The 100449-nt window shown below is 71.6% G+C and carries 90 protein-coding genes and 7 pseudogenes; 55 read left to right on the top strand and 42 right to left on the bottom strand.

What is annotated here, in order from left to right; all coding sequences use genetic code 11:
- Positions 1–421 precede the first annotated feature (421 nt).
- From FB157_RS41110 to FB157_RS41050, 13 genes and pseudogenes are all read left to right on the top strand, one after another.
- Entirely contained in the window at positions 422–712 is a 291-nt protein-coding gene (locus FB157_RS41110; protein ID WP_145886019.1) for a helix-turn-helix domain-containing protein, read from the top strand.
- Between the two features lie 99 nt (positions 713–811).
- A complete protein-coding gene (locus FB157_RS41105; RefSeq protein ID WP_145886017.1) occupies positions 812–1777 on the top strand; it encodes an SMP-30/gluconolactonase/LRE family protein in 966 nt (321 codons plus the stop codon).
- Positions 1778–1994: 217 nt separating this feature from the next.
- Positions 1995–2456, top strand: a complete 462-nt coding sequence (gene crcB / locus FB157_RS41100) for a fluoride efflux transporter CrcB (RefSeq protein WP_145886015.1) — start codon at positions 1995–1997, stop codon at positions 2454–2456.
- Positions 2453–2833 carry a DUF190 domain-containing protein gene (locus FB157_RS41095; protein ID WP_145886013.1) on the top strand — a complete coding sequence of 127 codons (381 nt, stop codon included), beginning with the start codon at positions 2453–2455 and terminating at the stop codon, positions 2831–2833. The genes crcB (FB157_RS41100) and FB157_RS41095 overlap by 4 nt, the downstream gene beginning before the upstream one ends.
- Complete coding sequence (crcB, locus tag FB157_RS41090; protein ID WP_145886010.1) at positions 2830–3204, top strand: fluoride efflux transporter CrcB; 375 nt, start codon at positions 2830–2832, stop codon at positions 3202–3204. Before FB157_RS41095 ends, crcB (FB157_RS41090) begins: the two co-directional genes overlap by 4 nt.
- 76 nt (positions 3205–3280) lie before the next feature.
- A complete protein-coding gene (locus FB157_RS41085) occupies positions 3281–4117 on the top strand; it encodes an undecaprenyl-diphosphate phosphatase (protein ID WP_145886007.1) in 837 nt (278 codons plus the stop codon).
- Between the two features lie 170 nt (positions 4118–4287).
- Positions 4288–4965 (top strand): FadR/GntR family transcriptional regulator, encoded by a 678-nt coding sequence (locus tag FB157_RS41080; protein ID WP_145886045.1) that lies wholly within the window; start codon positions 4288–4290, stop codon positions 4963–4965.
- Positions 4962–6404, top strand: a complete 1443-nt coding sequence (locus tag FB157_RS41075; protein WP_145886005.1) for an amino acid permease — start codon at positions 4962–4964, stop codon at positions 6402–6404. The genes FB157_RS41080 and FB157_RS41075 overlap by 4 nt, the downstream gene beginning before the upstream one ends.
- A 32-nt stretch (positions 6405–6436) precedes the next feature.
- The gene (locus FB157_RS41070) at positions 6437–7453 is read left to right on the top strand and encodes an asparaginase (protein WP_145886043.1); all 1017 of its coding nucleotides are present in this window, start codon (positions 6437–6439) and stop codon (positions 7451–7453) included.
- A 141-nt stretch (positions 7454–7594) separates the two neighbouring features.
- Complete coding sequence (gene aspA / locus FB157_RS41065) at positions 7595–9004, top strand: aspartate ammonia-lyase (RefSeq protein WP_145886003.1); 1410 nt, start codon at positions 7595–7597, stop codon at positions 9002–9004.
- Between the two features lie 50 nt (positions 9005–9054).
- Positions 9055–9993: a glutaminase gene (locus FB157_RS41060; RefSeq protein WP_145886001.1), complete on the top strand. Its 939-nt coding sequence runs from the start codon at positions 9055–9057 to the stop codon at positions 9991–9993.
- Between the two features lie 131 nt (positions 9994–10124).
- The gene (gene mptB, locus FB157_RS41055; protein ID WP_145885999.1) at positions 10125–11519 is read left to right on the top strand and encodes a polyprenol phosphomannose-dependent alpha 1,6 mannosyltransferase MptB; all 1395 of its coding nucleotides are present in this window, start codon (positions 10125–10127) and stop codon (positions 11517–11519) included.
- A pseudogene (locus FB157_RS41050) lies at positions 11516–12352 on the top strand (glycosyltransferase family 87 protein); the annotation flags it as partial. The gene mptB and the pseudogene FB157_RS41050, both read left to right, overlap by 4 nt.
- A 272-nt stretch (positions 12353–12624) precedes the next feature.
- Here the strand turns inward: FB157_RS41050 and FB157_RS41045 are convergent.
- Positions 12625–13791 carry a D-alanyl-D-alanine carboxypeptidase family protein gene (locus FB157_RS41045; protein ID WP_261386865.1) on the bottom strand — a complete coding sequence of 389 codons (1167 nt, stop codon included), beginning with the start codon at positions 13789–13791 and terminating at the stop codon, positions 12625–12627.
- 91 nt (positions 13792–13882) lie between these two features.
- Positions 13883–15031, bottom strand: a complete 1149-nt coding sequence (rho, locus tag FB157_RS41040) for a transcription termination factor Rho (protein WP_145885995.1) — start codon at positions 15029–15031, stop codon at positions 13883–13885.
- A gap of 434 nt (positions 15032–15465) precedes the next feature.
- Here rho and FB157_RS41030 point away from each other — a divergent pair, with 434 nt between their 5' ends.
- Positions 15466–16350, top strand: a complete 885-nt coding sequence (locus tag FB157_RS41030; RefSeq protein ID WP_261386864.1) for a hypothetical protein — start codon at positions 15466–15468, stop codon at positions 16348–16350.
- Between the two features lie 42 nt (positions 16351–16392).
- Here the strand turns inward: FB157_RS41030 and FB157_RS41025 are convergent, their stop codons facing one another.
- Positions 16393–16791, bottom strand: a complete 399-nt coding sequence (locus tag FB157_RS41025) for a nuclear transport factor 2 family protein (protein WP_145885991.1) — start codon at positions 16789–16791, stop codon at positions 16393–16395.
- 99 nt (positions 16792–16890) lie between these two features.
- Between FB157_RS41025 and FB157_RS41020 the strand changes: the two genes are divergently transcribed.
- On the top strand, positions 16891–17661 hold the full coding sequence (locus FB157_RS41020; RefSeq protein WP_145885989.1) for a class I SAM-dependent methyltransferase: 771 nt from the start codon (positions 16891–16893) through the stop codon (positions 17659–17661).
- Here the strand turns inward: FB157_RS41020 and FB157_RS41015 are convergent.
- The 6 genes from FB157_RS41015 to FB157_RS40990 form a co-directional block, all read right to left on the bottom strand.
- A complete protein-coding gene (locus tag FB157_RS41015; RefSeq protein WP_145885987.1) occupies positions 17639–18382 on the bottom strand; it encodes a GntR family transcriptional regulator in 744 nt (247 codons plus the stop codon). The two genes, FB157_RS41020 and FB157_RS41015, sit on opposite strands and share 23 nt — an antisense overlap.
- Before the next feature lie 309 nt (positions 18383–18691).
- On the bottom strand, positions 18692–19501 hold the full coding sequence (gene snpA / locus FB157_RS41010; protein WP_145885985.1) for a snapalysin: 810 nt from the start codon (positions 19499–19501) through the stop codon (positions 18692–18694).
- Positions 19502–20177: 676 nt separating this feature from the next.
- Positions 20178–21146 (bottom strand): acetylxylan esterase, encoded by a 969-nt coding sequence (locus FB157_RS41005; protein WP_145885983.1) that lies wholly within the window; start codon positions 21144–21146, stop codon positions 20178–20180.
- Positions 21147–21356: 210 nt separating this feature from the next.
- The gene (locus FB157_RS41000) at positions 21357–21941 is read right to left on the bottom strand and encodes a hypothetical protein (protein WP_186581914.1); all 585 of its coding nucleotides are present in this window, start codon (positions 21939–21941) and stop codon (positions 21357–21359) included.
- 266 nt (positions 21942–22207) lie between these two features.
- Complete coding sequence (locus FB157_RS40995) at positions 22208–22963, bottom strand: ferredoxin reductase (protein WP_145886040.1); 756 nt, start codon at positions 22961–22963, stop codon at positions 22208–22210.
- Positions 22964–22970: 7 nt separating this feature from the next.
- Positions 22971–23576: a sulfite oxidase-like oxidoreductase gene (locus FB157_RS40990; protein WP_145885979.1), complete on the bottom strand. Its 606-nt coding sequence runs from the start codon at positions 23574–23576 to the stop codon at positions 22971–22973.
- Between the two features lie 166 nt (positions 23577–23742).
- Between FB157_RS40990 and FB157_RS40985 the strand changes: the two genes are divergently transcribed.
- Positions 23743–24669 (top strand): NADP-dependent oxidoreductase, encoded by a 927-nt coding sequence (locus FB157_RS40985; RefSeq protein WP_145886038.1) that lies wholly within the window; start codon positions 23743–23745, stop codon positions 24667–24669.
- Positions 24666–25451 (top strand): GNAT family N-acetyltransferase, encoded by a 786-nt coding sequence (locus FB157_RS40980; RefSeq protein WP_145885978.1) that lies wholly within the window; start codon positions 24666–24668, stop codon positions 25449–25451. Before FB157_RS40985 ends, FB157_RS40980 begins: the two co-directional genes overlap by 4 nt.
- 6 nt (positions 25452–25457) lie before the next feature.
- Here the strand turns inward: FB157_RS40980 and FB157_RS40975 are convergent, their stop codons facing one another.
- Positions 25458–25898, bottom strand: a complete 441-nt coding sequence (locus FB157_RS40975) for a MarR family winged helix-turn-helix transcriptional regulator (RefSeq protein ID WP_261386863.1) — start codon at positions 25896–25898, stop codon at positions 25458–25460.
- An 83-nt stretch (positions 25899–25981) separates the two neighbouring features.
- Between FB157_RS40975 and FB157_RS40970 the strand changes: the two genes are divergently transcribed.
- Positions 25982–27094 (top strand): hypothetical protein, encoded by a 1113-nt coding sequence (locus FB157_RS40970; protein ID WP_145885975.1) that lies wholly within the window; start codon positions 25982–25984, stop codon positions 27092–27094.
- Positions 27095–27157: 63 nt separating this feature from the next.
- On the opposite strand, the gene FB157_RS40965 is transcribed toward FB157_RS40970, so the two are convergent.
- From FB157_RS40965 to FB157_RS40955, 3 genes are read right to left on the bottom strand one after another with little or no spacing between them, the layout of a single operon-like run.
- Entirely contained in the window at positions 27158–28414 is a 1257-nt protein-coding gene (locus tag FB157_RS40965) for a DUF2201 family putative metallopeptidase (protein WP_145885973.1), read from the bottom strand.
- Entirely contained in the window at positions 28411–29664 is a 1254-nt protein-coding gene (locus FB157_RS40960) for a MoxR family ATPase (RefSeq protein ID WP_145885972.1), read from the bottom strand. Before FB157_RS40960 ends, FB157_RS40965 begins: the two co-directional genes overlap by 4 nt.
- A gap of 44 nt (positions 29665–29708) precedes the next feature.
- Entirely contained in the window at positions 29709–31088 is a 1380-nt protein-coding gene (locus FB157_RS40955) for a hypothetical protein (protein WP_145885971.1), read from the bottom strand.
- Between the two features lie 324 nt (positions 31089–31412).
- Between FB157_RS40955 and FB157_RS40950 the strand changes: the two genes are divergently transcribed.
- Entirely contained in the window at positions 31413–32243 is an 831-nt protein-coding gene (locus FB157_RS40950; protein WP_145885970.1) for a putative protein N(5)-glutamine methyltransferase, read from the top strand.
- Here FB157_RS40950 and FB157_RS40945 read toward each other — a convergent pair.
- Positions 32215–34281 (bottom strand): SpoIIE family protein phosphatase, encoded by a 2067-nt coding sequence (locus tag FB157_RS40945; RefSeq protein WP_186581913.1) that lies wholly within the window; start codon positions 34279–34281, stop codon positions 32215–32217. The genes FB157_RS40950 and FB157_RS40945 overlap by 29 nt on opposite strands.
- A 285-nt stretch (positions 34282–34566) precedes the next feature.
- Here FB157_RS40945 and FB157_RS40940 point away from each other — a divergent pair, with 285 nt between their 5' ends.
- The gene (locus FB157_RS40940; protein WP_145885969.1) at positions 34567–35451 is read left to right on the top strand and encodes a hypothetical protein; all 885 of its coding nucleotides are present in this window, start codon (positions 34567–34569) and stop codon (positions 35449–35451) included.
- 133 nt (positions 35452–35584) lie between these two features.
- Positions 35585–35953: a hypothetical protein gene (locus tag FB157_RS40935; RefSeq protein WP_145885968.1), complete on the top strand. Its 369-nt coding sequence runs from the start codon at positions 35585–35587 to the stop codon at positions 35951–35953.
- 11 nt (positions 35954–35964) lie between these two features.
- On the opposite strand, the gene FB157_RS40930 is transcribed toward FB157_RS40935, so the two are convergent.
- Positions 35965–36396, bottom strand: coding sequence for a tautomerase family protein (locus FB157_RS40930; protein ID WP_145885967.1), 432 nt, complete (start codon positions 36394–36396; stop codon positions 35965–35967).
- Positions 36397–36557: 161 nt separating this feature from the next.
- Between FB157_RS40930 and FB157_RS40925 the strand changes: the two genes are divergently transcribed.
- Together FB157_RS40925 and FB157_RS40920 are read left to right on the top strand one after the other, a co-directional pair.
- A complete protein-coding gene (locus FB157_RS40925) occupies positions 36558–38573 on the top strand; it encodes an NADPH-dependent 2,4-dienoyl-CoA reductase (protein ID WP_145885966.1) in 2016 nt (671 codons plus the stop codon).
- 30 nt (positions 38574–38603) lie between these two features.
- Entirely contained in the window at positions 38604–39176 is a 573-nt protein-coding gene (locus FB157_RS40920) for a PadR family transcriptional regulator (RefSeq protein ID WP_145885965.1), read from the top strand.
- A gap of 10 nt (positions 39177–39186) precedes the next feature.
- On the opposite strand, the gene FB157_RS40915 is transcribed toward FB157_RS40920, so the two are convergent.
- On the bottom strand, positions 39187–39735 hold the full coding sequence (locus FB157_RS40915; protein WP_145885964.1) for a hypothetical protein: 549 nt from the start codon (positions 39733–39735) through the stop codon (positions 39187–39189).
- 186 nt (positions 39736–39921) lie between these two features.
- Complete coding sequence (locus FB157_RS40910) at positions 39922–40914, bottom strand: fibronectin type III domain-containing protein (RefSeq protein WP_145885963.1); 993 nt, start codon at positions 40912–40914, stop codon at positions 39922–39924.
- A gap of 377 nt (positions 40915–41291) precedes the next feature.
- Here FB157_RS40910 and FB157_RS40905 point away from each other — a divergent pair, with 377 nt between their 5' ends.
- On the top strand, positions 41292–41990 hold the full coding sequence (locus FB157_RS40905) for a glycoside hydrolase family 75 protein (RefSeq protein ID WP_145886033.1): 699 nt from the start codon (positions 41292–41294) through the stop codon (positions 41988–41990).
- Between the two features lie 346 nt (positions 41991–42336).
- On the opposite strand, the gene FB157_RS40900 is transcribed toward FB157_RS40905, so the two are convergent.
- The 4 genes from FB157_RS40900 to FB157_RS40885 form a co-directional block, all read right to left on the bottom strand.
- Positions 42337–42747, bottom strand: a complete 411-nt coding sequence (locus tag FB157_RS40900; RefSeq protein WP_145885962.1) for a PTS-dependent dihydroxyacetone kinase phosphotransferase subunit DhaM — start codon at positions 42745–42747, stop codon at positions 42337–42339.
- Entirely contained in the window at positions 42740–43351 is a 612-nt protein-coding gene (dhaL, locus tag FB157_RS40895; protein ID WP_145885961.1) for a dihydroxyacetone kinase subunit DhaL, read from the bottom strand. Before dhaL ends, FB157_RS40900 begins: the two co-directional genes overlap by 8 nt.
- Before the next feature lie 46 nt (positions 43352–43397).
- Entirely contained in the window at positions 43398–44390 is a 993-nt protein-coding gene (dhaK, locus tag FB157_RS40890) for a dihydroxyacetone kinase subunit DhaK (RefSeq protein ID WP_145885960.1), read from the bottom strand.
- A 247-nt stretch (positions 44391–44637) separates the two neighbouring features.
- Positions 44638–45183 (bottom strand): SsgA family sporulation/cell division regulator, encoded by a 546-nt coding sequence (locus tag FB157_RS40885; protein ID WP_186581912.1) that lies wholly within the window; start codon positions 45181–45183, stop codon positions 44638–44640.
- 294 nt (positions 45184–45477) lie between these two features.
- Here FB157_RS40885 and FB157_RS40880 point away from each other — a divergent pair, with 294 nt between their 5' ends.
- Together FB157_RS40880 and FB157_RS40875 are read left to right on the top strand one after the other, a co-directional pair.
- Positions 45478–47088: an SDR family oxidoreductase gene (locus FB157_RS40880; RefSeq protein ID WP_145885958.1), complete on the top strand. Its 1611-nt coding sequence runs from the start codon at positions 45478–45480 to the stop codon at positions 47086–47088.
- 5 nt (positions 47089–47093) lie between these two features.
- Positions 47094–48470 carry a deoxyribodipyrimidine photo-lyase gene (locus FB157_RS40875; RefSeq protein ID WP_145885957.1) on the top strand — a complete coding sequence of 459 codons (1377 nt, stop codon included), beginning with the start codon at positions 47094–47096 and terminating at the stop codon, positions 48468–48470.
- Between the two features lie 64 nt (positions 48471–48534).
- Here the strand turns inward: FB157_RS40875 and FB157_RS40870 are convergent, their stop codons facing one another.
- Positions 48535–49788 carry an FAD-dependent oxidoreductase gene (locus tag FB157_RS40870; protein ID WP_145885956.1) on the bottom strand — a complete coding sequence of 418 codons (1254 nt, stop codon included), beginning with the start codon at positions 49786–49788 and terminating at the stop codon, positions 48535–48537.
- A gap of 530 nt (positions 49789–50318) precedes the next feature.
- Positions 50319–51353: a MerR family transcriptional regulator gene (locus tag FB157_RS40865; protein ID WP_145885955.1), complete on the bottom strand. Its 1035-nt coding sequence runs from the start codon at positions 51351–51353 to the stop codon at positions 50319–50321.
- A gap of 251 nt (positions 51354–51604) precedes the next feature.
- Between FB157_RS40865 and FB157_RS40860 the strand changes: the two genes are divergently transcribed.
- Positions 51605–52216 carry an RNA polymerase sigma factor gene (locus FB157_RS40860; RefSeq protein ID WP_145885954.1) on the top strand — a complete coding sequence of 204 codons (612 nt, stop codon included), beginning with the start codon at positions 51605–51607 and terminating at the stop codon, positions 52214–52216.
- 357 nt (positions 52217–52573) lie between these two features.
- Here the strand turns inward: FB157_RS40860 and FB157_RS40855 are convergent, their stop codons facing one another.
- Complete coding sequence (locus FB157_RS40855; RefSeq protein WP_145885953.1) at positions 52574–53704, bottom strand: nitric oxide synthase oxygenase; 1131 nt, start codon at positions 53702–53704, stop codon at positions 52574–52576.
- 169 nt (positions 53705–53873) lie between these two features.
- On the bottom strand, positions 53874–55046 hold the full coding sequence (locus FB157_RS40850; protein WP_261386862.1) for a globin domain-containing protein: 1173 nt from the start codon (positions 55044–55046) through the stop codon (positions 53874–53876).
- Positions 55047–55997: 951 nt separating this feature from the next.
- On the opposite strand from FB157_RS40850, the gene FB157_RS48985 reads away from it, so the two are divergent.
- Both FB157_RS48985 and FB157_RS40840 read left to right on the top strand, forming a co-directional pair.
- A complete protein-coding gene (locus tag FB157_RS48985; protein ID WP_261386861.1) occupies positions 55998–56150 on the top strand; it encodes an inclusion body family protein in 153 nt (50 codons plus the stop codon).
- Positions 56151–56271: 121 nt separating this feature from the next.
- Positions 56272–56727, top strand: coding sequence for an RpiB/LacA/LacB family sugar-phosphate isomerase (locus tag FB157_RS40840; RefSeq protein WP_145885951.1), 456 nt, complete (start codon positions 56272–56274; stop codon positions 56725–56727).
- A gap of 104 nt (positions 56728–56831) precedes the next feature.
- Here the strand turns inward: FB157_RS40840 and FB157_RS40835 are convergent, their stop codons facing one another.
- Positions 56832–57197, bottom strand: a complete 366-nt coding sequence (locus tag FB157_RS40835; protein WP_261386860.1) for a DUF6479 family protein — start codon at positions 57195–57197, stop codon at positions 56832–56834.
- A gap of 203 nt (positions 57198–57400) precedes the next feature.
- On the opposite strand from FB157_RS40835, the gene FB157_RS40830 reads away from it, so the two are divergent.
- From FB157_RS40830 to FB157_RS40820, 3 genes are all read left to right on the top strand, one after another.
- Complete coding sequence (locus FB157_RS40830) at positions 57401–57775, top strand: ferredoxin (protein WP_145886027.1); 375 nt, start codon at positions 57401–57403, stop codon at positions 57773–57775.
- Positions 57776–57858: 83 nt separating this feature from the next.
- Positions 57859–59037, top strand: a complete 1179-nt coding sequence (locus FB157_RS40825; RefSeq protein ID WP_145885950.1) for an acyl-CoA dehydrogenase family protein — start codon at positions 57859–57861, stop codon at positions 59035–59037.
- Positions 59038–59080: 43 nt separating this feature from the next.
- Positions 59081–59272, top strand: coding sequence for a hypothetical protein (locus FB157_RS40820; RefSeq protein ID WP_145885949.1), 192 nt, complete (start codon positions 59081–59083; stop codon positions 59270–59272).
- Positions 59273–59283: 11 nt separating this feature from the next.
- On the opposite strand, the gene FB157_RS40815 is transcribed toward FB157_RS40820, so the two are convergent.
- Positions 59284–60186, bottom strand: coding sequence for a LysR family transcriptional regulator (locus tag FB157_RS40815; RefSeq protein WP_145885948.1), 903 nt, complete (start codon positions 60184–60186; stop codon positions 59284–59286).
- A gap of 158 nt (positions 60187–60344) precedes the next feature.
- On the opposite strand from FB157_RS40815, the gene FB157_RS40810 reads away from it, so the two are divergent.
- A complete protein-coding gene (locus tag FB157_RS40810; RefSeq protein WP_145885947.1) occupies positions 60345–60638 on the top strand; it encodes a DUF1330 domain-containing protein in 294 nt (97 codons plus the stop codon).
- Between the two features lie 612 nt (positions 60639–61250).
- Here FB157_RS40810 and FB157_RS48980 read toward each other — a convergent pair.
- Both FB157_RS48980 and FB157_RS40800 read right to left on the bottom strand, forming a co-directional pair.
- A pseudogene (locus tag FB157_RS48980) lies at positions 61251–61412 on the bottom strand (ankyrin repeat domain-containing protein); the annotation flags it as partial.
- Positions 61413–61584: 172 nt separating this feature from the next.
- On the bottom strand, positions 61585–62535 hold the full coding sequence (locus FB157_RS40800) for an NADP-dependent oxidoreductase (RefSeq protein ID WP_186581911.1): 951 nt from the start codon (positions 62533–62535) through the stop codon (positions 61585–61587).
- Between the two features lie 71 nt (positions 62536–62606).
- Between FB157_RS40800 and FB157_RS40795 the strand changes: the two genes are divergently transcribed.
- The 3 genes and pseudogenes from FB157_RS40795 to FB157_RS40785 form a co-directional block, all read left to right on the top strand.
- The gene (locus FB157_RS40795; protein ID WP_145885945.1) at positions 62607–63563 is read left to right on the top strand and encodes a GlxA family transcriptional regulator; all 957 of its coding nucleotides are present in this window, start codon (positions 62607–62609) and stop codon (positions 63561–63563) included.
- A gap of 116 nt (positions 63564–63679) precedes the next feature.
- Positions 63680–64211 (top strand): annotated as a pseudogene (locus tag FB157_RS40790) (FAD-dependent monooxygenase); the annotation flags it as partial.
- Between the two features lie 284 nt (positions 64212–64495).
- Positions 64496–65201, top strand: a pseudogene (locus FB157_RS40785) (IS5 family transposase); the annotation flags it as partial.
- Positions 65202–65459: 258 nt separating this feature from the next.
- Here FB157_RS40785 and FB157_RS40780 read toward each other — a convergent pair.
- Positions 65460–66176, bottom strand: a complete 717-nt coding sequence (locus FB157_RS40780; protein ID WP_261386859.1) for a Clp protease N-terminal domain-containing protein — start codon at positions 66174–66176, stop codon at positions 65460–65462.
- A 174-nt stretch (positions 66177–66350) separates the two neighbouring features.
- Between FB157_RS40780 and FB157_RS40775 the strand changes: the two genes are divergently transcribed.
- The gene (locus FB157_RS40775; protein ID WP_145885944.1) at positions 66351–67148 is read left to right on the top strand and encodes a TetR/AcrR family transcriptional regulator; all 798 of its coding nucleotides are present in this window, start codon (positions 66351–66353) and stop codon (positions 67146–67148) included.
- A 163-nt stretch (positions 67149–67311) separates the two neighbouring features.
- On the opposite strand, the pseudogene FB157_RS48975 reads toward FB157_RS40775, so the two are convergent.
- The 3 genes and pseudogenes from FB157_RS48975 to FB157_RS40765 all read right to left on the bottom strand — a co-directional run.
- Positions 67312–67643 (bottom strand): annotated as a pseudogene (locus FB157_RS48975) (glycoside hydrolase family 15 protein); the annotation flags it as partial.
- A complete protein-coding gene (locus tag FB157_RS40770; protein WP_145885943.1) occupies positions 67640–68296 on the bottom strand; it encodes a TetR/AcrR family transcriptional regulator in 657 nt (218 codons plus the stop codon). The pseudogene FB157_RS48975 and the gene FB157_RS40770, both read right to left, overlap by 4 nt.
- Before the next feature lie 459 nt (positions 68297–68755).
- Positions 68756–69631, bottom strand: coding sequence for a LysR family transcriptional regulator (locus FB157_RS40765; RefSeq protein ID WP_145885942.1), 876 nt, complete (start codon positions 69629–69631; stop codon positions 68756–68758).
- 122 nt (positions 69632–69753) lie between these two features.
- On the opposite strand from FB157_RS40765, the gene FB157_RS40760 reads away from it, so the two are divergent.
- Positions 69754–70752: an NADP-dependent oxidoreductase gene (locus tag FB157_RS40760; RefSeq protein ID WP_145885941.1), complete on the top strand. Its 999-nt coding sequence runs from the start codon at positions 69754–69756 to the stop codon at positions 70750–70752.
- Positions 70749–71237, top strand: coding sequence for a nuclear transport factor 2 family protein (locus FB157_RS40755; protein WP_261386858.1), 489 nt, complete (start codon positions 70749–70751; stop codon positions 71235–71237). The genes FB157_RS40760 and FB157_RS40755 overlap by 4 nt, the downstream gene beginning before the upstream one ends.
- A 425-nt stretch (positions 71238–71662) precedes the next feature.
- Here FB157_RS40755 and FB157_RS40750 read toward each other — a convergent pair whose 3' ends face one another.
- From FB157_RS40750 to FB157_RS40740, 3 genes and pseudogenes are all read right to left on the bottom strand, one after another.
- Entirely contained in the window at positions 71663–73837 is a 2175-nt protein-coding gene (locus FB157_RS40750; protein ID WP_145885940.1) for an FUSC family protein, read from the bottom strand.
- Positions 73838–74178: 341 nt separating this feature from the next.
- A pseudogene (locus tag FB157_RS40745) lies at positions 74179–74860 on the bottom strand (aldehyde dehydrogenase); the annotation flags it as partial.
- 20 nt (positions 74861–74880) lie between these two features.
- Entirely contained in the window at positions 74881–76002 is a 1122-nt protein-coding gene (locus FB157_RS40740; RefSeq protein ID WP_186581909.1) for a hypothetical protein, read from the bottom strand.
- Positions 76003–76151: 149 nt separating this feature from the next.
- Here FB157_RS40740 and FB157_RS48095 point away from each other — a divergent pair, with 149 nt between their 5' ends.
- Positions 76152–76520 (top strand): DUF6192 family protein, encoded by a 369-nt coding sequence (locus FB157_RS48095; RefSeq protein ID WP_222441014.1) that lies wholly within the window; start codon positions 76152–76154, stop codon positions 76518–76520.
- A gap of 189 nt (positions 76521–76709) precedes the next feature.
- On the opposite strand, the gene FB157_RS40730 is transcribed toward FB157_RS48095, so the two are convergent.
- Positions 76710–77366 (bottom strand): type III effector protein, encoded by a 657-nt coding sequence (locus tag FB157_RS40730; protein ID WP_145885938.1) that lies wholly within the window; start codon positions 77364–77366, stop codon positions 76710–76712.
- Between the two features lie 127 nt (positions 77367–77493).
- Between FB157_RS40730 and FB157_RS40725 the strand changes: the two genes are divergently transcribed.
- The 4 genes and pseudogenes from FB157_RS40725 (at position 77494) to uvrA (ending at position 82044) form a co-directional block, all read left to right on the top strand.
- Entirely contained in the window at positions 77494–77925 is a 432-nt protein-coding gene (locus FB157_RS40725) for an Hsp20/alpha crystallin family protein (RefSeq protein WP_145885937.1), read from the top strand.
- Positions 77926–78034: 109 nt separating this feature from the next.
- Positions 78035–78430: a DUF2267 domain-containing protein gene (locus tag FB157_RS40720; RefSeq protein ID WP_145885936.1), complete on the top strand. Its 396-nt coding sequence runs from the start codon at positions 78035–78037 to the stop codon at positions 78428–78430.
- Positions 78431–78502: 72 nt separating this feature from the next.
- Positions 78503–78936 (top strand): annotated as a pseudogene (locus FB157_RS40715) (DUF2267 domain-containing protein).
- 639 nt (positions 78937–79575) lie between these two features.
- Entirely contained in the window at positions 79576–82044 is a 2469-nt protein-coding gene (gene uvrA / locus FB157_RS40710; RefSeq protein ID WP_145885935.1) for an excinuclease ABC subunit UvrA, read from the top strand.
- Positions 82045–82173: 129 nt separating this feature from the next.
- Here the strand turns inward: uvrA and FB157_RS40705 are convergent, their stop codons facing one another.
- The 4 genes from FB157_RS40705 to FB157_RS40690 all read right to left on the bottom strand — a co-directional run bounded on the left by FB157_RS40705 (position 82174) and on the right by FB157_RS40690 (position 86081).
- Positions 82174–82740, bottom strand: a complete 567-nt coding sequence (locus FB157_RS40705) for a type 1 glutamine amidotransferase domain-containing protein (RefSeq protein WP_145885934.1) — start codon at positions 82738–82740, stop codon at positions 82174–82176.
- A gap of 383 nt (positions 82741–83123) precedes the next feature.
- Positions 83124–83573, bottom strand: coding sequence for a DUF1931 family protein (locus tag FB157_RS40700; RefSeq protein ID WP_145885933.1), 450 nt, complete (start codon positions 83571–83573; stop codon positions 83124–83126).
- 371 nt (positions 83574–83944) lie between these two features.
- Positions 83945–84793, bottom strand: coding sequence for an aldo/keto reductase (locus tag FB157_RS40695; protein WP_145885932.1), 849 nt, complete (start codon positions 84791–84793; stop codon positions 83945–83947).
- A 100-nt stretch (positions 84794–84893) separates the two neighbouring features.
- Positions 84894–86081: an MFS transporter gene (locus FB157_RS40690; RefSeq protein WP_261386856.1), complete on the bottom strand. Its 1188-nt coding sequence runs from the start codon at positions 86079–86081 to the stop codon at positions 84894–84896.
- A gap of 266 nt (positions 86082–86347) precedes the next feature.
- Here FB157_RS40690 and FB157_RS40685 point away from each other — a divergent pair, with 266 nt between their 5' ends.
- Positions 86348–87238, top strand: a complete 891-nt coding sequence (locus tag FB157_RS40685; RefSeq protein WP_145885930.1) for a LysR family transcriptional regulator — start codon at positions 86348–86350, stop codon at positions 87236–87238.
- A gap of 333 nt (positions 87239–87571) precedes the next feature.
- Here FB157_RS40685 and FB157_RS40680 read toward each other — a convergent pair whose 3' ends face one another.
- Positions 87572–89353, bottom strand: coding sequence for a CdaR family transcriptional regulator (locus FB157_RS40680; RefSeq protein ID WP_186581908.1), 1782 nt, complete (start codon positions 89351–89353; stop codon positions 87572–87574).
- 276 nt (positions 89354–89629) lie between these two features.
- Here FB157_RS40680 and dnaK point away from each other — a divergent pair, with 276 nt between their 5' ends.
- The 10 genes from dnaK to FB157_RS40630 all read left to right on the top strand — a co-directional run bounded on the left by dnaK (position 89630) and on the right by FB157_RS40630 (position 100333).
- Positions 89630–91531: a molecular chaperone DnaK gene (gene dnaK / locus FB157_RS40675; protein ID WP_145885929.1), complete on the top strand. Its 1902-nt coding sequence runs from the start codon at positions 89630–89632 to the stop codon at positions 91529–91531.
- An 8-nt stretch (positions 91532–91539) separates the two neighbouring features.
- Complete coding sequence (grpE, locus tag FB157_RS40670; protein WP_145885928.1) at positions 91540–92151, top strand: nucleotide exchange factor GrpE; 612 nt, start codon at positions 91540–91542, stop codon at positions 92149–92151.
- Between the two features lie 6 nt (positions 92152–92157).
- Positions 92158–93111 carry a DnaJ C-terminal domain-containing protein gene (locus FB157_RS40665; protein ID WP_145885927.1) on the top strand — a complete coding sequence of 318 codons (954 nt, stop codon included), beginning with the start codon at positions 92158–92160 and terminating at the stop codon, positions 93109–93111.
- Positions 93108–93515: a chaperone modulator CbpM gene (locus FB157_RS40660; protein WP_145885926.1), complete on the top strand. Its 408-nt coding sequence runs from the start codon at positions 93108–93110 to the stop codon at positions 93513–93515. Before FB157_RS40665 ends, FB157_RS40660 begins: the two co-directional genes overlap by 4 nt.
- Positions 93506–96145: an ATP-dependent chaperone ClpB gene (gene clpB / locus FB157_RS40655; protein ID WP_145885925.1), complete on the top strand. Its 2640-nt coding sequence runs from the start codon at positions 93506–93508 to the stop codon at positions 96143–96145. Before FB157_RS40660 ends, clpB begins: the two co-directional genes overlap by 10 nt.
- Positions 96142–96588 carry a thioredoxin gene (gene trxA, locus FB157_RS40650; RefSeq protein WP_145885923.1) on the top strand — a complete coding sequence of 149 codons (447 nt, stop codon included), beginning with the start codon at positions 96142–96144 and terminating at the stop codon, positions 96586–96588. Before clpB ends, trxA begins: the two co-directional genes overlap by 4 nt.
- A 5-nt stretch (positions 96589–96593) precedes the next feature.
- Positions 96594–96857: a UBP-type zinc finger domain-containing protein gene (locus FB157_RS40645; RefSeq protein ID WP_145885921.1), complete on the top strand. Its 264-nt coding sequence runs from the start codon at positions 96594–96596 to the stop codon at positions 96855–96857.
- A complete protein-coding gene (locus tag FB157_RS40640) occupies positions 96857–98671 on the top strand; it encodes an FAD-dependent oxidoreductase (protein WP_145885919.1) in 1815 nt (604 codons plus the stop codon). Before FB157_RS40645 ends, FB157_RS40640 begins: the two co-directional genes overlap by 1 nt.
- 139 nt (positions 98672–98810) lie before the next feature.
- Positions 98811–99689 carry an SDR family NAD(P)-dependent oxidoreductase gene (locus FB157_RS40635; protein WP_145885917.1) on the top strand — a complete coding sequence of 293 codons (879 nt, stop codon included), beginning with the start codon at positions 98811–98813 and terminating at the stop codon, positions 99687–99689.
- Between the two features lie 77 nt (positions 99690–99766).
- A complete protein-coding gene (locus FB157_RS40630; protein WP_145885916.1) occupies positions 99767–100333 on the top strand; it encodes a TetR/AcrR family transcriptional regulator in 567 nt (188 codons plus the stop codon).
- The last annotated feature ends 116 nt before the right edge of the window (positions 100334–100449 follow it).

Below are 100449 nucleotides of genomic sequence, written 5' to 3'. Positions count from 1 at the left end.
GGATCAACGTGCTGTTCGCGATGCTCCGCGACGGCACCTTCTACGAACCCAGAACCCCACGCCTCGCTTGACGAAAGACATAGAGGCACCCCCCCCGCCCGGAGTGTCCAGCGGGCCGGTGACCACCAACGGCTGGGACCCGACGGACGCCGGCTCCGGCAACGGCTGGGAGAACCAGGCCCTGTTCGGCTACGACGACAAGGCGCTGTCCTCCATGTCGTGGTTCAGCCACCGCTGAACCACCCTGACGGAGGCCCGGTCTTAAGGGGACGGCCGGGCCCCTCCCCGTTTCCGTGAACGGGACCGGCGGGAACGGCCGTTCGATACCGGACAAGGGCTCCGGAGTCCCGTACGGGACGGCTCCGGCTGCGCGACAGTGGGAACACGGCGCACGAGGAGGCCGGGAACGGAGGCGCGAGGGATGTTGAGGAACCCCACGGGCGGCATACGGCAGGACATCCTGGACTGGCTCAAGGACCCGGCCGCCCACTTCCCGTCGGGACGCCACCACGGCGACCTCGCCGAGACCGGAGTCACCGCGCGGGCGGTGGCCGCCAAACTGGGCGTCTCCCGCCGGACAGCGGCCGCCCACCTCGACCTCCTCAGCCGCATCGGCCTGCTCCGCACCCGCCGGATCCGCTGCCGCACCCACTACCGACGCGACGAGATCCGCATCGCCGAGGTGGCCAGGTTGTTCGAGAAGGGCTGGTGAACCGGGAGAGGACGTCGGCCGGCGATTTCACCGACATCGCCCGGGACACGTCAGACGCTGGGACGATGGAACACCGTCGACCTCGAAGGACAGGCGCACATGACCCCTCCCACTCCTCTGGTCGTCCACCGGTACGTCGCCGTCGGCGGCGAGGGCCCCGAGGACGTCGTCGCCGACTCCCGCGGCCGGGTGCTCACCGGCGTGGCGGACGGCCGGATCCTGCGGATCGACGGCATCGCGGACCCCTCGGCCACCCGCGTCGAGGTGCTCGCCGACACCGGCGGGCGGCCGCTGGGCCTCGAACTCCTGCCGGACGGCGCCCTTCTGGTGTGCGACGCCGACCGCGGACTGCTGCGCGTGGGTCCGGACGACGGCGGCGTCCAGGTGCTCGCCGAGGCGGTCGCGGGGGAGCGGCTGCGGTTCTGCAGCAACGCCGTCGCCCTGTCCGACGGCAGTGTGTACTTCACCGTCTCCAGCCGCCGCTATCCGCTGGAACAGTGGATCGGGGACGTGGTCGAACACACCGGCACCGGACGCCTGTTGCGCCTCGCACCGGGCAGCCACCGGCCCGAAGTGCTGCTGGACGGGCTCCAGTTCGCCAACGGCCTCGTATCCGCCGCCGACGAGTCCTTCCTGGTCGTCGCCGAGACCAGCGCGTACCGGCTGACCCGCTACTGGCTGACCGGCCCCAGGGCCGGGCGGCGCGAACCGTTCGCCGACGACCTGCCCGGCATGCCCGACAACCTCTGGCGCGCGGGCAAGGACAGCCCGATCCGGGTGGCCCTCGCCGGCCCGCGCGTACCCCCGCTCGACCTGCTCCACCGCGGTCCCGCGGCCCTGCGCCGCGCCGCCGCCCGCGTCGCCGTCCGCGCGCCCTACCGGCCCGCCGGAACCCTCGGCGTCCTCGCCGTCGACGACGACGGCCGGGTCCTGCAGCACCTCCTCCGTCGACGTTCCGGCTACCGCATGGCCACCAGCGTCTGCGAGGCCTCCGGTCACCTGGTGCTGGGCAGCGTGTGGGAGCGGGGCATCGCGGTGTGCGCCCTGCCCGAGCCCGCACGCTGAGCCACCTCCAGACACTCGGGGGTCGCCCGCCGTGGCCGCGTGTGCGGCCGGGGCACCTCTGGCGTTACCCTGGTCCGCGGCCGCGATCATCCTGCGCGGCGCGGCGGTGGGGCCCGCCGTATCCGAACCGCGGTGAAGGCGCCGCCAACGGTCTCCCTACTTGCGACGGCACGGCGCCCGTGCGCCCCGGGCCCCGGCGAGCAGGAGAAGTACGAGCATGACAGCCCCGAAGGCCGAGAGTCTCCAAGCCCGCCCCGCACCCGCACGGCGGCCGCAGTGGCGTACCCAGGCCCCCGTCGTCGCCGTGGTCGCCGTGGGCGGTGCCCTCGGTGCGACGGCCCGCTATGGGCTGACCCTGGCCTGGCCCACGCCCGTGGGCGCATTCCCCTGGGCGACGTTCTGGACCAACGTCGTCGGCTGTGCAGTGATCGGCGTGTTCATGGTGCTGATCACCGACGTGTGGGCCGCCCACCGGCTCGTACGCCCCTTCTTCGGCACCGGCGTGCTCGGCGGCTTCACCACCTTCTCCACCTACGCCGTCGACATCCGCAGGCTGGCCGACTCCGGCCACCCCCGCACGGGGCTGGCCTACCTCGCCGCGACCCTGTTCGCGGCCCTCGCGGCGGTGTGGCTGGCCTCGGTCGCCGCCCGCCTGGTGCTCACCCGGAGGCAGCGATGACCTCACTCACCGGCCGGGCCGTGCGGCTGACCGTCTACATCGGCGAGGACGACACCTGGCACCACAAGCCCCTCTACTCCGAGATCGTGCACCGTGCCCACGCCGCCGGGCTGGCCGGGGCCAGCGTCTTCCGCGGGATCGAGGGATTCGGCGCCTCCTCCCGCATCCACACCACCCGGCTGCTGTCGCTGAGCGAGGACCTGCCCGTGGCGATCGTCGTGGTGGACACGGAGGAGCGGGTCCGGGCCTTCCTGCCGCAGCTGGACGAGCTGGTCGGCGAAGGCCTCGTGACGGTGGAGGAGTGCGAGGTCATCCGGTACGTGGGGCGTACGCCGGGCCCGGACGGGACGGAACCGAAGGGTAAGAAGTCGTTGTGAACTGGCTGCTGGTCGTCCTGGGGGCCGTGGTCGGCGCACCCCTGCGCTATCTCACCGACCGGGCCGTCCAGGCCAGGCACGACTCGCTCTTCCCCTGGGGCACCTTCGTGGTGAATGTCACCGGATGCCTGATCCTGGGGCTGCTCACCGGCGCCGTGTCCGCCGGAGCCGCAGGTCCGGACCTGCAGCTGCTGATCGGCACCGGGCTGTGCGGGGCGCTGACGACGTACTCGACCTTCTCCTACGAGACCCTGCGGCTGACCGAGGCGGGTGCGGGGCTCTACGCTGCCGCCAACGCCGTCGCCAGTGTGGTGGCGGGGCTCGCGGCGGCCTTCGCGGGTGTGTCCCTTGCCGGGGCCCTGTGGGGCTAGGCGCTCGGCCTACTGCCGGGCATAGTTAGTACTGTCTACAGCACTGTCGACCAATCTTCCTCAGAACTGGATCCGCATGAGCGCCATCTCCGTCGGTCAGGCCGTCGTCCTCGGAGTCGTCGAGGGGGTGACCGAGTTCCTCCCCGTGTCCTCCACCGGCCACCTCAAGATCGCCGAGGGGCTCATGAACATCCCGGTCGACGACAAGTCCGTCGTCGGGTTCTCCGCCGTCATCCAGGTCGGCGCCATCGCCGCCGTGCTCGTGTACTTCTTCAAGGACATCAAGCGAATCGTCTCCGCCTGGTTCCGCGGTCTGACCAAGCCCGAGGAGCGTTACCACCACGACTACAAGTTCGCCTGGTGGGTGATCGCCGCGACCGTCCCGATCGTCGTGGTGGGCCTCGCTGCCAAGCCGCTGATCGACGGCCCGCTCGCCTCGCTCTGGGTGGTCGCCGGTTCCCTGATCGTCGGCTCCGCCGTGATGTGGGCGGCGGACCAGATGGGCCGCCACAAGCGCGGTGAGGACGACACCTCCTTCAAGGACGCGATGCTGGTCGGCTGCTCCCAGATCCTCGCCCTGCTCTTCCCCGGGTTCTCCCGCTCCGGCGCCACCATGTCCACCGCGCTCATCCTCGACCTGGACCGCGTCGCCGCCACCCGCCTCTCCTTCTTCCTCGGCATCCCGGCCCTGACCGGCGCCGGCATCTACGAGCTGAAGGACGCCCTCGGTGCGGGCGTCGGCGCCGCCCCGCTGGCCGTCGGCACGATCGTGTCTTTCGTGGTCGCCTACGCCTCCATCGCCTGGCTGCTGAAGTTCGTCGCCAAGCACTCCTTCAACGCCTTCGTGATCTACCGGCTCGTGATCGGCGCCGCCCTCCTCGGCCTGCTCGCCAACGGCACGCTCAGCAGCTGAGCGACCCTCGAACCGCCCACGGGGCGCGGATGCCTGCATTCAGGCGCCGCGCCCCGTGAATGTTTTCTTACGCGACGCCTTGACAGTTCCCGCCGGCAACCCGCAGGATCGCTCCCGTGAACCTGTCAGACAGCCAGACAGGTGGCCCGGCCCCCCGGCGCGTGAGCGCCATGGAAGCCGTCCTCGGCCACCTCCGCGGTGCCATCGAGCGCGGCGAGTACGGCATCGGCGACAAGCTCCCCTCCGAGGCCGAGCTGTGCCGCACCCTCGAGGTGTCCCGGCCCGTGCTCCGCGAGGCGCTGCGCGCCCTGCAGACGATGGGCCTGACGGTCTCCCGGACGGGCAAGGGCACCTTCGTCGTCGCGAACGCCGTCGAGGACCCCACCTTCGGCGACTACGCGGCCAGCGACCTGCTCGAGGTGCGCCGCCACATCGAGATCCCGGTCGCCGGGTACGCGGCGCTGCGCCGCACCCCGGAGAACCTGGACCACATGGCCCACCTCCTCGACCGCATGGAGCGGGAGACGGACACCACCGCGTGGGTCGCGATGGACAGCCTCTTCCACCTCGCCGTGGCCGAGGCCGCCCAGAACCCGGTCTTCCGCCGGGTCATCGAGGAGATCCGTGACGCACTGGCGCGTCAGTCGGCCTTCCTCAACGAGCTGGGCGGGCGCCGCGAGCAGTCCAACCGCGAGCACCGGGCGATCGTCGAGGCGCTGATCGACGGTTCCGAGCACGACGCCGTCGAGGCCATGAGCCATCACCTCGACCGCGTCGAGACGACCCTCACCGACATCGTGCGCCCCGGGCGCACGGACCTCCCCACGGAAGGCGGACCCGAGGCGTGAGCGAGCAGCACCTCAAAGACGAGACGCGCCCCTCGTCCACCCATGTCGACGCCGGAGACGCGGGCTACAGCAAGAGCCTGAAGCACCGGCACGTCAACATGATCGCAATCGGCGGTGCCATCGGCACCGGCCTCTTCCTCGGCGCGGGCGGCCGGCTCGCCGACGCCGGCCCCTCCCTGTTCGTCGCGTACGCCGTCTGCGGCGTCTTCGCCTTCCTCGTCGTGCGCGCGCTCGGCGAACTCGTGCTCTACCGTCCGTCCTCCGGCGCCTTCGTGTCGTACGCCAGGGAGTTCCTGGGCGAGCGGGGCGCCTACACCGCGGGCTGGATGTACTTCCTCAACTGGGCGACCACCGGCATCGCCGACATCACGGCGGTGGCCACCTACACCCACTACTGGGGCATGTTCTCCGACGTCCCGCAGTGGGTGATCGCGCTCATAGCCCTGGCCGTGGTCCTCACGGTGAACCTGATCTCGGTGAAGATATTCGGCGAACTGGAGTTCTGGTTCGCGATCGTGAAGGTCAGCGCGCTGGTGGTCTTCATGTGCATCGGCATCTTCCTGCTGGTCACCCGGCACCCCGTGGACGGCGTCACCCCCGGACCGTCCCTGATCACCGACAACGGCGGCATCTTCCCGAACGGCCTGCTGCCCATGCTGCTGATCATCCAGGGCGTCGTCTTCGCCTACGCCTCCGTCGAGCTGGTCGGCGTGGCCGCCGGTGAGACCGAGAACCCCGAGAAGATCATGCCCAAGGCGATCAACTCGATCATGTGGCGCGTGGGCCTGTTCTACGTCGGCTCGGTCGTCCTGCTCTCGATGCTCCTGCCCTGGAACAAGTACAGCGCCGGCGAGAGCCCCTTCGTGACGGTCCTGTCCCACATCGGCGTCCCGGCGGCGGGCGGCGTGATGAACCTGGTCGTGCTCACCGCGGCCATGTCCTCGCTCAACTCCGGCCTCTACTCCACCGGCCGTATCCTGCGCTCCATGGCGGTCAGCGGCTCGGCCCCCAAGTTCACCGCGAAGATGAGCCGCACCCAGGTCCCGTACGGCGGGATCCTGCTGACCAGCGGTATCTGTGTCCTCGGTGTCGGCCTGAACTTCGTCGTCCCGGCGGACGCCTTCGAGATCGTGCTGAACTTCGCGGCGATCGGCATCCTCGCCACCTGGGGCATGATCATGCTCTGCCACCTGCTCTTCTGGCGGAAGACCCAGAAGGGCGAACTGGCCCGGCCCGCCTACCGGCTGCCGGGTTCCCCCTGGACCGAACTGGTGACGCTGGCGTTCCTCGCCTCCGTCCTGGTCCTCATGTACGCCGACGGCGGCGCCGGACGCACCACCGTGCTGTGCCTGCCGCTGATCGTCGCAGCGCTGGTCGCGGGCTGGTACGCCATCCGCGGGCGCATATCGCGCAAGTCCACCTCCGGAGCCGATGCGTGACCCACGCAGCGCTCCCTGACAAGCAGGCAGTGATGTACAGCAGTTCACCTGCGGACCCACCCCTCGTCCGCGAGCCCCTGCACGCCCCCGTCGCCCACCTCATCCGCGGCGGGGTCGTCGAGGGCATCCACTACGGTTCCGTCGTCGTCCTCGGAGCCGACGGCAGGGTCCAGTTCCAGCTCGGCGACATCGAGGCCGCGTTCTACCCGCGCTCGGCCCTCAAGCCCGTCCAGGCCGTGGCCATGCTGCGGGCCGGGCTTCCGCTCGACGGCGACCTGCTCTCGCTGGCCGCCGCGAGCCACTCCGGCGAGGAGCGCCACCTCGCCGGCACCCGGCGGATCCTCGAACTCGCCGGTCTCACCGAGGACGACCTGCGCAACGTGCCCGACATGCCGTACGACCCGGCCGTGCGGGACGCCTGGGTCCGCGAGGGCCGGCTGCCCTCCCGCCTCGCGCAGAACTGCTCCGGCAAGCACGCGGCGATGCTGTGGACCGCCAAGCTCAACGGCTGGTCCCTGGAGGACTATCTGGACCCGGCCCACCCCCTGCAGCAGGCCGTCGCCGAGATCGTCGAGGACCTGACCGGGCAGCGGGTGGCCCGGGTGACGGTGGACGGCTGCGGCGCGCCGTTGTTCTCCGTCTCCCTGCACGGCCTGGCCCGCGCCGTCGCCCGCATCACCACCGCCGCTCCGGGCACGCCAGAGGCGCGCGTCGCCGACGCGATGCGCGAGCACGCGGAGATGGCCTCCGGCGCCGGCCGGGACGTCTCCGCGCTGATGCGGGCCGTGCCGGGGCTGCTCGCCAAGGACGGCTTCGAGGGCGTCCAGGTGGCCGCGCTGCCCGACGGCCGTGCGATCGCCGTCAAGATCGCCGACGGGGCGAACCGGGCGCGGATCCCCGTCTCGGCGGCGGCGCTCGCCCGCGCGGGCGTGGACCCCGGGCTGCTGACCGAGTTCGCCGGAGAGGCGCTGCTGGGTGGCGGGGAGCCGGTGGGCTGTGTGCGGCCGGTGCGTGCGCTGGACCCGGTGCCGTTCACTGCTTGCGCGTAGCTCCGCTGGTTCGGCCGTATTCGATCTGCGGCCGGCTGTGGCTGGTCGCGCCCGCGCGGCGGTAGCCGCACATCGACAACGCCCCGCGCCCCTTGCAGGGGCGCTCTCATCTCTGCACCTCAGAAAGAGGACCCGTACCTCATGACCGCGCCCACCCGAAGCGAACACGACCTGCTCGGCGACCGCGACATACCCGCCGACGCGTACTGGGGTGTGCACACCCTGCGTGCGACGGAGAACTTCCCCATCACCGGCACCCCGATCTCCGCCTACCCGCACCTGATCGACGCCCTCGCCGCCGTCAAGGAGGCCGCCGCCCTGGCCAACGAGGAGCTGGGTCTGCTGGCGCCCGAGAAGGCCGCCGCGATCGTCGCCGCCTGCCGGGAGATCCGGGACGGCAAGCTGCACGACCAGTTCGTCGTGGACGTCATCCAGGGCGGCGCGGGCACGTCCACCAACATGAACGCCAACGAGGTCGTGGCGAACCGTGCGCTGGAGCTGCTCGGGCACGCGAAGGGGCAGTACGAGCACCTGCACCCCAACGAGGACGTCAACCTCGGGCAGTCCACCAACGACGTCTACCCGACCGCCGTGAAGATCGCGACGGTGTTCGCGGTCCGTGGCCTGCTCAGGGCGATGTCCGTGCTCCAGGACTCCTTCGCCCGCAAGGCGGTCGAGTTCCGTGACGTGCTCAAGATGGGCCGTACACAGCTGCAGGACGCGGTGCCGATGACGCTCGGCCAGGAGTTCTCCGCGTTCGCCGTCATGATCGAGGAGGACCGGAGCCGTCTTGCCGAGGCCGTCGAGCTGATCCATGAGATCAACCTGGGCGCCACGGCCATCGGCACCGGCCTCAACGCTCCCGTCGGATACGCCGAGGCGGCCCGTCGGCACCTCGCCGCCATCACCGGGCTGCCCCTGGTCACCGCGGCCAACCTGGTCGAGGCCACCCAGGACTGCGGCGCCTTCGTCCAGATGTCCGGTGTGCTCAAGCGGGTCGCGGTCAAGCTCTCCAAGAGCTGCAACGACCTGCGCCTGCTCTCCTCCGGTCCGCGCGCGGGCCTCGGCGAGATCAACCTGCCGCCCGTGCAGGCCGGTTCGTCGATCATGCCGGGCAAGGTCAACCCGGTGATCCCCGAGGTCGTCAACCAGGTCGCCTTCGAGGTGATCGGCAACGACGTCGCCATCACCATGGCGGCCGAGGCCGGACAGCTCCAGCTGAACGCCTTCGAGCCGATCATCCTGCACTCCCTCTCGGAGAGCATCACGCACCTGCGGCGCGCCTGCCTCACCCTGGCCGAGCGCTGCGTGGACGGCATCACCGCCAACACCGAGGTGCTGCGCGCGACCGTCGAGAACTCCATCGGCCTGGTCACCGCGCTCAACCCGCACATCGGGTACACCGCCGCCACCGACATCGCCAAGGAGGCCCTCGCCACCGGCCGGGGCGTGGCCGAACTCGTGCTGGAGAAGGGCCTGTTGCCGGCCGAGCGGCTGGCCGACCTGCTGCGCCCCGAGATCGTCGCGGGCAGCGGGGCACCCGTCGCCTGACCTGCGGTTACGCTTCTGCGACTACGCACCTGGACCGGCCGGGAGGCACAATGGTGATCATGACAACGACGTCGTCCCTCACCTTCCTGCCGGTCCTGGAGCGCATCGCCGAGGAGATAGGGCGCACGCCCGGCCGCGGGCGTCCCGCCGACTACATCCCGGCCCTCGCGGCCCGCGATCCGCGCAGCTTCGGCATGGCGGTCGCCGAGCTGGACGGCACGGTGTACGGGGTGGGGGAGTGGCGTCAGCCGTTCTCCACGCAGTCCATCACCAAGGTCTTCACGCTCGCCCTGGAGCTGGCCCGCGAGGGCGACGAACTCTGGGAGCACGTGGGCCGCGAACCCTCCGGCAACCCGTTCAACTCCCTGGTGCAGCTGGAGTACGAGAACGGCATCCCGCGGAATCCTTTCATCAACGCGGGCGCGCTCGTCGTCACCGACCGCCTCCAGACCCGTACCGGAGACGCGGCCGACACCCTGCTCGCCTTCCTGCGCGCCGAGAGCGGCAACCCGGACCTGGACTTCGACCGGCAGATCGCCGCGTCCGAGACCGCGCACGGCGACCGCAACGCGGCGCTGGCGCACTTCATGAAGTCGTACGGCAACATCGAGAACCCCGTGCCGACGCTGCTCTTCGAGTACTTCCGCCAGTGCTCGATCGCCGCCTCCTGCGCCGACCTGGCCCTCGCCACCACCTTCCTGGCCCGCCACGGCATCTGCGCCGACGGCACCCGGCTGCTCACCCGCAGCCAGGCCAAGCAGATCAACGCGATCATGCTGACGTGCGGGACGTACGACGCGGCCGGTGACTTCGCCTACCGCGTCGGCCTGCCCGGCAAGAGCGGTGTCGGCGGCGGCATCATCGCGGTCGTCCCGGGCCGCTGCACCCTGTGTGTGTGGAGCCCCGGGCTGGACGAGCGCGGCAACTCGGTGGCGGGGGTGGCGGCCCTCGACAGGTTCACGACGCTGACCGGACTGTCCGTGTTCTGAGTGTTCGCCCGGCCCCTGCGCACCGTACTGAACAGGGCTTCTCACACGCCGGTCATGTGCAGGCCGCCCGATGGTGAGTGGAGTGTCTCCTTCCGGCCACCCCGCGTTGACACGCTGAACCAGTGTTGGCCATGGCTTTCCCCGTCGATCTCCGCCGCTGCCAGGTGCTGGGCCTGGCCGGTACCGCCTTTCTCGCACTGGGTGGTGAAACGGCCGGTGCCCTGCCCGTGGAGGACCTCCTCGCCCCGGCGTCGGCGCAGGCCGCGCTCGGGCTGGTCGGGGTCTACTTCGGTGTCGTCCTGCTGATAGCGGCCTGGGTGCTGCTCGGCCGCCTGGTGCGCGGTCCGCAACCGCCCACCCAGCGGTCCCTGCTGGTGGTCCTCGCCGTCTGGGCGGCCCCGCTGCTGCTAGCGCCCCCGCTGTTCAGCAGGGACGTCTACAGCTACCTCGCCCAGGGCGCCATGGTCGACGCGCACATGGACGTGTACGCCCAGGGCCCCGCCCAGCTCGGCGGACCGCTGGCGGACGAGGTGGCCCCGGTGTGGCAGCACACGGCCGCCCCGTACGGCCCCGCCTTCCTGTGGCTGGCCTCCGCGCTGTCCGGGCTGACCCGCGGCGAACTGCCCGCGGGCCTGATCGGCATGCGCCTGGTCGCCCTCCTCGGGGTGGCCCTGATGGCGGCGGCCCTGCCCCGGCTGGCCCGGCACAGCGGCGCCGACCCGGCCGCCGCGCTGTGGCTCGGCGCCCTCAACCCGCTGGTCCTGCTGCACCTGGTCGCGGGCGCCCACAACGACGCGCTCATGCTCGGACTGCTGGGCCTCGGCCTGGTCGCCGCACGCGGTCGGTGGCCCGTCCTCGGGGCGGTGCTCGTCACGCTGGCCGCCCTGGTGAAGGCACCCGCCGCGCTGGGCCTGATCGCGGTGGTGGTCCTGCAGATCCGCACCCGCCGCACCCCGCTGTGGGCCACCCTGACCACGGCGGCCGCCGCGGTGGCGACCACGGTCGCCGCGACCGCAGTGGCCGGCACCGGATACGGCTGGATCCGGGCCCTGGACACACCCGTCTCCCCGCACAACTGGGCGCTCACCAGCCTGCTCGGCCGCGCCACCGGGGCCCTGCTCGACCGCCTCGGCAGCGACCTGGCCCCGCTCGCCGTACCGGTCTGGCATCTGCTGGGCCTCGCGGTCACCGCCGCGGCCATCGTGCTGATATGGCTCCGGCTGCGCGTGCGACCGGTCTACGCCCTCGGCCTGAGCCTGCTCGCGGTTGCCGTCTTCGGCCCGGCGATCCGCCCCTGGTACGTGCTCTGGGGCCTGTTCCTCATCGCGGCCGCCGCACCCAGCACCTCGGTACGGCACCGGGTGGCCGCCCTCGCCGGTGTCCTGGCCCTCGCCGTCCTGCCCAGCGGTGGCCCGGCGGACGTCGGCCAGCTGGTCCTGGCCGTCTCGGGCGGGCTGCTCGGCGTGGTCGTCCTGTGGCAGGCCCACCAGGCGGCCCAGGCCCCGGCGACGGGACGCACGGCATGACGGCGCCGACGCTGCCACGCACGGACCGGGGCCGCGCGCTGCTCGTGCTGGCCCTGGCCACCGCCGTGACCGTGTTCACGGCGACCGTGCCGCTGCTGCGGGACTTCTTCGACCTGCGCGTGTACTACGGCGCGGTGCACACCTGGGTGCACCACGGCGGCAGGATCTACGACTACCGGGTGCCGGGGACGACGTACGGCTTCACGTATCCGCCGTTCGCCGCGCTCATCATGCTGCCGCTGGCCCCGATGGGCCGGCACACCGCGATCGTGGCCTCCCTGCTGGTGAACCTGGCCGCGCTGGCGGTGGTCCTGCGCATCCTGGCCGGGCCCGGCCGGCGACGCCACGGCTGGTTCCGGTGGTCGCTCGCCCTGTGTGTGCTGGCGCTGTTCGAGCCGCTGCGGGACACCTTCAGCTTCGGCCAGGTGAACCTGGTCCTGCTGGCCCTGGTGCTCGGCGACGCCTGGCTGCTGTCGACCGGACGCGACCGCTGGGCGGGCGTCGGGGTCGGGCTCGCCGCCGCCGTGAAGCTCACGCCGGCCCTGTTCATCGGGCTGCTCCTGCTCGCCCGGCGCTGGCGGGCGGCCGGAGCGGCCACGGCAGTGGCCCTCGCGGCGACCGGTCTCGCCGCCTGGGCGGACCCCCGTGCGTCCCGCTTCTACTGGACCGAGGCGCTCTGGGACACCAACCGGGTCGGCCGCCTCGACTACGTCTCCAACCAGTCGCTGCAGGGCGTCCTGGCCCGGCTCGGCGAACCGGACCGCGCACTGTGGGCCACGGTGGTCCTGCTGGTGCTGTGTGTGTGGGCGTGGCGGGCGAGCCGGGCGGTGGCGGCTGGCGACTGGACGGCGGCCTTCGCCCTCACGGGTGCCGCGGCCTGCCTGGTCAGCCCGATCACCTGGGTGCACCACCTGGTGTGGCTGCTGCCGTCCTTCGCGGTGCTGGCGCGCGCCGGGCACCCGCGGCTGGCGGGCGCCCTGTACGCCGTGCTGTGCACCAGCGTGGTGTGGCTCTGGTTCGAGGACGCGTCCGGCATCGACGGGTTCCTCGGCAGCAACATCTACACCTGGATCACGCTCGGTCTGCTGCTGGGCCTGCCGACCGGTCAGCCGCGCCCGGCCCGGCCGCCCTTGGACCGCAGCCCCAGCCAGACCGCACCCGCGCCGAGCCCGGCGAGACCCACGACGACGGTGGGCGACCAGTCCTCGTCGTCGTCCGGCGCCGGGGACGTGGCGGCGGCGACCGTGGTCGATGCCGGTCCCGACCCGGTGCGCAGTCCGTCGAGCGAGCCCACCGGATCGACCTGACCGGCCGCCGCGAAACCCCAGTCGAGCAGGGCGCGGGCCTCCTCGTACACGGCGAGGCCACCGCCTTCCTGAGGGTTCATCACCGTCACCACGAGGGTGCGCCCGCCCCGGCGGGCCGCGGCGACGAGGGTGTTGCCCGCGTTGCTGGTGTAGCCGTTCTTGACGCCGATCAGGCCCGGGTACCGCGCCACACCGTCCTCGCCGGTCAGCAGGCGGTTGGTGTTCTCGATCGCGTACGGGGTCCCGTCGCCGGGGAACTGGGCCTCGGCGGTGGAGCAGTAGCGGGCGAAGTCAGGGTTGCGCAGTCCCTCCCGGCCGAAGACCGCGAGGTCGAACGCCGAGGACACCTGGCCGGGCGTGTCGTAGCCGTCGGGGGAGACGACATGAGTGTCCAGGGCGCCCAGGGTGCGGGCCCTGGCCTGCATCCGGGTGGCCGTGGCGTGCCAGCCGCCGCCCAGGGCGGCGAGCACGTGCACGGCGTCGTTGCCCGAGCTGAGGAAGACCCCGCGCCACAGGTCGGACACCCGGTAGCTGTGCCCCTCCTCGACGCCCACGAGGCTGCTGCCCTCGCCGACGTCCGCCAGCTCCTCGTACCGGACGGTGTGCTGCATGGTCGAGGGCAGCCGCGGCAGCACGGTGAGCGCGAACAGGGTCTTGAGGGTGCTGGCGGGCGGCAGCCTGCGGTGCGCGTCGCCGGCGGCCAGCACCTCGCCGGTGCCGGCGTCGGAGACCAGCCAGGACAGCGCGGAGACCTGAGGCAGCTCGGGCGCGCCGCGGTGCGGTCTGACCTGGGTGCCGGAGCGGTAGAGCAGGGACGGTTTCGGCACCGCCGCTCGCGGCGCGGGCGGTGCGGGATCCCCCGCGCGGTGTGCGGTGGCGGCGGCGGCCGGCGCGAGGGCCAGCACGCCCGCGACGCACAGGGCGCAGGCCGACGACACCGCCCGACAAGAGAATCCGGTGATCATATGATCAACGTAGGAAGTGGAGGGTCGTCGGGCGCGCTGCCGGGGCCGGACGGGCCACCGGAGCACCCGGATGCCGCATTCCGGGACGGCCTCAGGCCGTGGGCAGGGTCGGCTGGACGCGGCGCAGGAACGTGGCGTTGTCGGGGGTGGCCCGCAGCCGCTCCAGGAGCGTCTCCAGGTTGGCCGGCCCGCCCTCCCGGGAGCGCAGTGCCCGGCGCAGGCCCCGGGTGGCCGTCAACTCGGCCGGGGTGAGCAGGAGTTCCTCGCGGCGGGTGCCCGTGGGGTCGAGGTCCACGGCCGGGAAGAGACGCCGGGCGGCGAGTTCCCGGTCCAGCCGCAGCTCCATGTTGCCCGTGCTCTTCAGCTCCTCGAAGAAGTAGCCGTCGGCACGGGAGCCGGTGTCCACCAGGGCGGTGGCGAGGATGGTGAGCGAGCCGCCCTCCTCCGCCTGGCGGGCGGCGCCGAAGAACCGCTTGGGCCCGAGCAGGGCACCCGCGTCGACACCGCCGCTCAGGGTGCGTCCGCCGGCGGCGGCGGCGTTGTTGTGGGCCCGGCACAGCCGGGTCAGGGAGTCCAGCAGGATGACGACGTCCTCGCCGTCCTCGACGAGCCGCTTGGTCCGCTCGACGACCAGTTCCGCGAGGGCGATGTGCTCCTTTGCCGCCCGGTCGAACGTGGAGGCGTAGACCTCGCCACGCACCGATCGGCGCATCTCGGTGACCTCCTCGGGACGCTCGTCCAGCAGGACGACCATCAGACGGCACTCGGGATGGTTGCCGGCGACGGCGGCGGCGAGCTGCTGGAGCAGCACGGTCTTGCCGGTCTTCGGCGGGGCCACGATCAGCCCGCGCTGGCCCTTGCCGACCGGGGCGAACAGGTCGGTGACCCGTCCGGCGAGACCGGCCGCCGGATGTTCCAGGCGGATGCGCTCGTGCGGGTGGAGCGGGGTGAGGTCCCGGAAGTGGCGGCGGCCTCGGAGTTCGCCCGGGTCGCGGCCGTTCACCTGGGTGATCTCGGTGAGTGCGCGCTGAGCCCCGCGGACGCCCTCGACGAGGTCACCCTTGCGCAGGCCGTGCCTGCGCACCAGCGCGGCGGGAACCTGCGGATCAGCGGGGGAGGACAGGCAGTTCACGGCCCGCAGCTGCCCCTTCCCGTGTGTGTCGATGTCGAGGACTCCGGTGACGGTCCGGGCGGCCGGGGCCTGCTGCATCGCGTGAGGGGGTTCGAGTGTGGTGGTCAAGGGTGGTCCTTTCACGGACGGAAGACATGAGGAAGGGGGGAGGAAGCCGCGGGACGGGAGGGCGTACGTGCCTCCGGGCGGCGGAAACGACACCTCGGTCCGAGGTGGTGCTGAGAAGCTGACGCGTCCGGGCCGAAAATGGCGGACGGATCAGCGTGGAGAGGAGAACTGGCACCGGCGCCCACAAGGGGGCGTACACAGATGCTGATTGCACGGTACCACTCGACGACGCGGTACGGCTGCGATTGGTCCAACACGTCGGCGGCGCGGCCTATTCCCGCCACTCGGGCTTCCTCGGCGACGGTGACCGCGCACTTCCCGTGCGCCTGGGCGGCTCAGCCGTATACCAGCGGAACCCGCACCAGATGTCCCCACACCGTAACGATCCCGGACGTCAGAGGACTTGACCGCCAACCCTGCACTATCGTCACGACATGTCCACGCCACCGCAGCCCCCGCCGCCGGCCGACCAGCCGGTGCCGCAGCCCGGGCAGCCCGCCCCCCAGTCGGCGGTGCCGCCGCAGCCGACGGCCTACCCCTACCCGAACCCGCAGTCTCCCCCGTCGGGGAACTTCTACGCGCAGCCCACGCTGGTCGGACAGGCACCCCCGCCCCAGGCGGGGGTGCCGGGGAACCCCTACGCGCAGCCGCCCCAGTACGGCCCGGTGCCCGCCCCGCCGCCCGGTGGCGGCGGTGGTGCCGGGCGTGCCGTGCTGTGGCTCGCCGTCGGCGCGGTCGTCGCCTCCGCCGCGTGGGCGGCCGGTGTGTTCCTGCTCGGCGGCATGAGCGACAGCGCGGACCTGCGCGGCTATTCGGCGCCCTCCAACATGTGCTCGAGGGCGGACTACTCCTCCTTCAAGGACGAGTACCCGGAGAGCGACTCCTCCTCGACGCACACCTCCCTCAAGGACAAGGCGCTGGACGAGAGTTACTGCAGTCTGAACCTGAAGAAGACCGGCTCCAGCTACGCGGACGCCTACCTCTCCGTGCAGGTGGACCTGCACCGGAAGACCGACCCCGGGCCGGAGTTCACCGCCACCTGGAAGAACTACGGTGACAGCCACACGGGTTACGACGTCAGCCCGGTCAAGGGCATCGGCGACGAGGCCTACCTGGTCAGCCAGGACACCACCAGCGGCTCGACCAGCGGATCCCGCTACGCCACCCTCGCCGTACGCGACGGCTGGGTGACGTACACGATGAGCTACAGCGCCTACCTCAGCTCGTACAACCAGGACAAGAACCCGCCCGCGCTCACCGACGTGTCCGACTGGCTGAAGACGGACACCAAGGCAACGCTGGAGCAGTTGAAGGACTGACCCCGAGGTCGCCCGAACCGCCGGGAGGCGGGGCCGCACCGCTCAGGCGGACCGCGCCTCCGCCTCCTCGACGATCTGGTCGAACCGCGCGCCCATGGCCGCGGCGAGGGCCTGCGCGCCCGACAGCGGACGGACCATGACCATGAAGTCGTCGATCAGTCCGTCCTCGTTCACGTGCAGGAAGTCGCAGCCGGTCAGCTCCCGGTCGCCCACCCGGGCCGTGAAGACCAGGGCGTGGTCGGAGGCGTCCGGGGCGCCGATCTCACGCACGTACCGGAAGTCCTGGAACACCTGGAAGACCCCGCGCAGGATCGCCGCGGTGATGGCCTTGCCCGGATACGGCTTGAAGACGGCCGGGCTGGTGAAGACGACGTCGTCGGCCAGCAGCGCCTCGACGGCCTCCAGGTCTCCCGCCTCGACCGCCTCACGGAACGCGCGCATCGGATCACCTCGCATAGTCAATTAGATGAATAGCTGCGGATGAGAGTAGTCAGCTGTGGAATGCGTGTCCACAGTCGCGTGAGCGCCTAGGCTGACGGGATGTTCAGCCCCGAAGGCCCCACGCTCCGCGAGCTGGCCGTCCAGGCGTTGTCGTCCGTCGAGCGCGGCTACGACCTGCTGGCCCCGAAGTTCGACCACACCCCGTTCCGGACACCCGACGCGGTACTGGACTCGGTGGAGCAGGCGCTCGAGCCGCTCGGCCCGTTCGAGGACGGCCTCGACCTGTGCTGCGGCACCGGCGCCGGGACGGACGTCCTGGCCGGGCTGTGCAGGCACAGCGTCACCGGTGTCGACTTCAGTGCCGGCATGCTCGACGTCGCCCGGCGCCGGGCCGCGAGCGAGAGGCTCTCACCCGCGACCGAGGGGCCGGGCGTCGCCTGGGTGCGCGCCGACGCCCGGGCCCTGCCGTTCACCGCCGCCTTCGACCTCGTGGTCAGCTTCGGGGCGTTCGGTCACTTCCTGCCCCGGGAGCTGCCCGGCCTGTTCGCCCAGGTCCACTCGGTGCTGCGGCCGGGCGGCCGGTTCGCCTTCCCGGTCCTCGCCCCGCCGCGCCCGTCCAGCCCCGCGTACTGGATGCTGTTCGGCTTCGACTCGGTGATGCGGGTGCGCAACGCCCTGTGGCGACCGCCGTTCGTCATGTACTACGGGGCCTTCCGACTCGGCGACGTCCTTGCGGAGTTGACGCGCGCGGGCTTCACGGTCGACCTGCAGACGCTGCCCGAGTTCGGCCGGCGCGGTGACGGCAGTCCCCGCGTCCGGCTGGTGTCGGCGCGCCGGGCCGACGGCGCTACCCCGCCGCAGGCAGCGTGAACTCGTAGACCAGCGCGTCCTGTTCGGCGTTCACCACCAGATCGGTGATCTCCAGCGGACGCGCGTACTGGTCGTGCACCCGCCGGGTCACCCGGACCGAGGCGGCACCGCCCACCTGGGTGATGGAGTCCCGGTGGTGCAGGGTCAGGCCGGCCCTGCGCATCCAGTCGTAGGCGCGGCGCAGCTGGGCGGGAGTCGCCCCGTCGGCCCGGTCACGGTAGCGGCCCAGCTCCGCGACCTCGGCCAGTGCCACGGCCGAGAACGACGTCACCGCCGTACGCAGCGACCGGCCGTCGGGCGTGGCAGACCGGTAGCGGTGCACCAGCGTCGGCCGGTGCGGGGCCAGGCCCAGCACCTCCGCGTGCTTCGGCGGCGGTGCCTCCCAGGTCACCGTCGCCCGGTCCACCGCCCCCAGGTCCGCCGGGCGGGCGCCGACCGGGAAGGTGAGCGAGACCGGGTCCTCGACCGGCCGGCCGGGCAGCGTGGCGTGGCTGCCCCGCCGGTCGGTGGCGACCACACCGCCGCGGCGCAGCACCTCCAGCGCCTGCCGGACGGTCTCCCGGCTGACCCCGTAGCGCCGGGCCAGATGGCGCTCGCCGGGCAGCCGCTCGCCGGGCGGAACGGTGCCGTCGTGCAGTTCGTCGAGGAGCAGCGACGCGATCTGCCAGTACAGGGGTCTGGCGTCGGTCTGCGGGGGTTCGTGCGGGGTGGTGCGGGCCATGCCGCGCCTCCTGTTGGTGACAAGACGTAGCCGTGCGGGCTCATTGCGCGACCAGATCTAGCATTGGTCTAAACCACGAGGGAAGAGCGTCCTGCCGGTTAGGCCGAAACCCGCCCGCCCGCAACGGTGCCACGGGGATCACGGCGAGCGGCGACTGGCCGAAAAGGGCGAGGGGCAGAGGTCGCAGGAGGAACGGCCGGCCGCCGGCTCCTGGTGCCCCCTCGGTGGCGTGCCGTCGACCTGAACACCCCTGCGGAGCTGCCCGGTCAGGCCGTGCGTACTGCTGGGTGATCTGCCGTTGCCGTGTGATCAGCCAATACGGATCAGGACGGGTGCGGGTGCCGGCTCGATGATCGCGGGCGTGCTGGGGGCCTGGGCGTCGCCCCTGATCGGTGCCTCGCCCCCACCGGCGCCACCGTCTGCGAGCGGGCCGGCGGTTTCGGGTGATCGTGTCATGCCCGGGGTCTGCGCGAGTCCGGTGGCCCACAGCTGGTCGACACGCGAGCGCTCGGTATCGTTCGGGTGGCGATCGGTGCAGAGCGGGCCGGCGGTGCCGCCCGACATCAGTTCACTGCACGGCCCGCCGTAGTCGTCCGGCAGGCCCAGCACGTGCCCGGTCTCATGGGTGACGACGCGGACCGAGTCGTACTGCTGGTTCTGGGTGTAGTCGAGGAAGACGTAGCCGCTTCCGTGGCCGTTGGTGGAGGTGTAGGAACCGCGCGGGTCGTTGCCCTCGCGGTAGGAGAAGTCGGCGCCACCGCTCGACGCCTCCTGGAGCTTGACGTTGGACTCGGAGCTGTTCCAGATCGAGGCCGCGCTCGCTATCTGCGAACGAAAGCTCGGTGCCTGGGAGGCGTTGTAGTAGACGGTCACCGCCTGCGCGTTCGGCTGATCGGCGCGCTTCTCGGCGACGGACTTGAGCACGGTCTCGAAGAACGCCTTGTTGTTCGCGGCCTCCTCGGCCGACCCGGCGTACTGCGCCACTGAGGTGCCGGTGGCACCGGACGGGGGGTCGGCGGTCTGGGCGCCGGACGGCACCGCCGCGGCCAGCGCGCTGGAGGTCAGGCCCAGGCCGAGAGCGAGAGCGAGGAGTCTCGGGGACGTTCGGGACGACTTCATGTGGGGGGCTCCTACTCACTCGGTGACGCCGAGCGTCCGGTGCGCCGTCGACTCTGTGTGAACACCGGTTCCGAACTGCGGCGACGTCCTGTGGGTCGTCATTCTTAGAACGGCTCGACAGGGAGTGCAAAGGGTCCTCGCCACTAGGTTGCCTCGTAGGTCCAGGGCCCTCGCCTGGGCAGTGCGAGGGCCCCAGGTCCGCACATGGCGGGCAGGAGGGCAGGCTGTCGCGGCGTCAGAAGCCTTGCGGCACTGGGCAACGGGCGTTCGGGCCGGCCGGGGGAATCCCGGGACGCGCGGCGGGATTCACATCCAGGTCAAGACGGACAAATCCTTGAATGTCCTCCATGTCGCGTCTACTAAGCGTGCAGGTTTGTCGGCGGGGTGCTGTGACCGACGTCATAGAACATGGGCTTCCGTCTCTTTCGCGCCCCACCGGCCCCAGGGAGCCCCCGGCGTACAGCCCGGCGAGCGGCGCCGGGGGAAAGGCCGATGGGTTCCTCGCCCGCCTCCAGTGGCGTGTACGCCGCCCCCGGTGGCGTCGGGTGCGATCCCGCCCGGACCCACCAGGGGCGCGGAGGACCGCACGTCGGTCACCCGCTCCCGGACCTGCACGAACCGCTCGGCGACCGCCTGCGTCTCCGTGCTCCCGCCCCTTTCCTCTCCTCCGCCGGCCTCAGGCGTACGACCGCAGCCAGCGCAGCTTCCGCTCCTCCTGGAACGGCCCGCCGCCCTCATGGTCGTTGAAGTCGTACACCTCGATCGCCTTGTCCTCGTACGCCCACGCGTTGAATGCGGCGAACACGGTCGACGGCGGACAGGTCTGGTCCTCCAGGGCTGCCGAGAAGAGCGCCGGGGCCCGGCCGCGGGCCGCGAAGTGCACGCCGTCGAAGTAGGAGAGGGTGCGCAGTACGTCGGCCGCGCGCCCCCGGTGCGTCTTCAGGAAAAGGCCTATCTCCCGGTAAGGATGACGCTCCGTCAGTGTCGTCGCGCGTGGAAAGTCGCACAGGAACGGCACGTCCGGGGCGACCGCGACCAGGTCCGGCAGCAGCCCGCCGACGGCCAGCGCGATGCCGCCGCCCTGGCTCTCACCGATCACCGCGGTCCGTGCCGCGTCGGTCAGCGGATGCGAACGAGCGGCCTCCACCGCGCGCACGGCGTCGGTGAACACACGCCGGTAGTAATAGTTCTCGGGAGCGTCGATGCCCCGCGTCATGAACCCCGGGTAGGCGGGCGCGGCGCCCACCGGGTCCGCCGTACCGCCCCCGCCGCCCCATGCGCTGCCCTGTCCGCGGGTGTCCATCACGAAGTGCGCCCGGCCCGTGGACGCCCACAGCAGCTTCTCGTGCGCCAGGCCGCGTCCGCCGCCGTAGCCGATGAACTCCACTACCAGCGGCACCGGTTCGGTGGCGCCGGCCGGCAGCCGCAGCCAGCCCTTGACCGGGTGACCACCGAACCCGGCGAACGTCACGTCGTACACCCGCACCGTGCACAGTCCGGTGTCCACCGGCTCGAAGCGGGCGTCCAGAGCGTGCTCGCGGGCCTCCTGGAGCGTCTTGCCCCAGAAGGCGTCGAAGTCCTCGGGTGCCCCGGACTCGCTTCGGTACGTACGGAGTTCGTCGACCGGGAGGTCGAACAGGGCCATCGGCAACCGCCTTCGCGGAGGGAGCGTGAAGGGATACTGCGCTCTCACCGTACGTGGGTGATCGGATGACTCGCCAGGTCCGTGTCGGATACGGACTCGGCCGACAGCTCCTTGCTCTTGGTCGCCTTACTGGCCAAGGCGGCGAAATCGCTTGCTGCCGAAGCCTGATGGGGTGATCGTCGGGGTTCCAGTGGTCGGGTCACCTGTCGGTCAGGTCCTCGGCTGGGTCCACTTCGGTCCGGTGCGCGCCCATCCCCGTTCCCACTCGGCCATCCGGTGGCGCAGCGCGATCCGGCGCTCCAGCGCGTGCCCGAGCAGGACCACCGCCGCGGCACCGCCCGTCGCACACACGCCGACCGTGATCGTGTGCTGCCAGACCGCGAACTCGTCCGGGGGCGGGGCGACACTGCGGCCCTGGGCGTCGAACCACACGGTCACCGGGTCACCGGGCCGGGTCTTTGCCGGGACGCGGGCCAGCGCGGTGTGCGTGCCGCCGCCCGGCTCGGTCCAGCGGACCCGGGCCCGGTAGGGATGATCACGGTCGCCCTGCTCCGTGGGCAGCCGCTCGGGTGTGTTGCCGACCACCACGGCCCGCACATGACGCCGCTCGGCCCGCTGCGACGCCGCGAGTGAGCGCGCCTGCTCATGAGCGCGCAGGCCCGCCGCCACCCCCGCCAGGGGTGTGACCACGAACAGCAGCACGGTGACGACGAGCACGGTCCATGCCTCGATGACGTCCGAGCGGCGACGCAGCGGATTGCGCCGCCAGCGCCAGCCACGCACCTGGGTACGCATGTCCACCTCCCTGCCGCAGCCGGAGGGCCGGGCGAACCGGGCACCGGTCGTCCGCTCCCGCCGCCGCACACGAGCGTCCACACCCGTCTCGTACCCCGTGCGGCGCACCTCGCTCACACCGCCTACCGCGACTTCAAGCCCTCATGGAGCACGGCATGCGGCACGCGCCCCAGGGCAGCGCGAGCGGCCGCACAGGGATCCCGTGCGCCTAGGGCGTGCCCTGGCCGGGGCGAGCGGTCCCCGGTCGAAGCGGAAGCGTTCGATCCCTAGCCGAAGCGCTCGATGCGGATGCGCTCTACCGGCTGGCCCGCCTCGACCAGCAGGCGGGAGGCGTGCTCGGCGAACCCGTTGGAGCCGCACACATAGGCCTCCCACCCACCCGGAGGCTGCTCGGCCAGGAGCGGCGCCACATGTGCGGCTGCCATACGACCCACCGGCACCCCCGCGGGGGCGCTGCGCGTGAACACGGCCGTCGTCTCCCCGCCCAACTCCCCGGCGTAGATGAGCTCCTCGGGGCTGCGCGCCGAGACCAGCATCCGCAGCGGTACCGCGAGGTCCTGCGCCCGGTGGTGCCGCACCATCGACATCAGCGGTACGACCCCGGAACCGGCCCCCAGCAGCAGCGCGGGCCGGTCGCCCGGCCAGGCGAAGAAGCCGCTCAGCGGGCCACGCACCTCGATCGTGTCACCGGGCCGGGCCACCGTGTGGAACCAGCCCGAGACCTCACCGCCCGGCGCATGGTCCAGGGTCAGCTCGATATGGCCGGAGTCGTCCGGTGCGGACGCGATCGAGTAGTGGCGCTGGGCCACGTAGCCGTCCTCCGCGGTCAGCCGCAGCATCAGATGCTGCCCGGGCAGGTGCCCGGCCCACTCCGGCACCGCGAGCCGGAACGTGGCCGCACGCGGGGTCTCCCGCCGGACCTCCGTCAGCGTGGCCGTCCGCCACGCTGACGCCGCCTGGCTGCTCACGGCGATGCGGCCGGGCACGGCGAAGCGGGTCGCGGGAGTGAAGTCCGTGGTCACCGTCGTCTCAGTCACCGGAGTACCGCTGTTCCTCCCACGGGTTGCCCCGCTCGTGATAGCCGTTGCGCTCCCAGAAACCCGGCTCGTCGTGGTCGAGGAGCGTGATGCCGGCGATCCACTTGGCGCTCTTCCAGAAGTACAGGTGTGGCACGAGCAGCCGTGCCGGGCCGCCGTGCTCGGGTGCGAGCGGCTCGCCGTCGTACTCCCAGGCGATCCAGGCACGTCCGCCGGTGAGGTCGGCGAGCGGCAGGTTCGCGGTGTAGCCGGTGTGCGAGTAGGCGATCGCATGGGTGGCGGACCCATCGGGCCGGACCACGTCGAAGAACGTGTCCAGCGAGACACCGCCGAACCGCACCCCGAACTTCGACCAACTGGTCACACAGTGGATGTCACCCGCGTACGACGAGGCGGGCAGGCCGTGCGCCTGGTCCCAGTCCCAGGTGTGCGGCCGCTCCACCAGTCCGTCGATGCGGAAGGACCAGTCGGCGGGCGTGAGGTCGGGGGTGACCTCGGCGGACAGGACGGGCCAGTCGTCCCCGGCGTCGTACTGCCCCGGCGGCAGCCCTGGATCGGCGACGCGCGGGCGACCCGTGAAGCCTCGGGTGACGTTCATGGTTCAACCGTACGCTGTCGCCACCGGTGCTCCGTCCCAGGTCAGTGCCCGACCATTGCGGCCGTATGAACTCTGCGCAGGGCCGGGAATAGCCGCCCCGCGCCCCTCCTTGCCCCTGAGTGCCGGCTGGCGTGCCGGTGACAGTATGAGGAAGCGAGGCGAGACGATGCCCAAGGCGTACGTCTTCACGCGGTACGGCGGGCCGGAGACCGAGGCGCTGACCGACGTGGAACGGCCGGCCCCCGGCCTCGGCCGGCTGCTGGTCGCGGTCCGGGCGGCGGGAGTGAACCCCGTCGACTGGAAACTGCGAGGCGGTTTCCGTCGCCCCGGCGAGAGCGCCGATCGCGTCTTCCCCGCGGTCTTCGGCAGCGAGGCCGCCGGTGTCGTCGAGGAGGTCGGCGCCGGTGTGACCGGGTTCGTCGTCGGTGACGCGGTGTTCGGCAACACCGTCGACGGCGGATACGCCGAGTACGCCCTGCTGCGCGCCGACCAGGCCACGCACAAGCCTGCCGGACTGTCCTTCACGGATGCCGCGACCCTGCCGGTCGCCGCGGCCACCGCCTACGACGGCGTCCGCCAGCTGGAGCTGCCCGAGGGCGCGACCCTGCTGGTGACGGGCGCGGGCGGCGGGGTGGGCACCGCTGCCGTCCAGATCGCCCGCGCCTTCGGAGTGAAGGTCGTGGGCGTGGCGAGCGGGAGCAAGAAGGAGTTCGTGGAGTCGCTCGGGGCCGTGCACGTGCCCGGGGGCCCGGGCCTCGCCGAGCGCGTGCGGGCCGTCGCTCCCGAAGGCATCGACGCGGTGTACGACCTGGTGGGCGGCGAGACGCTCGCCGAGGCGGCCACCCTGCTCGCCGACCGGACCCGGCTGATCACCGCGGGGGCCCCGCCAGAGGCGGTCGCCGAGCTGGGCGGCTCGCGGGTCGCCCGCGCCCGCACCTCCGCCGTCCTGGACGCCGTGGCCGGCCTCGTCCTGCGCGGAGCCCTGAATCCGCACGTCACCCGCACCTATCCGCTCGACCGGGCCGAGCAGGCCCTGCGAACCGTCGAGGACGGGCACGCCCGCGGCAAGATCGTGATAGAGGTGAACGAATGAGCGACCTGACCGCCACCAGCACCGGAACCGGCACGGATACGGGCACCGGCTCCGGCGGGCTGACGACGGCCCCGCACGTCCTCGACAACCCCGCCCTCGCCTCCCTGACCGGCCCGCACGCCCACTTCGCGGAGCGGCGCGGCCGCGTGCTGCGCTACCCGCCGGACGTCTCCCCGTGGCTGGCCCTGCCCAGCGAGCCGGCCGCGGACGACTGGGCGGACCTCGCCGCGCTGGCCGGCCCCGGCGCCGAAGTGCCGCTGGCCGGCTACTGCGGCGACGTGCCGGACGGGTGGGAGGTGACCTTCCATGTCGAGGGCGTGCAGCTCGTGGACGAGGGCATGGCCGCCGCGCCGGACGCGGAAGCGGTCCGCCTCGGCCCGGCGGACGTGCCCGAGATGCTCGAACTCGTGGCGCGCGCCAAGCCCGGCCCCTTCCTGCCGCGCACCGTAGAGATGGGCACCTACCTGGGCATCCGCCGCGAAGGCAACCTGATCGCGATGGCGGGGGAGCGGCTGCACCCGCCGGGCTGGACCGAGATCAGCGCGGTCTGCACCGACCCGGCCTTCCGCGGCGAGGGACTGGCCACCCGCCTGCTCCGCGCGGTCGCACACGGCGTCCGGGAACGCGGCGAAACCCCGTTCCTGCACGCCAGCGCCCGGAACACCAACGCCATCCGGCTGTACGAGTCCCTCGGCTTCCGGCTCCGCCGCCGCACCGCGTTCCTCGCGGCCAAGGCCCCCGAGCACCTGTCTGACGGGCGGGCCGCCGTACCGGTGCCGTGACCCTCCTCAGTCCGGGCCGGCCTCGGACGGTCCGGAGTTGTACCGCTCCAGGTAGGCCGCGAAGCGGATCAGGTCATCCTCGGCCCAGTCGGCCAGCCGCTCCCGGAAGGCGGTCCGGCGGCTCCGGGTGACCTGCGCGAGGATCTCCCGACCGGCCTCGGTCAGGTGCAGAACCTGGACCCGGTGGTCCTCCGGGTCCAGGCGCCGCTCGATGAGCCCGGACCGCTCCAGCGCGCCCACCTGGCGGCTGACCGTGGACTTGTCCAGTGCGTAGTGCGCGGCCAGGTCGGTGGCCCGGCAGCCGCCGCTCTCCTCCAGGTGACCGAGGAGGGTGTACGACACGAGCGACAGTTCGGGATGCATGCGTCCCGCCGAGGCCCGGGCCCGGCGGGCGAAGGTCGTCATCTCACGCTGGATGGTCTCGATCGCCGTCTCCGCTGCTGTCACCGGAATACCTCCTCCACCGTTCTAGTTGTATAGTACAACTTGAACTGAAAGTTGTATAAGCCAACCATTGGAGGTCGCGCCCGATGAGGTCACCAGCGCTACGCCATGTGCTCACGCACCTGATCACCCCGCTGCTGATGTGTCTGGGCATGGGGCTCGCGTACATGGGGGCCTTCGTGACCCCGGAGCCGAACCACCTGCCCGTCGCCGTCGTCGGCGCCGGACCCCGGGCCAAGGTGTTCGCCCAGACCGTCAAGGACACCGCGGGGGACAGGCTCGACGTCCGCACCGTCGACACCCGCGCCGGCGCCGTCGACCTGCTGAGGTCCCGGGTCGTCACCGGCGCCTATGTGCCGGACACCAGGGCGCCCGAGCTGCTGGTGGCCACCGCCGCCTCCGACATGGGCGCCACCGCCGTCGAGAAGGTCTTCACGCCGGTCGCCGCCGAGGAGGGCGTCCCGCTCAAGGTCACCGACGTGGCCGCGCCGGTCGCCGACGACCCCACCGGGCAGGGCCTGTTCTTCCTGCTGATCGCGCTCAGCATCGGCTCCTACGCCTCGGTCGCCGCCCTCGGCGCCGCGGGCGCCACGCTCCCGATGCGGATACGGGCGCTGCTCGCGCTCGGCGTCTCCGCCGTGGTCAGCGGCATCGGCGCCCTGCTCGCCGGGCCGGTGTTCCACCTCGCCCACCACGGGCTCGGCGGCCTGTGGGGCATGGCGTGGCTCTACTCGGCGGGCATCCTCTTCATCGGCGTGGGCCTGCACACCTTCCTCAGGCGGTGGACCACGCTGACCATGATGGTGCTGTTCGTGATGCTCAACTTCACCAGCTCCGGCGGCCTGTTCCGGCCCGAGCTGCAGAACGGCTTCTTCGGCACCCTGCACGCCTTCTGGAACGGCGCCGGCTTCGTCGAGGGCGTACGCAGCCTGCTGTACTTCGGCGACGACGGCCTCGCGCGCAACATCTGGACGCTCGTGGTCTGGCTGCTCGTCGGCCTGGCGGTGACCGCGATCGCGGCCGCGTACGAGCGCGCCCGGACGTCCGGGCGGACGGCCGCTCTTCCCGAGCAGGCGCCGGGCACCGAGCCGGCACCGAGCGCGGAACCCGCACCGAGCGCGGAGCCGGCCCGGCGGAAGGCCGAAGCGGCCATCCGCGAAGAGGCCGAGGAGGAGGTCGAGGAGACGGTCGGCGTCTGAACGGCGTACCGGGAGAAGGGGCGCACCGTCCGGCGACGGACGGTGCCCCTCGCCGTGCGCGGCTCACCGGCCCCCTGGCCCGATCGTCACCACCCGCGCCCACTCGGGCGGTTCGTCCGGCCGGTACTCCGGGTTGTCCTCGTCCCGGGACCCGCCGTCCGGCCGTTGCCGGGGAAACAGGCCCACCACCGTCCGGCACGCCGGCCGTGACTGCGGCCAGGGTGTCTGTCCGTCCGTCATCACCACGACGACATCAGGGGCCGGCCGTGCCCGTAGCGCCTGAGCGAAGCCCGTCCGCAGGTCCGTCCCGCCGCCGCCCACCAGTGGGATCCCCTCGGCCCGGCACAGCGGATGCACGGTCTGGGCCGCCGCGTCGCACGACACCACCGTGACCAGGTCGCGGCGGCCGCCCACGGCCCGGGAGATCGCGGCGACTTCCAGGAGCGCGATGCCCAGTTCGGCGTCGCTGACCGACCCGGACGTGTCGACGACCACGCACACCCGAGGCGGTCTGCGCCGCAGGCTCGGCAGGACCACGCCGGGCACCCCGGCCGAGCGCCGCGCCGGCCGGCCGTAGCTGTAGTCGTCGCCCGAGCCCGAGGCGGACACCGCCGAGCGCACCGCCGCACCCAGCAACTCCCGCCAGGGCTGCGGCGGATGGAACGCCTCCTCCGCCCACCGCCGCCATCCCTTCGGCGCGTCGCCCGGCGCGCCGGTGATGCCCTGCGCCACCCGGAAGCGCACCGCGTCCCGTTCCTGCTCGCTGAGCCCGTGGGCACCGTCCGGCCCCAGGTCCCACTCCCGTTCCAGGCCGTCGGCGCCGCTGCCGCAGTCCAGCCAGGCCAGCGACCGGTGCTGCGGCCCGAGCCGGAACAGCCGCAGGTAGTCCTCCATCAGCTCGCCCTCGGGCAGATCCAGTTGCGCGGGTGTGACGGCTCCCTCCGGCAGTACCAGCCCGTCGCCGTACACGTCGTCGTTGATCTCGAGGTCCGCCGCGATGTTCATCCGCAGCCGCTCCCCGCGGCCGTGCAGTCCGCGCTCCCGGGCGACCCGGTCACCGCGTCCGTGGTGGTCGCGCAGCAGGTGCGACACCTCGTGCACCCACACCCCGGCGAGGTCCTCCACGGGGGTCCGGTCCACGAAGGCCGGTGAGACGTAGCACCGCCAGTGCCGGTCGACAGCCATCGTCGGCACCTGCCGTGACTCGACGGGGTGCAGCGCGAACAGGGCCGTCGCCAGGTAGGGCCGGGCCCGGGCCGCATGCAGCCGGGCGGCGAAGAGCTTGCCGAGGTCCAGCGCCCCGGGCGCACCGGCCGTCATCGGCGGGCCCCGGACGCGACCGCGGACCGGCGGGCGGCCTCGTCGGCGCGCCGGGACAGGGAGACCACGCCGGCCAGCCGCTCGATCGCCTCCGGTACGTCCCAGTCCTCCCGGCGCAGGGAGGCCAGCGTGGTGGCGGGGACGACCACCACGTCCGGGGCCCCGGTCTCCATCGCGCGGACCAGCAGCGTCCACGCCGCGTCCCAGCGGGACCGTTCCGGACTCCTGCGGATCGCGTCCACCACGCCGTCCAGCACGGCCTGCCGCAGATCCCCGCGGTCCGGCAGCACGGCACCGGCGGGGTCGGCGAGCAGTACCTCGGGATCCGGCAGGTCCATCCGGTCCAGGCCCGCCAGCAGTTCAAGGCCCGGCCCGTCCCCGACCGTCCCCCTGACCAGCAGGGAAAGCACCTCGCGGGAGGAGCCGGCGGCGGTCGCGAAGGCGACCAGACGCAGGGTCATCTCCCAGCTGCGGGGCGACGGCCAGGCACCGCCCCGACGGCTCTCACCGCTGGGCAGCCGGTGCACGAGCGCCGGGCGCGCGGTGAGGAGGCCGCAGACCGCGCGACGCGCGACGTCGACGGCCTCCGGCAGCCTCTCCGCGTCGAGCCGGGGCAGGGTGGCCCGGGGCCAGGTCCCGCCCAGGCCGCGCACGACGACGTCGTGGTCGTGCGTCCACTGGAGGTGCACGAACCGGTTGGCCAGGGGCGGGCTCAGTTCCCAGCCGTCGGCGGCGGAGGACCGCGGGTTGGCGGCGGCCACGATCCGGACACCGGGCGGCAGCCGCAGCGCGCCGATCCGCCGCTCCAGCACCACCCGGAGCAGGGCCGCCTGGACGGCGGGCGGTGCGGTGGACAGCTCGTCCAGGAACAGCAGCCCGCGCCCGGCCCGGACCAGCCGCACCGCCCAGTCCGGCGGGGCCATCGGGACCCCCTGCTGCGCCGGGTCGTCGCCCACGACCGGCAGCCCCGAGAAGTCGGACGGTTCGTGGACGCTGGCGATCACGGTGGTCAGCGGCAGGTCCAGGGCGCTCGCCAGCTGCTTCAGCGCGGCCGTCTTGCCGATGCCCGGCTCGCCCCACAGCAGCACGGGGAGGTCGGCGGCCACGGCCAGGGTCAGCGCCTCCAGCTGGGTGTCGGTGCGAGGCTCGGTGGTCGCGTCCCCCAGCAGGGCCAACAGGTCGGCGGCGACGTCGAGTTGAGAGGTGTGGGAGCGCATGTCGGGCAGGACGGAAGGAGTGCACGAGGGCATGTGTGATCACCTGGGGTGTGAAGTCGGCGGAGTGGAACGTGAATTCAGCGCAGGAAGGTCGCCTGACGAGGACGTCGGCGGTGGTGCAGGGCGGCGCGGGGCTTGGGATCGACAGGGGCGGGTCCGGCACCGACGAGACCCGCCCGGTAGAGCCCGTACGTGATCTTCCGGGCCGCGGCCGCCTCCAGCTCGTCCCGCAGGGAACCGTCACGCAGCAGCGCGTCGGGACCCAGCAGGCCCTCGACCACGGCGAGCGCGCCCGCGGTGTCGCCGTGGTCCAGGCGTTCGCGCACACCCGTGAGGCAGTCCGGACGCCGGTGCGCCTCGTCGATGGCCCGCAGACAGGGGAGCGGCGGCCCGCCGAGCGCGACCAGCAGGTCCTCGCGCCGGATCTCCTCCGGAGCGTGGTCCAGCGGGGCCAGCACTCCGTCGACCAGGCCGATCCGGTGCCGGGCTCCCCGGCACTCCACGAGCCGCGGCTGCCCCGCCCGGTCGGGACGGCGAGGCGGACCGGACGGCGCGTGACCGGGCGCGAGCGCGGCCGCGACCAGCGGGTGCAGGCGGTCGGGTTCGAGCAGACCGGCCCGCAGCAGCTCCAGATCCGGCAGGACCCAGGTCGCCGCGTCGGGCAGGACGGGCAGCGCGGACACGCCGCCCGCGGGCAGTGACGCCGCGACCCGCAGGGCGGCCGGAGCCCCCCGGCCGCCGTTCGCGACCAGGTCCAGCACCAGTCGGCGCCGGCCGCCGAGCCGTACGACGAAGGGGCCGGCGGACCGTCCCTCGGCGGCGAGCAGGAGGGCGGCCTCGGCCGTCCACCGGCCGGTGGCACAGCCGGCTCCCGGCGGCACCGGGTCCGGCAGCTCCGGTTCCGTCACCGGTGCGTCGGCCCCGGACCGCTCCGGCAGTTCACCGGCTCTGCGCGCATCCCACAGGTGCCGGTGCAGATCGAGCCGGTAGCGCCGGCTGGGGCGCGGATGCGGATGCCGGGCGGTGCCCGAGCGGGACCCGTCCCACAGCGCGAGACCGATCCGCTGACCGCCGTCGGCCCAGGCGGGAGGCGTCCGGGCGACCAGGTGCACCGGGCCGCCGTGGGCCCCGCAGCCGTCGTACCGGGCCAGGGTGAGGGTCAGCCCCGGGCGTAGCAGCCCGTCGGGTGCGACCCTCGGCATGTGCCAGCGCAGCAGGTCGGGAGCGAGGTGGCGGAGGTCGGAGCGGACCCGGGCCGCGAGGTCCCGGCCGTGGTCGCGGGCGACCGAACGCAGATCGAGATCGATGTCGACACCGGCGGCGGCACACGCCCCCGCCCAGTCCCCGGTGCGGCGGCGGACGGTCGCGGTCTCGATCATGGAAGGCGGCACGGCGAACTCGCGCACGCGCAGCCACAAGGAGAGGCGGGAATCCCCGTACGCGGTCTGAGTGAGCATCAGCGCTCACCTTGCGCGGACGGGACCCCCGATCTGTCATCAGAGTGAGTGGTCATCGCGGCGATCGTAACGGGCCGCGCTGTGCCGCGCCAGGGAGTTTCGAACTCGGCGCGGACGACGGCCGATGACGCCACTGGGGTAAGGTGACGGTCCGGCCGCGCACGGGACGCGGCCACCGGCTGTCGAGGAGGTGGGACCCATTACCGCTGTGTCAGTTGGGGTGCTCTCTCCTTGTGACAGCCTTCTGTGACAGCGCGGACCACCGGTACCGGTGACCGCGAGAGCGCCCTTCGGCTCAAGGTTTCCGAAAGGCTCGCGGCTTCCATGCCCTCTCTGCCCCCGCTCTCCCCTTCCGCCGTCGTCTCCGCGCTGCGCGCCGCCGGGTGCGTCTTCGCCGAGGACGAGGCGGAGTTGCTCCTCGCCGCCGCCCGCACTCCCGGGGAACTGTCCGCGATGGTGGACCGGCGTGCCGCCGGACTTCCGCTCGAACTCGTCCTCGGCTGGGCCGAGTTCCACGGTCTGCGGATCACCGTGGACGAGGGCGTCTTCGTCCCCCGCCGCCGGACCGAGTTCCTGATCGACCAGGCCCTGGCCCAGTCCCCGGACGCACGGGTCGTGGTCGACCTGTGCTGCGGCTCCGGTGCGCTCGGTGTGGCCCTGGCCGCCGTACTGGGCGCCGTCGAGGTGCACGCCGCCGACATCGATCCGGCGGCCGTACGCTGCGCCCGCCGCAACCTCACCCCGTACGGCGGCCGGGTCCACGTGGGCGACCTGTTCGACGCCCTGCCCACCGGACTGCGGGGTCGCGTCGGCATCCTCACGGCCAACGTCCCCTACGTGCCCAGCGCCGAGGTGGCGCTCCTCCCGGCGGAGGCCCGTGACCACGAGCCGCAGACCGCCCTCGACGGCGGCGCGGACGGCCTCGACGTGCTGCGCCGGGTGGCCGCCGGGGCCCCGGAGTGGCTGGCGCCCGGCGGCTGCCTCCTGACCGAGACCAGCGAACGCCAGGCGCAGGCGGCCGTTGAGGCGTTCACACGCGCCGGCCTGACGACCCGTCTGGCGGTGGCGGACGAGGCGTACGCGCACGTCGTGATCGGCGTACTGGAACAGGCCGGCTCCGCGCAGCTCACTCCAGTTCCTGGGCCCGGGCGATGAGCAGGGCCACGTCGTCGTGGTTGTCGGGGTGGTGCAGCGTCCGCAGGAGCAGGTCGCAGGCCTCCTCCAGGGGGCGGGCGGGGTCGCCGAGCAGGGACAGCAGGAAGTCCAGGCGTTCGTCCAGCGAATGACGGCGGGTCTCGACCAGCCCGTCGGTGTAGAACACCAGCTCGTCGCCCGGCTCGAAGTCGACCGTCACGGTGGAGAACCCGACCCCGCCCACGCCCAGCGGGACCCCGGTGGGCAGGTCGAGCAGCTCCGGCGGATGGCCGGGACGCACCCGGGCCGGGGGCAGGTGGCCGGCGTTGGCGATCCGGCACTGCCGCAGATGCGGGTCGTGGACGGCGTACACGCAGGTGGCGATCGAGTGGTCCAGGGCCGACGTCGTCTTGTCCAGGTGCTCCAGCAGCAGCGCCGGGTCGAGGCCGAGTGAGGCCAGCGTGGTGGTCGCGGTGCGCAGTTGGCCCATCGTGGCGGCGGCGCTGATGCCGCTGCCCATCACGTCGCCCACCACGAGCGCCGTGCGGTCGCCCTCCAGCGGGATGACGTCGAACCAGTCGCCGCCGACCTCGCTGGTGGCGCCCGCGGGCTGGTAGCGGTACGCCACCTCGAGGCCCGTGGTGACCGGCGGATGGCTTGGCAGCAGGCTGCGCTGCAGGGTGAGCGCGGTGTTACGGGCGTTCTGGTACCAGCGGGCGTTGTCGATCTGCACGGCCGCGCGGGCCGCCAGCTCGCGTGCCAGCAGGACGTCGTCCTCGTCGAAGGGCGCCGGATTGCGGGTCCGCTTGAGGTCGAGGGCGCCCAGTACCTCGCCGCGGGCGATCAGCGGCACGGCCAGATACGAGTGCAGGCCCGCCCGGCCCAGCAGCACGGCCGCCTCGGGGGAGCGGGCGATGCGCGGCAGATCCTCGTCCTTCACATGCCGCACCAGCACCGCCTCACCCGTGCGGACGCACTCGGTGACCAGCCGGTCGGGCCCGTACGTGGCGATCCGGCCGGGCGCGTCGGCGGCCCGGACGGCGTCCGACTGCTGCTCGGCGCGCAGGGCCAGGGCCCGGATCACCGCGGACTCCGAGGGGCCGAGCGTGCTGGGCCGGCCCTCCACCACGGCGTCCAGCAGGTCGACGGCGGCCACGTCGGCCAGCGCGGGCACGGCGACCTCGGCCAGCTCGAACGCGGTGCGCTCCAGCTCGAGCGTCGTACCGATCCGGGCGGAGGCGTCGGCGATGACGGCGAGCCGGCGCCGCGCGTTCTCGGTCTCGATGCGCCCGCGGTAGGCCTCGGTGATGTCGACCACCGAGGCCGCGACGCCGAGCACGGTGCCCACCGAGTCCTCCAGCCGGTAGAGCGACAGCGACCAGGCGTGGTCCTCGTCCGGATCCGCCGGGGTCCGGCCGATGGTGGCCTGGGCGACCAGGGGCACCCCGGTCTCCATGACCCGGCGGGCCGCGTCCTCCAGGGCGTCGACGTCCAGCAGCGGCAGCATCTCGCCGACGGTCCGCCCGACGTGCTCCTCGGCGGAGATGCCGTTGATCTTCGCCAGGGCAGGGTTGACCGAGACGTACCGCAGGTCCGTGTCGAACACCGCGAATCCGATCGGCGCCTGTTTCACCATCCGCTCGGACAGCGCCACGTCCTGTTCGAGGCGGCGCACCGTGGACCGGTCGGCCGCGAGCCCCAGCGCGTACACGTCGCCCTGGTCGTCCAGCAGGCGCATGTTGCGGAACTCCACCAGCCGCGTGCCGCCGTCCTTGACCCGGACGGGGAACGCCCCGGCCCAGCTCTGACCGGTCTGCATCACGTCGGCGAACAGCTTGCCGACCAGTTCGATGTGCTCGTCGTGCACCATCAGCCGCGCGGCGAACTCCCCCAGCGCCTCCTGCGCCGAGTAGCCGAACAACTCCTCCGCCTGGGGGCTCCACAGCACGATGCGGCCCTCGGCGTCCAGCACCACCGACGCCACGCTCAGTACGTCGAGCAGCCCGCTCGGACGCACCGGCCCGCCGCCCTCGGCCACCGGAGCCCCGGCTGCACTCATGCCATGCACCGCCTTCGCCCGTCCGCACGGCACACCGTCCCCCGTGCCGACTCCCCTTGTTCTATCGCGCTCACACCCCACTCGCCGACGCCGTCGCCGACCATCTCCACCATCTCTCGACACGGCAGCGGACGTCCGCCGAAGTAACCACCCCCGTGACCGGCGGGCAAGTCCCCGGGCCGGGAGAGTTCACGCTGATGTTGCTCATTGGTCTGTACATGACCATCGAGCGACGCCAGACTGTCCGCCGACCGAGTGCCCCACCCCCCGTTCGAGGAGTCGGCCATGCCCCCGTCCCCGTCCGTCCGGCAACGTTGTCACACAATCCTCGCCGGACTCGTCACCCTGGCCACCGCCGCAGTCGTGTCCCTCGCCGCACCCGCCCCGGCCTCCGCCGCCGACAACTGGACCGAGACCGGCTCCGACCGCGCCGACCCGCTGACCGAGAGCCAGGGTCTGACCTCGGTGGAGGTCCCGGCGAACAGCCCCAACCGGTACACAGGCATCGGCACCATCCCCATCGGCGTCTCCAGCCGCGGCTGGAACCACGTCGGCGACCCCGACGCCTCGTACAACGGCTACTACATCGAGCCCTACCAGCAGGACTCCGGCAACTCGAAGATGTTCCGCGTACAGGCACCGGGCGGCGCCTGGTCGGAGTACGTGCACACGCTCAGCCCCGGCGAGGCACTCAACAACTCCTGGGACGCGATCTCGCCGGACGGCCAGTGGATGCTGGCGGGCGAGTGGGGCACCATGAACCGCCTGCTGGTCTTCCCGACCCCCGGTGTCAACCCGAGCACCTCGCCCTCGGCGAACCTCCCGCAGGCCTCCAAGGTCAACCTCGACCACGCCGTGCGCGACGTCCAGGGCTGCGACTTCTCCGGCCCGACGACGCTGCTGTGCGCCTCGGACGACCCGGACGGCTCCCTCTTCGGCATGACCAAGCCGCTGCTCCAGATCGACCTGTCCGCGACCCCGGGCTCGGCGGACGTCTCCGGCCATGTCACCGCCCTGCGCCGGCTGCCGCTGCGCAGCTCCTGCTCGGGCACCTTCGAGGTGGAGGGCATCGACTACGACCGCCGCACCGGCATCCTGCGCGTGATCGTCGTCTCGCCCGGGTTCTGCGTGCTCACGGACAGCAAGACGTACAAGTTCGCGCGCGGCTGAGCGGCCGGGCCCCTGCCGCCTCCGGTGCCGCGACAGGTGGTGCGTTTCCGGAAAGTGGTGGTTTTCTGGGGAGGTGGCGCGGTACGCGGGGAGCCCGCGGTATCGCGCCACCGCCATGAGAGGAGCGATCACGATGGCCCGTGAGCGATCGCACGAGGAGTCCGTCTCCCTCGAGATCAGCGGATGCAGCAAGGAAGACGCCCGGATCGTGTTCGACGTGCTGTGCGAGTGCTTCGAGTCCGACCGGTGCGCCGAGGACGTGCCGCAGCAGCTCCATGAGACGCGCCCGATGGTGTGGCTCGGCACCTTCGAGGTCACCGACGCCCACGCCTGCAGGCCGCCCGCCCGGCTCGCGGCCTCCGTCGAGGCGGACGCACAGGGCAGCTACTGGGCGATCAACCGGCTTCACCGGACGCTGGACTCGCTCTTCACGGTGCGCAACCTCTCCTCGGCCTCGGGGGACCAGGAAAGGGAGCTGCACGTCCTGCTCGAAAGCCGGTGACGCCGGACCGGCTACACCGGCCCCGGCCGTACCGCCCCGGCCGCCTGCGCATCGCCGCCGGCCGGGGCGTACTGCGCCTCGCCGTTGCCGAGTGACCAGTCCACCGACTCGTTCTCGGTGACGGTGACGAACACATTGCGCGGCTCGGTGCCCGCGTACGCGTGCGCGAGCTCCGCGATCCGCCGGTACAGCGCCCGCTTCTGGCCGGGCGTGCGCCCCGACCGCATGGTGATCGCCACGAAGACGATCCCGTCGTCCCGGTGCACCCCCAGGTAGTCGCCGTAGCGCACGGTGCTGCCTGTGCCGTCGTGGCCCACCAGGACCTGGAAGCGGTCGTCGGGCGGGACGCCGATCGTCTCCACCAGCGCGTCCTGAACGGCACGGCCGAGAGCGTCGAGGCGGTCGCTGTCGGCGCCGAGCGCGTCGATGCGGACGAATGGCATGGCGAAGTCCCCCTTCGGAGCGGCCCTGTGATCGACCTGCAGTGTACATACTAGTAGTTACAGAGTGATCGGGTTCACCTCCGTGCGTTTTTGCAACTAGTTGCATAATGGCTTCGGGGTCCTCTACAACAGAGACCACCACACCGCGCACGGAGGGCCCGATGAGCCGTTACCCGCACCTGATGTCCCCGCTCGACCTGGGATTCACCACCCTGCCCAACCGCGTGCTCATGGGCTCCATGCACGTCGGTCTGGAGGAGGCCGAGCGAGGCTTCGAGCGGATGGCGGCGTTCTACGCGGCCCGCGCGCGCGGCGGAGTCGGGCTCATCGTGACCGGCGGCATCGCCCCCAACGACGAGGGGCGGCCGTACGAGGGCGGCGCCAGGCTCACCACCGAGGCGGAGGCCGAACAGCACAAAACCGTCACCGAGGCCGTGCACCGCGAGGGCGGCCGGATCGCGATGCAGATCCTGCACTTCGGCCGGTACGCCTACCACCAGGACCTGGTCGCCCCGAGCCCGCTGCAGGCCCCGATCAGCCCCTTCGTGCCGCGCGAACTGAGCGACGCCGACGTCGAGCGCACCATCGACGACTACGCCCGCGCCGCCCGCCTTGCCCGGCAGGCCGGCTACGACGGCGTCGAGATCATGGGCTCCGAGGGCTACCTGATCAACGAGTTCATCGCCGCCCAGACCAACCACCGCACGGACCGCTGGGGCGGCTCCTACGAGAACCGGATGCGCTTCCCGGTCGAGATCGTCCGGCGGGTGCGCGAGGCTGTCGGTGACGACTTCATCATCGTCTACCGGCTCTCCATGCTGGACCTGGTCCCGGGCGGTTCCTCCCTGGAGGAGGTCGTCACCCTCGCCAAGGCCGTCGAGGCCGCCGGGGCGACGATCATCAACACCGGCATCGGCTGGCACGAGGCGCGCATCCCCACCATCGCCACCTCGGTGCCGCGCGGCGCCTACACCTGGGTCACCAAGAAGCTCATGGGCGCGGTGTCCGTCCCGCTGGTGACGACCAACCGCATCAACACCCCCGAGCTGGCCGAGGAGTTGCTCGCCGACGGCTGCGCGGACATGGTCTCCATGGCCCGCCCGATGCTCGCCGACCCCGACTTCGTCAACAAGGCCGCGGCCGGCACGCCCGAGGCCATCAACACCTGCATCGGCTGCAACCAGGCCTGCCTGGACCACACGTTCAGCGGCAAGATCACCTCCTGTCTGGTCAACCCGCGCGCCTGCCACGAGACGGAACTCGTGCTCTCCCCGACCCGGCTGAAGAAGCGCGTCGCCGTCGTCGGCGCCGGGCCTGCGGGCCTCGCCTGCGCGGTGAGCGCCGCCGAACGCGGCCATGACGTGGTGCTCTTCGACGCCGCGAGCGAGATCGGCGGCCAGCTGAACGTGGCCCGCAAGGTCCCCGGCAAGCAGGAGTTCGACGAGACGCTGCGCTACTTCCGCCACCAGCTCGACGAGCACGGCGTGGACGTACGCCTCGACACCTGGGTCACCGCCGGGGACCTGGCCGGATACGACGAGGTCGTCGTCGCCACCGGTGTCACCCCGCGCACCCCGGAGATCCCCGGCGTCGACCACCCCCGCGTCCTCGGCTACCTCGACGTCCTGCGCGACGGCGCCCCGGTCGGTGACCGTGTCGCCGTCCTCGGTGCCGGCGGCATCGGCTTCGACGTCGCCGAGTACCTCACCGACGGCGGCGACAAGGCGAGCGAGGACCCGGAGACGTACTTCCGCAACTGGGGTGTCGACATGGACTACGCGGCACCGGGCGGCCTCGCGGCGCCGCAGCGGCCGGCCCCGCCGCGCACGGTCCACCTGCTGCAGCGCAAGAGCACCAAGGTCGGCGCCGGACTCGGCAAGACCACCGGCTGGATCCACCGCACCGAGCTGAAGCACCGGGGCGTGACCATGGTCCCGGGCGTGCGCTACGACCGGATCGACGACGCCGGCCTGCACATCACCGTCGGCGACGAGAGCACGGTCCTGGAGGTCGACACCGTCGTGCTGTGCACCGGCCAGGAGCCGCGCCGCGACCTGTACGAGGAGCTGGTCGCCGCCGGCCGCAGCGCCCACCTGATCGGCGGCGCCGACGTCGCGGCCGAGCTGGACGCCAAGCGGGCCGTCAAGCAGGGCACCGAGGTGGCGGCGGCCCTGTAGGGGCCGTACGCCCGTCCCTAGGATGAGCCCATGTCACTCCCGCACGCCATCCTCACCGCCCTGCTGGAGAAGCCGTCGTCGGGTCTCGAGCTGACCCGCCGGTTCGACAAGTCGATCGGCTACTTCTGGTCCGCGACGCACCAGCAGATCTATCGCGAGCTGGGGAAGCTGGAGGGCGAGGGCTACATCCGCACCCTGCCGGCCGAGCAGCCGGCCCGTGGGCAGAAGAAGAGCTACGAGGTTCTGCCCGCGGGCCGCGCCGAACTGGCCCGCTGGACCGCCGCCTCCCAGGACCCCAAGCCGCAGCGCGACATCCTGCTGCTGCGGCTGCGCGCCGCCGCGGTGGTCGGCACGGCAGGCCTCGAGGCGGATCTGCGCCGCCATCTGGAGCTGCACCAGCGGCAGTTGGCCGAGTACGAGGAGATCGAGCGGCGTGACTTCCCGCCGGACCGGGCCGCCCCGCAGGACCGCCTGCGGCATCTGGTCCTGCGGGCGGGCATCGATCTGGAGACCTTCTGGACCCAGTGGCTCACGGACGCCCTGAAGGAGTTCGCCGAACTGCCCGCCGACGCACCGGAACCCACGGGCGACACGTCCGGCTGACGGGGAGGCCTCAGAGGCGGTACGGCTTCGAGCGGCGGCGCAGGAACCAGGCCGCGCCGGCCACGCCCGAGGTCACCAGGGCCACGCCGACGCCCAGGGTCAGCGGGCCGTAGTCGCGGGCCGCACCGCCGAGACCGCCCATCACGCCGCGCGCGGGGGGCGCGGGCGGCGCGGCGCGCGTCGAGGAGGTCGTGGGGGTGGTGGCGGCCGACACGATCACGGACTGGCTGCCGGCGGTCACGCCGTTGGAGCACACCACCACGACCGTGTACGTGCCCGGGCGCACTCCCGACCAGGCCGCGGACTGGCTGATGGTCGTGCCCGACAGGGCCACCTGGCGGCCCTGGGCGAAGTTCGCCTGGCCGCTGCTGAGCATCGAGGCGGTGCCCCAGCTGCCGTTGTTCTGGGTGCAGGCGCTGGTGACGACCGAGACCGTGGACCCGGTGGTGCTCACCGAGATTCCCGAGACCGCGGCCGAGGGCCCGGCAAGCGCGGTCGGGAGCGCGGCGGCGGCCGCCAGGGTCAGGCCGGAGCGGAGGAGGAGTCTGGAGTTTCGCATGGGCTGGCCTCCGGCGGCACGGTTGGCGGCACATCCCATGCGCCACCGAGGGTCGGGAAGCGTCCGTGCTGCCCTCAAGGGCAGCAAACGCGGCCCCGGCCCCCGCCGCACGCGGACCGCGCCCGGTCAGGTGACGGCCGGCGGGATTCGCCGTTCCGGCGTCGGCCGGCTCCGGCCCACCGATCGTCAGCCGCCCGCGCCCGGGTCCGCGCCTGTGGTCACGGTCCGCTCCGCCGAGAACCCGCCCCAGGTGCCGTCCGGCAGCCGCGCCCGCAGCCGCACCCGGTGCTCCGCCCCCGCGTCCCGCCCGACGTAGAAGCTGTAGCGGGCCCGGCCGCGCGGCGGATCGCCGCCCCACACCAGGGAGGTGGCCGTGGTGCCGTCCAGCCGGATCTGGTACTCGGTGATCACCCCGTCCACGCGCGGCGGATCCCAGGCGAGGTCGATGTAGTAGGCCCCGGCGGAGCGGTGGGTCGCGGCGGTGAACGCGGCCGGCGCGGTGTCCCGGCCGTCGTCGGTGCCCGGCGTACGGATCCGGACCGGCGCGCTCGCGGGCGAGAGGTTGTCGGCCGCGTCCCGCGCCCGCACGGTGAAGACATAACGGGTGCCGGGACGCAGCCCGGTGACCACGGTCGCGGTCTGGCCGCCGCCGACGCTGTGGATCTTCACGTCGCCCTGGTAGACGTCGTACGACACCACGCCCCTGTCGTCCCGGGAGGCGGCCCAGGACAGCTGGACCGCCCGGCTGCCGACCGACCGGCCGCCCGGCCGCAGCGGGCGGGTGGGGGCCGAGCGGTCCGCCGCCGTCTCGGCGGGCGTCCGCGCCCGCACCTCGCGGCTCGGCTGCCCGAGCCGGCCGTCCCTGTCCCGGGCCCGCACGATGAAGGCGTACAGGGTGGACGGCCTGAGCCTGGTGACGTCCACCATGTGCTGCGAGCCCGGGACTTCGGTGACTTTCGTGGAGCCGCGATACACCTCGTAGGTGCGGATCCCGGGCCGGTCCGGCAGCGCGTTCCACATGACGTGCACGCTGGTGGCGCTCCCGGCCGCGGCGGTGACGCCCGTCGGAGCGCCGGGCGCCCGCCCGCCGTCGCCGTCGGCCGCACCCCTCCAGCCGCAGGACGCGGCCAGCACCAGGGCTCCGCAGGCCAGCACGGGCCGGAGGGGAACGCGTCGCACGGCGCTGCCTCCCTGGAGACGGCATCACGAGCAAAGGTCCGGACCAATATGCCCGGCGTGTACGGCCGAAGCAAGGGGGCCGTGTTGGTGACCATCCGCGGGAGGTACGTATGCTGAGGGTTCCCTGGGGCTGAACTCCCCGAGAGGTAAGGGAAGTTCATGCCTGTGGCGCGGAAACGCTGTCGTCGCCGAACCCGCGCCGACGCGGGCGGCCGGGGGGCCTGGACCGGCATCGGCTCAGGTCCCCGGCCCCTGTTGCCTTCTCACAGGGCGTCAGCAGAGTGCTCCATCCGGCCCTATAGGGGTGGCTGTGCTAGCCCCCCGACACCACTTTGGGCAAGGTGTCCGGAATGTTCCAGAGGAGAGAGTCCCTCAGAGTGCGTGCCCAGTCGCTGACGCTGGCCACGGCCGGCGCCGCCCTTCTCGCCCCGACGCCGCTGCCCGCCGCCGCCGTCCCGCCCTGGCCGGGGCCCGTGGTCCGCACTGAGGGCTCCGTGACCGCCGCCGACCTGCTGGACCGGGTGCGTTCCTGCACCCAGGTCTCCAAGGGCCGGTACCGAACCGACGGCAGCACCCGCGCGATCGTCCCCGTCTGCGGCACCCGCAAGGCGGTGTTCTGGAAGGCCGACCTGGATGTCGACTGCGACGGACGGCCCACCACCCGCTGCAACCGCCGCACCGATCCGATGTTCTCCGCCGCCACCGCCTACCAGCAGTCCGACGGCCGGCATCTGAACGCCGCGTCCCTGCCCTACATCGTGATCCCGGCTCCCAGCGGCATCTGGAACCCCCGTGTGCAGGGCGTCCGGGGCGGCGCGGTGGCGGCCGTGATCTACCAGGGACGGGTGCAGTACGCGGTGGTCGGCGACACCGGTCCGCGGGACATCATCGGCGAGGCCTCCTACGCCACCGCCCGGGGCCTCGGCATCAGACCCGACCCGCGCAACGGCGGAGTCCCCTCCGGCGTCACGTACATCGTCTTCAAGGATTCCGAGGTCGACCCCATCGAGGACCACCGGGCGGCGGTGGAGACAGGGGAGCGGCTGGCCCGGCAGTTCGTGCAGGCCAAGCGCTGAGACCGGCGGGACGCGGGCGGCGGCCCGGACGGCGGCCCAGCCGTTGTCCACGGGCACTGTGCCCTGGTTCCGGTACGGCACGGCCAGGGACTTCGCCGGGCCTGCCGCGCCGTGCTCGGACGCCGTGCGGGCGGCGCGGGCCGCGCTGCCACAAGGGCCGGCTGCGGCGGCGCTCACGGCCGGCGGGCGGCAAGGCCGTGTCCCGGCCGCCCGCACCGTCTCGGCCGCCCCGTCCGCGTCGACCGCCGAGGGCGCCCGGCGCCGACCGCGTCGGCCTGGGCCCGGGGGGCCCGCTCTGTCCGCCGGGCCGGGGGCCCAGGAAGCTCTGCCCCCCGGACCCGCTCGGTCAGACCTTGCGGTAGCTGTATGCCTCCACTGCCGCCGCCTCCACCGCGTCGAGGTCCGCTCCCGTGGCCGCCGTGACAACCGCAGCCACCGCCCCCTCGACGAACGGCGCATCCACCAGCCGCGCGCCGTCCGGGAGTTCGTCCCCCTCGGCGAGCAGCGCCTTGACGGTGAGCACCGCACTGCCGAGGTCGGTGAGGACGGCGACCCCGACCCCCCGGTCCACGGACGCGGCCGCCGCGGAGATCAGCTCGGCGCTGGTGCCGAGCCCGCCTCCCTCGGTGCCGCCCGCCGCGGCGACGGGCACCGCGGTGGCCCCGCCCGCCAGGCCCTTCGCCAGCTCGGCGACGGAGGCGGCGACCTCCGCGCTGTGCGACACCAGCACGATCCCGACCAGTTTCCCGTCACTCACCGGACGCTCCCGAAGCCGCTTCCTCCAGGCCCGCGATCAACAGGGCCGACGACGTGGCCCCCGGGTCCTGGTGCCCGATACTGCGCTCGCCGAGATAGCTGGCCCGGCCCTTGCGGGCCAGCAGCGGAACGGTGGCCGTGGCACCCTCCTCCGCGGCCGACCGTGCCGCACCGAAGCCGTCGCCGAGCGCGTCCACGGCGGGGACGAGGGAGTCGATCATGGTCTTGTCACCGGGTGCCGCACCACCCAGCGCCATCACCCCGTCCACGCCCGCCCTGAGCGCCTCGGCCAGCTGCTTCTCGCTGACCTCGGAGGCGTCCCCGAGCGCCTTGCCTGCCTTGCGCAGCAGGGTGCCGTACAGCGGCCCGGCCGCCCCGCCGACCGTCGAGATCAGCCGGCGCCCGGCCAGGACCAGCACCGCGCCCGGGGTGGCCGGTGCCTCCTCCTCCAGACTGGCCAGGACGGCGGTGAACCCGCGCTGCATGTTGTTGCCGTGGTCGGCGTCCCCGATGGCCGAGTCGAGGGCCGTGAGCCGTTCCGCCTCCCGGTCGACGGATGCGGCGGTCGCCGTCATCCAACGGCGGAAGAAATCGGCGTCGAGCACTGGATCTCCTTGCGTCGTAGGGGTGTTGACCGCTTCGTTCGCCGGGTCACATCCCCCAGCGCAGCGCCGGGGTCTTCACCGGCGCGTCCCACAACCGCAGCAGTTCCTCGTCGACCTGGCACAGCGTGACCGAGGCGCCCGCCATGTCGAGGGAGGTGACGTAGTTGCCGACAAGGGTGCGGGCCACGGTCACGCCCCGCTCGTCGAGCACCCGCTGCACCTCGGCGTTGAAGCCGTACAGCTCCAGCAGCGGGGTGGCGCCCATACCGTTGACCAGGACCAGCACGGGGTTGCGCGGAGGCATGTCCTCCAGGACGGCGTGCACCGCGAAGTCGGCGATCTCCCCGGAGGTCATCATCGCCCGCCGCTCCCGGCCCGGCTCGCCATGGATGCCGATGCCCAACTCCAGCTCGCCGGAGGGCAGGTCGAAGGTCGGAGAGCCCTTGGCCGGGGTGGTGACGGCGCTCAGCGCGACACCGAAGCTGCGGGCGTTCTCGTTCACCTGGCGCCCGACGGCCTCGACCCGCTCCAGCGGCTGCCCCTCGGCCGCCGCGGCACCCGCGATCTTCTCCACGAACAGGGTCGCGCCGGTGCCGCGCCGGCCGGCCGTGTACAGGCTGTCGGTGACCGCCACGTCATCGTTGACCAGCACCTTCCCGACCTGGATGCCCTCGTCCTCGGCGAGTTCGGCCGCCATGTCGAAGTTGAGCACGTCACCGGTGTAGTTCTTCACGATGAACAGCACGCCGGCCCCGCTGTCGACGGCGGCCGCGGCGCGCGCCATCTGGTCCGGCACCGGTGAGGTGAAGACCTCCCCGGGACAGGCCGCCGAGAGCATGCCCGGACCGACGAAACCGCCGTGCAGCGGCTCGTGCCCCGACCCGCCGCCCGAGACCAGCGCGACCTGCCCGGCCACGGGAGCGTCCCGGCGGACGATCACCCGGTTCTCCACGTCCACTGTCAGATCGGGATGCGCGGCCGCCATACCCCGCAGCCCGTCTGCCACCACGGTCTCCGGGACGTTGATCAGCATCCTCATGGGTGTCTCCTCGTGAGCTTGGCACTGGGGCTCAGGACCTGCTTTCGTCGCAGATCACCGGCGCTGAGGGCAGTTCTTGATCCGGGCGGTTCGTTGCCTTCGTTGCGGTTCCTGGCGGTCCGGGGCAGGGCGTGGCGGGTCTGTCGCCGGCTCGATACTGACGTCGGTCACGGGCTGTCAGGTGCCGACGGCCACATGTGGTCGCCCGCCCCGTCTATTGGCAGTATCGACCTTGCGGCAGCGAAGGTCACCTGCGATCGTGCGGCTTCACCGTGCGTAGCGTCCGGTCGGCCCCCTGTGTTCGCTGCTCGTGTGGGGCAGCGCCGCACGGGACGGACACTGCCCGGTCCCTTGCCACCGGTCGGTCACGGCGCAGCAGTTCCGCCACGACGTCGTCCCAGTGCAGGTGGGAGCCCTCCGCACCGGCGGGTACCGCCTCGAAGGTCTTGGTCAGCCAGCCCCGGAACGCGGCGGCCGGCACGTACAGTGCGGCGGCCCCGCCCCTGCCGCGCAGGACGATCCGCACCGTGGTGGATCCATGGCAGCGGCAGGGTGGCCAGACGCGGACGTCGCCCTCGCCGGAGGGGGCGCGCAGACCCGTGTACAGCAGGTCCCGTGAGAACAGCCAGGGTGCGACGGTCCCGGGGCCGCCGCGGAAGTCCAGCCGGACGGCGAGCGGATCGGCCGAGTCGTAGCTGAAACGAACCTCGATCGGGACGGCCTCGGTGGCGCTGAGGACCAGATGGATGGTCAAGTCGGTGTGCAGGCGCTCTGTTCGGCCGGTCGAGTGCATGGCGCCTCCCAGGTGAGTGCGACGCGGACTCTGTCGCATACCGGGGGCGGACCTGCGGGCGCGAAAGCGACAGCGCGCTCCACCGCAAGCCCGAAGCTGCCCCCACTCCCACTTCCGCACGGCACCGCGGAGCGGATGCGGACGCGTGGCCCGTATCTCACGGGGTGATGAGCGCCGCCGCCACCAGGGGATGAGCCGGCAGAGCGCCGCATCCGGCAGCCCGGCTCACACGGAAGAGACAGGTGAGGGCCGCGACAGCGGCGGGCGACGAAGAGGTGGGCGGTGGAAGCGGCCATGGGCGACCACGACACCACTGGGACCGGGCAGCCGGCGGACGGCGGCCTGACATGCCTGGTGACCGGTGCGACCGGGTACATCGGCGGGCGACTGGTGCCGGAGCTGCTCGACGCGGGCCACCGGGTGCGCTGCCTGGTCCGCACCCCGCGCAAGCTGCGTGACCACCCCTGGGCCGGCCGGGTGGAGGTCGTGCAGGGCGACGTGACCGACGCCGGGTCGGTGGCGCGGGCGATGGAGGGCGTGGACGTGGCCTACTACCTCGTGCACGCCCTCGGCACCGGGCGCGGATTCGAGGACACCGACCGCGATGCGGCCCACGTCGTCGGCGAGCAGGCCCGACGGGCCGGCGTCGGCCGTATCGTCTACCTGGGCGGGCTGACCCCCGGTGCGGTACCCGAGCGTGAACTGTCACCGCACCTGCGCTCGCGCGCCGAGGTCGGCCGCGTCCTGCTCGCCTCGGGCGTGCCCACGGCCGTGCTCCGCGCCGCCGTCATCATCGGCTCCGGCTCCGCCAGCTTCGAGATGCTGCGCTACCTCACCGAGCGGCTGCCCGTGATGGTCACCCCGCGCTGGGTGCACACCAGGATCCAGCCGATCGCCGTGCGTGACGTCCTGCGCTTCCTCGTCGGCTGCGCCCGCCTGCCCCGCGAGGTGAACCGCACCTTCGACATCGGCGGCCCGGACGTGCTGACGTACCTCGACATGATGCGCCGCTACGCCGCCGTGGCCGGACTGAACCGGCGGCTGATCCTGCCCGTCCCGGTCCTCACCCCCGGCCTGTCCAGCCACTGGGTCGGGCTGGTGACACCGGTCCCGGCCTCGCTCGCACGTCCCCTGACGGAGTCCCTGCGGCACGAGGTGGTGTGCCGCGAGCACGACATCCGACGGTACGTGCCCAGCCCGCCCGGCCACCCCGTCGGCTTCGACCGCGCCGTCGCCCTCGCCCTGCAGCGCATCCGCGACGCCAAGGTCACCACCCGCTGGTCGTCGGCCTCCGTGCCCGGCGCCCCCAGCGACCCGCTGCCCACCGACCCCGACTGGGCGGGCGGCAGTCTCTACACCGACGTGCGCCGACGCGACGCCGACGTTCCGCCCGAGGTGCTGTGGGAGGTCATCGAGGGCATCGGCGGGGAGAACGGCTGGTACTCCTTCCCGCTCGCCTGGGCGCTACGAGGCCGTCTGGACCGCCTGGTCGGCGGCGTGGGCCTGCGCCGGGGACGCCGTGACGCCCGGCGCCTGCGGGTCGGCGACTCGCTGGACTTCTGGCGGGTCGAGGAGATCGAACGCGGTCGCCTGCTGCGGCTGCGCGCCGAGATGCGGCTGCCCGGCCTGGCCTGGCTGGAGATGGCTGTGGACGGCGACGGCCACGGGCCCCTGCAGTACGGGCAGCGGGCCTTGTTCCACCCGCGAGGGCTGCTCGGCCACCTGTACTGGTGGAGCGTCTCGCCGTTCCACGCCGTCGTCTTCGGCGGCATGGCCCGCAACATCGTCCGTGCCGCCGAACGCCTGGCACCCCGGGGGGACGGGCACGGGACGACTGCGTCCACCGAGCCTGCCACGGCCGAAGACCTCCGTACCGGTTCCCCACAACCACCCGGAAGAAGCTGACGCACATGCACGTCTCGGTCGTCCTGTTCACCGCCGACCTGCGCCTGCACGACCATCCACCGCTGCGTGCGGCCCTGGAGGCGGCCGACGCCGTCGTCCCGCTGTTCGTGCGGGACCGGGCCGTCGAGGCAGCCGGGTTCGCCGCGCCCAACCGCCGCGCCTTCCTCGACGGCTGCCTGGCGGACCTGGACGCCTCGCTGCGCGAGCGGGGCGGCCGGCTCGTGGTGCGCTCCGGCGACCCGGTGGAGGAGGTGTGCCGGGTGGTGACGGAGGCGGACGCCGACGAGGTGCACATGTCGGCCGAGCACAGCTGGTTCGCCGTGTGCCGGGAACAACGGCTGCGCTCCGCTCTGGAGCGGACGGGCTGCCGGCTGTTCGTGCACGACGCGGTCACCGTCGCCGTACCGCCCGGCGTGGTGACCCCCGCGTCCTCCGACCACTTCGCCGTCTTCACCCCGTACTACCGGCAGTGGACGCAGGTGCCGCTGCGGCCGGTCGTCGGCGCCCCGCGCCGGGTGCCCGTGCCGGACGCGGTGCGCGGCGAGCAGGTCCCCGCGCACGACGGGACCACCGGGACGTCCCCGGATCTGCCGCCCGGCGGGGAGAGCGAGGCCCGCAAGCAGGCGACCGCCTACTGGCGGCACGGACTGGACGCCTATGACACCGCCCGCGACGACCTGGCCGCCGACGCCACCTCGCGCCTCTCCGCCCACCTGCACTTCGGCACCCTGTCCCCGTCGGAACTCGTGCACCGCGCCCGCCGGGGTGGCGGCGCCGGTACCGAGGCGTTCGTCCGGCAGCTCGCCTGGCGTGACTTCCACCGGCAGGTGCTCGCCGCGCGTCCCTGGACGGCCCGTGCCGACTACCGCACCAAGCGCGACCGATGGCGCACGGAGCGCACCGCCGGTGCCGACATCGAGGCCTGGCGCGCGGGCCGCACCGGCTACCCGGTCATCGACGCGGCCATGCGACAGCTGCGCCAGGAGGGCTGGATGCACAACCGCGCCCGGCTCCTCACCGCCAGCTTCCTCACCAAGACCCTCTACGTCGACTGGCGGATCGGCGCAGACCACTTCCTGCACTGGCTGGTCGACGGCGACGTGGCCAACAACCAGCTCAACTGGCAGTGGATGGCCGGCACCGGCACCGACACCCGCCCCAACCGGGTCCTCAACCCGGTCACGCAGGCCAAGAAGTACGACCCGGAGGGCACCTACGTGCGCCGTTGGGTCCCCGAACTCGCCGACGTCGAAGCCGCGTCCGTGCACGAGCCGTGGAAGCTGCCGGGCCTGGACCGCGCCGCCCTCGACTATCCCGACCCGATCGTCGAACTCTCCGACGGACTCGACCGCTTCCGCCGGGCCCGCGGCAAGCAGCAGTGACCGGCGGCAATCAGCCGTGAGTCGCGCGGCCGCGCCCAGCGCACGGCCGCCCGGCGGTACCGTGTCACCCGCCCGTAAGGTCCGCCGCCACCTCCCGGGCCGCCCGGGCTCCCGATGCCAGTGCACCCTGCACCGAGCCGGTTGCGCGGTGATCGCCGCACACGTACCGGCCCGGTCCGACCCGGCTGCGGCGGCTGAGCGGCAGCCCCGGCGGCATCACGGGCAGTGCCTCCTCCACCGTGCGGGTCGCGACCAGGTCCCAGCCGGAGGTGTCGGTCTCGTAGCACTCGGCGAGGGCCGCCCGGACAGCCGTCTCCCTGCCCCCGATGTCACCGCCGAGCACCGACGTGGCCACGAGTGCGTACCCGCGTGGGGCGTGCGCGGGGTGCAGCTCGCTCATGACGCAGCTGCCGGCGAAGCGCCCCCGCGCGTCCGTCACCAGCGTCGGCTCGCGCAGGGGCGAGTGGGCGGTGAGGTGGTAGTAGGTGGTGACCGTGCGGTACGGCGGGACGGGCAGGCGCGGCAGCAGGCGGGCCGCCGCACCCGGCCCCGCTGCCACGACCACCGCCCGCGCCGCCACGGGCCGGTCCCCGTCCATGAGGACGCCTTCGTCCGTCAGGGCCGTCACCGGCGATTCCAGGGCCAGGGCGCCGGGCCGGAGCCGGGCCGCGAGCAGTCCGGGCACGGCTCCGATGCCGTCGGCCGGCAGGCTGAGGGTGCCGCGGGCCATGCTCCGCCACACGAGATGGAAGAAGCGGCTCGAGGTCTCCAGGTCCTCCTCCAGGAACACCCCGGACAGGAACGGCCGGAAGAACCGTTCCACGAATGCGTCGGTGAAGCCTGCCCCGGACAGCGCCCGCCGTGTCGTGGTGTCCCGCCCGCGCCGCAGCAGCGCCGCTGGGGCGAGGGCGTCCCAGCCGGTCAGCGCGGCCAGGGCGGCCAGGTCGCGCGGCCCGGCCAGCCCGTCGGTCAGTCCCGCCGCGGCTTGCCGGGGCGCCCGGGTGGGGTCGGCGAACCTGCGCAGCCGGTCGCCGTCACGCACCAGGAAGCCGGGCGTGAAGGGGCGCAACCGCAGCCGCCGCAGCGGCACCCGGCGCCGCACCTGGGGATAGGCGGTGTTGAAGACCTGGAAGCCACGGTCCACGGTGCACCCCGACACGAGGTCGGTACGCATCCGGCCGCCGGGCCGGTCCCCGGCCTCCAGCAGCCGTACCCGCAGCCCCGCTGTGAGGAGGTCCTGGGCACAGGCCAGTCCGGCGGGTCCCGCGCCCACGACGACGACGTCCCACCGCGCACGGTACGGGTTTCGGTCGCTCATCTCGCTCCCTCGGGTCGTCGCCGGCCGGGCGCGGCGGCCCGCGCCCGGTCACTCTTCGCCCGCACCCGGCCGGATGGATGCGGGGCGCGACAGCGTGCTGCCGTTCGCCGTAGCCGGGTACCCGGGGCACGACGTCTCACGTGGCCTGTCCGTCCCGGTACTCGCCGAAGCGGCCGGGGAGTGTCCCGCCCGTTCTCACCGGCCGTCCCCCCGGCGCGTGCCGCCGCCCACCGCGTGGCGACACCGCCCGGACGGGACGCCGGGGGCCGGCCGCGCACGGCGGTCGTGGAGTCGGCTGTCGTGGCCCCCGGGAAGGCCAGGGTTCGCCCCCGCACGCCGGGCCGCCCCGCTGCTGCGTCCGGTGATCCGCCACGCGGCGGGCGGTCCGTAAAGCGACGAACCGGCCAGCGCCGAACGTCGCCGGCCCTTGCGTGTCGCGGCACGCCTTCCAGGCCGAGCCGACGCGCCGGGTCTCTTCGCCGTGCTCCACCTGCCGGGGGGAGGGGGGAGCCCTGGCCGGCGTTCGGCGTTCAGCCCCGCTCCGCCGGGCCGCGTACGGCGCCGTCCGTGCCGTACAAGCCGCGCAGCGTCCGGACGGCCTCGCGCAGACTCGCGCACCGAGGGAATCCGCCGGCCCCCCGCCGGTCCCAGCCCGGGCCCGCCGGCAGGACGAAGGGCCCCCTGCGGGCGCCCGCAGGTCCCCACTGCAGGTCCGCGACATGCCGGGCCAGCGGCGCCGACGCTGCCGAGCGGGTCTGCGCCCACAACACGACGGCGGCCGGGCCGGTACGCCGGACACAGGCGAGCAGCGCCTCCACCGGTACGGCGGCGCCCAGCATCCGCGTAGGCACACCGAGTTCGTCCAGCACCGCGTCGAGCGCCTCCAGCGGCAGCGAGTGCTGCTCGCCGGGTGCGCACGCCAGCACCACCGGCTCGGAGCCGACGGGCTCCGCCGCCCGCGGCAGCACCAGCGGCGCGCGGCGCAAGGCGGTCGAGATCTGCCAGGACAGCAGGTGCTCCACCTCCACGTAACGGTCGCCCGAGGACTCCCACTTGCGGCCCACCGCGCGCAGGGTCGGCACCATCACCTCCTCCCACGCCGTGGTCAGCCCGTGCTCCCCGACCGCGTGCAGCAGCCGGCTCTCCAGTTCGGGCGTGTCCAGCCGCACCGCGGCCCGGGCCAGCCCCCGGCACTCCTGGCGCACGTCGCCGAGCGGCAGCCCCCCGCCGGCACCGCCGCGGCGGGCGTCGTCCCGGAGCGGCGGTGCCGACGGGGGGCTGCCGGAAGAACCGGCCGGGGCGGGGCGGGAGGAAGTCCCTTCGCCGTACCTGAGACGGGCCACCCGAGCCGCCTCGGCCGGGGGAGCGCCCGCCGTCGCCAGCCGGCACATCTCCTCGACCGTCGCCACGTCCTGCGGGCTCCAACGCCTGTGACGTCCCTGCGACCGCTCCGTGGGTCCCAGGCCGTAGCGACGGTCCCAGGAGCGCAGGGTGGTGGGGGAGACGCCCAGCCGGCGGGCCACCGCGCCCGTGGTCAGCCCGGCTGCCTCCGTCGCGTCGCTCATGACCGTCACCCCTGCCGCTCCGCCGGGCTCGTGAGCTCGTCCGTGCGCGTGCCGCTGCGTCCAGGTGCTCCTGCTTCCAGATTAAACGATGCGAGACCGATGCGAGTTGTGAGCGGCTTTGTCCGGGGCGCACGCTGAAGGCGCAGGACAACGGCATGTACGGCGCGGTGGGCCCGCGGCCGCACCGCTCACCGGGTGAGTGTCGCGCCCGACCGGCGACGCCCGCCCGGTTCACGAGGAGAGACGTGGTCATGGACCGTATTCCGGCCGCACCGAGCTCCGTCACCACCACCGGGCCCGGTCTCGCCCATCCGCCACCGGACGTCGCGCACGGCATCGCGCTGTCCGCCGACGACGCCACCTGGTCGGCGCTCCACCGGCGGTGGGGCGGGCTGGTCCACGGACTCGCCCAGCAGGCACTCGGTGACGCACGGGAGGCGGAGGACGTGACCCAGCAGGTGTTCACCGACGCCTGGCGCGGACGGCACGGATACGTTCCGGAGCGTGGAACACCGGCCGCCTGGCTAGTCGGGATCACCCGGCGCAAGGTGGCCGACGCGATGGCGGCCCGGGCGCGGCGCGCCCGGCTCGACGCCGCTGCCGCCGGACTGCCCCCGGCGCCGGGCCGCGATGCCGCCGGCGAACCCGAGGACGCGCTCGACCGGCTGGTCGTGGGCCGCGCGCTGCGGCAACTCAGCTCCGCGCAGCGGCAGGTGCTGCACCTGGCCTACTACGAGGACCTGACGCAGGCACAGATCGCCCGGATCACCGGCTGGCCGCTCGGCACGGTCAAGAGCCACACCCGGCGCGGCCTCGATCACCTCCGCCGCTGCCTCGAGGACTCGGGCGTCGCGGCGGCCTGACGCGCACGATCGATGCAAGTTTGAATCCCTGGAAGAAGGGAGAGCGGTCGCTGATCTGCCCAGGCGTATGACGGTGACCTCGTCCGCGACCTGCCGTACGGCGGTGAGACCGTGGCCGATGAACCGCACGGTCAGGCCGAGACGGCTCCGCAGCTCCCGCAGGGTTCCCAGGACGGCGGCACGCGACCGCACGTCAAGGGTCGAGGTGATCTCGTCCGCGATCAGCACACCTGGGCTCCACGGCCAGGACCCGGGCCAGGGCGACACGCTGCCGCCGGCCGGCCAACGTGTCCCGGACCCGCATCCGGGTCGAGAGCCGGCGACCGGGTCGGGCCGGGCGCCCGGGAGCGTGTGGACCTAGACCGCGCCGGAGGGGCATCCCCCCGGTACCCCTGCGGTCCGGTGCACGAAGGCGGGCCGCAGGTCGGGATCCTCGGGGTCGTAGTAGCGGTGGAACACCGCGGTCGCGCCTCCGGACAGGGGCGGGACGATCCAGCTCCAGTCGGCCGGCACCGATCGCCCGTGCCGCTTCTCGCGGTCCACGTGCGCGAGGAACCGCTGCGACTCCGTGTGGTGGTCGGCCATGCTCACCCCCGCCCTCTCGTAGGAATGCAGCACCGCCAGGTTCAGCTCGACCAGGGCGCGGTCCCGCCACAGGGTGCGCTCGTTGCGGGTGTCGAGGCCGAACAGCTCGGCGACGACGGGCAGCAGGTTGTAGCGGTCGGTGTCGGCGAGGTTGCGCGAGCCGATCTCGGTGCCCATGTACCAGCCGTTGAAGGGCGCGGCCGGGTACGTGACCCCGCCGATCTCCAGCGACATGTCGCTGACGGCCGGCACCGAGTACCAGCGCAGACCGAGGCCGGCGAACCCTGGATGGGCCGGATGCGTCAACGGCACCTCCAGTACGGCGTCCTCGGGCAGCTCGTAGAACTGCGGCGTCGCGCCGGCGGACTGCACCAGCAACGGCAGCACCTCGAAGGGTGTTTCGCCGCCCTTCCAGCCCAAGTCCCTGGCCAGCGCCACCCGGTGGGCACTGCGCGGGTCGTCCGCGTAGCGCACCAACTGCTCGCCCAGCAGTGTGGCGGCGGGGCGGCCGGGGCGATCGGGGGCGAAGACGCTGATGACGGGCCGGATGCGGCCACGGTTGGTCGCGATCCGCAGATGCTCGAAGCACTCACCGGCGATGTCGTCGGGATGCGTGACGTGCCGCAGGTCCCGCACGATCAGGTTGTTCCAGTAGAGCCGGCCTATGCAGCGCGCCGCGTTGCGCCAGGCCACCCGCGCGCCGAACGCCAGCTCCGCCGGCGTGTGTTCGTAGGTGCCGAAGCGCTCCACCTCCGCAGTGACCTCCGCGAGCCGCCGGTGCGGATCGCCGTCGCCCGGGTTCTCGGCGGCGTACTGGCGGATGAACACCTCGGCGGCCGCAAGCACGGCCTCGTGTGCCGGCGGGCGGTGCCCGGCCGGGGCGGACGAAGGGGGGAGTTGCACCGGGTTCTCTCCTGCTCGGGGTCTGGTGCTCACACGGGCCCGGCGCGCCGGAGGTGGTCCGGCGGCCGCTCGGCCGGGAGCGGACGGGGCGAAGCCGGGTCCGGCGGGCGGGTGCGGCAAGTGAGTGGCCGTACGGCCGGGGCCGGGTCGGCCGGATCGGGCCGGACGCTCAGTTCTCGGGCGGTTCCCGCAACTGCCTGGGCAGCAACGCGGCCTCGAGCGCGGGCACGTCGAAGGGGTCGAAATGGATCCGCTCCTGCGGGATACCCTGCCGGGCCAGGGTGGCGCTGGCCTGCGTGACCATGTCCACCGGCCCGGAGAGAAACGCCTCGTGCCGGTACCACGGCCCGAACTCGTTCAGCACCCGCGGCAGAGTGCCCTCCAGCCCCGCAATACGCTCGTGCGACACCGCTGCCCGCACCGAGAGCCAGTGGTGCCGCTGGGACATCCTGAGCATGTCGTCCAGGCCGTAGAGCTCCTCGGCGGTCCGCGCGCCGAGGAAGACGTCGACGTAGCGCTCTCTCCCGGTGCGGGCCGCGTCCTCGACCAGGGCCTTGATGGGCGCCATGCCGGTCCCGCCGGCCACGCACACCAGATCCCGGTCGGTCCGCGGGTCGAGCGTCATGTCGCCCTGAGTGGGTCCGAGCCGCACCTTGTCCCCGGGCTTGGCACTGTAGACCAGGCCCTGGCTGACCTGGCCCTGGGCGACGGCACGCACGTGGAAGGTCACGGTGTTGTCCGCTCGCGGCGCGTGCGCGGGCGAGTAGTAGCGCCACGCCTTGGGGTGCCAGGGCGTCTCCACGCTCGCGTACTGGCCTGCCGTGTACGGATAGGGCGCGTCGGGCCGCACGGTGATTTCCGCGATGCCGTGCCCGCGGTGCAGGTGGTGGACGATCTCCGCCTCCCACACCGCGGGCGCCGTGCGTGCGTCCTCCCCCGCGGCGTGCATCATCACCTGCGCGACGACGCCGTATCCGTGCGTCCATGCGGCGGCGAGCTCCGGGTTCCACGCCGGGCCGGCGTAGCGGGCCAGGGCTGCGAGCAGGCACTCGCCCACCGCGGGGTAGTGGCCGTCCAGCGCCCCGAACTTGCGGTGGTCGCGACCGAGCCGGCCGCAGAACCGGATCAGGTTCTCCGGGTCGTCGACGAGGTCGACGATCTGCAGCAGGCCGCGCAGCAACCGGTCGCGCTGGACGTCCAGGTTGTCCGGGAAGAGCTCGCGCACCTCGGGGTGGCGCGCGAACAGAATGGCGTAGAAATACACCGTCATGTCCGCTGCTTGTGGGCCGACCAGCGCCACGCTCGCGCGCATCAGGGCGATCTCCTCCGCGGTCAGCGGCACGAGGTCCGGCAGCGGACTCGGCGCCGAGGGTGAGGGAGTGGAGGGAGGCGCTGCTGATTCCGGTGACTGCGCCGTGGCATCCGCTGCGTCACGGCGTCCTCGTGACGCACGGGAGAATATCACCGGGCGCCTCCCGTTTCGGATTGAATCGTCTTCACCATGAGGGAAATTCAGTGTCAGATCAGTCGGGAGCGGGGACCTCCGCGACCGCTGCGCATCCGGTCGCGGCTGCCGGGGACAGGCCGATGGCCGGCACGGCGTTCCGCTGTGCCGGATGCCCACCCAGCACCCAGAAAGGGTCCGCCGTTCGGCTTGGGAACGGGCAGGGCGGAACTCCCTGGGGCGTCCTGCAGTTCGGCGGCGATCAGCAGGAACGCATTCACCCTAATGCACAATCTTCACCCGTCAACCAAGGGATGGGCACGGCCTTGCCGTCGCCGCAAGCGCTTTCAGAAGGAATGACTCACGACAGCGTAATACCAGGTGAATTCACCGAGCTGAACGTGATCTCTGTCGGTAAATCCGGATAATCGGGACACGGGCCTGTTCCCCAGGGGCGGGTAGTGCCCCGGTCGGCGGACGTACGCTCGTCGAACGTGAATTCGATACGATTCGGGAAGTGTGGCACTGTGGTGGCGTGGCGGCGGTCAGGTGCATGGTGGCCGGATCCGCGCCCGAGGGCTTCACATTCCGCGGGCAAATTGTTGTTTCGGTTGCATCCGACTTCCCTCCCGTCCTCCAGGGATCTTCCGCCTTCTCGCCAGGAATTCCGGCAAATGGAAATTGCGTCACCCATTCCTTTCGGTGATTTCAGGACTTTGTCTTCAGGGTGAACCGCGAAACCGTTTTTGCATATCTACGATCGGAGGCTATGACCGACACTCCACGGGACAACTCCGCGACGGCGTCTGTCCGCTGCCACGGGAGGGCAGCGAGGGCAGTCCGGATTTCGTGACGCAGAGGTACCAGGACCACTGCTGGCGCACCGCGGTGAAGAGCGTCGGCAAGGTCGTGTACCACTTCTACTTCCAGATCCTCGACCGGCACCGGCAGCTGAAGGGGTACTTCCAGTGGGACCCCTTCAGCACCATCGAGGACTCCTGACGGTCCGGCCCGACATCGGCGTTGGATAGGGTCGTCCTTGCCGAGAGCCGACGAGACCGGTGTCCGCAACGGACGTCACCGGGCCTTCGAGGCTCCCCTACCCGGGAGGATGGAACCGCGCATGATGATCTCCGTCTCCTCCGACATGGACGAACCCGTCGCCCGCCTCCTGGTGGAGGAGCTGCGCCGGCGCGGCCACGAGGTGCGTGAGCACGGTGCGCTGCGGTCCGGTGCCGATCCGCAGTGGGCGGTCTGCTCCGAGGCCGCCGCCCGTGACGTCGCCGAGGGCACGTCCGATCAGGCGGTCGTGTGCTGCTGGACCGGCACCGGCGCCTCCATCGCCGCGAACAAGGTGCCGGGTGTCCGCGCGGCCCTGTGCACGGACGCCGGCACGGCCGAGGGCGCCCGCCGCTGGAACGACGCCAACGTCCTGGCGCTCAGCCTGCGGCTCACCTCCGCACCGCTGCTGACGGAGATCCTCGACGCCTGGTTCACGGCCGAGCCGAGCCAGGACCCGGAGGACGTGCAGAACATGGCCCGCGTCGGCCGCCTGGACGCCGCCAGGAAGGTCTCCTAGCGGCGTACGGCGGCCCGGCGCGGGCCAGTGCGGGTCGTTCGCTCGCTGTCGTGCGGGTGGTGCCGGTGTCGGGCGTGGGGTTCGGTGTCGGCGTCGGGTCGGATTCAGTGGGCACCCAGTCCGCCGCCGCCGAACGAGCCGCTCGACCCCTTGCTCCAGCGCGGGCGCTCCTTCGAGGCGCTGGGCCTGGTGTCCATGTTGGTCAGCTCGTACGGGGTGAGCGGACGACCGCCCTTGGGGGTCTCGGGAACCTCCTGGGACTCCCTGTTCTGCCGGACCTCGTGCACCGGGCCCTCGGGTGGCAGGTGCGGCTGCTCCTCGGGGCGCGGTCGCGGGGACTCCCGGTACTTGACGCGGGACGTCATCCAGTAGCCGCCGGCGAGGAATGCCAGGAGGCCCACGGCCACCAGGAAGAGCACGAGGCTCATCAGACCGCTTGCCGCAGCCAGCTGCATCTGTGCGGTACTCATAGGACATGAATACCCCACCCGGAACGGGACGAACCGGACACCTTGAGTGACCGCGGCTCCACGGACGGCGAACCGGCCCGGCCGCGGCGTCACTTGTCCCGGAGGAGCGGCCCTGGTGGTCCGGCGCAGCGGCCTCGGCGGGACGGCAGCACCACTTCGCGGTGTACGTGTTTGCGACGCTCCCGCCCGGCTACCCGCCCGGTGTGACATCGCCGACTTCTCCGCAGCAGCTCTACAGGTTCCTGGAGGACCGCTTCGAGTGTGCCCAGGCGTGCACGGAGTGCGCCCGGGCGTGTGCGGTGCGTGCGGGCCTCCTGGATCCGGTCGGTTCGCCGCGCCAGGACCGCGCGCGCCGGCTGGGCATCATGTGCGCCGAGGTGTGCGACTCCACCTGCCGGATGCTGTCCGAGCAGGACCGCCGGGACGAGGAAGGGGTCAGGATCCAGCTGGAGTGGTGCCGCTCGGTCTGCCTCGACTGCGCGGATGCCTTCGCCGGGCAACCCGGTGCCGAATCGACCGCGGGGGTGTGCCGGGCCTGCGCCGAGGCGTGCACCGGCTTCATCGCGGCCCTGAACTGAGCCCCGGCGCGCCATTCCCTATTTCTGAAACACGTTCTACGGTGTGCGCCGTCAGGACCGCCCTTGGGGACCCTGGAGGCGCCGTGCACCTCGACCACACGCCCGAGCAGCAGCGACTGCGCAGCGAGCTGCGCACCTACTTCGCCGAGCTGGTGCCCGACCATGCCTACGCCCGGTACGCGGATCCGGCCGCGCAGAAGCGGTTCTACCGCGAGACCATCCGCCGGCTCGGCACGGACGGCTGGCTCGGCGTGGGCTGGCCCGAGGAGTACGGCGGGCGCGGGATGAGCGCGATGGAGCAGTTCATCTTCTTCGACGAGGCCGCGCAGGCCGGCGTACCGCTGCCGCTGATGGCGCTGAACACCGTCGGCCCGACCATCATGCAGTTCGGCACCGACGAGCAGAAGGCGTACTTCCTGCCCCGCGTCCTCTCCGGCGAGATCGACTTCGCCATCGGCTACAGCGAGCCCGAGGCCGGTACCGACCTCGCGTCCCTCAGGACACGGGCCGTACGCGACGGCGACGAGTACGTCGTCAACGGGCAGAAGATCTGGACCACCAACGGCGACACCGCGGACTGGGTGTGGCTGGCCGTGCGCACCGACCCCGGGGCGCCACCGCACAAGGGCATCACCATGCTCCTGGTGCCGACCTCCGACCCGGGCTACTCCTGCACCGTCATCAACACCCTCGCCTCGCACGACACCACGGCCAGCTACTACGAGAACATCCGCGTCCCCGTCTCGCGCCGGGTCGGCGAGGAGAACCAGGGCTGGCGGCTGATCACCAACCAGCTCAACCACGAACGCGTCACCCTCGCCGCCCACGGCACCATGGCGATCCGCGCCCTGCACGACGTGCAGCGCTGGGCGATGGAGACCAAGCTGGCCGACGGCCGCCGGGTCGTCGACCTGCCCTGGGTGCGCCGTCTGCTCGCCCGGACCCACACCCGGCTCGACGCCATGAAGCTCCTCAACTGGCAGATGGTGACGGCCGTTCACGAAGGCACCCTCACCCCGCAGGACGCCTCCGCCGTCAAGGTCTACGGCTCCGAGGCCCGCCGGGACGCCTACGCCTGGCTCATGGAGGTCGTCGGCGCCGCGGGCCCGCTGAAGGAGGGCTCGGCGGGCGCGGTCCTGCACGGCGAACTGGAGCGCGGCTACCGCTCCGCCGTCATCTTCACCTTCGGCGGCGGCAACAACGAGATCCAGCGGGAGATCATCTCGTGGATCGGACTGGGGATGCCCCGGGTCCGGCGGTGACGCTGTGTGACGAGGATTCTTGGTTGGCACAAAAGAGGGATGGTTGGCACTGGAATTGGCTGGGATCGAGACCGGTGTGACTCGGCAGGCCAACTGTCGTGTCAGCGCGACATCTGTCGTCCAGCGCGATCATCAACCTCGTGAGCGCTTCAGCCAGACCGCCGTCGTCATCACCGCGAAGTCCGCCAGGCGCAAGGTCTTCGGCCTCGCCACCACAGACGTCCGTCTCGCTTGACCTATGGCGCGTCAGTCCGGCAGCCAGTGCAGCTCGTGCGCCAGGGTTTGGGCGACGGCACGGATGCGGCGGTGCAGTGGCGACTGCTCGCGTGGGAGGACCAGGTGGAACGTCAGGCTGGGCGCGCCCCGTAGCGGTCGCCAGGTGAGGCCGGCCGGTTGTGCCGTGGCCGCCGCTTCTCCGGCCGGGGCGAGGGTGACCCCGTCGCGCAGGTCGCGCTGAGACATGTCGAAAGAGACTGCGAGCGTGTGGAATCGGGGGTGTGGGCGGGTGTCTCGGAACAGGGCGGACAGCTGATCGTGGATCACGGGGTTGGCCGCACGGTCCGGGAGTCGCAGCGGATACGCGGCCGCGTCGGCGATCTCGATCTCCGGGCGTTCGGCCAGCGGATGGTGCTGCGCCAGCTGGACCCCGATGCGCGCACGCCGCAGCAGGAACCGGCGCACGCCACGGCCCGGCTGTTCACCACGGGTGATCCCGGCATCGATGCGGCCGTCGGCGACCGCGGGGGAGATCTCCGGTGTCGCCATCGGGACCGCGCCGACCTCGAGTCCGCTGTTGCCGCGAATCAGCCTGTCCACCAGGGCCGGTGCCGTCTCGGCCCCGGCGCTGAGGCTGTATCCGATGCGCAGCGTGCCCAGTTCACCGGCCCCTGCACTCCGGGCGGTGTCCCACGCCCGGTCCAGCGCCGCCAGCGCGGGCGGCGCGGACTCCGCCAAAGCCGCACCGGCCGTGGTCAGTTCGACGTTACGCGTGTTGCGGACCAGCAGGGCCGTGCCGAGTTCCGCCTCCAGTCGGCGCATCCGGGCGCTGAGTGCGGGCTGTGCGATACCGATCCGTGCGGCCGCGCGGGTGAAGTTCAACTCCTGCGCCAGCACCAGGAAGTACCGCAGGCTCACCGTATCCGGCGCCACGTGCCCTCCCTGCCGATTGATAACGATCCGTTCTGAGCCTATCCCGTACCGGTCTTTCCCCCGACCCCACGTCAAGCCCTAACCTGCGTATGCCGGGATCGATCGATCTGAGTGTCAATTCGAAGTCAGACGTGTCCGGCCGAATACAGGAGGTTTCCATGGCTAAGGGCTACTGGGTCAGTGTCTACCCCGCCATTTCCGACCCTGAGAGGCTGACTCCCTACAACAAGCTGGCCCGTCAGGCTGTCCAGGCTGGGGGCGGGCGCACCCTGTCCCGTGGCGGTCGAGTCGTCGCTCACGAGGCCGGAATCACGCAACGCGTCGTTCTGGTCGAGTTCGACAGCTTTGAACAGGCCGTCGCGGCATACGAGAGCGAGGCATACCAGAAGGCGCTGGTGGCCCTCCCCGGCAGCGTCGAGCGCGACTTCCGCATCATCGAAGGCATCGACTGACCAGCGGGCCCAGCCATCGCCGAGCATCCGTCACCTGAAACGCACACGGTGCTGCGTGCGGGTCGGCAGGCCGGCGTCTGGTCGGCGAGCATCTCGGCGAGGTCGTCGCGTGTCATGCCGCAACCCTGCCGGGCGTCGCTCAACTGACCAACTGAAATCCGGGTCACAGCTGCTGATGAGCCGTAACACGTAGGTGGACCCATGGACGATCGGCATCGTGGGCGGCAGGCAGGCGGGGACGGTACCGATGGAGTCGGCCATTGCCGCCTGCCGGGCCGCGAGTTCTCCGTTGGCGCCGCATCCGAGGTTCCCCGTGGACGTACACCAGCGGCAGCGGTCGTTCTGGCGAGGATCTTGGAGATGTCGTTCGCGAGTTCGAGGGCGGTGGATGACTGATCCGAGATCGTCGTCGTTCTCGTGCAGGCCGGCGGATGCGAGAAGGAAGTGGGTCACAGCCTCGCCGACGGCGAGTGTGTTGAACGGCATCACGCTGGGTGCGGGTACACCGGGGACGTACCGGGCTTGCTCGCTCCGCCTCGGGGTGCACCTCGGTAGCGAGTTCGGTCGGGTCGATGAGCCCGTTGCGCCACCTGCAGCCCGACACCGCCAAGGTTTTGCGGCCAGGTCGTGGCCGAAGTGATTGGCCATGTCCATGGGGGTACGGCCGTCTGGATCTGCGAGCTCCGGATCAGCCCCGAAGGCCAGCAACACGGCCGTGGTGTGCACAGTCAACGGCTGCCCGCTCTGCATGGCCCCATCACCTTCAACGTCGATGGGTGCGGCTCTGTTTCCTTCGTGGAGACGGCGCCTGACCTGCTGAAGAGGCCGGCTGGCGCCGTCACTCGTCGTGCCGCGGGACATGAAGGACATAGCGCCACGAAAGAGCGAGGCCGACCGGGTCGCCACCACGTGAAGTGGCGACCCAGACTCACCTTCTGAGCCCCGGTCAGTCGACCAGCAGCACCAGCTTGCCCGTCGTCCGGCTGGTATCGCCCAGATCGTGCGCCTTGGCGGCATCGGCCAGCGGGAAGGTCCCCGCGATCGTCGCCTTCAGCTTCCCCGACTCCACCAGCTCCGCGACCGCCTCCATCCCGGCCCGGTCGGCTTCCACCAGCATCCGCACCGCCCGCACGCCCAGCCGCTCGGCCTCCTCGTAGAACTCCGGCGGGCCGACCGGCAGGACCGACACCACGATCCCGCCGGGCCGCAGCACCCGCAGCGACCGCACCGACGTCTCACCGCCGAGCGTGTCCAGGACGACGTCGACGTCCCGGACGGCCTCCGTCACGTCGGTGGACCGGTAGTCGATCGGCTCGTCCACGCCGATCTCCCGCAGGAAGTCGTGCTTGCCCGCGCTCGCCGTACCGATCACGTACGCGCCGCGCGCCTTGGCGATCTGCACGGCGACGTGCCCCAACCCGCCGGCCGCCGCATGGACCAGCACCCGCTGCCCGGGCCGCACATCGGCGTACTCCGTCAGCGCCTGCCACGCGGTCAGCGAGACCAGCGGCAGCGCGCCCGCCTGGACGTGGTCGATCGAGGCCGGCTTGTGCGTCAGGGCGCGCGCCGGGACGGTGACGTACTCGGCGTGCGAGCCGTGGCCGAACGGGTAGGGCAGCATGCCGAAGACCTCGTCGCCGGGCTTGAAGGCGGCCACGCCGATCCCGGTCTCGGCGACCTCGCCGGAGAGGTCCCAGCCCAGGACGAACGGCGGCTCGCCCAGGAAACCGCCGGTGGCCCGGTGCTTCCAGTCGGTGGGGTTGACCCCGGCGGCCCGCACCCGGACCAGCACCTCGTTCGGGCGCGGCGCGGGCCGCCCGACCCGCACTTCCCTCAGGACCTCGGGACCGCCGAGGACGTCCTGGCTGATGGCTCGCATCGTGTTCGCATCGTTCATGGTCACCCAGCCTGCCAAGGTCCGCCCGGCCCGGAAACGGCATGATTGCCAACACTCGATAGGATCGTGCCATGAGTGGCAAGCGGGAACCGGAGCGCGTGGCCGTCCTGGCGCTCGACGGCGTCTACCCCTTCGAGCTGGGCATCCCCAGCCGCATCCTCGGCGCCGCCGACGGCCGCTACGAGGTGCTGACCTGCACCGTCGACGGCCGGCCGGTGCGCACCAACGCCGACTTCACGATCGGCGTCGCGCACGGCCCGGAGATCCTCGACACGGCGGACACGGTGGTGGTCACCTCCATGCCGCCCGACTACATCCCGCCGCGGCTGCCCGACGAGGTCACGGCCGCCCTGGCCCGCATCCGCCCGGACGCGCGCATCGTCTCCATCTGCACCGCCGCCTTCATCCTCGCCGAGGCCGGGCTCCTCGACGGCCGCAAGGCCACCACTCACTGGCAGGCGGCCGACGAGTTCCGGTGCCGGTACCCAAAGGTCGAGCTCGACCCGGACGTCCTGTTCGTCGACGACGGCCGCATCCTCACCTCGGCCGGAGCCGCCTCCGGCGTCGACATCTGCCTGCACATCGTCCGCACCGACCACGGCAGCGACCTGGCGAACACCGTCGCCCGCCGCTGTGTTGTGCCTCCGTTCCGCGACGGAGGCCAGGCGCAGTACATCCAGCAGCCGGTGCCCGTCAGCGGCGCCGCGAGCACCGCCGCCACCCGCGCCTGGGCCCTGGAGCGCCTCGATGAGCCCCTCACCCTCTCCGACCTCGCCGGGCACGCCCGGATGAGCCTGCGCACCTTCGCCCGCCGCTTCAACGACGAGGTGGGCCTCAGCCCCGGCCGCTGGCTGATCCAACAGCGCCTCGCCCGCGCCCGGCACCTGCTGGAGTCCAGCGACCTGCCGGTGGACCGGATCGCCGCCGAGGTCGGCTTCGCGACCGGCGCCTCCCTGCGGCAGCACCTGCAGGCGGCGATCGGGGTGTCCCCGCAGGCGTACCGGCGGACCTTTCAGAAGGCCCGCTGACCTTGTTCACGTACAGTGCGATCGCGGGGCTGCCCGGTCTTCCCAAGGTCAGCACCGGCGACCATGACATTCGCCGCACAACACCGCGAACCGGTGTCCACCTTCCGAGGTGACCCTCCGTGATGGTGTACGCGCAGACCGAGGTGTGCAAGGACCTCATCGCCCTGCAGCTGAAGGAGGGCGGTCCGCTGCTGTTCGAGGCGGAGGCGCTCGCGGTCGAGGGCGCGGAGAGCGAACGGCCGCGCGTGCGTTTCCGCTGCGAGGGGGACGAAGGCGTACTGGAGTGCGACTACGTGGTCGGATGCGACGGCTTCTGGGGCGTGGCCCGCAAGGCGGTGCCGGCCTCCCTCTCCCGTGAGTTCGAGCGGACGTAACCCGTTCGGGTGGCTCGGCGTCCTCGCCGACGTACCGCCGTCGCACGACGAGCTGGTCTACGCCCGGCACGACCGCGGATTCGCCCTGCTGTCCATGCGGTCGCCGTCCGTGTCCCGCCTCTACCTCCAGGTGCCGGACGGCACCGAAGCCGGGGCACGGGACGACGACGAGATCGGGGCGGAGCTGGAGCGGCGGTTCGAGACCGCCGACGGATGGCGGCTGCGGCGCGGGCCCATCACCCAGAAGTCGGTGACGCCGATGCGGTCCTTCGTGTGTGCCGGTGGCGCGTTCGATCGCGGTGGCCGCTGCCTCGAACGAGCCGCGCGCCGCCTCGATCGCGGCGAGCTTTTTGAGCTCGTGCGAGTGCCGCCCGACCGGCAGGTCCAGTTCGGCGTCGGCCGGGTGCAGATTCGAAGCCCCCTTCGCGCGGTAGGCGATTCGCTCCACCTCCACGGTGCCGAACCGCGTGGACAGCAGCCGCTTGTGACCCGCCTCGGCGGCGCGCCGCACCACCTGGTCGGACCCGGCGACCTCCGGCAGGTGCTCCTCGCGCTGCACATGATGAGACGCTGTTCGCGGCGATCATCTACGTGCTGGTCAGTGGTTGCGCCTGGCGGGCTCTGCCGCCGTGCTTCGGCATATCGAAGTCGACCGCTCACCGCCGTCCCCTGTCTGGTCGAGAGCCGGCGTCTGGGGCCGCTTGCACGAGGCCGTGCTGCACCGACTCGACGACGCCGGCCTGATCGATGTCACCCGCGTCGTCCTCGACACCGCCCACGTCAGGGCAAGAAAAGGGGGGGCGAACACACAGGTCCGAGCCCCGTGGACCGAGGCAGGCGGGTTCCAAGATGCACATCCTGTCGGACGCGAACGGACTGCCCCTGGTCGTCGGCATCTCGGCCGGCAACACCCACGACAGCCAGGGACTGAAGCCCATGGTGCTGGGTCACCAAACGAGACACGACCCCCACCGCGGCCGGCTTCAAGCCCCAGCGCCTCCACGCCGACAAAGCCTACGACCGCCCGGACCTGCGTAAATGGTTACGCGGCAAGCGCATTGGAGTCCGGATCGCCCGCAAAGGCATCGAGTCCAGCGAACGGTTGGGCCGTCGCAGATGGGTGATCGAGAGAACGATGTCATGGCTGTCCGGCTACCGCAGACTCGGCCCCCGCTTCGAGCGCGATCCCCGTAACTACCTGGCCTTTCTCGGCCTCGCCGCAGCCCTCTGCTGCTACAAGCGACTCGTCCGCCTCACCACGTAGGACACGGTCTAAGCAGAGCTCTTCGGACGACTAGGGCAACGCCGGAACGGAGCCGTAGGCGTGAACACGATCCCGAGCAGCTCGGTCCGGACGTTCGTGTCGGCGCCAGGCTCCTGCGCTAGGAGCTGGTCATGGACGTGGCCGGGACGGCGAGCCGCAGCACTGCACGATCAGTGCACGAATATGGGTGAAGGAGCGGTCGCCAACCGTGAGGTCGGCGACCAGCCGGAGCAGCTGTCCCCGCCCCATAGTTTGTGGTCACCCGCGCCGTGATGAGTGGGTTTTCGCAGCCGTGGAGTCGAGGGCGGCCGGGGCGAATCCGGCCGCGGTCAGTACGTTGGCGGCGACTCCGCGGCCGACCTGAGCAAGTCCGATGAGCAGGTCGTCACAGTCGATGTGGTCGGATTCGTTGTGCTCGGATCGGGCCTCTGCAATGGCGATGGCCTTGCGTGAGTAGGGCGTCCATGCGATTCGCTCTGCTGCCTGGGAGGTGCCCAGGCTCAGCTGGGTTCCGACCGACCGGTGGACCGTCTCCGGCGAGACACCGGCGGCCTGCAGGAGCCGGGTGGCGCTATTGTCCTGCACGGTCAGTCCCCAGAGCAGGTGCTCGGTGCCGATGTAGTTGTTGTGGTGCTGTACCACCGCATGCTTGACGTGGACCATCGCTTGCTGGAGGTCGTCGGTCATGGTCTCGGGGCCGTAGCGCTTGTGCGGGACTTGGAATCGTTGCTGGGCCGCCTGTCGGGTCACCCCCAGGGCCGCGCCGATGTCCGTCCATGAGGAGCCGTGCCTTCGACAGTGCTCGACGTACTCCTCGACCAAGGCGTCTGACAGCCGCTGTAGTTCCCCCGCGACTTGGGTGGCGACCGCGAGGAGGGCTAGCCAGTCGGGCTGTTTTTGTCCATCGGGGCGGTGTGCGGTGTCGCATCTGTGGTCGACTTCCGCAATGAGATCGTCCAGGTCCGGGAGAGCCATGAGGTAAGTACCCCTCGAGAATTCAGATGTTCGGCAGGCCAGGCATGCAGAACCGCCTCGGGCGGGAAGGGGGAGTGGACGATCGTCTCCGTCAGTCGGACCGCTCGCCCGCACCGCTGCTCTGCTTTGTACGTCACATTTCCGTACGCCGTACGGCCAGGTATCATACACCGTATGGAAAGAGCGAAGCGTACCCCTAGAGGTACTCGGAAGAGGGATGTGCCTCTGACCGAGGCAGGGATCTGCACCTCCGCCCTGCGGCTCATCGACGCCGACGGGGTCGAGGCGCTCACGATGCGCAAACTCGCCGCCGTGCTGGACGCGAACCCGATGTCGCTGTACCACCACGTGCCGAACAAGGAAGCTTTGCTGCGCGGTGTGGCGAGAATGGTCGGCACCCGGTTCCGCACCGTGACACTGGAGGACTCTCCCTGGCAGGAGCGCATGCGCCTGCTTGCCACGGACTTCCGGACCCTGGCACACCGGCATCCCAACCTCATGGCCTACTCGTTCAGCCAGCCGGACTTCATCCAGCCCGAAGATCCCTTCTGGGTCGAGCTCACCGCCGTACTGGATGCCGCAGGGGTGCCGGAGTTGGAGATCGCGCAGCTCGCCGCGCTCGTGTGTGCCGTTGTCAGTGGCGTGATGATCGCCGAGCTCAACGGCGCGCTCCACCGGTGGTCGAACCTCCAGCCCACCACCCCCGCCTCCGGTGAGCACGGGCCGATGAATGAGGACTCTGGCGAGGACCGGATGTTCCGCCTGGTCCTGGACACGATCATCAGCGGCATGGAAGGCCGGCTCGCAGTCGATCGCGCCGGTGGGCCGGACGACCAGCCCCCGCAGAACTCCCTGCTCCCCTCCGCGCGCATCCCGCGTCAACTCCGCCCGTCGGCCGCACGCTGCGAAGGAGAGTCCCCGGAAAATTCCGTCTCGGACGTGGCGTCCGGTTTCGACCCGAGAGATCAGTGAGGGCCACAGGCTCAGACATGCTGCTGATGACGGACGGCATCCTCAAGCTGTGCCGTTGCGCCGAGATGGTGGGTGCGGTGTGCGGGCCGGAACTGGCCAACGTGTCTGGGGCAGCGTGAACTCGGTCCGCATCCTCCGGCGCGGAAGCGAACAGGGCGCGGCGTCCTCCCAGTATCCGCAGGGTGCGCGGTTGGGCGCCGTAGCCGAAGCCAGGGAGCCATCCGGGCACGGAACGGATCGTCCCGCGAATGCACATCATCCGCCGGATCAACCGGTGACGGTCGGACTCCCTGGCGTGTAGCACGGGCATGGAGACCTGGATCTCCCTGAGCCCGTCCTCGGTGAAGAACCGGGTGATCAGCACGTCAGTGTCGCCGAGTCCAGGACGGCGGCGAACACGCTCGGGGAGTCGAAGAACGGGCAGCAGTACCAGTCGATGGTCCCGCCGGTACCCACCAGGGCCGCTTTGCGCAGTACCCGCCCTTTTCCCGTCACGCCCCCTCGCGGACTCCTGCGACGTGGTTCTCCACTCCGGCGACCGCTGCGTCCAGCGCGGAGTTGAACATGGTGTCGATCACGTCCTTGGAGGGCGGGGGCGCGTCTTCCCCGTCGGGGCCCGACGGCGCCGGCGGCAGGGTGGCCCACCGCTGCAGTGCCCCGTTCAGTTCGCCGAGCAGCAGACCCGTGAACACGCCCACCAGGGTCGCGGCGACGCGCGGAATCTCCTCCTCGGGTAGTTTCGCGGTGGCCAGGATGTCGATCAGTGCCTGCCAGAAGGGGTCCTCCGGCTGCACGTAGTCGGGACGCGTGAAGGAATACCCCATCAGTTTCGGGTGACGGTGCGACAGTTCGCGGAAGTCCCGCGCCAGTTCACGCAGCCGATCCTGCCACGGGACGTCTCCCTGCTCCTCTGCGCTGAACTGCGAACCGACCCGGTGGGCCACACCGCGCAGCACGGCGTCCTTGTTCGGCACGTGGTGGTAGAGCGACATCGGGTTTGCATCGAGCGCGGTCGCGAGTTTGCGCATGGTGAGCGCCTCGACCCCGTCGGCGTCGATGAGCTGCAACGCCATGGCGTAGATGCCGTCCTTGGTGAGCGGTACGTCTCTCTTTCTCGTGCCCCGAGGGGGCTTCCGTGCAGTCGCCATACGCTGTATGGTACCAGCGTCGGCGACGTCGCCCAAAGCGTGCCTTGACCAGGAAAAGGCTCCGCTGGAAGCCGAGCTCGAGGGCTGCGGCTTGAGGCGCGAGCAGCGGCTGCCTCGGCATTCAGCCGTTCTCGTGGTGCTCGCAGCGGCTCAGTTCGCCGTCATGGCGCAGTGCCGCCTGACGCATGCAGGCGTAGAACCAGGCGAGGCGCGCCGGCCGCGTCCACTCCCCGGCGCACTCGCCCGCGGCGGCGGATCGCAGGCATGCCTGGCCGAGGGGATCCTGCGAAACCTGCCTTGCCCGCTCTCGCGGGGACTGATGCCGGACGGATCGAGCCGAGTCGCGGCGTAGATAGTGGCGCCTGCTTCTCCAGCGCTGCCGTCGGCCGCCACCACGCATGGGGGGCGGCCCCGACCTGCGTGATGCCTGCTGGCGGCAAGGAGAGATTGGCCACCCGGTCAGGCTGCCGGGGCGGTCAGGACGGCCTTGGCCGCCAGCCGGAGATTCCTGATCATCGGATTCGGGTCGCCCTTGCGGCTGACCAGGACGACCTGGCTGGAAGGAGCGCCCTCGATCGGGACGGTGACGAGGTCGGGGCGCAGTGAGCTACGCCGATCGCCGACCGGTAGCACGGCGATCGCCCTGCCACTCGCGACGAGTTCGAGCTTGTCCTCGTAGCTGTCGATCGGCGGCACGTCGGCCCCGAGGATCTGGTAGGAAGTCCAGTCCGCGGTCTCGAACGGGCACGGCGCCGCCTCCTCGCCGTCCAGTTCTTCCGCGGTCACCGACGGGCGGTCGGCCAGGGGATGGCCGTGCGGGACCACGAGCATCCGGGGCTCCTCGTACAGAGGGGTGGTGAAGACGTCGTTGGCGGCGAGCGGCAGCGGGGCCCGCGCGATCAGGGCGTCGACGCGCTTGTCGGACAGCGCCCCGACGTCGCGGCAGCTCAGATACCGGGTGGCGATCTCGGCGTCCGGGTAACGGCGGCGCAGTTCCCGTACGGCGGCAGTGATCACCAGGTCTTCCACGTAGCCGATGGCGATTCGTTCGATCTCGGCTTGTTCACGCACGGCCAGTTCGGCCTGGCGGGCGGCCTCAAGCAGGGCTTGGGCCCGGGGGAGGAACCTCTGGCCTGCCGGAGTGAGCCGGGTGCCCTGGGGTACGCGGTCCAGCAGTCGTGTGCCGAGATACTTTTCGAGCCGTTGGATCTGGCGGCTCAGCGCCGGCTGGGCCACGTGCAAGTCGGCGGCGGCCCGGCCGAAGTGCTGGTGCGCCGCCACCACGGTGAAGTAGCGCACCAGCCTCAGTTCCAGGTCCTGTCCGAGATCGTTCACCCTTGCAGCGTACGCGTCATGCCGTTTCGGAATGATCAGGTTGCCGAACCGGTCTTGGACGATCATGCCGTCCTGGGCCTTGACTGAAGGAGCAACGTTTCCCCAGGAAGGCGACAGGCGCGATGAAGGCAATCCAGTTCCACGAAGCGGGCGGGCCGGAAGTTCTGCAGTATGACGAGGTGCCGGTTCCCGAGATCGGCCCGGGCGAAGTGCTCGTCCGGGTGCACGCGGCGGGCATCAACCCGCCGGACTGGTACCTGCGTGAAGGGATGAAGGTCATGCCGGCCGAGATGAGGCCGGCCCTGGAGTTCCCTCTGGTCCCTGGAACGGACATGTCGGGCGTGGTCCAGGCGGTCGCTCCGGACGTGCTGGGGTTCGCCGTCGGTGACGAGGTCTTCGGCATGCTGCGGTTCCCCGGATTCGACGGCCGGACGTACGCCGAGTACGTGGCCGCGCCGGCTTCGGACCTGGCTCACAAGCCGGCCGGTATCGACCACGTGCAGGCGGCTGGGGCGCCGATGGCCGTGCTTACGGCCTGGCAGTACCTGGTTGATCTCGGCCACGACGTGCCGTCTGTCTTCACCGGCCAGGTGCACCAGCCGGTGCCGATCACACCAGGGATGACCGTGCTGGTCAACGGGGCCGCCGGTGGAGTGGGGCACTTCGCGGTGCAGCTGGCGAAATGGAAGGGGGCACACGTCATCGCAGTGGCCTCGGGCCGGCACGAGCAGTTCCTGCGCAAGCTCGGCGCCGATGAGTTCATCGACTACACCAGGACGCAGGCCGCGGACGCGGTCAGCGGTGTCGACCTGGTGATCGACACCGTCGGTGGCCCGGACAGCTCACGCTTCCTGACCGTGCTCAAGCGCGGCGGCACCATGCTTCCGGTGTTCTTCGCCCAGTACGACCCGGAAGAGACGGCGCGCCTGGGCATCACGGTCTCGAACATTCAGGTGCGTTCCAACGGCCCCCAACTCGCCGAGATCGGACGCCTGTTCGACGAGGGCAAGCTGCAGGTCGGGGTGGACAGCACCTACCCGCTGCCCGAGGCGGGCAGCGCACACGCGCGAGCCGCGCAGGGCCACATCCAAGGCAAGATCGTGCTGACGGTGGTCTCGTGACCGCCGAACTCCAGCAGGCGGTGGCGCACTACGCCCACGCCCTGGACGAGCTGAATGTGCCCGAGCTGGAAGCGGTCCTGACGGAAGACACCACCTGGACCTTCACGATGCCCGGACAGGGAGTGCTCGGCCCGGTCGCCGGACGCGCGGCGGTGCTCGACTTCATCCATGACGGGCACACGGCGCAGACCGGAAGGGTGCGGCACCACCTGGGCAATGTCGTGGTCACGCCCACGGACGCCGTCACCGCTGAGGTGCGGGCCTATCTGGTGCAGACGAGGAACACCGGCGAGAGCATCCAGGTGATCTCGACCGGGGTCCACAAGTTCTGCCTGCGCCGGTCCGACGGTGGGTGGCGCATCGCCGAGCTCACCCTGACGCTGGACAACGCCTATCAACCGCATCCGGGTGCGCCGACTCGGGCCGGGCAGACCGCGGACCTGGACCGCAGCCCGATGGCACAGCGGCGCGAAGCGGCTCCTTGACGGGCGGTGGTCGGGCTGGCGGGTGCACGACTTGTGGCAGGAGTTCTGTGCGGGCGCTTCCCGTAGACGATCCACGGCCGGGAGTTCCTCTTCCCCACGACCGGTCCAACGAGCAGCCAAGCAACCCGGTCCCGCTGCTCGGCGCACGCCGACCCGCCCGCTGCCACAACTCGACCATCACCCGCGCCGACGGCCCCTCGTACTGAAGAACGGCTCGGTCGCACGCGGCTCGCCGTCCTTCCCGCCGAGGGAGGAACCACCGCCGACCACCGCTCGCCCCGCCGCCGAAACGGCATCACCGCCGCAGCACCTGGCTCGGCCGAGTCCTCGTGATGGCGACAGCGGCGGACGTGTGGCGGCGCCCGACGCGGCGGGGAGACTGCTTGCCGCTCCAGGAGGCGAGGCGCTCCCCGTGGCCGACTTCGTCACCCACCGCGGTGCGCGGGTCCTGATCCGTCACCTTCCGCCGCCACGGCGGCCCGCACCCGCTGCTCCTCGCGAGCAGAGCCGACGTCCCGTTCCAGGGGTGTGCGGCTCACGGCTGTCGCGAGGTCTTCCAAGGCCCGTTTTTGCAGTTCCGCCTCGCGCCGCACGATCGGGCTCCCGTTGCCGGCGGAGTCCTCCCACGCGTGGAGCGCCTCCTCCACGCGCCCCCAGTCCGGATTTCTGTGCTCGCGCACGGCGACCGCCGCCTGCGCGGTGTCCGCCTCCAGGGCCTCGGCGAACCGCTCCGCCTCGGGGACGACACGGCTGTCGGTCCGTGGGACGTGGCTCTCCATGAGCATCGCCGCCCGGCCGAACCTCTTGAGCGCCTCCTGCGCCTCCTGCGCCTCACGCGACGTCAGACCCCTGGGGCGGACCGGTTCCTGCCTTGCCCGGTCGTATGCCTCCTGCCAGGCGGCACGTGCCTCCCGGCTCGCCAGCAGTGCCCTGCGCATGTCGGCGCGATGCTCCTGGGTCGGTTCGGCGTAGCTGCGGAGCACCGCGGCCGCATAGCGGCCGTTGGCGGTGAGCCAGTCCGCGAGCCTGCCCGGCAGCCGGGGTGTCTCCCATGCGGGGAACACCACGTACGCCAGCATTGCCAGGACCCCGCCGAGCAGGGTGAGCACCACCCGCTCCGGGACCGTCTGCTCCCACGCCTGGCCGCCCATGCCGAGCAGGAAGACCACGTACGCGGAAGTGAAGCACTGGGAGTAGGCGTAGCCGGTACGGATCAGCATGTACGACAGGCCCGCCGAGACCACCGCCAGCGCGCCGAACACATGGGCGTCCGGGCCCAGGGCCCGCACCATCCCGGTGGCGAGCGCGACCCCCGCCAGAGTCCCGGCGAGACGGGCCACCGCACGCGCGTACGTCTGGTGGAAATCCGGCCGCATCACCATCACCGAGGCGATGGGCGCCCAGTAGCCGTGGCCCAGGGGTAGCCGGGCGGCGATCAGATAGCCGAGCGTGGCCACCGCCGCCAGGCGGACGGCGTGCCGGAACACGGGCGAGTCCCGGCGGAGCTCACGGCGGACCGCCTGGACGACGAACGGGACCAGCCGGAGCATTGTCGGGCGCATCAGGAACTCGGCGCCGGCGGAGCCGGGCGGCGTGGGCGTCCTCCCGGGCGCGCAGCCGCATCCGGCGATCTCCAACGCCTCGCCGAGCAGTTCCACGAGCCGCTCGGCGGCTTGCCGCGCTGGGCCCTCCAGCACCTCGTGCTCCTCGTCGACGCACAGGACGTCCGTACTCTCGGGCCGCACCTCGGCGCGAGTGCCGCGTCGGATCGAACGGGCGGCCGCATCCAGGACGTCGGCGGCCGCGTCGAGCAACTCCCGCGCGCGATCCCGCCCGGGTCCCTCCGCGGGGGCGCCCACGTCCGGGTCGGCGAGCGCCGCGACCACCGGTCGAATGCGCTCGGCGAGTCCCCGGGGGCCGTGCAGGACGGGGGGACGGGTGCGGGCCTGTGACGGCGTCACGGCAGCCGCGTCCCGGGCCGTCATCAACGGCTCCGGGTCGAACGGGGCGGTCGGGTCGTGCCGCAACCGGCGGGCGTAGTCGGCCACGGCGGCCAGGGCGTCGGCGAGCGCGTCACGATGCGCTCCCCAACGCCGGATCGGGAACAGCAGGATCAGCACGGCCTGCGTCACGCCCCCGAGTGCGATGACCCCGGCGTGCTCCAGGGCTCGCCCGACACTTGCGGGCAGGGTGATGGTCACCAGCATGCTGCCGACCGTCGTCGCTGCGACGATCCCGGCGGTCGATCCGACGGCCCACGCCATTCCCGCGGCAAAGGCCCATACGGCCAGCAGCGGCAGGAACGTCACGAGTCGCCCCGCCGCCAGGTAGCCCACGAAGGTGCTGAGCGCCAGACCCGCGCCCGCGCCGAGCGCGATCACCTTGCGTGGACGCCAGGTGCGCTGGAAGGTGGCCCCACCCGCGGAGTAGGCGCCGAGGGCGGCGGACGCGGCATACGCAGGGGAGACCAGCCACAGCGTCGGCCCGATGACGATCGCCACCCCGGCGGCCGTGCGCAGCGCGAGCAGCGGCTCCAGCCGCGTCTCCTCGATCGTGAGCCCGGATCGCACGACCTCCCCGAAGGCACGCAGCCACGTCACGGATGTGAGCCTAGCCGGAGCGCCCTGCCAGGTCGCGTCGGCCGCGCCGCCGCTTCCTGTGCGTCGCGGACAGGCGGGTGCACACCCCGGATCGGGTCGAACCCTTGCACCACTTCTCGGACGCGACCGGGCATGCCGGACGCCACTACAGACCTTGACGGAAGTCCTCGCGGATGGGCGAAGACGGCAACCATGGCTTCGACTTCAGGAGCGGGTTCAGACCCGTCCTGTCGAGCAGGCGCCCGGCAAGCCGGCCCGGGGGAGGCGTCCGCCAGCCGTTCAACCGGGCCGGACGAGGGCGATCGCCCCTGGTTCAGGTCCGACCGGAGAGCAAGCGAAACGCCGTTCCCGTGTCCGTTCGGATGCAGGACCACCTTGGTCCAGCCCTCGTCACGGGCATCGAAGTGCTCGTAGGCGGTGGGGGCCTCGTCCAGGCTGAGCTCGTGGGAGACGACGAAACTCGGCTTCGCCTTCCCGCCGGCGATCAGATGCCGCAGCGCCCGGTTGTACTTCTTCACCGGCGCCTGCCCGGTCCTCATGCGCTGGACCTCGAACCACCTCATGCCGAAGTCGATCGGGACCTTGCCCTGAGCTTCCAGCTCCCCCTGGGCCTCCGCGCCGCCGGGGTCCTGGGGCAGGAACACGCCCACCACGCCGATGTCGCCGGTGAACCTGACCGAGTCGATCAGTCCGTTGAGCGTGAGGCCGGCGTCCTCGTGTCCCTCGGGGTCGTGTGCCTGGTAGCCGACGCGTTCGCAGCCGTTGTCGGCGCCCAGACCGAGGGTGGCCTCCTTGGCGACCTCCGCCGGGTTCTGCTCGGCGGTGTTGATCGGGATGGCCCCGATCTCCTCCGCCCTGCGCAGCCGGTCGGGCTGGTGGTCGGCCGTCCAGGCGCAGCGCGTTGAAGTCGCCGTAGGGCACGCGCAGCAGTTCCGCCTGGCCGCCCTGGTAGGGGCCCATGTCGGCGACGATGTTGAAGGGCAGGACCACGTACTCGCCGACCTGGACCTTGCGGACGGCCGATCTCCGACTGAGGTCACCCGCTAGTCCCCGTGGTCGTCCTGCAGTAGGCTGCGACGCTCCTGTTCGCGCTTGGAGTAGGCGGCTGCCCGGATCGCCTCGTCGCTCTCCAGGCCCGATCCCAGCGCGCCACCCACCGTGGCTACCGAAGCGACGAACCAGGACAACGTCCAGTACTCCGAGACATGCAGCGGCGTTCGTGTCGTGGAAGCGAACAGCCGGTCGTTGAGGATGAACAGCGCCCATGCCAGGTTGATGACCACCAAACCCACGTAGCAGACGATCACCCCGATACCCACGGTCACGATTGTCGAGGCGTTGTAGAGAGTCGCCCTCTTCCTCGCCTCCGGGGAAACCTCATCTGTTCGATGCCACAGGTTCGCGTCCACGATCAGCCAGCCGATCATGAGAGCGACGGACCCGACCGTGGCGATCACCAGGCGTGGCGTGCTCAGGGAGGTGGCCAGGATCCAGATGGTGGAGTTCACAGTGGCGACTGCTCCGGTGGCGAGTGCGGCCGCCAGGGCTTTCGACAAGCCCGGCACCAAGCGCCACGGCCGGTTGGCGCGGACCATACCGAGGAGCACCCTCAGGTAACCGCGCGGCCCCCTGACGACGTACCGCAGATCGACGATCTCCTCCTCACCGATCTGGCCCGGATGGATAGGCGCGAGACGACCGATGAAGGGCCCCCGCAGCGGCTGACGTCCCGGAGGACCCTCAGCCCCAGTGGCCTGCGGGCCCGCCAAGCTGAGCACGGCTTCTTCCACGGCCTGCCGGGCCCTTGTCTGCAGCCGGAAGCCCCCCAGCGGGGGAAGAGACAGCAGTGCCAACCCGTGTTCGTGACTCAGATCCAGTACGAGCTTGCGCCCATGTGAGTGCAGCGGAAGGTCGGTGAGGGCCACGACGATGTCCCAGTCCCCCTCACTTCCGCGGTCCATGATCCGGTGCATCAAGGTGGGCGGGTCCTCGGCCCCTGCGGTGAAGGGCTCACTGACCACCTCGACGTCGAACCGTCGTCCCTGGCCTGACCTGTCGGCGAGCCGATCAGGGAGCATCCGGGCCATGCGCTGCGCGATCTCCGTCGGCGCATCCGGATCCGCCAGAAGAGCCACGACCGTAACGTCCTGTGACGACACCGGCATGACTCCTTCTCGTCGGCTGCCCCCGCGGTCGCACGTGGCCACACGTCGGCTGCCCCCGCGATCACACGTGGCCACAGGATGCCCTCGAGGTAACGCCGACGCCGCATGACACGCTGGCCCCTGCCAGCAGGTGCAGGGGGACGGCGTTGATGTGTCCTTGCAGATGTATGCCGACGGCTTGGGGCTGTCGCTCAGCAGACGGACGCGCCCGGGTGCGAACGACGGGTCTGGCCAAGAAGCACGTCGGACAGCTCCCGGACCGTGCCGAGACACCTGCGCAGAAGGTCGATGCCATCCACCGCCTGGCCGACGAGGACGAGGTCGCGGCCGAGGTGGCCACAGATGTCCTGCGACGTCCAGCGGTCGCGGCCATAGTGGTCGCGGACGTCCCGCCAGATGGTCAACGAGGCGCAGACCACGCAGCACGAGACCGAGATCCGAGGTGCCTGACCCGCCGCACGGCCCGGCCTGCCGAACGACGCGAGATCAGCCCGTACTACCTGGCACCGGCCGCCTGAGAACCTGTCTGAGGTCTCTCGCGTCGCCCGCAGACATTGTTCCGCCAGGGGCGCACGACCGGCCGGTGTACGCGGATACCGCTGGGCGTGCGCCGCTCCGGAGCGCGTGAACGTGCAGATGGTGCGTGATGTTCTGAACTGGTTTGCGTGGATCGCTGGTCAGGGGGTCTGCCAGGGGGATGCGTTGCGTCACACCTCTGGGCAACGGATGAGGTCAGGGGGTGTGAGGGCGTCGAGTTGTACTGCGAGGTCGGGGTGGGCGGTGGCTAGGTGGGGGCGGGTGTCAATGAGAGGGCGGATGAGCTCGGCGGGGTCGTCCTGGGCGAGGGCGGCGTGGAGCTGGCTGAGCGGTTGGCGGGCCGCGGTGGGCAGGTCGGTGAGGGCGGTGATCTGGCCGGCGATGCGGCGCAGGTCGGCTGCGTTGCGGCGGGCCCAGGTGGCGGTGGTGCGTTCGGCGGCGCGGCGTTCGCGGGTGGCCTGGACGCGTTGTTCGCCGGTGGTTCCGGCCGGGCCGGGCCGGCCGCGCAGGTAGCGGCGTTCGGCGGCCTGGCGGCTGGCGACGCCGAGGGGGTGGGCGAGATCGGCCCAGCTGGCGCCCGCGTGGCGGGCCGTTTCGATCAGGCCGGTTTCCCATCCGGCGAGCTGCTCGCGTACCTGCCGCAGCAGCAGGAGCGAGGCCAGGGCCTGCTCCGGGCCGATGTCATGGTTCTCGCCGGTGCCGGGGTCCTTGTGCCGGGCGGCATGCAGGGCGTCCTCCATGGCGTGCAGGGCTGCCGCGGCGGCGAGGAACGACGCCGGGCTTGGAGCGTCGGCGCTGGACGATGCCGGCTGGTCGGCCGGGGTCATGGGCACCTCCCTCAGATAGTCATCCTTTGGACGACGCCATGTTTGTCATCCATTGGATGACATGTTACAACGGTGTCAGTGAGGCGCATTGGCAGCAACTGCCTGAACTACCTGGAGGTGTCTTCCGATGTTGATGCGCACTGACCCCTTCCGTGAGCTGGACCGGCTGGCCCAGCAGCTGACGGGCCCCGGCACCTGGTCCCGCCCGTCGCCGATGCCGATGGACGCCTACCGCGAGGGCGACCAGTACGTGGTGGCCTTTGACATCCCCGGCGTCAGCGCGGACGCGATCGACATCGACGTCGAACGCAATATGCTGACCGTCAAGGCCGAGCGTCGGCCCGTGACGAAGGCCGACGACGTGCAGATGGAGCTGTCGGAACGGCCGCTGGGCGTCTTCTCCCGCCAGATCACGCTCGCCGACACGCTGGACACCGAGCACATCCAGGCCGACTACGACGCAGGCGTGCTCACCCTGCGCATCCCGATCGCCGAGCGCGCCAAGCCCCGCAAGATCACCATCGGCGTCGGATCCGGCCACAAGGAGATCTCCGGCTGAACCGGCCGCCCCCCTATGGGGGGTGAACAGCGGCGGAGGACGGGTACCTGATCTCCCCCCTCGCCCGTCCTCCGCGCCCCGTGGGCCTGAGGAAGGGGTGACAGCCGACGTGACAGTGCGACGGGAAGCGTTTCTCCAGCATGTGAAGGAACGCGGCGAATACGACACCCTGCAGGAAGCCGAACGCGCGGCCCGCGTGGTGCTCGCCCTGCTGGGCTCACACCTGGTCGGCGAGGTACGCGCTCAGCTGGCGGCGCGTCTGCCGGAAGGCTTCGCCCTGATCCTTCTCAACCCGCTGCAGAGCGCCGAGCCGCTGCCCCCGGAGCGGTTCGTGCGCGCGGCCGCGGCCTGGATCGAAGGGGCCACCGAACAGACGGCGGCCTGGGACGTCAGCGCCGTCCTGTCCACGGTCGCCGACGCCGCCGGCGACGACCTCCTCAAACAGATCCTGCTCCAGCTCCCCGCAGGCTACGACCTCCTCTTCGGCAGCCCCCAGCACACCTGACCACCCGCCCCCGGTGACCCGGCGACCGCACACCGGCCACCACGACCTGGTGACAGAAAGGCAACCACCGCAGTGATGTCCGACCGCAGCGCACCGCTCCAGCAGCCCTACGGCAGGGCGCATGAGCAGATGCTGGAACAGGTCCGCTACGACGGCGCCTGCCCCACCCGGGAGAAGGCCGGGAAGCCGTCCGCCTCGTCCTTTCGGCACTGGGACGCCAGCTGACCGGCGACGAACGCGTCGAACTGGCCGCCCGCCTCCCCGTCGAAGCCGCGCGCATCCTCACCGCCCAGATCCCCGGCACTCAGCCGCTGGGCGGCTGGGCCTTCGTCAAGGACCTCGCCGCCCGCACCGGCGCCTCCCTGGCCACCACCCGCTGGGACACCGGATCCGTCTTCTCCGCCGTCGCGGCCTACGCCGGCCCCGACCTGCTGACCCGCATCCTGCGCCAGCTCCCCTCCGGCTACGCGCTGCTGTTCGGCCACGCCGAACTCACCCGAGCCTGATAGGCGGGCCGCGCCTTTCCGGCGCCACAGTATGCCGGTGACCGTGATGCGTACACGCGCAGCAGAGAGTGCGTAGCGCGTCACGGTCACCGGCATCATGCTGACGCGGCCAGAGCCGCCACGTGGTCCGAAACCGACGAGGGAAGCACCTCTCATACGCGCTCCGAGGATCGCAAACAGGCACTTTGAGTGGGATGGCCCGCGTCAACCGGCCCGGGCTGCTGCCCACGGGACCTCTTCCGAGCGCTGGCCGGCGTGTTCGCCACCGCCACGTTCGGCCTCGTCAGCAGCGACGTCTTGCCGGTCACCTCTACGTGGGGCCGCTCCGCGACGCGGTGCAGGCGAAGGCCCCGACTGGTTCGGGGGATCCCCAGCCGGGGCCGATCGAGGTGGGCGCGAAGGGCGGTCGCCTCGCGGCGGGGGCTCCATAAGGCTTCAGCCGAACGATCGTCCTCATGGGCAAAGGGTGAGGCACGGGGACACAGTTCCCTTCACGCCCACATACGGATCAACGGTGAAGCACCCTCGAATGTTCCCTGGGAGCGTCTCATACCCGGATTTCTCCGGGCGCTCGTGTGAGCGGGGCCCGGTGACGGAGCCCGTCGCGCGGTTCCCGGCGCGATCAGGTAATCAGGAACGGTGAACAAGGACGCCACCGACCCCTTCGTGCATGTCCGGGGCGCCGGTGAGAACAACCTGCGGAACATCGATGTCGACGTTCCGCGGGACGCGATGGTCGCCTTCACCGGCGTCTCCGGTTCGGGCAAGTCCTCGCTCGCGTTCGGCACGCTCTACGCGGAGGCCCAGCGGCGCTACTTCGAGTCCGTAGCACCGTACGCCCGAAGGCTGTTGCAACAGGTCGGCGCACCGCACGTGCAGGAAATCACCGGACTGCCACCGGCCGTGGCCCTGCAGCAGCGACGCGGGTCGCCCAGCTCGCGCTCGACGGTCGGCACCATCACCACGCTGTCCAATTTGCTGCGCATGCTGTACTCCCGCGCCGGCACCTATCCGCCCGGGGCCGCACGGCTGGAAGCCGAGTCGTTCTCACCCAACACCGCGGCCGGCGCCTGTCCGGAGTGCCACGGACTGGGCGTCGTGCACGACGTCGCCGAGGACCTGCTCGTCCCGGACCCCTCGCTGAGCATCCGCGAGGGGGCGATCGCCGCCTGGCCGGGCGCCTGGCAGGGCGCCAATCTGCGCAGTGTCGTGAACGGCCTGGGGATCGACATCGACCGACCGTGGCGCAGGCTCAGGAAGAAGGACCGGGACTGGCTGCTGTACACGGACGAGCAGCCCTCCGTGTACATCGAGCCGGAGGAGGACCGCGTCGACTACGGCTACCAGGGCAAGTTCTGGAGCGCCCGCAAGCACGTCATGCACGTCCTCGCCGACTCCAAGAGCGAGAAGATGCGCGAACGGGCGCTCCGGTTCGTCAGGAGTGTGCCCTGCCCCGAGTGCCACGGCAGCGGACTGCGGCCCGAGGCGCTCGCCGTGACCTTCGCCGGACGTTCCATCGCCGAGATCAACGCGATGCCGCTCATCGAGGTCGTGGCGCTGCTGCGGCCCGTCGCGGGGCGGTCCGAGGCCGATGCCACCACGTCGACCGCCCGATCCGGGGAGACGACCGAGGTCGCGGTCCGGATCTGCGGCGATCTGGTCGCGCGGCTCGACGTACTGCTCGACCTGGGCCTCGGATATCTCAGCCTCGGGCGCCGCTCGACGACCCTGTCGCCCGGCGAGGCGCAGCGCCTGCGGATCGCCACCCAGCTGCGCTCGGGGCTGTTCGGCGTCGTCTACGTCCTGGACGAACCCTCCGCGGGCCTGCACCCGGCTGACGCGGAACCGCTGCTGGACGTGCTGGACCGCCTCAAGGCGGCGGGCAACTCGCTGTTCGTCGTGGAGCACGACATGGACGTCGTACGGCGGGCGGACTGGGTGGTCGACATCGGCCCCGGTGCGGGCGAGGGCGGCGGACGCGTGCTCTACAGCGGCCCGGTCGCAGGTCTTGAGCAGGTCGGGGAGTCGGCCACGAGCCAGTACCTGTTCGGGCGCGCCCAGCCGCTCGATCACAGCCCGCGTACGCCGCACGGGTGGCTGCACCTGCGCGGCGTCTCCCGCCACAACCTGCACGACGTGTCCGTCGACGTACCCCTCTGCGTACTGACGGCGGTGACGGGCGTGTCCGGTTCCGGGAAGTCGACGCTGGTGACGCAGGTGTTCGCCGAGGTCGTCCGCGGCCACCTCGGACTCGTACCCGAGGAACCCGACGAGGCGCAGCTGGAGGTCGACGTCCAGGACGCGTCGGGGGTCGAGTCGTTCGACCGGCTGGTCCTGGTCGACCAACGGCCCATCGGCCGGACTCCCCGGTCCAACCTGGCCACGTACACCGGGATGTTCGACGCGGTGCGCAAGCTGTACGCGGCGACGGACGAAGCCGGGGCGCGCGGCTACTCGGCCGGGCGGTTCTCCTTCAACGTGCCCGAAGGGCGGTGCGAGACCTGCCAGGGCGAAGGATTCGTCGCGGTGGAACTGCTGTTCCTGCCCGGCACCTACGCGCCGTGTCCGACCTGCGAAGGCGCCCGGTACAACGCCGAAACGCTGGAAGTCACCTACCACGGCAAGAACATCGCGGAAGTACTGGCGCTGTCCGTCGACGCCGCCGCCAAGTTCCTGTCCGCCGTCCCGGCCGCCTCCCGCAGTCTGGAGACGTTGCGCGAGGTGGGACTGGGGTACCTGCGGCTGGGCCAGCCCGCGACGGAACTCAGCGGCGGTGAGGCGCAACGCATCAAACTTGCCACCGAACTGCAGCGAGCCCGCCGCGGGCACGCGCTCTACCTGCTCGACGAGCCGACGGCGGGGCTGCACCCCTCGGACATCGCGCTCCTGCTGCGACAGCTGCACCGGCTCGTCGACGCCGGCAACACGGTCGTCCTCGTCGAGCACGACCTGGCCACGATCGCCACCGCCGACTGGGTCATCGACCTCGGTCCGGGCGGCGGCGACGCGGGCGGGCGGGTGGTCGCGGCGGGCCCGCCGGCCAAGGTGGCGAGGGCCCGCCGCAGCGCCACCGCGCCCTATCTCGCGGCCCGGCTCGCGCGCTCCTGACGACAGCGCGAGGGGCTGAGCACCGGTCAGCCGGGTCCGGGGCGCAGGGTCGCGCGCGTCGCCATGCCGCGTTCCAGCTTGTGGCGGATGTCGCTCGCGAGGCGCCCCGTCCGGGCCCGTTCCGCCGGGTCAGCCGGGCATGGGGTGGTGATGCGCCCGGGCGAACTGTTCCACGACGGCGGCGCAGAAGGCGGGCAGGTCGGCCGGGCTGCGGCTGGTGACCAACTGCCGGTCGACGACCACCTCCTGGTCGACGACCTCCGCGCCGGCATTTCGCAGGTCGGTGCGAATGCTGGGCCAGGACGTCAGGCGGCGGCCGCGCACGGCGCCGGCTTCCGCCAGGGTCCACGGGCCGTGGCAGATCGCCGCGACCGGTTTCCCGCTGGCCATGAAGTCCTTGACGAACCGCACCGCGTCGCGGTCCATGCGCAGCTGGTCGAGGTTCACGGTGCCGCCGGGCAGGAGCAGTGCCTGGTAGTCGTCGACGGAGGCGTCGGCGACCAGGCGGTCCACCGGGAAGGTTCCGGCCGCGTTGAGGTCGAACTGGCGGGCCTGGATCTCGCCTGGGTGGAGCGAGACGATCTCGGTCTTCGCCCCTGCCCCCTGCAGCGCACCGCGCGGCTGGTCGAGTTCCACGCGCTCGACGCCGTCGGTGGCCAGAATCCCCACCCGCATCCCCTGGAGTTCCTGTGTCATGGTGCGGTTCCCTTTACGAGTCACTGGTTGCAGGACGCGATCGGTCGGGACACCCGGCAGGGCCTGTCCGCCGAAGGCGCCCTGAGCCCATGTCTGCGCGCGGTCGGTGAGAGCTGCTGTCCCAGTGAGGACGACCTTCGTCCAGCCGTCGTCGCGGGCGTCGAAGGGCTGGCAGCTTTCATGACTTCCCCTCAGGGGCCGTCACGTGAAGGCAAGGGGGTGTGATTTTCCTGGCCAGGCGACCAGCCGCGCTGAAACCGCGATACGCGAATCCCCGAGCGTCTGCGGCGCGCCCCGAGCCTTGGTGAAGGTTCCCGGTCTCCACCTTCCGCCCCCGTCCGGCATGCCAGTTCAGTCCGCCGGCATGCAACGGGGGGCGACTGCTACAGCAGCCGGTCGAACACCGCGGTCACGCCCTCCCAGTGGCTGGTCTGCGGGTTCTTGACATCCGGATACATGATTTTGAACGTCTCGGCGAGGGCGACGCTGAGACCGCCGATGATCTCGGGGTAGCGCTCTTCGGTCTCCTGGGTGGGTGTCCTGTCGAGGGGTGGGTGCGCGGCGAGCTGTTCCAGGATCGGCTTCAGGTCGACCTCCTCGTCGAGCCGCCGGAACCGGTGGATGCTCTCCTGGAGGCCCTTGGTGATCGGTAGGTCCCACGGTTCGACGGTATCCCTCCCGTTGGCCTTGGCCGACGCCTGGCCGACGACCAGGAGGTCGTAGAACTTGGCGTCGACGAAGTCGCCGTACCGCTTCAGATCGTTCTTGTCCACGTCGAGGCCTGCGGCGGCGCGGAAGAACCTCTCGAACTTCGACACACCCATCACGGTCATGCCTCTCGCCTCCTCACCGGGAACGGACGGCGTCGTTCCCGCCCGCCCGCGCCGCCATCGGCTGTTACCCGGTCGAGATTCGCAGAGCCCCCTGCTGAGTGCCTCCGCATCCCAGGCCGAAAAAGGCCACCCCCTCTTCCCCTGGCAGAGCAGCATGAAGTGCGCGGGCATCCTTTGGCCGGCCGTCCGCAGGAGGCTGCACGGCGTTGCAACGCCTCGAACGAGAATTGCTGACCGGACGACACGACCAACTCGGGGAAGCGGGACTGTATTGGGGCACCCGCATGAGGGCACCCCGCGCCGAGATGGGGACAGGGCCGGGCCCGGTGCAGGGGTCGGGCTGAGCGGGGCGCGCCATCCTGCCAACGCCCTCAGAGCATCTCCAGGGGCGTGGGCCCGCTGGGCGGCGGGAACGCCTCGTCGAGAGCGTCGAGGGCCTCGGTAGGAAGGTGGAGGTCCACCGCGCCGCGGTTCTCCCGAACGTGGTCGGGTGATCCGGAACGCGGGATCGCGGCCACCCCCTGTTGTTCCAGCACCCAGGCGAGTGCCACCTGGGCCGGCGTGGCTCCGAGGGCCCGGGCCACGGCACCCAAAGCCTCGACCTTCAGGAGCCGCCCCTGCTCGATCGGGGAGTAGGCCATGACCGCCGCCCCGGCCTCACGGCACCAGGGGAGAAGATCCCACTCGATGCCGCGCCGGGAGAGGTTGTACAACACCTGGTCGACAGCCACGGCGTCGCCGGCGGGGAGGGCGGTCAGCTCAACCATGTCGGCGACGTCCAGATTGCTCACGCCCCAGTAACGGATCTTCCCCGCCTCCATCAGGTCGGTGAATCCCGCAAGGGTCTCCTCGAGTGGCCACCGTCCCCGCCAGTGCAGCAGGTACAGGTCCAGCCGTACCGTACGGAGCCGCCGCAGGCTGCCCTCGCAGGCGGCGACGGTGCCCTTCCGGTCGGCGTGGCCGGGCAGCACCTTGCTGACGAGGAAGACCTCCTCCCGGCGCCCCCGGAGGGCCTCCCCGACGAGTTCCTCGGCTGCGCCGTCGCCGTACATCTCCGCCGTGTCGACGACGGTCATGCCCAGGTCCAGGCCCAGCCGCAGCGCGGCGATCTCCTGTTCACGCCGGGCCGGGTCCTCGCCCAGGTACCAGGTGCCCTGCCCGAGCGCCGCGATCTCCTCACCGGAGGGGAGCGCGATCGTTCTGGCTGATTCCGCAGACATCTCGGCCTCCCGTCCGCCGCGGATCCGTGTCACGCGCACGCGCACCGGGTGCCCAGGTCCGCGCCTCCCAGACAGCCGTGTCGCATGCGCCGCAGGGAGGTCAGGAGGGGCCAGCGGACTGCGCCGAGAGCTCGCCGGGACCGGGTGCGCGATCCCGCAACGCGACGACCACCGACACAACGGCGCCGCAGGAGAGGACCGTCGCGAAGCCGATCATCGCGGTCTGCACGGCGAAGTGCCGCAGGGCGATGCTGAACAGGACGGACGGCAGGCCCATTCCCAGGTACGCGACGACGAAGAACACGGCGAGGACCCCCGCGCGTGAGGCGGGCTCGGCCACTGAACCGGCACGTTCGACTCCTCCCTTGAACAGCAGCCCGGAGCCGGCTCCCGACAGGGACACGGCGACCAGGTAGAGCCAGAGCGCCGGGTGGTAGAGGGCGACGGCGCACAGGACCAGGCCGACCGGAAAGACCACTGCCCCCACGGTCAGGAGCCGGGGCAGTGGGAGGCGGCCCAGTACCAGCTGGGCGGCCGCCGCGGAGCCGAACATGAGGAACGCCGCCAGACCGACCACGAGGTGCGAGTCGGTGTGCAGGGTGCCGTGGAGCACGCTCGCCCCGAGGGAGGAGATCAGGCCGAGGATGGCGAAGGCGAAGGCGCCCAGCGCGCCGGCCGCGCCGAACGCCCGCCGGCCGCCGGGACGCAGGACGAACCTGCTGGGCGGTTGAGCCGCGGGCAACTCCAGGTCCACGGTCTCCGGGGTGCACAGCACCAGCGCCAGGCACACTGCCATGGCGAGGGTGAAGATCGCCTGGGCGGTGATCAGGGGCGTGGGAAGCCACTCGGCGGCGGCTCCGGCGACCAGGGGCCCTGAGGCCAGTCCGCCGAGGTTGGCGGCGGTGGCCACGATGCCGGGCAGCACCGAACCCGTCCGTTGCGGACGGGCCTCGTGGTGGAGGTCGTGCAGGTACGTCGTCGCGGTCGAGGCCATCAGCCCCAGTCCGACACCGTTCAGGACCCTGCCCGCGATCAGCCCGGGCAGGTCCCGCCACGCGATCAGTACGACCGACGCGACGATGCCGACCAGCAGCGCCGGGACGATGACGCGCCGTCGGCCGAGCCGGTCCGACAGGTGTCCCAGCCCCAGGAAGGCGGCCGCTGCGCCCACGACCATCGAGGCGTACGCCACCGTGACCGTGGTCGCGCCGAAGTGGTCCCGGGCCTCGTACAGCGGCCACAGCGGGGTCGGCGCGGTGCCGAACGCCATCAGTACGGTGAAGGCCACCGACACGAACCAGAAGCCGGTCGTGTGCGAGGCACGGCGCCGGGCGGGGGCGCGGGGCGGCAGGTCGGCGGGAGCGGGTACTGGGATCCGGTGGGTCGGGTCGTCGGGAGCGTCGGCTGTGGGACGGCTCAGCGGCGTCGGAACGGCAGGCAGGGGTACCCCTCCTCGGGCGGAAGCGGATGACGCTTTCCATCCTCCTCACCAGCCCGAATCAGTGCCAACGAATGTTTTTGCTGGGCTCCAGCAATGCGAGTGATACTTCTGGTGTGGAGCTACGTCAGCTGGAGCACTTCATCGCGGTCGCCGAGGAGCTGAGTTTCACGCGTGCCGCCCGTCGGCTGCACGTGGTGCAGTCAGGGGTGTCCGCCGCGATCCGCTCCCTGGAGCGCGAGCTCGGCTGCGCGCTGTTCGAGCGCACGTCGCAGCAGGTCCGGCTCACCGGGGCGGGCGCCGCGCTGCTGCCGGAGGCTCGGGCCACCCTGCACGCCGCCCAGGCCGCCCAGGACGCCGTGCGCGCCGCACAGGACACGCTGCGCGGCACGGTGAACGTGGGCGCCATGGCTTCGGTCGAAGTGGTGGACCTGCCTGCGCTCCTCGGGCAGCTGCACGCGCGGCACCCGGCGATCGACGTCCGGCTGCGGCTGGCGACGGCCGGCTCGGCGGGACTGGCGCACGCGCTGCTCAGCGGGGACCTGGACGTGGCCTTCCTGTCGCTGCCCGAACGCAAGCCCGCCGGGATCGACGCACGGGAGCTGGCCACCGTGCCGCTCGTCCTGGTGGTGAGCGCCGCCCATCCGCTCGCGCAGCGCGGAAAGGTGGCACTTGCGGACCTCGCGGGGGAGCCCTTCGTGGACTTCCCGCCGGGCTACGGCAACCGCGAGGTGGTCGACCGGGCGTTCGCGGCAGAGGGCGTCGTACGCCGGGTGGCACTGGAAGTGCCCGACATCGACATGGGGGCGGCGCTGGTCCGGCACGGTCTGGGCATCGCCTTCCTGCCCGCGTTCGCCGTTGCCAGCACCCCCGGCCTGCACGTCCTGGACGTCGACGACACCGTGCTCCGCTGGAGCATGCACCTCGGCACGTCGTCGACTCGGCGGCCCAGCTCGGCTCTGCGGGCGCTGCTCGACCTGGTCGACCTCCACGTCATCGCCCTGTGACGCCCGGGCCGCGGCCCGGACGTCATCCGTCGGCGGTGTCCGGCCCCTGCGTTCGCCTCGTGCTGGCCGCGACATCTGCCGCAGCATCCGCTGACGCTCCCGCTGCCGTCGTCCACAGGCGGCGTCGGACACCTTCTCGGCCCCTTCGAGGCTGGTGCCGAAGGCCCCGCCGACCATAACGATGCGGTGATGAATCAAGGCCCCCATTCTTCTGGCGCGACGCGACCTCGCTGGATCAATCCGAGGAAGGGCCCCCCACCCACGGCAGCGCTGTGGCAGGGCAGCCCGCCCAACTGCATACTGACACCGCTCCGCAAAAGTTCCAGTGAGGCGTCAGCCGGGTCCGCCCAGCACGATCTTCCACACTCGGGTCGCCACCTGGAGGTTCAGCCGGTCCTCGACGTTCGCCAGGTCGTAGCCGCTGATGTCGCGGATGCGCTGGAGGCGATAGCGCAGCGTGCTGCGGTGGATCGCGAGGGAGTCGGCGGTCTCGTCGTAGTTGCCGCCGCAGTCGAAGTACCGGGACAGGGTTTCCACCATGGACGCGTGGTGCCGGGAGTCGTAGTCGATGAGCTGCCCGAGCCACTCGTGGACGAACGTCTCCAGTTCCCGGTAGTCGTTGCCGGGTCCCAGGATGCGGTAGAGGCCGAGCTCGTCGAAGAATGTCGTGCCGTAACGCTCGCGGGAGTGGCGGCGCACGTCCAGGGCGCGCTGCGCCTCCTGGTAGTGGTGGGGGATGTCGTCCACGGCGTCGCAAAGGGCGCTCACCCCGATCGTCCCGGACCGTGTTCCGGTCTCCCGGGCGAGCGCCTCGTACAACGCGCGGGCGTGCGGCCTGTCGCCAGTGATGAGGACGACGTGGTCGGAGCGGCGGGTCAGCAGCGAGCGCATGCCCACCGCAACGGCCGCCCGACTCACGGTCTGCGCGAAGGAATCGTCGGCGGTCCGGTTCGACCACTGCACCACGACGACGTAGTGGCTGCCGTGCAGGTCGTGTCCGACTGCCTCGGACCGGGCGTAGGCACTCGGCTCGTCCGTCCCTGCCAGGAGGTCGTCGGCCAGCTCGCGGTGCAGCCTCAGCTCCACTTCGGCCAGGTTGCGCAGATGCGTCAGCTCCAGGGCGAGCGACGCGGCGGCGTGTCCAAGCGCGAGTACGGTGTGCTCGTCGGCCTCGTCCCGGGCATCGACCAGCGCCAGCACGCCCAGGATCTCGCCGTGCGTGCGGATCAGGGTGATCAGCCGGTCCCTTATCCGCACCGGCCCGGCCTGACGGGCGACGGCGTGCAGCATTTCGTCCTGGCGCACGGGGTCCGGTTCGGGATAGGGGACGGGGCGGTCGGGACCGGTCCAGGACCTCAGCCGACCGAAGCGGTCCTCGAGCAGCGCGGGAAGTCCAGTGAGCCCGTGCAGTGCGCGGGTGACAGCTTCCTCGCCGCCACCCGAGGCAGCGACGTCGGCCATGAGAGCGTGAACGGCTCGCTCGTAGCCCAGCTCAGCCACCACAGAGATCAGCTTCCGCTGGAGGGCTGTGCGTTCCTCCCGCAGCCGGTGCAGCTCCAGCGCGTCCTCGCGTTGGCGGTGGTGTGCGAAGGCGAGTGACAGTGCAGCAGCGGTGTGCCGGACGAGCATGGCGAGCAGGTATCGCTCGGCCTCGGTGGGCCGGGAGCGGGACGTGACCACGAGGTAGCCGTGGAGTGCCCCAGGTCCGCGTAGTCCCAGGGCCCGGCCCCAGGGCCTGCCGGCTACGCTCACGTTGCCGTCCTGCCCGGCCAGCTCCCGCACCCTCCGGCCCACGGCCAGGGCATGCCTTCGCCCGTTCCACGGGCTGGGTACCAGGTCGCCGCCCACCTTGAGGTATCCGGCCTCGGCGCTGTATGGCCCCGCAGCGACTATGTGGTCCATGGCCAGGCGCAGGATCTCGCCTTCGTCCGGAGCGTCGAACTGGGCGCGGGAGAGCGCGATCAGTTCGAGGAGGGCATGGGCGGCCGGGGTGCGAGCGGGCAGACGGGGCAGCCTGGGCGCGGCCGTGGGGTGCCGCCCGGCGTTGCCCCGCGGAAGGCTGCCCTTCCGGTCGGAGGAGCGGTGGTACAGGCTGTACGCCCGACTGCCGACCATGGGATCACTCCGTCCTTCGGAGGTGAGCAGCATTCGTGTACCCGGTGCCGGGCCGGCTACCCGAGACGTGTGGGTTCTTTCTCGTACTCGTGGGGCGACCGGACCCGTGCATTCCTGACTCGCCAGGCGCAGGCGTGGAGCCACCCGGTTCGTCACCCTGGGGAGTGCTCGAGACCCTCTGTGCGCACCGGTGGGAAACCGGCGGAGATCCCACCTCCACCTGAACGTACGTGACCCGGAGAGTCGAAGCGGGCGCTGCACCGGGAGGAGCACCTCATGGCCAAGGCAGTGGGCATCGACCTGGGCACCACCAACTCTGTGATCGCCGTGTGGGAGGGCGGCGAGCCGTCCGTCGTGCCCAACAGCGAGGGCAACCGCACGACACCGTCCGTGGTGGCCTTCACCGACACCGGGGAACGTCTGGTGGGCCAGCTGGCCCGGCGCCAGGCGATCCTCAACCCCAAGGGCACCATCTACTCGGCCAAGCGGTTCATCGGCCGGCACTTCGACGAGATCTCCGACGAGGCCAGGGCGGTGGCGTACGACGTCGTCGAGGGCGACGGCGGGGCGGCCCGCTTCAAGGTGCGCGACAAGCTGTACGCGCCTGAGGAGATCAGCGCACAAGTGCTGCGCAAACTCGCCGACGACGCGTCCAAGCAGCTGGGGGAGCGGGTCACGGAGGCGGTCATCACGGTGCCCGCCTACTTCAACGACGCTCAGCGCACCGCCACCAAGGACGCCGGGCGGATCGCCGGACTGGAGGTGCTGCGGATCATCAACGAGCCGACGGCGGCCGCCCTCGCGTACGGCATGGACAAGAAGGAGCACGAGACCGTCCTCGTCTTCGACCTGGGCGGCGGCACCTTCGACGTGAGCATCCTCGACGTCGGCGACGGCGTGGTGGAGGTGCGCTCCACCGCCGGTGACAGCCACCTGGGCGGCGACGACTTCGACCGGCGTCTGGTGGACTACCTCGCGGACGACTTCCAGAAGGAGAACGGCATCGACCTGCGCAAGGACCCGCAGGCGCTGCAACGACTGTTCGAGGCGGCGGAGAAGGCCAAGACCGAGCTCAGTTCGGTGACGCAGACGCAGGTCAGCCTGCCGTTCATCACCGCCGACGCCTCGGGCCCCAAGCACCTCACCGACTCGATCATGCGGTCCACGTTCGAGCAGATCACCGGCGACCTGGTGGAGCGTTGCCTGGGGCCGGTGGAGCAGGCGATGGCCGACGCGAAGGTCGGCGAGAGCGACATCGACGAGGTCATCCTCGTCGGCGGTTCCACCCGCATCCCCGCTGTCCAGACCCTGGTCCGCCGGCTGACCGGCGGCAAGGAACCCAACATGAGCGTCAACCCCGACGAGGTCGTGGCCCTGGGCGCCGCGATCCAGGCCGGGGTGCTCAAGGGCGAGGTCAAGGACGTCCTGCTGCTCGATGTCACACCTTTGTCGCTGGGCGTGGAGACGCGCGGCGGAGTGATGACGAAGATCGTCGAGCGGAACACCACCATCCCGGTACGTCGCAGCGAGACCTTCTCCACTGCGGAGGACAACCAGCCGGCCGTCGACGTGGTGGTGCTGCAGGGCGAGCGCGAGTCCGCGGCCGACAACCGGGTGCTGGGCCGGTTCCAGCTCACCGACATCCGGCAGGCGCCGCGGGGCGAACCACAGGTCGAGGTCACCTTCGACATCGACGCCAACGGCATCCTCAACGTCAAGGCCCGCGACCGGGACACCGGCAAGGAACAGGGCATCACCATCAGCGAGAGCTCCAACCTGGACCGCAGTGAGGTCGAGCGCATGGTCCAGGAGGCCGAGCGCAACCAGGGCCAGGACCAGGCACTCCGCGAGGCCGTCGACGCCCGCAACGAACTCGACGCCGTCGCGTACCAGGTCGAGAAGCGCCTCGCCGAACTGGGCGACGCAGCGCCCGCGCACGAGAAGGCACGCGCCGAGATGCTCGTGTCCGACGCCCGGGCGGCGGTCAAGGAAGAGGCGGGCGTGGAGCGCGTGCGGCCCCTGACCTCCGAACTCCAGCAGGTGCTCGCCGGGCTGACGGCCCATCAGGGCGCCTCCGCAACGGGCGGCGGCCCCGGCCAGGACGCAGCCACCGGCGGTCCCACGAGTGGCGGTGGCGGTGACGATGATGTCATCGACGCCGAGTTCGACAAGGGCTGAGGCGCGCCATGCCCAGCCACCCCCAGGAACCCGCCCGGGCCGCGTCGGATCCGGGCGCACGGGTCCCGGAAGGCGCCGTACGCCCTCCGCGCGGGGATTTGCCCCAACCGGGCCCGCCTACCCGGCCGGAAGCGGCGAACGGCGAACCGGGACCCGATGCCGCCGGCCCCGCGACTGCCGAGGACGAGTACACGACCGCGATCCGGGAACTGGAGGACCGCTGGCGGCGCGCACTCGCCGACCTCGACAACCTTCGCAAGCGTCACGCCAGGGAACTGGAGCGCGAACGGGCGGTCGAGCGGTCCCGCACGGCGGCCGCCTTCCTGCCCGTCCTCGACAACCTCGAACTCGCCCTGACCCACGCGGGCGCCGATCCGGGCGCGATCGTGGAGGGTATCCGGGCCGTACGCGACCAGGCGGTGAACGTCCTCGAACTGCTCGGCTACCCGCGGCATGCGGAGACCGGCGTCGCCTTCGACCCGGCCCGGCACGAGGTGGTCGGCGTCGTCCAGGACCCCGACGCCCCACCGGGCACCGTCGTCGAGGTGCTGCGCCCCGGCTACGGGGACGGCGAACGACAGCTCAGGCCCGCCGCCGTGACGGTCGCGAAGCGGGAGTGAACGGTCATGGCACGGGACTTCTACGAGGTGCTGGGCGTGTCGCGGACCGCGAGCCAGGACGAGATCCAGCAGGCATATCGCAAACTCGCCCGCAGGCACCACCCGGACGTCAACAAGGACCCCGGGGCGGAGGAGCGTTTCAAGGACCTCAACGAGGCATACAGCGTCCTGTCCGATCCCAAGACCCGGGCCCGCTACGACCGCTTCGGCGAGGATTTCCGCAAGATCCCGGAGGACTTCGACGAACGGGTCGCGGCGGGAGCGGGCGGCGGCTTCCGCGGTCGGAGGGCCGCAGGCGGTGGCGGTCCGCGCGTCCGGTACGCCACCGGCTTCGGCGACGGCTTCGGCGCGGAGGGCATCGACATCGAGGACCTGCTCGGCTCCATGTTCGGAGCCGGCGCCGCCCCAGGCGGCGTCCCCGGAGCGGACCAGGAGGCGGAACTGCCGCTCACCGTCGAGGAGGCGTACCGAGGCGGCCGTCGCACCGTCACACTCGCCGGCCCCACCGGGCAGCCGCGGCGTTACGAGGTCGACGTGCCGCCGGGCGTCACCGACGGGCAGCGCATCCGGCTGGCGGGTGAGGGTGGCCGGGGCAGTGGTGACGCCGCCGCGGGCGACCTGTACCTGCGGGTGCGTATCCAGCCCCACCCCCAGTTCCGGCTGGACGGCCGCGACGTGCACGTCCAGGTCCCGGTCACCCCCTGGGAGGCGGCCCTGGGTGCGACCGTGCCGGTGCCCACGCCCGGCGGCGGCACGGCGAAGGTCACGGTGCCCGCGGGCTCGTCCAGCGGCCGGCGGCTGCGGCTGCGTGGCGAGGGCATGCCGAACCCGAGGGGCGCGAACGGCGACCTGTACGCCGAACTCCGCGTCATGGTGCCTCCCGCCCTCGGCGACCGGGAGCGCGAACTGTTCGAGGAGCTCGCCGCCACTTCCTCGTTCGACCCCAGGAGGACGCGATGAACGACCGACCCGCGGGAGCGGGAGGCATCGGCCGGGCCGGCGTGGGCGCCCGTCCGGTACGAACGGGCGCCGACATCACCGCCTCGACGGCAGTCCGGTACGCGCTCGTGCCCGTCCCCAGGCTCTCCCTGGCCGCCGTGGCCCGTCGCTCGGGCCTCCACCCCGATCTGATCCGCCGGTTCGTCGCCCTCGGCCTGGTCGACGCCGAACGCGACTCCGCGGGGCGACCGGTGTTCGACCCCACGGCCCCGGCGGTTCTCGCCCGTATCCAGCGGCTGCGCACCGGACTCTGCCTCAACTACGCATCCATCGGCCTGGTGCTCGACCTGCTCGACCGCATCAGCATGCTCGAAGCCGCCCTGCGCCGCGCCGGCACGAGGAGTGAAACACCCCCATGGACATGAACCGTCTCACCCAGAAGTCCCAGGAAGCCCTCCAGGAAGCCCAGAGCGCGGCCGTCGGCATGGGGCAGACCGAGGTCGACGGGGAACACCTGCTGCTCGCGCTTCTCGATCAGGAGGACGGTCTGATCCCACGGTTGCTGCAACAGGCCGGCACCGAGCCGAAGGAACTGCGCGCGGCCGTACGCGAGGAACTCTCCCGCCGCCCGAAGGTCACCGGTCCCGGCGCGGCACCCGGCCAGGTCTTCGTCACCCAGCGCCTGTCCCGCCTGCTCGATGCCGCCGAGCGGGAGGCCAAACGCCTCAAGGACGAGTACGTGTCCGTGGAGCACCTCCTGCTCGCCCTGGCCGAGGAGGGCTCGGCGACCGCCGCCGGCCGCCTGCTCAAGGAGCACGGCGTGACCCGGGATTCGTTCCTGAGCGCGCTCACCCAAGTCCGCGGCAACCAGCGCGTCACCTCCGCCAACCCCGAAGTGGCCTATGAGGCTCTGGAGAAGTACGGCCGCGATCTCGTCCTCGAGGCTCGGTCCGGGCGGCTGGACCCGGTCATCGGCCGTGATGCGGAGATCCGCCGCGTCACCCAGATCCTCAGCCGCAAGACCAAGAACAACCCCGTCCTCATCGGCGATCCCGGCGTCGGCAAGACCGCCATCGTCGAGGGCCTGGCCCAGCGCATTGTTCGCGGCGACGTCCCCGAGGGCCTGCGCGACAAGACGGTGTTCGCTCTCGACATGGGCTCCCTGGTCGCCGGCGCCAAGTACCGCGGAGAGTTCGAGGAACGCCTCAAGGCCGTGCTGTCCGAGGTGAAGGCCGCCCAGGGACGCATCCTGCTCTTCGTCGACGAACTCCACACCGTCGTAGGTGCGGGCGCCGCCGAAGGGGCCATGGACGCGGGCAACATGCTCAAGCCGATGCTCGCCCGCGGCGAACTCCACATGATCGGCGCCACCACCCTCGACGAGTACCGCAAGCACATCGAGAAGGACGCCGCCCTCGAACGCCGCTTCCAGCAGGTGCTGGTCGACGAGCCGAGCGTGGAGGACACCATCTCCATCCTGCGCGGACTGCGCGAACGCCTGGAGGTCTTCCACGGCGTGAAGATCCAGGACACCGCACTGGTCTCCGCGGCCACCCTCAGCCACCGCTACATCACCGACCGGTTCCTGCCCGACAAGGCCATCGACCTCGTCGACGAGGCGTGCGCCCGGCTGCGTACCGAGATCGACTCGATGCCCGCCGAACTCGACGAGATCACCCGCCGCGTCACCCGCCTGGAGATCGAGGAGGCGGCCCTGTCCAAGGAGACCGACGCCGCCAGCAAAACTCGCCTGGAGGAACTGCGCAAGGAACTGGCCGACCTGCGCGGCGAGGCCGACGCCAAACACGCCCAGTGGGAGGCCGAACGGCAGGCCATCCGCCGCGTGCAGGAGCTGCGCCAGGAACTGGAGCAGGTCCGCCACGAAGCCGAGGAGGCCGAACGCGCCTACGACCTCAACCGAGCCGCCGAACTCCGCTACGGCCGCCTCCAGGACCTGGAGCGCCGGCTTGAGGCCGAGGAGGAGCAGCTGGCCGCCAAACAAGGGCAGAACCGGCTGCTGCGGGAGGTTGTCACCGAGGAGGAGATCTCCGAGATCGTCGCCGCCTGGACCGGCATCCCCGTCGCCCGTCTCCAGGAGGGCGAACGCGAGAAGCTGCTGCGCCTCGACGAGATCCTGCGCGAGCGCGTCATCGGCCAGGACGAGGCCGTCAAACTCGTCGCCGACGCCGTCATCCGCGCCCGCTCCGGCATCCGCGACCCGCGCCGCCCCATCGGCTCGTTCATCTTCCTCGGCCCCACCGGCGTCGGGAAGACCGAGCTGGCCAAGACCCTCGCGGCGGCCCTGTTCGACTCCGCGGAGAACATGGTCCGCCTCGACATGAGTGAGTACCAGGAGCGGCACACCGTCAGCCGGCTCATGGGCGCACCGCCCGGATACGTCGGCTACGAGGAAGGCGGCCAGCTCACCGAGGCCGTTCGCCGCAAGCCGTACTCGGTCGTGCTGTTCGACGAGATCGAGAAGGCGCACACCGATGTCTTCAACACCCTGCTGCAGGTCCTCGACGACGGCCGCATCACCGACTCCCAGGGCCGCACGGTCGACTTCCGCAACACCGTGATCATCATGACGTCCAACATCGGCTCCGAGCACCTCCTCGACGGCGCCACCGCCGAGGGTGAGATCAAGCCGGACGCCCGCGCCCTGGTGATGGGCGAGCTGCGCGGGCACTTCCGCCCGGAGTTCCTCAACCGCGTCGACGACATCGTGCTGTTCAAGCCGCTCGGTGAGCGGCAGATCGAGCGCATCGTGGAGCTGCAGTTCGACGAGCTGCGCCGCCGGCTCGCCGAACGCCGCATCACCGTCGAACTCACCGATGCTGCACGCGAGGTGATCGCCCACCAGGGTTACGACCCGGTGTACGGGGCCCGGCCGCTGCGGCGTTACATCTCCCACGAGGTCGAGACGATGGTCGGGCGCGCCCTGCTGCGCGGTGACGTCCAGGACGGCGCGACGGTCCGCGTCGACGCCGAACATGGAGAGCTGGTGGTCACCTACGACCGGCCCGAGGACGTGAAGGGAGCGCGGGCGGCATGAGCACGATGCGGGCGACGACCGTCAGTTGTCCCCACTGCGGGCGCACCAACCGGGTGCCCGTGGCCGCGGACGGCCACCCCAAGTGCGGCCACTGCAAGCAGCCCCTGCCGTGGATGGTGGACGCGGGCGACGACGACTTCACCGAGGTCGCCGAGCGGGCCGACGTCCCCGTCGTGGTCGATCTGTGGGCCACCTGGTGCGGCCCCTGCCGCATGGTCAGCCCCGCACTGGAGAAGGTCGCCACCGATCTCGCCGGCCGAATCAAGCTCGTCAAGGTCGACGTCGACAAGAACCCGCGACTGTCGCAGCGTTTCGAGGTCCAGGCCGTACCGACACTGCTGATCCTCGACCGGGGCGAGACGGTCGCCCGGCAGGCAGGGGCGGCGCCCGCCCCCGTCCTGCGCCAGTGGGTGGAACAGTCGATCACCGCCCGGAAAGGGTGATCCGGATGACCCTGCACGCAGACCCCCACCTCGCGCTCGTCCGGCCGGTCCAGCCGCTGACCCCAGAAGGGTGTCAGGAGTGTCTGATGCTCGGCTCCCCATGGGTCCACCTGCGGCTCTGCCTGACCTGCGGGCACGTCGGCTGCTGCGACTCCTCGCCGAACAAGCACGCGCGCGGGCACGCAGCCGCCGTCGCCCATCCGATCGTGCAGTCGTTCCAGCCCGGCGAGGACTGGCGCTGGTGCTTCGTTCACGAGGCGTTCGTCTGATGTCCGGCGACCAGTCGCTGCCGGGCGAAGAACCGGTGCCGGAGGAAGCCGACGAGGCCGCCTTCTGGGAGACCCCGGACATCTACGGCGCGTATCCGCGGCTCACGGAGGACCAGACAGCACGTCTGGCGGAGCATGGGCAACGCCGGAGCATGGCTCCGGACGACGTGCTGATCCGGGAGGGGGAGCGCTGCGAGACGTTCTACGTCGTCCTCAGCGGTTCCGTCGCCGTCGTCGAGGACTACGGCACTCCCGAGGAGCACGTGCTGCGCGTGCACGGCCCTGGTCGCTTCATCGGCGAACTCGGCCTGGTGTACGGACAAGTGGCCTTCTACACCGCTGTCGCCAGGGAGCCGGGCGAGGTCCTCGTCGTCTCCTTGGACCAGTTGCGCCACCTGGTGTCCCAGGACGCCACCATCGGGGACGTCGTGCTGCGCGCCTGTCTGGGCCGTCGCGCGCTGCTCGTCGGACAGGGCGCCGGCTTCCGCATCGTCGGCTCGCGCTACTCGCCCGACACCAGACGGCTGCGCGAGTTCGCCGTCCGCAACCGGCTGCCGCACCGCTGGATCGACCTGGAGACCGACGAGGAGGCCGAGGAGCTGCTGCGCCGCTTCGGCGTCGGCCCGGCGGAGACACCACTCGTCATCTGGCGGGACACCACCTTGTTGCGCAACCCCAGCAACGCGGAACTGGCCCGGCTCATCGGCCTGCCGTCACTGCCCGCCGGAAACCGTCGCGGCGACATCCTCATCGTAGGCTCCGGACCCGCCGGCCTCGCTGCCGCGGTGTACGCCGCCTCCGAGGGCCTGAGCACCACGGTGGTGGAGGCGATGGCCACCGGCGGCCAGGCCGGCACGTCGTCCCGCATCGAGAATCTGCTCGGCTTCCCATCCGGCATCTCCGGCGCCGAACTCACCGAACGCGCTGTGCTCCAGGCCGACAAGTTCGGAGCCAGGATCAGCCTTCCGCTGGAGGCGACCGGTCTCCATCCCAAGGACGAGGACCACTACGTGGTGGCGTTCACCGACGGCAGCGAGATCGCCGCCCGCGCCGTCGTCCTGGCCATGGGTGCCCGCTACCGCCGGCTCCAGGTGCCCGGCATCGAACGCCTGGAGGGAACGAGCGTGCACTACTCGGCGACCGTCTACGAGGCCCAGCAGTGCCACACCGACCCGGTGGCCGTCGTCGGCGGAGGCAACTCGGCGGGCCAGGCGGTGCTGTTCCTCGCCGGGTACGCGCCGAAGGTGCACCTGCTGGTCCGAGGAGCCAGCCTTGAGGCCAACATGTCCCGCTACCTGGTCGACCAGGTCGAGCGCCATCCGCGGGTGGAGGTCATGCTGCACACCGAGGTCACCGAGGTCATCGGCCAGGAAGTGCTGGAGGAACTCGACGTGGTCGACAACCGCACGGGCGGGCACCGCCGGCTCGCGGTACGGAGCCTGTTCGTCTTCACCGGCGCCGAACCTCACACCGAGTGGCTCGCCGGCATGGTCGCCCTCGACTCCCGCGGCTTCGTCCTCACCGGGCCGGAGGCCCAGGAAGCCTGTGCCTACCCCGAGGTGTGGCACGGCCGCGGGCGCTCGTGCATGACCCTGGAGGCCAGCCTGCCCGGGGTCTTCGCGGTAGGGGACGTCCGCAGCGGCTCGGTGAAGCGGGTGGCCTCCGCGGCCGGTGAGGGCGCGATGGCCATCCACTTCGTGCACCGGCACCTGGGGCACTCGGCCGTACCCGGCACCACGGGCACGTCAGCTGTCGCGGGCCACTCGGACGTCTCGCCACGCATACGTCACAAGGAGTCCGCATGGCTCGCATGACGAATGGCGCCCGTCCGGCGCCGCGGCCCTCCTCGTGGTGTGCTGCTGCACTGCTCACACCCTAACCGGATAGGTAATCCGGATCTGCTACGGTGGTGCCAACCGGATAAGGCATCCACTACGCGGGACGGGTTGCGCCATGAAGCAGACAGCGGTGGTCACGGCAGGGACGGCGGGAATCGGGCTGGAGACCGCCTTGGGGCTGGCCGAGGCGGGGCTCGCGGTCACCGTGGTCGGCCGCAACGCCGAGCGCGGTGCGCGGGCGGTCGAACGGATCAACGCCACGGCGCCGGCCCACTCCGCCCGGTTCCTGGCCGCCGACCTCGCCTCGCTCGACGCGGTCCGCGTCCTGGCCGGCCGGATCGCCGCGGACGGACCGCTGACCGTGCTGGTCAACAACGTGGGAGCGATGTTCGCGGACCGGCAGGACTCCATCGACGGGATCGAGGCGACCTTTGCCGTCAACCACCTCTCGCCGTATCTGCTGACCGAACTCCTTCTGCCCGCACTGCGAGCCGGTGCGCCGAGCCGGATAGTGAACGTCACTTCGGGGGCGGTGGCTGTGGCGAAGCGCGACTTCGACGCCGTCGAACCGCCCGGCGGCTACTACGGCTTCCACTGGTACGGCCGTGCCAAGCTCGCCCATCTCGCCCACACGCTGGAGTTGGCGGGACGGCTGGACGGTACGGGCGTATCGGTCCTCGCGGCGGACCCGGGCGGCGCCGCTACCGACATGACCAACGGCACCATGACCGACCCGAAGATCGTCTCGCCGGGGCTGCGGCTGCTGTGGCCGCTGGTCCGGCGCAAGTTCGAGCGCTCGACGTCGGGTCCGGCGTCCCTGGCGGCGAAGTCCTCGATCTTCGCCGCGACCGACGGTTCACTGGCCGGCCGGACCGGCGTCGTCATCGGACCCCGGGCGCAGCCGGTCGTTCCCTTCCGGGCGGCAACGGATCCCCGCACCGCCGAAGCCGTCCGCCGGCTCAGCGAGCACCTCGCGCCGGTGGCCCCTGCGTGACGGTGGAGGCGGCTGAGGGAGCGAAAGGCCGGCGCCGCGGGCCTGGTCCGGATGAGCTATCCGGTTAAACTTGTCGTATGACGACCGCTCCCCTGCGCAAGGACGCCGCCCGCAACTGGGAACGGATCGTCGCCGTGGCCCGCGATCTCGTCGACGAGGGCACGCCACTGCAGCTCAACGACATCGCCCGCCGCGCCGGAATGGGCGTGGGCACCGTCTACCGGCACTTTCCCACCGCCGAGGCGCTGCTGGAGACCGTCGCAGCCCCCAGCCTGGAGGGACTCGCCGCCCACGGCGAGCGGGCCCTGGCCGACGACGACCCGGGGCGCGCCCTCGCCGGCTTCCTGACCCGCACCGTCGAAGCGCAGATCACCGACGCATCGCTGTCCACGGTCACCGCCGCGACCACGGACGCTCTGCCCCGTACGACCGAACTCAAGCAGGCCCTGCGGTCGGCCGGCACGCAGCTGCTCGAACGGGCCCGCGACGCCAAGGTGGTACGCGCCGACCTGACTTCGGACGACATGGTCCCGCTGATGTGCGGAATCGCCTACGCCGCGAACGTCCACGGCGATCCCGCATCCCGCATCGCAACCGCCCGCCGCTATCTGACCGCGCTCCTGGAGGGCCTGTACATCCGTTAGATCCGGCGCCGGCGAGGGGCATTGAAGCTCCTATTGCCGTCAAGCGGTCTGGATCCAGTCACGGTAGGCACGGGCGAGGTCGTCGTCTCGGCTGAGGCCTCGTTCGAGTCTGGAGA

The organism is Streptomyces sp. BK340, assembly GCF_007827595.1.
Lineage (GTDB): Bacteria > Actinomycetota > Actinomycetes > Streptomycetales > Streptomycetaceae > Streptomyces.
This window is presented reverse-complemented; position numbering and strand designations above follow the sequence as displayed.

Bases quoted from the DNA above. Each gene is read 5' to 3' on its own strand.
- FB157_RS41110 (WP_145886019.1), top strand. From the start codon at position 422: ATGTTGAGGAACCCCACGGGCGGCATACGGCAGGACATCCTGGACTGG.
- FB157_RS41105 (WP_145886017.1), top strand. From the start codon at position 812: ATGACCCCTCCCACTCCTCTGGTCGTCCACCGGTACGTCGCCGTCGGC.
- crcB (WP_145886015.1), top strand. From the start codon at position 1,995: ATGACAGCCCCGAAGGCCGAGAGTCTCCAAGCCCGCCCCGCACCCGCA.
- FB157_RS41095 (WP_145886013.1), top strand. From the start codon at position 2,453: ATGACCTCACTCACCGGCCGGGCCGTGCGGCTGACCGTCTACATCGGC.
- FB157_RS41085 (WP_145886007.1), top strand. From the start codon at position 3,281: ATGAGCGCCATCTCCGTCGGTCAGGCCGTCGTCCTCGGAGTCGTCGAG.
- FB157_RS41080 (WP_145886045.1), top strand. From the start codon at position 4,288: ATGGAAGCCGTCCTCGGCCACCTCCGCGGTGCCATCGAGCGCGGCGAG.
- FB157_RS41070 (WP_145886043.1), top strand. From the start codon at position 6,437: ATGTACAGCAGTTCACCTGCGGACCCACCCCTCGTCCGCGAGCCCCTG.
- aspA (WP_145886003.1), top strand. From the start codon at position 7,595: ATGACCGCGCCCACCCGAAGCGAACACGACCTGCTCGGCGACCGCGAC.
- FB157_RS41060 (WP_145886001.1), top strand. From the start codon at position 9,055: ATGGTGATCATGACAACGACGTCGTCCCTCACCTTCCTGCCGGTCCTG.
- mptB (WP_145885999.1), top strand. From the start codon at position 10,125: ATGGCTTTCCCCGTCGATCTCCGCCGCTGCCAGGTGCTGGGCCTGGCC.
- FB157_RS41045 (WP_261386865.1), bottom strand. From the start codon at position 13,791: ATGATCACCGGATTCTCTTGTCGGGCGGTGTCGTCGGCCTGCGCCCTG.
- FB157_RS41030 (WP_261386864.1), top strand. From the start codon at position 15,466: ATGTCCACGCCACCGCAGCCCCCGCCGCCGGCCGACCAGCCGGTGCCG.
- FB157_RS41025 (WP_145885991.1), bottom strand. From the start codon at position 16,791: ATGCGCGCGTTCCGTGAGGCGGTCGAGGCGGGAGACCTGGAGGCCGTC.
- FB157_RS41020 (WP_145885989.1), top strand. From the start codon at position 16,891: ATGTTCAGCCCCGAAGGCCCCACGCTCCGCGAGCTGGCCGTCCAGGCG.
- FB157_RS41015 (WP_145885987.1), bottom strand. From the start codon at position 18,382: ATGGCCCGCACCACCCCGCACGAACCCCCGCAGACCGACGCCAGACCC.
- snpA (WP_145885985.1), bottom strand. From the start codon at position 19,501: ATGAAGTCGTCCCGAACGTCCCCGAGACTCCTCGCTCTCGCTCTCGGC.
- FB157_RS41005 (WP_145885983.1), bottom strand. From the start codon at position 21,146: ATGGCCCTGTTCGACCTCCCGGTCGACGAACTCCGTACGTACCGAAGC.
- FB157_RS41000 (WP_186581914.1), bottom strand. From the start codon at position 21,941: ATGCGTACCCAGGTGCGTGGCTGGCGCTGGCGGCGCAATCCGCTGCGT.
- FB157_RS40990 (WP_145885979.1), bottom strand. From the start codon at position 23,576: ATGAACGTCACCCGAGGCTTCACGGGTCGCCCGCGCGTCGCCGATCCA.
- FB157_RS40985 (WP_145886038.1), top strand. From the start codon at position 23,743: ATGCCCAAGGCGTACGTCTTCACGCGGTACGGCGGGCCGGAGACCGAG.
- FB157_RS40980 (WP_145885978.1), top strand. From the start codon at position 24,666: ATGAGCGACCTGACCGCCACCAGCACCGGAACCGGCACGGATACGGGC.
- FB157_RS40970 (WP_145885975.1), top strand. From the start codon at position 25,982: ATGAGGTCACCAGCGCTACGCCATGTGCTCACGCACCTGATCACCCCG.
- FB157_RS40965 (WP_145885973.1), bottom strand. From the start codon at position 28,414: ATGACGGCCGGTGCGCCCGGGGCGCTGGACCTCGGCAAGCTCTTCGCC.
- FB157_RS40960 (WP_145885972.1), bottom strand. From the start codon at position 29,664: ATGCCCTCGTGCACTCCTTCCGTCCTGCCCGACATGCGCTCCCACACC.
- FB157_RS40955 (WP_145885971.1), bottom strand. From the start codon at position 31,088: ATGCTCACTCAGACCGCGTACGGGGATTCCCGCCTCTCCTTGTGGCTG.
- FB157_RS40950 (WP_145885970.1), top strand. From the start codon at position 31,413: ATGCCCTCTCTGCCCCCGCTCTCCCCTTCCGCCGTCGTCTCCGCGCTG.
- FB157_RS40945 (WP_186581913.1), bottom strand. From the start codon at position 34,281: ATGAGTGCAGCCGGGGCTCCGGTGGCCGAGGGCGGCGGGCCGGTGCGT.
- FB157_RS40940 (WP_145885969.1), top strand. From the start codon at position 34,567: ATGCCCCCGTCCCCGTCCGTCCGGCAACGTTGTCACACAATCCTCGCC.
- FB157_RS40935 (WP_145885968.1), top strand. From the start codon at position 35,585: ATGGCCCGTGAGCGATCGCACGAGGAGTCCGTCTCCCTCGAGATCAGC.
- FB157_RS40930 (WP_145885967.1), bottom strand. From the start codon at position 36,396: ATGCCATTCGTCCGCATCGACGCGCTCGGCGCCGACAGCGACCGCCTC.
- FB157_RS40925 (WP_145885966.1), top strand. From the start codon at position 36,558: ATGAGCCGTTACCCGCACCTGATGTCCCCGCTCGACCTGGGATTCACC.
- FB157_RS40920 (WP_145885965.1), top strand. From the start codon at position 38,604: ATGTCACTCCCGCACGCCATCCTCACCGCCCTGCTGGAGAAGCCGTCG.
- FB157_RS40915 (WP_145885964.1), bottom strand. From the start codon at position 39,735: ATGCGAAACTCCAGACTCCTCCTCCGCTCCGGCCTGACCCTGGCGGCC.
- dhaK (WP_145885960.1), bottom strand. From the start codon at position 44,390: ATGAGGATGCTGATCAACGTCCCGGAGACCGTGGTGGCAGACGGGCTG.
- FB157_RS40885 (WP_186581912.1), bottom strand. From the start codon at position 45,183: ATGCACTCGACCGGCCGAACAGAGCGCCTGCACACCGACTTGACCATC.
- FB157_RS40880 (WP_145885958.1), top strand. From the start codon at position 45,478: ATGGGCGACCACGACACCACTGGGACCGGGCAGCCGGCGGACGGCGGC.
- FB157_RS40875 (WP_145885957.1), top strand. From the start codon at position 47,094: ATGCACGTCTCGGTCGTCCTGTTCACCGCCGACCTGCGCCTGCACGAC.
- FB157_RS40870 (WP_145885956.1), bottom strand. From the start codon at position 49,788: ATGAGCGACCGAAACCCGTACCGTGCGCGGTGGGACGTCGTCGTCGTG.
- FB157_RS40865 (WP_145885955.1), bottom strand. From the start codon at position 51,353: ATGAGCGACGCGACGGAGGCAGCCGGGCTGACCACGGGCGCGGTGGCC.
- FB157_RS40860 (WP_145885954.1), top strand. From the start codon at position 51,605: ATGGACCGTATTCCGGCCGCACCGAGCTCCGTCACCACCACCGGGCCC.
- FB157_RS40840 (WP_145885951.1), top strand. From the start codon at position 56,272: ATGATGATCTCCGTCTCCTCCGACATGGACGAACCCGTCGCCCGCCTC.
- FB157_RS40835 (WP_261386860.1), bottom strand. From the start codon at position 57,197: ATGAGTACCGCACAGATGCAGCTGGCTGCGGCAAGCGGTCTGATGAGC.
- FB157_RS40810 (WP_145885947.1), top strand. From the start codon at position 60,345: ATGGCTAAGGGCTACTGGGTCAGTGTCTACCCCGCCATTTCCGACCCT.
- FB157_RS40800 (WP_186581911.1), bottom strand. From the start codon at position 62,535: ATGAACGATGCGAACACGATGCGAGCCATCAGCCAGGACGTCCTCGGC.
- FB157_RS40795 (WP_145885945.1), top strand. From the start codon at position 62,607: ATGAGTGGCAAGCGGGAACCGGAGCGCGTGGCCGTCCTGGCGCTCGAC.
- FB157_RS40780 (WP_261386859.1), bottom strand. From the start codon at position 66,176: ATGGCTCTCCCGGACCTGGACGATCTCATTGCGGAAGTCGACCACAGA.
- FB157_RS40775 (WP_145885944.1), top strand. From the start codon at position 66,351: ATGGAAAGAGCGAAGCGTACCCCTAGAGGTACTCGGAAGAGGGATGTG.
- FB157_RS40770 (WP_145885943.1), bottom strand. From the start codon at position 68,296: ATGGCGACTGCACGGAAGCCCCCTCGGGGCACGAGAAAGAGAGACGTA.
- FB157_RS40760 (WP_145885941.1), top strand. From the start codon at position 69,754: ATGAAGGCAATCCAGTTCCACGAAGCGGGCGGGCCGGAAGTTCTGCAG.
- FB157_RS40740 (WP_186581909.1), bottom strand. From the start codon at position 76,002: ATGCCGGTGTCGTCACAGGACGTTACGGTCGTGGCTCTTCTGGCGGAT.
- FB157_RS48095 (WP_222441014.1), top strand. From the start codon at position 76,152: ATGTGTCCTTGCAGATGTATGCCGACGGCTTGGGGCTGTCGCTCAGCA.
- FB157_RS40730 (WP_145885938.1), bottom strand. From the start codon at position 77,366: ATGACCCCGGCCGACCAGCCGGCATCGTCCAGCGCCGACGCTCCAAGC.
- FB157_RS40725 (WP_145885937.1), top strand. From the start codon at position 77,494: ATGTTGATGCGCACTGACCCCTTCCGTGAGCTGGACCGGCTGGCCCAG.
- FB157_RS40705 (WP_145885934.1), bottom strand. From the start codon at position 82,740: ATGACACAGGAACTCCAGGGGATGCGGGTGGGGATTCTGGCCACCGAC.
- FB157_RS40700 (WP_145885933.1), bottom strand. From the start codon at position 83,573: ATGACCGTGATGGGTGTGTCGAAGTTCGAGAGGTTCTTCCGCGCCGCC.
- FB157_RS40695 (WP_145885932.1), bottom strand. From the start codon at position 84,793: ATGTCTGCGGAATCAGCCAGAACGATCGCGCTCCCCTCCGGTGAGGAG.
- FB157_RS40680 (WP_186581908.1), bottom strand. From the start codon at position 89,353: ATGGTCGGCAGTCGGGCGTACAGCCTGTACCACCGCTCCTCCGACCGG.
- dnaK (WP_145885929.1), top strand. From the start codon at position 89,630: ATGGCCAAGGCAGTGGGCATCGACCTGGGCACCACCAACTCTGTGATC.
- grpE (WP_145885928.1), top strand. From the start codon at position 91,540: ATGCCCAGCCACCCCCAGGAACCCGCCCGGGCCGCGTCGGATCCGGGC.
- FB157_RS40665 (WP_145885927.1), top strand. From the start codon at position 92,158: ATGGCACGGGACTTCTACGAGGTGCTGGGCGTGTCGCGGACCGCGAGC.
- FB157_RS40660 (WP_145885926.1), top strand. From the start codon at position 93,108: ATGAACGACCGACCCGCGGGAGCGGGAGGCATCGGCCGGGCCGGCGTG.
- clpB (WP_145885925.1), top strand. From the start codon at position 93,506: ATGGACATGAACCGTCTCACCCAGAAGTCCCAGGAAGCCCTCCAGGAA.
- trxA (WP_145885923.1), top strand. From the start codon at position 96,142: ATGAGCACGATGCGGGCGACGACCGTCAGTTGTCCCCACTGCGGGCGC.
- FB157_RS40645 (WP_145885921.1), top strand. From the start codon at position 96,594: ATGACCCTGCACGCAGACCCCCACCTCGCGCTCGTCCGGCCGGTCCAG.
- FB157_RS40640 (WP_145885919.1), top strand. From the start codon at position 96,857: ATGTCCGGCGACCAGTCGCTGCCGGGCGAAGAACCGGTGCCGGAGGAA.
- FB157_RS40635 (WP_145885917.1), top strand. From the start codon at position 98,811: ATGAAGCAGACAGCGGTGGTCACGGCAGGGACGGCGGGAATCGGGCTG.
- FB157_RS40630 (WP_145885916.1), top strand. From the start codon at position 99,767: ATGACGACCGCTCCCCTGCGCAAGGACGCCGCCCGCAACTGGGAACGG.